Raw genomic sequence first — 115,343 nt, forward strand, 5'->3', positions numbered from 1 at the left:
TATGCGGGACCGGCCTAGCTCCGGGTCGGGTGCCCCCGCGTGCCCCCCCCCCGGGGGGGGGGGGGGGGGGGCCCCCGCCCCCCGGGGGGGGTGGGGGCCCCCGCCCGCGCCCACGGGCGCCGGGCGGTGGGTCAGCCGTCGTCGCCGTCCCGGTCATCCCGGTCGTCGTCCTTGTCGTCCGCGCGGTCGTCCCGGTCGTCGTCGTCACCGTCGTCGTCGTGGTCCACGGTGACCTTGCCGGTCTTCGCGTCGACGCGCAGCTCGTGCTGCTCGCCGTCCTTGCCCGTGATGTCGATGTCCCAGCGCAGGACGTCGCCCCGGTTGCCGTCGTCATCGTCGTCGTCCAGGTCGATCGAGGTGACGCTGCCCGGCGCGGTCTTCAGAGCCGCGTCCACCGCCTCCTCCAGGGTGACGGCGGAGGAGCGGGGCGCGTGGCGGTCGCGGTCGTCGTTGTCGTCGTCGCGGGTCTTCAGGACCTTGCCGTTGCCGGCGTCCACCGTCACGTCGTGCCACTTCTTGTCGGAACCGCGGACGTCCAGCTCCCAGACCGCGCGGCCGTTGTCGTCGTCGTCATCGTCCAGCTCGGCCTCGGTGACCGTGCCCGGGACGCTCTTCAGGGCGGCGGCGACGGCCTGGTCGAGGGTGATCCGGGTGCTCTTCGCGGCGGCCCGGGCCCGGTCGTCGGAAGCGTTGTCCGCGCGGTCGTCGTCGGAGGCGTTGTCGTCGGCGAGGCTCACGGCGCTCAGGCTCCCGGCGGGAGTACGGCCGCCGTCACCGTCGTCCGCGAAGGCGACGGTGGCGGCGGTGGTGCCGCCGATGAGCACGGCCGCGGTGATCGCCGCGATGGTGACGTTGCGCTTCATGAGGGTTCCTCCCGGGAGCTGCTGCTGTTCGACGTGACCCACACTGCCGGGAGGTAGCTGAACGCAACCTGAAGCCACCTGAAGGCGCCTTCAGGTTGAGTTTGCGAGGCTGTGCGCATGCGCCTGTTGATCGTGGAGGACGAGAAGCGCCTCGCGGTGTCCCTGGCCAGGGGACTGACCGCCGAGGGTTTCGCCGTGGATGTCGTGCACGACGGGCTCGAAGGGTTGCACCGGGCGAGCGAGGGCTCCTACGACCTGGTGATCCTCGACATCATGCTGCCCGGCATGAACGGCTACCGCGTCTGCTCGAACCTGCGCGCCGCCGGACACGAGGTGCCGATCCTCATGCTGACCGCCAAGGACGGCGAGTACGACGAGGCCGAGGGACTGGACACCGGCGCCGACGACTACCTGACCAAGCCCTTCAGCTACGTCGTCCTCGTCGCCCGGGTCCGCGCCCTGCTGCGCCGCCGGGGAGCGGGTACCGCCGCGCCCGTCCTGACCGTCGGGTCCCTGCGCATCGAGACCGCCGCCCGCCGGGTGATCCGCGGCGAGGACGAGATCGCGCTCACCGCCAAGGAGTTCGCGGTGCTGGAGCAACTCGCCCTGCGCGCGGGCCAGGTCGTCAGCAAGGCGGAGATCCTGGAGCACGTCTGGGACTTCGCCTACGACGGCGACCCGAACATCGTCGAGGTCTACATCTCCACCCTGCGCCGCAAGCTCGGCGCGAGTGCCATCCGTACCGTGCGCGGCGCGGGCTACCGGCTGGAGGCGAAGTGAGGTCCGTACGGGCCAGGGCCGCCATCGGGGCCACCCTGGTCGTCGCCGTCGCCCTGGTGGCGGCCGGCCTCGCCGTGCTCCTGGTCCTGCGGGCCAACCTGATCGACCAGGCGGACCTCCAGGCCGAGGTGGCGGCCCGCGAGGTGGCCGGACAGCTGGCCACGGACACCCCGTACGACGAACTGGAACTGGACGACGAGGAGGACCACCCGGTCCAGGTGACCGACGAGGAGGGCCGGGTCGTCATCGTCTCCAAGGACCTGCGGGCCGTCACCGGCACCGGCACGAGCGGTGTCACCCCGGTGCCCTCGGCCTCGGCGGGGGCCTCCCCGTCGCCCGGCGAGGGGGACGGAGACGACGACAGCGCCGACGACGACGATGACGGCGGCCGCCCCGGCCGCGGCCAGGTCTCCTCCGACGACCCGGACTTCTCCGACGGCACCGCCACCGTCGACCGCACCACCGCCGACTACCGCTTCGCCGCCGTCGAGGCGACGACCCCCCGCGGCGTCACCCTGACCGTGCACGCGGGCGCACCGCTCGCCGCCGAGCAGGAGGCGGTGAACACGGTGCGCGGGGCGATGCTCACCGGGCTGCCGCTGCTCCTGGTGGTCGTCGCCGGGGTGACCTGGCTGGTGACCCGCCGGGCCCTGCGGCCGGTCGAGGGCATCCGCCGCGAGATGGCGGCGATCACCGCCTCCGAGGACCTGGCCCGCCGGGTTCCGGAGCCCGGTTCGCGGGACGAGATCGCGGCGCTGGCCCGGACGACGAACGAGACGCTCACCGTCCTGGAGGCGTCCGTGGAACGCCAGCGCCGGTTCGTCGCGGACGCCTCGCACGAGCTGCGTTCCCCGATCGCCTCGCTGCGCACCCAGCTGGAGGTGGCCGAGGCCCATCCGGAGCTGCTGGACCTCCCGGGCGCGGTCGCCGACACCGTACGGCTCCAGGTGCTGGCGGCGGATCTGCTGCTGCTGGCCCGGCTGGACGCGGGGGAGAAGCCCGGGAGCGCGACCGTGGAGCTGGGCGCGCTGGTCCGGGAGGAGGTGTCGCAGCGTACCGGGGACCGGATCGCGGTGAGCGTCGAGGCGGCGGAGGGCGGTGCGTTCGAGGTGAGCGGGTCGCGCGGGCAGCTGTCCCGGGTGGTCGGCAACCTGCTGGACAACGCTCAGCGGCACGCCGAGGGAAGCGTAGCGGTGTCGGTGGCGGCCGACGGGCGCGGCGTACGGGTGGAGGTCAGGGACGACGGGGCGGGCGTTCCCGAGGACGAGCGGGAGCGGATCTTCGAACGGTTCGTCCGGCTCGACGACGCCCGCAGCCGGGACGACGGCGGTGCCGGGCTGGGTCTGGCCATCGCCCGGGACGTCGCCGCGCGCCACGGCGGGACGCTGACGGTGCACGCGGCGGCCGAGGGCGGTGCGGCCTTCCGGCTGTGGCTGCCCCGCACCGCCTGACGGTCCCGGGTCCTACAGCTTGCCGCGCTTGCCGCGCAGGTGTTCCGCGATCGGGGTCAGCGCGGCGTGCAGGTCGGCGAGCGCCTCGGGGGACAGCAGGTCCATGAAGTGCTGCCGCACCGAGGCAACGTGGTGCGGGGCGACCTTGCGCATGGTCTCCGCGCCGTGTTCGGTGAGGACCGCGAACAGTCCGCGCCGGTCCGATTCGCAGTGGGTACGACGGACCAGTCCGGCGGTCTCCATACGGGTGATCTGGTGCGAGAGCCGGCTCTTGGACTGGAGGGTGGCGGCGGCGAGGTCGCTCATCCGCATGCGCTGGTCGTCCGATTCGGAGAGGTTGACCAGGATCTCGTAGTCGTTCATGGTCAGGCCGAACGGCTGGAGGTCCTTCTCCAGCTGGTGCATCAGCAGCCTGCTGACGTCCAGGTGGGTGCGCCAGGCGCACTGCTCCGCGTCGCTCAGCCAGCGGGTGGCCGTCTCGGTCTCCATATATGGATTCTACCTAAGAAGTTGAAAGCCGGACGAAACTGGAGGGTGTGACGACCGGCACTCCCGGCCCGCAGGAGTGCCGAGGGGCCCGTCGGCAAGCACCGACGGCTGGGCGCAGGCGTTCGACGTCACACTCCGCAGACTACCGCTCACAACCCGAAGCGACGTTGGAGGTCCCCCAGCTGGCCGGGCATGCGCGGAGCGGATCCGGGTTGACCCCCGCCACCCGGAACGCCCGGCTCATTCGGCACCACGCCCGGGGCCCGCTCCGCCATCAGCGCCTCGCTCGACTGGAGCAGCACCGTACCCGCCCCGACGAACTCGAACTGGTGCTCCTCGCCCGACGTCCCGCCGATCCCCGTGAGTGACCGGATACCGCCCATCACGCCCGTCATGTAGCCGTGGTCGTAGTGGTGGCACGGGGAGGGGCAGTCGGCCCAGCCCACCAGCGCCTGCGGATCCACCCGCAGCGGCGGCTCCATGAACACCACCGGGCCGTTCGACGCGGCCACGAACTTCCCCGTGCCGATCAGCGTCACGAACCCCGGCACGATCGACTGCTTCAGCGCCATCGTCGGCTGGTACGCCAGCAGGTTCCCGGACCGGATGGTGAGGTTCCCGTCCTCCAGGTCGAAGGAGTTCACATCGAACGCCCGGTCCGCCAGCAGCATCTTCCCGCTGCCCTCGGCCACCACCCAGTCGCTCGCGTGCAGCGGCGAATGGAAACTGGATCGCACGAGCCGCTCGAACCGGCCGTGTCCGATGCCGTCGAACTGGATCTGGCCGTAGTAGGCGATCATCTTGCCCTTCTGCAGGAACCACCGGCTCCCCTTGAGCTCCACGCAGAAGGTGTAGGAGTTGACGTTGTCGTCCGACGGCAGCGTCATCGGGTCGAGGACCACGGGCGTGCTCACAGCTTCTCCTCCGACGCCTGGACGTACACCGCACCACTGCCGCTCAGCTCCAGCTGGAACGCCTCGCCGGAGCCCCGCCCCACCATGTCCCGCCAGCCGACCGCCGTGGACAGCTTGTTGCGGACCTCGCCGTGGTGGGCGACGTAGGCCTGCGGGTCGACATGGACGTCCCGGCCCGGTGTGATCGGCAGTTCGATCACCCCGCCGTGCGCCATCACCGCGACCGCGCCGTGCCCCTTGAGCGTGGTGGTGAACAGGCCCTGGCCGGTCACCTGGCCGCGCACCATGCCCATCACCCCACCCTGCGCGCCCATGAACATCGTGCCCTGCTGGAGCGTCCCGTCGAACGCGAGCAGCCGGTCGGCCTCCACGTACAGGGTGTCGCCCGCCAGCTCGATCACCTGGATGTGGTGGCCGCCGTGGCCGAACATCACCGTGCCCGAACCCTCGACCGTCATCAGCGGCGTCGACTCGCCCGCCACCCGGCGGCCGATCATCGACGCGACGCCGCCCTGCCCGCCCTGGATGTTCGGGGTGAAGGACACCTCGCCCCGGTACGCCAGCATCGCGCCGCGCTGGCTGAACAGCTTCTGGCCCGGGGCCAGGGTGGCCTCGACCATCTTCGAGTTGATCTCCCGGAACGGCATCAGACATCGCCCCCGACGGTGTTGCGCTCGCTCGGCTGCACGTAGACCAGGCCGTCGCCCTCGAAGCGGATCTGGAACGCCTCGCCGGAGCCCTCGCCCATCAGCGTCCGGAAGTTCACCCCCGCCTGGAAACTCTGCTGGAGCCGGCCCTGGTGGGCGATGTACGCGCCGGGGTCGACCATCAGCGGATACTGCGGGGCCACCCGCAGCAGGACCGCCGTGCCGTCCGACATGATCGCCGCCTGCCCGGTGCCCTCCACCGTGGTGGTGAACAGGCCGTTGCCGCTCGCCCCGCCGCGCAGCCCGGTGAACGTCGTGCCCGTGCGCAGTCCGGCGTCGGTGGCCAGCAGATTGCTCGCCTCCACGTACAGGGTGTCGCCGCGCAGCGAGACCAGGTTGATCTCGCTCGCCCGATCGGCGAAGTAGCAGGTGCCCTGCCCGGACACCTCCATCACCGTCAGCTGCTCGCCGGTCAGCCGACGGGTCACCATGCCCCGGAGCCCCTCACCGCCGCCGGACATCTTCTTGAAGGACATCCGGCCGTCGTACGCGACCATCGAGCCGTTCTTCGCCTTGACGGCATCGCCCGTCAGGTCGACGGCGAGCGTCTTGCTGCCTTGGAGTCGAAACATCGCCACGCGACGACGGTATCCGTCCCCGCCGCACCCCGGCCAGAGGCTCAGGAACCGTTACGTCCCTGATGCGTACACGGACCGGCTCTGGTATGCGGCGATACGCGCACCGGCGGACGGGGCGGCCCCCGCTGCCGGGGGCGCGCCGGTGCGATGCCACAATGGGGGCGGCTTGTGCCTGGGTTCACAAGCCCTCGCGACCCTCCCACCGAAGGTGCCCCTGTGGACATCAAGACCGCTTCCGCCCTGCACCGGCTGCGCCTCATCTCGATTCCCGAGGCGCTGTCCTTCCCCGCCCTGATCCTCTTCGGCTCGGTCCTCAGCCGCGTCTCGGACATCGACTTCCTGATGATGCCGCTCGGCATGATCCACGGTGTGCTCTTCGTGATCTACGCCGTGTTCCTGCTCGACGTCTGGATGAAGGCCAAGTGGCCGCTCAAGCGCGTCGCCCTCTTCTTCGTCCTCTCCCTGATCCCCTTCGGCGGGCTCTACGGCGACAAGCTCCTCAAGCAGTACGAGGCCGACGGCGTCATCGCCGCCCGTGCCCGCCGCGAGGGCACGGTCAGCGCGTGATCGTCGCGTTCTCCGTCTCGCCGCTCGGTGTCGGCGAGGACGTCGGGGAGTACGTCGCCGACGCCGTGCGGGTCGTGCGTGCGTCCGGTCTCCCCAACCGCACCGACGCGATGTTCACCTCCATCGAAGGGGAGTGGGACGAGGTCATGGACGTCGTCAAGCGCGCCGTGGCCGCCGTCGAGGCGCGCGCCGGCCGCGTCTCCCTGGTGCTGAAGGCCGACATCCGGCCCGGCGTCACCGACGGCCTGACCTCCAAGGTCGAGACCGTGGAGCGTCACCTCTCGTCCTGACGCACCGTCCGCGCGGGACGTCCCGCGTTCACCCGAAAAGCCCCCGGTGCCACACGGCCGGGGGCTTTTCCGGTTCCGGACCAAAAACCGCTCACTCGGACCCGCCAAGTCGACACACCGTTAGCCGTCCCGTTCTGTTGGGATATCAACCCGTTCGACAGTGGGAGGCACGGTGCGGTCGGAGGGCTACGACTACGACACCTACAGCCGGCTCGCGGGTCCGCTCACGGAGCCGGAACCGACGGGGTACCGGGTGCGGTACAAGAGCCTGCTCTCGACGGAGAAGCACCGAATAAGAGCCGTCCTGCTGATGACCCTCGCCCCGGTGCTCACGGGCGTCCTGCTGCTGTACCTGGTCTGGCCCACGCACTGGACCGAGCGGGAGAACGGGGAGCGCTGGCTGGTCGTCGCCGACGCCGTGATGCTGGTGTCGATCGCGCTGATCGAGCTGTTCATGCTGGTCAACGTGGCCTCCATCGCGCACGCCACCCTCGTCGCGCGGGACCCGGTCCCGGTGACACCCGAGCCCGGAACCAGGGTCGCCTTCCTGACCACGTACGTCCCCGGCAAGGAACCGCTCTCGATGGTCCGCGCCACCCTCAAGGGCGCCGTACGCCTGAAGCACCCCGGACCGCTGGACGTCTGGCTGCTCGACGAGGGCGACGACCCCGGGGCCCGGATGCTCTGCGCCGAGCTGGGCGTCCACCACTTCACCCGGCGCGGGGTCCCCGAGTGGAACCGTGACAAGGGCGTCCACAAGGCGAAGACGAAGCACGGCAACTACAACGCCTGGATCGCCCTGCACGGCGGCGACTACGACTTCTTCGCCTCCGTCGACACCGACCACGTGCCCATGCCCAACTTCCTGGAACGGATGATGGGCTACTTCCGCGACCCGGACGTCGCGTTCGTCGTCGGACCGCAGGTCTACGGGAACTACGACTCGGCCGTCACCAAGGCCGCCGAGTCGCAGCAGTTCCTCTTCCACGCCCTGATCCAGCGTGCGGGCAACCGTTACGGCGCCCCGATGTTCGTCGGCACCAACAACGTCGTGCGCATCGCCGCGCTGCGGCAGGTCGGCGGACTGTACGACTCGATCACCGAGGACATGGCCACCGGCTTCGAGATCCACCGCCGCCGCAACCCGCGCACCGGGCGCTACTGGCGTTCCGTCTACACCCCCGACGTGCTCGCCGTGGGCGAGGGGCCCGCCTCCTGGACGGACTTCTTCACCCAGCAGCTGCGCTGGTCCCGGGGAACGTACGAGACGCTGTTCAAGCAGTACGGCAAGGCGCTGTTCCGGGTACCCCCCGGCCGCCTCCTCAGCTACACGCTGATGCTCGTCTACTACCCGATGACCGCGGTCAACTGGTTGCTCGGCGTGGGCAGCTGCGTGCTGTTCCTCTGGTTCGGGGCTTCCGGCACCCAGGTCGCCGCCTCCATCTGGCTGATGCTCTACAGCGACGCCGCCGCCCTCCAGATCGGGCTCTACCTCTGGAACCGCCGGCACAACGTCTCCCCGCACGAGCCCGAGGGCTCCGGCGGTCTCGCCGGCATGGCCATGTCCGCGCTCTCCGCCCCGATCTACCTGAAGTCGCTGGGCTCGGCCGTGCTGCGCACCGACGGCCGGTTCGTCGTCACGCCCAAGGGCGGCCAGACCTCCCCGGACCGGCTGCTCACCTTCCGTATCCACCTCTCCTGGGCGGCGGTCCTGCTCTCCTCGCTCGCCGCGTCGGTGTACCTGGACCACACCCATGCGGCGATGCGGACCTGGGCGGCGCTGGGTCTGGCGATATCCCTCTCCCCGGTCGTCGTGTGGGCCTGGACCGTCCGGCAGGACAAGCGCGCCGCGACCGCGCGCGCCGTCCCCGTCCCGTCGCCCCCGCCGCCCGAGCCGGTCTACGTCACCGGCCCCACCCCGTCGGCGACCACCGCGGCCGGCGCGGGCACCACCGCCACCACCACCGCAGGAGGGAACTGACCCATGGCCTACCGGCCCTCGAAGCAGATGAGGAAGACGCTCCTGGGAGGTGGCGCGGTGCTGCTGCTCGCCGGGCTGAACGCTCCCGCGGCCCTGTCCTTCGCCGAGGACAGGTACCACGCGTACAAGATCGACCAGCCGGAGTACAAGGCGGAGTACGGCTCCTGGGAGCAGGTGAACATCCCGAAGGAGTACCGGACCAACGCGATCCACGCGGCGCTGCTGCACACCGGGAAGGTGCTGATCGTCGCGGGCTCCGGCAACGACGAGGCGCACTTCGACGCGGGCACCTTCGACACGGTGCTGTGGGATCCGGCCGAGAACACCTTCCAGAAGATCCCCACCCCCGAGGACTTCTTCTGCGGCGGTCACGCCCAGCTCCCCGACGGCCGCCTCCTGATCGCGGGCGGCACCGCCCGCTACGAGGTGCTCGACGACAAGGTGAAGCGGGCCGGCGGCGGCATGCGGGTCAAGAACGAGAACCCGGACAAGCCGCTGAAGCTCAAGAAGGGCACGGTCTTCCGCTCGCCCTCCGGCGTCGAGTACGTGGCCAAGTTCGACGTCACCGTCCCCAAGGCCAAGCGCGAGTTCGAGGTCGACTACTTCGAGAGCGGCCAGATGAAGCCGTGGAAGACGAAGGTGACCGCCTCCGAGCAGCGGGTCTTCGTCGAGGCGGTGGACGAGGGACCCGAGGCGGTGGCGGCGGACGCCGCCCAGTACGAGATCGTCGGGCTGAAGGGCAAGGCCGCCGACAACTCCTACGGCCTCGCCGAGAAGATCACCATGGACAAGCAGGACTTCCAGGGGATCCGCGCCGCCTACGAGTTCGACCCCACGGCGGAGAAGTACATCAAGGTCGACCCGATGAAGGAGGCCCGCTGGTATCCGACGCTCGTCGGGCTCGAGGACGGCCGGGTGCTCTCCGTCTCCGGCCTCGACGACGTCGGCGCCATCCTCCCGGGCGACAACGAGGTCTACGACCCGAAGACGAAGAAGTGGTCCGAAGGCCCCTTCCAGTACTTCCCGACCTACCCGGCGCTCTTCCTGACCAAGGGCGGCAAGCTCTTCTACCCGGGCGCCAACGCCGGTTACGGCCCGGCGGACAAGGGGCGCGAGCCCGGCATCTGGGACATCAAGAAGAACACCTTCACCAAGGTGCCCGGACTGACCGACACCGACCAGCTGGAGACGGCCGCCTCGCTGCTGCTGCCGCCCGTGCAGGACCAGAAGGTGATGGTGCTCGGCGGCGGCGGGGTCGGCGAGTCGAAGAAGTCCACCGCCCGCACGGCGGTCATCGACCTCAAGCAGGAGAACCCGGCCTTCGAGCCGGGCCCCGACCTGCCGCAGGGCACGCGCTATCTGAACAGCGTGATCATGCCCGACGACACCGTCTTCACCAGCGGCGGATCCGAGGACTACCGGGGCCGCGGGGCGAGCAACATCCTGAAGGCGCAGTCCTACGACCCGAAGACCAACACCTTCAAGGAGGCGGCCGAGCCGACGGTGGGGCGCAACTACCACTCCGAGGCGCTGCTGCTGCCCGACGGGCGGGTGGCGACCTTCGGCTCCGACTCGCTCTACGGCGACAAGGACAACACCAAGCTCGGCAAGTTCGAGCAGCGCATGGAGGTCTACACCCCGCCGGCCCTGCACCGCGGCAAGGACAAGCGCCCGGAGATCGGGAACGGCCCCGAGAACGCCGAGCGCGGCGCGACGGTCACGTACGAGAGCGCCGACGCCGACCGGATCGCCACCGCCCGGCTGATGCGGCCGAGCGCCGTCACCCACACCACCGACGTGGAGCAGCGCTCCATCGAACTGGGCCTGAAGAAGGGCGACGGCAAGGTGAGCGTGACCGTGCCGGACGACCCCACGCTGGTGCCGCCCGGCTGGTACATGCTCTTCGTCACGGACACCGACGGCGTGCCCTCCGAGGCGAAGTGGGTCAAGGTCGCCTGACCCCGGGGGCGCGCCGCGACCGGCTCAGGAGGCGGCGCGCCTCGCCAGGCCGAGCGCGTACTCCGGCCACCAGTCGCCGGCCGGCGGGCCGCCCCGGCAGGTGCCGTCGGAGTCGCCCGGCCGTTTGATCCACAGATAGGCGTCGAGCCGGTCGTCGCCGGTGTCGGTGGTCGGCGGCGTGCCGAGTCCCCGGCCGGGCGGATTGCACCAGGCCTCCTCGCGGCCCCCGGACAGGGGGCCGTTGCCGTTGCGGCTGGTGTCGATCACGAAGTGCGAGCCGCCCACGGCGTCGGAGAGCCGCTTCGCGTACGTCTTCACGCTCTCGTTCGACTGGAAGTTGGAGACGTTCAGGGAGAAGCCGTCGGCCCGGTCGATGCCGGCCTGCCGCAGCGGCTGCGCCATCTTGGCCGGCTCGTCGATCCAGTCCGGGTTGCCCGCGTCGAGGTAGACCTGGGTGTTCGGCAGGGCCTTGAGCGTGTCCACCGCCTCGGAGAGGAGCTGGTAGCGCTCGGCGTGGTGCTCGGGCGGGGTGCAGCCGTCCGTGATGTGGGGGAGGGCGTCCGGCTCCAGGATCACGGTGGCGGGCGCGTCCCCGATGGCGTCGGCGAACTCCCCGATCCAGGAACGGTAGGAGTCCGCGTCCTTCGCGCCGCCCGCGGAGTAGAGCCCGCAGTCGCGGTGCGGGATGTTGTACGCCACCAGCAGGATGGTCTTCTTCGTGCGGGCGGCGGACTTCGCGGCGGCCCGGATGCCGGGTGCCGGGTCGTCCCACGCGGGCCAGTCGGCCACCGGCCGGCCGGAGATCCGCCGCAGGATCTTCGCCTCCGCCTCGCGCCCCTCCTTCTCCCAGGCGCGCACCTGGCGGGCCGCGTCGCTGTTCGGGTCGACCCAGTACGGGGAGGCCGCGCTCGGGGCGGGCTCTCCCCGGACGAGTTCGTCCGCCGCGTCGGCGGTGCCGGTGACGCGCGGTTCCGGTGTCGAGCAGCCCGCGGTGAGAACGGTCGCCAGGGTGAGGGCGGCCAGGACGGGGGCGGTACGGGGGAGAGCGCGGGGGACGATTCTGCGGCCGGACATCCAGACCCCTCGGACGGTGATGACTCACGGACACGGAACACAGGGAGCGTGGGCCATCGTGACATAGCGGTCACGGAGAGTGGTGGCGCGACACCGTCCGTGACTCCTGTGGCCCGGCGCGCGTCAGTCCGAGGCGGCCAGCGCGATCCCCAGCGGAGTGCGTTCGTACAGCACCTGGTGTCCGTAGCGCCGCGAGGTCAGCAGCCCGGCCCCGCGCAGCACGGAGAGATGGGCCGACACGGACGAGGGGGCGAGGCCCAGCCGGTGCGCCAGCGCGCTCGTCCCGGCCGGTTCGTCCAGCGCGCACAGCACGTCGGCCCGGACCCGGCCGAGCAGCCGGGCGAGCGTCTCCGGGGTCCGGTCTCCGGACTCGCTCCACAGCCCGCCGATGCCGCGCGCCGGGTAGATCAGCCCCGGTCGCCACGGCTCCTCGTGGCCGCCCACCACCTCCGGCCAGACGAAGACGCTCGGCATCAGGACCAGCCCCTGCCCGCCCAGCACCCGCTCGTGGTCGCCCTGGGTCCCGGCCACGGTGAGCGTCGAGCCGTTCCAGCTCAGCCGGGGGCTCACCTCGCCCAGCAGCTGTTCGAGGCCGCTCTCCGCGAGCCGCCGGGAGTGGTAGGCGATGTCGGCCTCCAGCAACGCCCGCAGCCGGGGCCAGTACGGCTCGATCAGCGCCTCCCAGGCCCGCTCCAGCAGGTCGGCGAGCTCGCGCACGGCCCGCGCCGGATCGGCCAGCAGCCGCCGGCCCGTCGCCGACGCGGTCCCGCCGGGCCGGTCCGCCAGGGCCAGCGCCATATCGGCCCGCGCCACCTCCGGATCGACCGCGCGGACGGCCGCGATCTCCTCCTCGAACGTCGCGAGCGGCCCGATCGGCGGCGGGCAGATGAAGTCCGGGTTGTGGCCGACGGTCGGCATCAGCAGCCACAGCGGCTCCAGGTCCAGCGCCCCGGACGCCTCCCGGATCCGGCGGAGCCACGGCAGGTGGTAGCCGTGGCGGCCGGTGCGGTGCAGGGTGCGCACCGCTTCCTGGGTCTCGAACAGCGGTGACAGCGCGAACCGGCAGCGCAGCAGATCGCTCTCGCCGAAGTGCAGCTGGAACGGCATGCCTCTCCCTCGCGTCGCGGCCGGGACATTCGGCTCCAGCCGAAAGTCTAGGATCGGCCGCGTTCGGGCCGCAGGCTCGCCCCATGCCGACCGAAAGACCCGCCCCGGCGGACACACCCCGTACCCCGCCCGCCCCGGCGGCACCGGTCCCGGCTCCGCCCCCGGAGCGTGCCGCCCGCCCTGACCCGGGCCCCGGGCCCACGCTCCGGGAGCCCGCCGCCCCCAGGGGCCCCGCCGACGCCCCGCGCGGCTACCGGGCCGTCTTCGCCGTCGCCGAGTTCCGGGCCGTCTTCGCCGCGCACCTGCTCTCGCTGCTCGGCGTCGTGATCAGTGAGCTGGCGCTCACCGTGCTCGTCTACGACCTCACCGGCTCCCCGCTGCTCAGCGCACTGACGTTCGCGCTGGGGCTGCTGCCGTACATGATCGGAGGGGCGCTGTTCGCGGGGGTCGCCGACCGCTACCCGGCCCGCCGCGTCCTGGTCGTCTGCGACCTGCTCTGCGCGGCCTGTGTCGCCGTGATGCTGGCGCCCGCCACCCCGGTCGCCGGACTCCTCGCCCTGCGCTGCCTGGTCGCCGCCATCGCGCCCGTCTTCACCGGCACCCGGATGGCGGCCCTCACCGACATCCTCGGCGAGGGCGACCTCTACGTACTGGGCCGTTCGCTGCTGCGGATCGTCTCGCAGAGCGCGATGCTCATCGGGTTCGGCGCCGGTGGGGCGCTGCTCACCGTGCTGTCCCCGCGCGGTGCGATCACCGTCACCGTGGTGACCTTCCTGTGCTCGGCCGCGCTGCTCCGCTTCGGGACCCGCGACCGCCCCGCCCGTGCCGGCGCCGGTGGCGGCGGTGGAAACCTCCTCGAGGAGTCGCTCTCCGGGGCCCGTCTGGTGCTGGGCGACCGCCGTATCCGGGCGCTGCTGCTGCTGTTCTGGCTGCCCGCGATGTTCGTGGTGGCCCCGGAGGCGCTCGCCGCCCCGTACGCCGACGCGATCGGGGCCCCGCCCGCCGCGCTCGGGCTGCTGCTCTGCGCGATGGCCGCCGGGCACGTCGGGGCCGAGCTGTTCGTGGGCGCCGCGCTCAGCCCCCGAAACCGCTCCCGGATCGTCCTGCCGGTCGCCGCCGTCGGCCTTCTCCCGCTCCTCGTGTACGTGGTCCGCCCCGGGCTGCCGCTCGCCCTGGCGGCCCTCGCCCTGGCCGGCGCGGGCGCCGCCTACGTGATCGGGCTCGACCAGTGGTTCGTCGACGCCGTTCCCCAGGAACTGCGCGGCCGTGCCATGACGCTGCTCACCGCCGGGCTGATGACCGTCCAGGGGTTCGGGATGGCGCTCGCGGGGCTCGCGGCCGAGTTCTTCCCCGTGCACCAGGTGGTCGCCGGATCCGGAATCATCGGTACCGTCTGCACGCTCCTTCTGGTCGCCGAGGTCCGCAGGACAGCCCACGGACGGATGTCCGATACCGAAGGACGAGACAGGGCTGACCGGCATGTGACCAGTCGGTAAGGTCGATGCCGTGCCGAAGCCGCTCAGTCTTCCCTTCGATCCGATCGCCCGCGCCGACGAGCTCTGGCAGCAGCGCTGGGGACCCGTGCCCTCGATGGGGGCGATCACCTCGATCATGCGGGCCCAGCAGATCCTGCTCGCCGAGGTCGACGCCGTCGTCAAGCCGTACGGGCTGACCTTCGCCCGGTACGAGGCGCTGGTGCTGCTCGCCTTCTCCAAGGCCGGTGAGCTGCCGATGTCCAAGATCGGGGAGCGGCTGATGGTGCATCCCACCTCGGTCACCAACACCGTGGACCGGCTGGTCAGGTCCGGTCTCGTCGGGAAGCGGCCGAACCCCGACGACGGCCGCGGAACGCTGGCGTCCATCACCGACAAGGGCCGCGATGTCGTCGAGGCGGCCACCCGGGACCTGGTCGCGATCGACTTCGGGCTCGGGGTGTACGACTCCGAGGAGTGCGCCGAGATCTTCGCCATGCTGCGTCCGCTCCGGGTGGCGGCCCAGGACTTCGAGGAGAAGTGAACGCGGGCCTCCGGTGAGGCCGGGGCCGCGCGAAGATCGCGCCGGTCGTCCCGTTACGCTCGTAGCCATGAAACAGAACGTGCTCACCCGCTACCGGGTGATGGCCTACGTCACCGCCATCTGGCTGCTCGTCTTCACCGTGGCGATCATCGCGAAGTACGGCTTCGAGACCGGCGACACCATGCTGATCTCGCAGATCCACGGCGTGCTGTTCATCGTCTACGTCGTCTTCGCGTTCGATCTCGGCTCCAAGGCGAAGTGGCCCTTCGGCAAGCTCCTGTGGGTGCTGGCCGCCGGCTGCATCCCCTTCGCCTCGTTCTTCGTCGAACCGAAGGTCACCCGCGAGGCCCGCGCCCTGGTCACCGACCCCGCACCGGTGACCGCCAAGGCCTGAGAGGCTGTCGGACCACCCCGAACCGCCCCGCGCGAAAAGCGCCGGGCGGTTTGCCATCGACATTTACTAGGACGTCCTAGTAAATTCGGGGGTATGGACGCTGACGCGATCGAAGAAGGCCGCCTCCGCTGGCAGGCTCGTTACGACAAGGCCCGCAAGCGTGACGCGGACTTCACCACGCTCTCCGGGGACCCGGTCGAGCCCGCGTACGGGCCCCGCCCCGGCGACACGTACGAGGGATTCGAGCGGATCGGCTGGCCGGGGGAGTACCCCTTCACGCGCGGGCTGCACCCCACCGGCTACCGGGGCCGCACCTGGACGATCCGCCAGTTCGCAGGCTTCGGCAACGCCCAGCAGACCAACGAGCGCTACAAGATGATCCTCGCGGCGGGCGGCGGCGGCCTCAGCGTCGCCTTCGACATGCCGACGCTGATGGGCCGGGACTCCGACGACCCGCGCTCGCTCGGCGAGGTCGGCCACTGCGGGGTCGCCATCGACTCCGCAGCCGACATGGAGGTCCTCTTCGGGGACATCCCCCTCGGCGACGTCACCACCTCGATGACGATCAGCGGCCCGGCCGTGCCCGTCTTCTGCATGTACCTGGTCGCCGCCGAGCGTCAGGGCGTCGACCCGGGCGTGCTCAACGGCACCCTCCAGACCGACATCTTCAAGGAGTACATCGCGCAGAAGGAGTGGCTCTTCCAGCCCGAGCCCCACCTGCGCCTCATCGGCGACCTGATGGAGCACTGCGCCCGCGACATCCCCGCCTACAAGCCGCTCTCCGTCTCCGGCTACCACATCCGCGAGGCCGGGGCGACGGCCGCGCAGGAGCTGGCGTACACCCTGGCGGACGGCTTCGGCTACGTGGAACTGGGCCTCTCGCGCGGCCTGGACGTCGACGCCTTCGCCTCCGGGCTCTCCTTCTTCTTCGACGCGCACCTGGACTTCTTCGAGGAGATCGCCAAGTTCCGCGCCGCCCGCCGCATCTGGGCCCGCTGGATGAAGGAGACGTACGGCGCCAAGACCGACAAGGCGCAGTGGCTCCGTTTCCACACCCAGACCGCCGGCGTCTCGCTCACCGCTCAGCAGCCGTACAACAACGTGGTGCGCACCGCCGTCGAGGCGCTCTCCGCCGTGCTCGGCGGCACCAACTCACTCCACACCAACGCCCTCGACGAGACCCTCGCACTCCCCTCCGAGCAGGCCGCCGAGATCGCCCTGCGCACCCAGCAGGTGCTGATGGAGGAGACCGGCGTCGCCAACGTGGCCGACCCGCTGGGCGGTTCCTGGTACGTCGAGCAGCTCACCGACCGGATCGAGGCCGAGGCCGAGAAGATCTTCGACCAGATCAGGGAGCGCGGCACCCGGGCCCACCCCGACGGGCAGCACCCCATCGGACCGATGACCTCCGGCATCCTGCGCGGCATCGAGGACGGCTGGTTCACCGGCGAGATCGCCGAGTCCGCGTTCCAGTACCAGCGGGCCCTGGAGAAGGGCGACAAGCGGGTCGTCGGCGTCAACGTCCACCACGGCTCGGTCACCGGCGACCTGGAGATCCTCCGGGTCAGCCACGAGGTCGAGCGCGATCAGGTCAGCCAGCTCGCGGACCGCAAGGCGGCCCGCGACGACGCCAAGGTGACCGCCGCCCTCGACGCGATGCTTGCCTCCGCCCGCGACGGCTCGAACATGATCGTGCCGATGCTGGACGCGGTACGGGCCGAGGCCACGCTCGGCGAGATCTGCGGGGTGCTGCGCGAGGAGTGGGGCACCTACACGGAGCCGCCGGGGTTCTGAAGCCCGCTATCCGGCCTGCGCGCCCGCCAGCCCCAGCAGGAGCAGCGAGGTGAAGCCGCTCGCCCACGCGGAGTCCACCGGCTCCGCACTCACCAGAGTGCGGTGCACCACGGCTCCGGCGATCACGTCGAAGATCAGGTCCGCGTTGCGGGCGGCGGTCGAGGAGTCGTCCTCGTAGCGCAGCTCGCCGCGGGCCTGGGCGCGTTCCCGGCCCAGCAGCACCAACCGCTTCTGCCGGTCGACGATCGCCGAGCGGATCCTCAGGCGCAACGAGTCGTCGCGGGTGGACTCGGCGACCACCGCCATCAGCGCCGTACGGGCCTCCGGCCGCTCCAGCAAGGCGGCGAACTGGAGCACGACGCCCTGTACGTCGGCGGCCAGGCTGCCCCGGTCGGGCAGCTCCAGTTCGTCGAAGAGGACGGCGACCGCGTCCACGACCAGTTCGTTCTTGCCCGCCCAGCGCCGGTAGAGGGTCGTCTTCGCCACACCGGCCCGGGTCGCCACATCGCCCATCGTCAGCTTCGACCAGCCGAGATCGACCAGGGACGCCCGCGTCGCTTCGAGGATCGCGGCATCGGCCGCGGTGCTCCGCGGACGTCCTGTTCGGGTGGCTCGGGGGTCGCTGTCGCTCATGATGCGGCGACCATACCGGCCGGTAGGGGAGACGGTTGTACTCCGGTGCCCGTGAGACAGATCACCGGGATCACCTGTCCGGGCGGGGTGATCGGCAGTTACGCTACGGGTCGTAGCGTAAGGAAGGCGGCCGGATCGCCCCCTGCGCCACGGAACGAACGAGCGACAGCCACCGGGGTCCCCACGGGGATCCCAGGCGCCGGGTGGGGACCCGGAGCCGCACGGACCGGCCGGATGGGGATCCGGAAGGTCCACCCGGGCCCTTCGGGATCCGGTCAGTTCCAGCCAGGGTCTTTCAGGGGCCCGACCGGTTTCTCCGGGCCCACGGGCGCTCCGGGGAGCCGGGGCCGCCTCGTCCCGTCCGCCCCCGCACGCCGGTGGGGGCGTCCGGGCCGGGCCGGTTCTCGCACTCGCTTTCCGGAACGGTGTGCTCAGGGGGGAGGATGTACGCATGCAGCCTAGGAACATGTCCATGAGCGGCGTTGTCGACCTCGCCGCTGTCAAGGCGGCCGGTGAGGCCAAGGCCAAGGCGGAGCAGGCCCGCGCGGAGGCCGCCCGTACCGGGGGCACCGCAGCCGTCGCGCCCACCGCCCTGGTGATCGACGTCGATGAAGCCGGATTCGAGCGCGATGTCCTCCAGCGCTCCGCCGAAGTCCCCGTCGTCATCGACTTCTGGGCCGAGTGGTGCGAGCCGTGCAAGCAGCTGGGCCCCCTGCTGGAGCGCCTGGCCGTCGAGTACAACGGCCGCTTCCTGCTGGCCAAGGTCGATGTCGACGCGAACCAGATGCTGATGCAGCAGTTCGGGATCCAGGGCATCCCGGCGGTCTTCGCCGTCGTCGCCGGGCAGGCCCTCCCGCTCTTCCAGGGCGCGGCCCCCGAGGCCCAGATCCGCGAGACGCTGGACCAGCTGATCCAGGTCGGCGAGGAACGCTTCGGGCTGACCGGCATCGCCGTCGACCCGAACGCCGCCCCGGCGGACGCGGTTCCGGCCGAGATGCCGGCCGGCCCGTACGACGCCGTGCTGGAGGCCGCCGCGTCCGCCCTCGACGCCAATGACTTCGGTGGCGCGGTCCAGGCGTACAAGAACGTCCTGGCGGACGACCCCGGCAACCCGGAGGCCAAGCTGGGCCTGGCCCAGGCGGAGTTGCTCGGCCGCGTCCAGGGCCTGGACCCGCAGGCGGTCCGCAAGGAAGCCGCGGACCGTCCGGGTGATGTGAACGCCCAGCTGGCCGCCGCCGACCTCGACCTGGTCGGCGGGCATGTCGAGGACGCCTTCGGCCGGCTCGTCGAAGCGGTCCGCCGCACCGCGGGCGACGACCGCGACGCCGCCCGGCTGCGGCTCCTCGAACTGTTCGAGGTGATCGGTCCGGAGGACCCCAGGGTCACCGCCGCGCGTACCGCGCTGGCGCGCGTCCTGTTCTGATCCGGACGCGAGGCACCGGGCTTGCCGTCCGCTCCGGACGCGCCCGGTTGTTCCGATGTGACAAGACGGCCGCACCGCCCCCGGGCGGCGCGGCCGTTTTGCCGTCCTGACGCCAAAGAACAACGCGGGAAGGCCGCGCTTTACCAAATCTTGACAAAGATGCAAGCTGTTACTCGCAGTAAGGCGAGTCGGTGATTCTGTCCTGTTTCCATGAAGTTTCCCGCCATTCGGATGTCCCTTTCGTGCCACCCTGTGTCGCCGCGTGATGCCGCGCTGTCGTCCTGTGGTTGTCGGGCCGTTACTAGCCAGTAATGATCCCCCTTGTGTCACGGCCGTGAATGCACCACGATCGGCCACGCTCGGTCCCATACCCTCAGCCCGGTCTCCAGCCGGTGCCCGGGGGGTTGTTGGGTCCCCACCGAGTGGTCGGCGGCAGTGGCGCCGACCGCGGACAGGGGGGTTCCCGCCCACGGGCGGGGCCTGTCCGACCGGCCGCGCGGACAGCGCGGCCAGTGGTTGTCGCTCGGGGGTGAACGCCGGTGGATCGGATGCGGGACACGTCTCCGAGCGCGGGCGCTCTCCTTCCCGAGGACGTAGCACTTCTCCCATCCCAGGACGGGCACGACGCCCGGACCGGAGATGTACGTCCGAGAAGAAGGAGCAAGTATGAGTTCCCAGGTTCGCGGTGGGACGAGATGGAAGCGGTTCGCACTGGTCATGGTGCCGAGCGTCGTCGCCACGGCGGCGGTGGGCGTCGGCCTCGCACAGGGCGCGCTCGCCGCGTCGTTCAGTGTGTCCGGGCAGAGCTTCAAGGTCAGCACCGACAAGCTGGACGGCCACGACTTCGTCCAGTACGGCAGTGTCGCGGTCGGCAAGGACCTCAAGGGCAGGAAGGCCGCGCACCCGGTCGCGGTGTCGGGCTTCAGCAGTGCCACGATCACCAACATGTGCCAGTCGGTGGTCACGCCGAAGGTCCCCTTCATCGGCAAGAGCGTCAGCCTTGAGCTGACGGCGGGCACCGACCCGGACCGGCCGGTCGAGGCCACCAACCTCTACCTGGATGTCGCCCAGCTGGACGCCGACGCCGATTTCGAGAACATCGACATCGGTGTCGCGGCCGGTGAGCTGAAGAAGAAGGACCGGCCCAACGGGATAGGCATCCAGCCCGGTACCGAGGCCAACAAGGCGGGCTTCGCGCAGCGGGCCGACCGGGCCGTCCTGACCAAGGTGAAGCAGACGGCGTGGGCGACCACCGCCGGCACCTTCAAACTCAGCGACCTGAAGCTGAAGCTGCACACGGGCGTCAAGGAGTGCTTCTAGCACTCCGGCCGGGGTGGCCGGAGCGTCCTCTCCGGGCTTTCCGGTCACCCACCCTCCCCATCTCACGGCAGTACCGGTTCCAGGGAGCTGTTTTCCATGAGCCCCGAGTCCACAGGGCAGAACGAGCACTACATCCGCGTCATTCGGCGACGCTTCCGCGCCTGGCGGGGTCACCGGCCGTTCTGGGCCGGACTGTTCACCATGGCCGGTGGCATCCCCATCGCCTACTTCCCGTATGCCAGCATGACGCTCGGCAACATGACGCTGGCCATGTCCACCACGGCCGGCGCCGGATCCCTGATCATCGGGGTCCTGCTGATCACGCTCGGTCTGACGATGTGGTACCACAGCATCGTGCGGGTCTTCGCCGGTGTCGCGGCCATCCTGCTCGCGCTGATCTCCATCCCCGTCGCCAACATCGGCGGCTTCGTCATCGGATTCGCCCTCGCCCTCGTCGGCGGAGCCATGTCCGTTTCCTGGGCCCCGGGCAAGCCGGAGGACGCCGACGGGACCCCGCTCGCCGAGCACCCCGAGGAGGAGCGCTCCGCGGGCGAGTCGCACGCCGCGGCCGTGCCGCAGCAGGGCGGCGGCTACGAGCTGGCTGCCGACGCCGACGGCGGGAGGCATCGTGCGGGGTGACGACGGGCAGCAGATGAACGCCCACCCCGGCGACGGCCTCCGCGAGCGCACGGGCCCCCGTCACGCGGCCCCCAGGAAGTCGCTGCTGACCAAGCTGCACCTGCCGAGCGGCAAGAAGGCCCTGGCCCTCGCCGCGATGCCGACGGCGGTCTTCGTGGGCATGGGGCTGACGCCCAAGCTGGCCCTGGCCGACGACCGTGCCGACATCCCGTTCGCGCCCGGACCGTGCGTCACCCGGTCCGACGAGCCGAGCGAGTCCGAGTCGCCGGAGGCCACCCCGTCCCCGTCGGCCACGGCGAAGGACGAGGCCGACAAGGACGCGAAGCCCGGCGACGACGCCGCCACGCCGACGCCCTCGGCCGGCGGTTCCGCCGACGGGGCGAAGCCCGACGCGGACGCCGGCAAGCCGGCGCGGTCCGCCGGGGAGACGCCCGCCGAGGCGCCCTCCGCGACCCCGACGCCCACGCGGTCGAAGAACCCGCTGGACCCGCTCGGGGTCGGCGACGCGCTCAAGGACCTCTTCGACGGGCCTGCCGACGAGGCCGGGACCGAGAAGCCGGCCGGTCCGTCCCCGAGCCCGACGACCGAGCCCCCGAAGCCTTCCGACGAGCCGAAAGACCCGGCCGGGAGTGCGGCGGACAAGGCGAGGGAGACGTCCGGCAAGACGGCCGACGCCATCCGCGAGGCGGCCGAGAGGGCGGGCAAGGACGTCGAGGAACTCGACGAGGACGTCAAGGGACTCGACCCCAAGAAGGACGAGGCCATCCCGGATGGCGCCAAACCCCGCTTCCCGTGCCCCGAGCCCGACCCGGACGCGCTCGCCGCGGCCGAACTGGAGCCCGGCATGCCGCTGCTCCCGTCCGACCCGTGGATCCTGGAGTCGACGCTGCTCACCCTCAACGGCCTGGACTACCACGGCATCGTCGAGGTGAAGAAGGCGGACGGCAGCGTCAAGAAGGTGCTCAAGTTCACCGCCGGTTCCATCGACATCAAGGACCTGCACCAGCTGACCGTCGGCCCCGCGGGCACGACCGGCCATGTGAAGTCGCGGCCCGGATCCACGTCGACGATCCGCGACGGCGAGGTGACGATGTACACCGAGGAGCTGAAGGGCAACCTCTTCGGTCTCATCCCGATCACCTTCAGCCCGGAAACCCCGCCGCCGCTGAACGTCCCCTTCGCCTTCTTCACCAAGGTGAAGGTGGTCCAGGCCGGCCAGTTCGGCGGCACGCTCACCGTTCCGGGGCTGAAGAACTACCTCGACGGCGGCAACGGCTGACAGCCGCCCGCCCCCCGGTCCCGGCCGGGAGCCGCACAGGGCCGTGGGCCGTACTCCTCACCAGGAGTACGGCCCACGGCCCTGTCGGTGCGGGGTACGTCAGTCCCGCCCGCCGCCCAGGTGGTGCACCCGGACCATGTTGGTGGTGCCGGGGATGCCGGGGGGCGAGCCGGCGGTGATGATCATCGTGTCGCCGTCGTTGTAGCGGTTCAGCTTCAGCAGCTCCGCGTCGACCAGGTCGACCATCGCGTCGGTGTTGTCCGCGTGCGGGACGACGTGCGACTCGACGCCCCAGCTCAGGGCGAGCTGGTTGCGGGTGGCCTCGTCCGTGGTGAAGGCCAGGATCGGCTGGGCCGTGCGGTAGCGGGAGAGGCGGCGGGCGGTGTCGCCGGACTGGGTGAAGGCGACCAGGGCCTTGCCGTCCAGGAAGTCCGCGATCTCGCAGGCGGCGCGGGCCACCGAACCGCCCTGCGTACGGGGCTTCTTGCCGGGGACCAGCGGCTGGAGACCCTTGGAGAGCAGCTCCTCCTCCGCCGCGACGACGATCTTCGCCATCGTCTTGACCGTCTCGATCGGGTAGGCGCCCACCGAGGACTCGGCGGAGAGCATGACCGCGTCCGCGCCGTCCAGGATCGCGTTGGCGACGTCCGAGGCCTCGGCGCGGGTCGGCCGGGAGTTGGTGATCATCGACTCCATCATCTGGGTCGCCACGATCACCGGCTTGGCGTTCCGCCGGCACAGCTCCACCAGGCGCTTCTGCACCATCGGGACCTTCTCCAGCGGGTACTCGACGGCCAGGTCGCCGCGGGCCACCATCACACCGTCGAACGCCGCGACGACGCCCTCCATGTGCTCGACGGCCTGCGGCTTCTCCACCTTGGCGATGACGGGGGCCCGGCGGCCCTCCTCGTCCATCACCTTGTGGACGTCCTTGACGTCCTCGGCGTCCCGGACGAAGGAGAGGGCGACCAGGTCGCAGCCCATCCGCAGCGCGAAGCGCAGGTCATCGACGTCCTTCCCGGACAGGGCGGGGACGTTGACCGCCGCGCCGGGCAGGTTGATGCCCTTGTGGTCGGAGATGACACCGCCCTCGATGACGATGGTCCTCACCCGGGGGCCCTCGACCGCGACGACCTTCAGTTCGACGTTGCCGTCGTTGATCAGGATCGGGTCGCCCTTGACGACGTCGCCGGGCAGACCCTTGTAGGTCGTGCCGCAGATCGACTTGTCGCCGGGGACGTCCTCGGAGGTGATGGTGAACTCGTCCCCGCGGACCAGCTCGACCGGGCCCTCGGCGAACTTCGCCAGCCGGATCTTGGGACCCTGGAGGTCGGCGAGCACGCCCACCGCGCGGCCGGTCTCGGCGGCCGCCTTGCGGACACGGTCGTAACGGCCCTGGTGTTCCTCGTGGGTACCGTGGCTGAAGTTGAAACGGGCCACGCTCATGCCGGCCTCGATCAGAGCGACGAGCTGCTCATGGGAGTCGACGGCGGGACCGAGGGTGCAGACGATTTTGGAACGGCGCATGAGGCGGATCCTATCGGTTTGTTTCGCTGCGGAATATTCCGTCTGGTGGAAGGTACAAAGGGGCGCGGGGGTGCTCAGTTGTCGACCCCTCCGATCCCCGCGGGCTACGGTCGGCCGACGAGGGCGAACGTCTGGTCGGCGATCTCCAGCTCCTCGTCCGTCGGTACCACGGCGACCGCCACCCGGGCGTACTCCGGCGAGATCAGCCGCGGCTCTCCGGACCGTACGGCGTTGAGCGAGGCGTCCACCGCCATGCCCAGCTCCTCCAGGCCCGCGATGGCAGCTTCCCGCACCGGGGCCGCGTTCTCCCCGACCCCCGCCGTGAACGTCACCGCGTCCACCCGGCCGAGCACCGCCGTGTAGGCGCCGATGTACTTCTTCAGCCGGTGGACGTAGATGTCGAAGGCCAGCGCGGCCCGCTCGTCACCCTCGTCGATCCGGCGGCGGATCACCCGCATGTCGTTGTCGCCGCACAGCCCGACCAGCCCGCTCTTCTTGTTCAGCAGGACGTCGATGTCGTCGGCCGACATGCCCGCCACCCGCTTCAGGTGGAAGGTGACCGCCGGATCGATGTCCCCGGAGCGCGTACCCATCACGAGCCCTTCCAAGGGCGTCAGCCCCATGGAGGTGTCCACGCACCGCCCGCCCGCGACCGCCGACGCGGACGCCCCGTTGCCCAGGTGCAGCACGATGACGTTCACGTCCTCGGGGGCCCGGCCCAGCAGCTCGGCCGTCTTCCGGGAGACGTACGCGTGCGAGGTGCCGTGGAAGCCGTAGCGGCGGATGCGGTGGGCGTCGGCGGTCTCCACGTCGATCGCGTACCGCGCTGCCGCCTCCGGCATCGTCGTGTGGAACGCCGTGTCGAAGACCGCGACCTGCGGCAGGTCCGGCCGCAGGGCCCGCGCCGTGACGATGCCCGTGATGTTCGCCGGGTTGTGCAGCGGTGCGACCGGGACGAGGCGCTCGATCTCCTTCAGCACCTCGTCGGTGATCACGGTCGGCGCGCTGAACCTCAGCCCGCCGTGCACCACCCGGTGCCCGATCGCGGCGAGTTCGGGGGAGTCGAGGCCGAGGCCGTCCGCCGCCAGCTCCTCGGCCGCCGCCTTGAGCGCCGCGTCGTGGTCCGCGATCCGGCCCGTACGTTCGCGGGGCTCGGTAACACCGCCGGTCAGCGGCGTGTGCACCAGGCGCGAGGTCTCCTCGCCGATCCGCTCGACCAGGCCCGAGGCCAGCCGGGAGCGGTCGCGCATGTCGAGGAGCTGGTACTTGACCGACGACGAGCCGGAGTTGAGGACGAGGACGCGGTGCGGTTCCACAGGGGCTGCCGTGCTTTCGTTTCCGGAGTCAGTGGCCGGGGGAGTGGGTGTCGTCATGCGGGGCGCTCCTCGCCCTGCGCCTGGATCGCGGTGATCGCCACGGTGTTGACGATGTCCTGGACGAGTGCGCCGCGCGACAGGTCGTTGACCGGCTTGCGCAGGCCCTGGAGCACCGGGCCGACCGCCACCGCGCCCGCCGAGCGCTGCACGGCCTTGTAGGTGTTGTTGCCGGTGTTCAGGTCCGGGAAGATCAGCACGGTGGCCTGGCCCGCCACCTCGGAGCCGGGGAGTTTCGTCGCCGCGACGGACGGCTCGACCGCCGCGTCGTACTGGATCGGCCCCTCCACCCGCAGCTCGGGCCGCTCCGCACGCACCCGCTCGGTGGCCTCGCGCACCTTGTCGACGTCCGCGCCGGAGCCGGAGGTCCCGGTGGAGTACGACAGCATCGCGATCCGGGGCTCCACGCCGAACCGGGCCGCGGTCACCGCCGACTGCACCGCGATGTCCGCGAGCTGCTCCGCGTCCGGGTCCGGGTTGACGGCGCAGTCGCCGTACACGAGGACCTTGTCGGCCAGGCACATGAAGAAGACGGACGACACGATCCTGGCGTCGGGCTTCGTCTTGATGATCTCGAAGGCCGGGCGGATCGTGGCCGCCGTGGAGTGCACCGACCCGGACACCATCCCGTCGGCGAGACCCTCCCGCACCATCAGCGTGCCGAAGTAGTTCACGTCCGCCACCACGTCGTGCGCCAGCTCCACCGTCACCCCGCGGTGCGCGCGCAGTTCGGCGTACCGCTCGGCGAAGGCCCCCCGCAGCTCCGAGGTGTGCGGGTCGATCAGCTGGGTGTCCGCGAGGTCGATGCCGAGGTCGGCGGCCTTCTTGCGGATCACGTCCACGTCGCCGAGCAGCGTGAGGTCGCAGACGTCCCGGCGCAGCAGTACGTCGGCGGCGCGCAGCACCCGCTCCTCGGCGCCTTCCGGCAGCACCACGCGCTTGCGGTCGGAGCGGGCCTGCTCCAGCAGCTCGTGTTCGAACATCATCGGCGTGACGCGTCCGCTGCGGGCCACCGAGATCCGGTCGAGGAGGGCGGCGGTGTCGACGTGGCGCTCGAACAGGCCGAGGGCGGTCTCCGCCTTGCGGGGCGTCGCCGCGTTCAACTTCCCTTCGAGGGCGAAGAGTTCCCCGGCGGTGGGGAAGGATCCGCCGGCCACCGACACGACCGGGGTCCCCGGTGCGAGCCGGGCGGCCAGCGTGAGTATCTCCTCGCCCGGGCGCTCGTTCAGGGTCAGCAGCACGCCCGCGATGGGCGGGGTGCCCGCGCTGTGCGCGGCCAGCGAACCCACCACCAGGTCCGCCCGGTCCCCGGGGGTGACCACCAGACAGCCGGGGGTCAGCGCGTTCAGCAGGTTCGGCAGCATGGCCCCGCCGAACACGAAGTCCAGCGCGTCGCGCGCGAGCCCCGAGTCGTCGCCGAGCAGCACCGTGCCGTCCAGCGCCGCGGTGATCTGGGCGACGGTGGGCGCGGAGAGCGCCGGGTCGTCCGGCAGGACGGAGACGGGCACCGGCAGCCGTGCCGCGAGCCGCTCCGCGATCGTCTCGCGGTCCTCGGCGGCGACCCGGTTCACCACCATGGCCAGCACGTCGCAGCCGAGGCCCGCGTAGGCGCGGTACGCGTTACGGGTCTCGGCGCGGACGGACTCCGCGTTCTGCCCCTTGCCCCCGACCACGGCGATCACCGACGCCCCGAACTCGTTGGCCAGCCGGGCGTTCAGCGCCAGCTCGTCGGGGAGCTGGGTGGCGGCGAAGTCGCTGCCCAGGACCAGGACCACCTCGTAGTCGCGGGCCACCTGGTGGAAGCGCTCGACGAGCCGGGAGACCAGCTCGTCCGTGCCCTTCTCCGCCTGCACGGCGGAGGCCTCGTGGTAGTCCAGGCCGTAGACGGAGGCCGGGCTCTGGGAGAGCCGGTAGCGGGCCCGGAGCAGCTCGTAGAGCCGGTCGGGTCCGTCGTGGACCAGCGGTCGGAACACGCCGACCCGGTCCACCTGACGCGTCAGAAGCTCCATGACTCCCAGCTCGACGACCTGCCGGCCGTCCCCCCGGTCGATCCCGGTCACGTACACGCTGCGCGCCACGCGTGCTCTCCCGTCCTCGTGTTCGGTGCCGCGGCCCGTGGTCCGCCCGCCGTGCGGTGATGCCCCCGTGCCAGCCCGGTGATCCGCCGGGTGCGGCATTGGCCTGCATTGCCTCTTGACGATACCTGCGGGGGCCGCTATGCCGCCCGCCGGAGGTATCGCCCCGGCGGCGACGCGCGCCCCCGTCCGAGAGGGCCTCCTACCCCCTGGACCCGGCCGAAAGCGCGGGGTCCGCGCCGGGCGTGGGACAATCGTCCTGGTTCAGGGCACGGGGGCCGCCACGGTCGGTCTCCCGGAAAAGCGCGACTAGCGAGCAGGAGACACACCTCGATGCGCATCGGAATTCTCACCGCGGGCGGCGACTGCCCCGGCCTGAACGCAGTGATCCGGTCGGTCGTCCACCGGGCCGTGGTCGGCCACGGCGACGAGGTCATCGGCTTCGAGGACGGCTTCAAGGGGCTGCTCGACGGCCACTTCCGCCCCCTCGACCTCAACGCGGTCAGCGGCATCCTCGCCCGCGGCGGCACCATCCTCGGCTCGGCCCGCCTGGAGCGCGACCGGCTGCGCGAGGCCGCCGAGAACTGCGAGGAGCTGTCCCGCCGCTACGGCATCGACGCGCTCATCCCGATCGGCGGCGAGGGCACGCTCACCGCGGCCCGCATGCTCTCCGACGCGGGCATGCCGGTCGTCGGCGTCCCGAAGACCATCGACAACGACATCTCCTCCACCGACCGGACCTTCGGGTTCGACACGGCGGTGGGCGTCGCCACCGAGGCCATAGACCGTCTCAAGACCACCGCCGAGTCCCACCAGCGCGTGATGGTCGTCGAGGTCATGGGCCGGCACGCGGGCTGGATCGCGCTGGAGTCCGGGATGGCCGGCGGCGCCCACGGCATCTGCCTGCCCGAGCGCCCCTTCCAGGTCGACGACCTGGTCAAGATGGTCGAGGAGCGGTTCGCGCGCGGCAAGAAGTTCGCCGTCGTCTGCGTCGCCGAGGGCGCGCACCCGGCGGAGGGCTCCATGCCGTACGCCAAGGGCGAGATCGACCAGTACGGCCACGAGCGCTTCCAGGGCATCGGCAACCGCCTGGCCATCGAGCTGGAGACCCGGCTCGGCAAGGAGGCCCGGCCGGTGATTCTCGGCCATGTCCAGCGCGGCGGCACGCCGACCGCGTACGACCGGGTGCTCGCCACCCGCTTCGGCTGGAACGCCGTGGAGGCCGTGCACCGCGGCGACTTCGGCCGGATGACCGCCCTGCGCGGCAACGACATCGCCATGGTCCCGCTCGCCGACGCCGTCACCCAGCTGAAGAGGGTCCCCGCCGAGCGGATGTACGAGGCCGAGTCGGTCTTCTAGCCGCCCTTCCGGCCGTCGTGCTCCCTGCAGCGGCAGGCCCTCCGCAACCGCACGGGCCGCACGGGCCGCACGGGCGGCCCGTGCGGGGTCACACCCCGGCGGTCCGCCAGAACTGGTCCACCACCCGGGACAGGAACGCCCGGCCCGCGTCGCCCGTCGACCCGGCGCGTTCCTGGCCGGTGCTGCTCCAGCTCAGCGTGGAGACCATCAGGGCCTGGTAGTCGGCGTGCAGCCGCTCCAGCACGTCCTGGATCAGCGCCCGGTCCAGCGGGACGATCTTGGCGACCGGGCGGACGTACGCCTGCCAGCGCGTGGTGACCGCGCTGCTCAGCAGCTCCGCCAGCTCCGCGTCGCGGCCCGTCGCCGTCAGGAACTGCGCGGCCGTCAGCTCCAGCGCCCGGCACAGGGCCGCCGACTGCTTCTCGTTGCCCCGCCAGCGCCCCGACTCCTCCATCCGCAGGTACGAGGCGCCCGTCATCCCCAGCAGCCGGGCCAGGTCGTCCACGGTCAGTTCCCGGGTCATCCGGTGCTCGCGCAGTGTGGCGGCGGCTGCCAGCAGTTCCCCGGGAGCGCACCAGAGGACGCCGGCGAGGGCGGTCAGCTCACGCTCCCCGGGCGTCGCGAGGCCGCGCTCCCAGGCGATGACGGTCTCTGCGCTGATCCGGAGTCCGTACTGGGCGGCTAGCCCGTAGGCGACATGGCCGGGAGCCATCCCCAGAGCCTCGCGGAGACGGCGCGCGGCGGGGGCGTTGAACGGCGGGGTGGGGTGCACGGGCCCACCGTAGAAGTCCATGTGCGCCCTGGCTACGGTAGGTTCCCCACAGATCACGCTTCGTAGGAACCTCCAGCCACGAACCGGGCGGGCGGTACGTGAACAGCGTCCCACCAGCGCTTTCTTTTGCTCCTCCGCAGAGGCGCGCCCCGGCCGGGAAACCGACCGGCAAGCGCTTGTCGGCCGCTCCGGCCGCGGCCGGTCAGCGTCCCGAGGCCAGCCAGCGGTAGTGCAGTTCCGGTCGGCCGACCTGCCCATAATGCGGACGCCTCGCGGCGCTGCCGACGGTCACCAGGTGCTCCAGATACCGCCGGGCCGTGATCCGCGACATGCCCAGCCGCTCCCCGGCGGCCGCCGCCGTCACCCCTTCCGGCGACTCCTTCAGCACCCGGGTCACGGCCTCCAGCGTCGGGCCGCTGAGCCCCTTGGGCAGCGCGGCCGGATGCGCGACCCGCAACGCGCCCAGCGCCCGGTCCACCTCTTCCTGCCCGCTCGCCTCCCCGGCGGCGGCCCGGAACTCCGCGTACCGCACCAGCCGGTCCCGCAGCGTGGGGTACGTGAACGGCTTCAGCACGTACTGCACGACGCCGAGCGACACCCCCTCGCGCACCACCGCGAGATCCCGCGCCGAGGTCACCGCGATCACGTCCGCCCCGTGGCCGGAGGCGCGCAGCGAGCGCAGCAGCCCGAGTCCGTGCCCGTCGGGCAGATAGAGGTCGAGCAGCAGCAGATCCACCGGCGTCCTCTCCAGCGCCCGCACCGCCGCCGCCCGGGTGTGCGCCACCGCCGTGACCGTGAAGCCCTCCACCCGCTCGACGTACATCTGGTGGGCGTCGGCGGCCACCGGATCGTCCTCCACCACCAGGACCCGGATCATGACGTGACCTCCTCGTGCGCGGACCCGGGCGTGTGCGCGGACCCGGGCGTGGGCCGCGAACCCGCCGGCGGCCGGGCCGGAAGCGGCAGCCGTACGGTGAACCGCGCGCCGCCGTCCGGACCCGCGTCGAGCTGCACCGTGCCCCCGTTGCGGCACGCCGCCTGCCGCACCAGCGCCAGACCGAGCCCGCGCCCCGCCCCGTGCGTCGACCAGCCGCGCCGGAACACCTCGTCCGCCGCCTCCGGGCCGATGCCCGCGCCCGTGTCCGTGACCCGCAGCAGCAACTCCCGCTCGTCGGCGAGCGCGGTCACGGTGACTCGGGCCCGCCCTGCCTGGCCTCCGGGCGCCCGGGGCGCCGGCACCGTCGCGGGACCGTCGCCCGATCCGTCGTCGGCGCCTTCCGAAGCCGCCTCCACCGCGTTGTCGATCAGATTGCCCAGGATCGTCACCAGATCGCGCTGGGCCAGTGAGGGCGGCAGCGCCCCGTCGTCGATCAGGCTGTCCTCCGCGAGCACCAGCTCCACGCCCCGCTCGTTCGCCTGGGCCGCCTTGCCGAGCAGCAGCGCCGCCAGCACCGGCTCCTCCACCGCCCCCACCACCCGGTCGGTCAGCACCTGCGCCAGCTCCAGCTCCGCCGTCGCGAAGTCCACCGCCTCCTCCACCCGGCCCAGCTCGATCAGCGACACCACGGTGTGCAGCCGGTTCGCCGCCTCGTGGGCCTGGGACCGCAGCGCCTGCGTGAAACCGCGCTCGGAGTCCAGCTCACCGGTCAGCGCCTGCAACTCGGTGTGGTCCCGCAGGGTCACCACCGTGCCGCGCCGCTCACCACCCACCACCGGACGGGTGTTGACCACGACGACCCGCTCCGCCGTCAGATGCAGCTCGTCCACCCGCGCCTCGGACGCCAGCAGCGCCCCGGTCAGCGGAGCGGGCAGGGCCAGTTCGTCGACCGTACGGCCGACTGCCTCCGTGTCCCGGTCCAGACCCAGCAGCTCCCGCCCGGCGTCGTTGATCAGCGCGACCCGCCGCCGCCCGTCGAGCATCAGCAGCCCCTCGCGCACCGCGTGCAGGGTGGCCTGGTGGTAGTCGTGCAGTCGGCTCAGCTCGGCCGCGTTCATCCCGTGGGTGTGCCGCCGCAGCCGGGCGTTGACCACGTACGTGCCGATCCCGCCGAGCGCCAGCGCCCCGCCCGCCGCCAGCGCGAGCGCGCCGAGCTGGTCCCGTACCTGGGAGGAGACCCGGTCCACGGTGATGCCCGCGCTGACCAGGCCGACGATCCGCCCGTGGTCGCGGATCGGGGTCACCACCCGTATCGAGGGGCCCAGTGTGCCGGTGTACGTCTCGGTGAAGGTCTGCCCGCGCAGGGCCTTCGCGGTGTTCCCGAGGAAGGTGTCCCCGATCTGTTCGGTGTCCGGGTGCGTCCAGCGGACCCGCTCGGTGTTCATGATCGTGACGAAGGCGATCCCGGTGTCCTCGCGCACCCGTTCCGCGTACGGCTGGAGCGCCGCGGACGGGTCCGGGGTGCGGATGGCCTCCCGCACGGAAGGGGAGTCGGCCACCGCCAGCGCCGCCACCCGCACCTGCCGCGCGGCCGTCTCCTCGGCCTGCGCGCTGCCCGAGACGTACGCGAAGACGGCGCACCCGGCCACCACCGCGGCGATCAGCACGACCTGCATGGCGAAGAGCTGGCCCGCCAGGGATCGGGGGAGGGCACGGGGGAGGCGCATACCCCACAGTCTGCCTGGCCCCACCGGGGCTGCCCCGGGTGGCCGGAAAGCGACTGTGAACGATATGAACGCAAGGGTGACCGGGGTCACAGGGCGGTGGATAGTCACCGAAGCCCCCAGGGACGGGGGCGCGAGCCCACCGAGCCCAGGAGCCCCACCATGGCTGTGGCAGCCAAACAACGGGACCGAACCCACTACCTGTACATCGCCGTGATCGCCGCCGTGGCGCTCGGCATCCTGGTGGGCTTCGCCGCCCCCGGGGTGGCCGTCGAGCTGAAGCCCATCGGCGCCGGTTTCGTGAACCTGATCAAGATGATGATCTCGCCGATCATCTTCTGCACGATCGTCCTGGGCGTCGGCTCGGTGCGCAAGGCCGCCAAGGTCGGCGCGGTCGGCGGCCTCGCGCTGGGCTACTTCCTGGTCATGTCGACCGTGGCCCTCGCCATCGGCCTGCTCGTCGGCAACGTCCTGGAGCCCGGCTCCACCCTCCACATCACCGAGCAGGCGCGGGCCGCCGGTGAGGCGCAGGCGTCGGGTGCGAGCGAGTCCACCGTGGACTTCCTGCTCGGCATCATCCCGACCACGATCGTCTCCGCCTTCACCGCGGGCGAGGTCCTCCAGACCCTGCTCGTCGCGCTGCTCGCGGGCTTCGCGCTCCAGGCGATGGGCTCGACCGGCGAGCCGATCATCCGCGGCATCACCCACATCCAGCGCCTCGTCTTCCGCATCCTCGCCATGATCATGTGGGCCGCCCCGGTCGGCGCGTTCGGCGCCATCGCCGCGGTGGTCGGCGAGACGGGCCTCGACGCCCTGAAGTCCCTGGCGATCATCATGATCGGGTTCTACGTCACCTGCGCGCTGTTCGTCTTCGTGGTGCTCGGCGCGATCCTGCGCCTGGTCGCCGGGGTCAACCTGTTCTCGCTGCTGAAGTACCTGGGCCGCGAGTTCCTGCTCATCCTGTCCACCTCCTCCTCCGAGTCGGCCCTGCCGCGGCTGATCGCGAAGATGGAGCACCTCGGCGTCAGCAAGCCCGTCGTCGGCATCACCGTGCCGACCGGCTACTCCTTCAACCTCGACGGCACCGCGATCTACCTCACGATGTCCTCGCTGTTCATCGCCAACGCGATGGGCGACCCGCTGAGCGCGAGCGAGCAGATCTCGCTGCTGGTCTTCATGGTCATCGCCTCGAAGGGCGCGGCGGGTGTGACCGGCGCGGGCCTGGCGACCCTGGCCGGCGGACTCCAGTCGCACCGCCCCGAGCTCGTCGACGGCGTCGGCCTGATCGTCGGCATCGACCGCTTCATGAGTGAGGCCCGCGCGCTGACGAACTTCGCGGGCAACGCGGTCGCCACGGTGCTGGTCGGCCACTGGACCAAGGAGATCGACAAGGACCGGGTCGACGAGGTGCTGGCCGGCCGGGTCCCGTTCGACGAGAAGACCCTCGTCGACGACCACGCCCCGGCAGGCGGCCCGGGCGAGGTCCCCGAGCAGCGGGACACCGCGGAGCAGCCCGCGAAGGTCTGACCCGACGCCCCGCCTCCACCCCCTCACAGCCACTGCGGCCCCCCACCCGAGGACACCCGTACCCCCGGTACGGGTGTCCTCGGTTTCCGTGTCCGGTACGGGTGCCTTGTGTCCGTGTTCTGTCACGACCGCTCCTGACCGCACAACCCTCCTCGTCCTGCACCGGTCTTGAGAGGTGCAGGACCGCACTCCGCCCACGAGCCCCCACGACCGAAGGACTTCCATGCGCTTCCCCCCTTCCCGCAGCCGTACCCTGCGCGGCGGGACCGCCGCCGCAGCCGCCGCAGCGATGGTGGCGCTGGGCGCCGTACCGGCGCTCGCCGCCGAGCCGGAGCCGGACCTCGGCGTCGGAACGATCGCACCGATCAAGGGGGTTCAGGCCGGCAGTGCGTTCTCCACGCCCCTGACGTTCCTCAACAAGGGAACGGAGGAGGTGCCCGTCTCCTACGTGACGTACGCCGTGTCACCCGGTCTCCAGGCCGACGAGATGTACAAGAACTGCAGCTACTACACGATCCCCTCCCACGACGAGATGCCCGACTCCCACGTCGCCGCCTGCAAGATCGACCAGCCGCTGAAGCCGGGCGTCGTCTACGGCACGGAGAAGCCGCTCTCCCTCAAGGCGCTCGACTCCGCGCTCAACGACGATCTGCGGGTGACGCTGGGCGTCACCGAGCCGGACCCGGACCAGGGCGACAGCGGCTCCACCGACCCGGTCCAGGGCACCGGCGACCCGCTCACCCTCGTGGAGAAGGGCCCCGCCACCGACGCCGACCGGAAGAACCACCCCGAACCGACCGCCGAGGCCGACGTCACCGCGGCGAACACCGCCGACTTCGGCCTGACCGGCGCCGAGCTGAAGGGGAAGGTCGGCGACAAGGTCGACGCGATGGTGAAGTTCGCCAACAAGGGCCCCGCCCGGGTGCAGGGGAAGATCGACCAGAGCGTGACCACCGTCGACATCCGCATCCCGAAGGGCACGTCCGTCGTCAAGGCGCACGGATACTGCGACGCGGTCACCAAGACGCACTACCGCTGCGGGACCTCGCAGTCCTGGGTGGATGTGGACGGGGGCGAGAGCTACCCCTTCGTCCTGCGCATCGACAAGGCGGTCGGCCGCACCACCGGCGAGGTCTCCTTCAGTGGGCAGGAGCGCCCCTTCGACCGGAACGCGGCCAATGACACCGCGCAGATCGTGATCGACACCGGCAAGGAGTCGGACACCTCGGGCTCCACCGGCGGTACGGGGGGTACGGGCGGTTCCTCGTCCACCGGAGGCTCCGGCTCCACCGGCTCCACGAGCACCGTGGGCGGGGCCGGCACCACCGGCACCACCGGCACCACCGGCGGCTCCGCCGACACGGGCGGCTCGACGGCCGGCGGCGCGACCCCGCAGACGGCCGGCGGCAACCTCGCCGCGACCGGCTCGGACTCCACCGCCCCGCTCGTCGGCATGGCGGCCGCGGCGGTCGCCGCGGGCGGCGGCATCATCTGGGCCGTACGGCGGCGGACGGCGGCCCGCGCCGACTGACGGCGCGGTCCTCCTCCCGGTCGGCCACGGACGCCCCGGCTCGACGCCGCCGACCTGGTCCGACGCCGACGCCGACGCCGACGCCGACGCCCACGCCCACGCCCACGCCCTTGCGTTGACGTCGGCGTCAAGGAATACGTTCGTCCCATGCGAATCGGGGAGCTGGCGAGACGAGCCGGGATGACGACGCGGACGCTCCGCTATTACGAGTCGCGCGGGCTGCTGCCCGCGCGGCGCGCGGAGAACGGCTACCGCAGTTACGACGAGGGCGACCTGCGTCTCCTCCTCCAGATCCGGACCCTTCAGGACTTCGGGTTCGACCTGGAGGAGACCAGGCCCTTCGTCGACTGCCTGCGCGCCGGTCACCCGGCCGGGGACTCCTGTCCCGCCTCGCTCGCCGGCTACCGGCGCAAGCTCGACGAGCTGGACGCCCTGATCGGCCAGCTCACGTCGGTGCGCGCCGAGGTCGGCACCCAGCTCGCCCGAGCCGAACTGGAGGCGTCGGCCGCCCTGCCCGGTGGACCGGAGCCCCTCTGCGAACTGGGAGGACACCCATGATCCGTACCGAAGGCGTCACCGACGTCACCGAGGAGACCTTCGAGGCGGAGGTGCTGGAATCGACGCTGCCCGTGCTGGTCCAGTTCACCGCCGACTGGTGCGGCCCCTGCCGCCAACTCGCCCCCGTGCTGGGAGAGATCGCCCGCCAGGAGGCCGACCGGATCAGGATCGTCCAGCTCGACGTCGACCGCGAATCCGGGATCACCGTCCGGTACGGCGTGCTGGCGACACCCACCCTGATGGTCTTCCGGGCGGGTGAGCCGGTGAAGTCGATCGTCGGCGCCCGGCCGAAGCGGAGGCTGCTCCAGGAGTTGGAGGACGTCCTCGCCCCGGCCGCCCCCACCCACCCGAACCGCCCCTGACCACACCGGCCCGGACCGCCCCTGATCGCACAGAGCTGAACCGCCCCCGACCTGAACCGCCCCCGACCTGAACCCCACCGACCTGGACACTTTCCGGGAAGTGCGTATCTGACAGTCAAGTGGGTTCTGGTCAGGAGCTCTTCGCCCGCCCAGCATGATCCCCATGACGCGAGCGAACACGACCACTGCCCCCACCTCCGACCTCACCCCCGTCACCGTCCTCGGCCTCGGTGACATGGGCCGCTCCCTGGCCCGTGCCTTCGTGGCCGCCGGCCACCCCACCACCGTCTGGAACCGCTCTCCCGAGAAGGGCGAGGACGTCGTCTCCCTGGGCGGGGTGCGGGCCGCGTCCGCCGAGGAGGCCGTGCGGGCGAGCGGGCTCGTCGTGGTCTGCCTCGTCGACTACGACGCCTCTGACGCGGTCCTGGAGCCGCTGGCCGGGGCACTGGAGGGACGGGTCCTGGTCAACCTCACCTCGGACACCCCGGCCCGGTCGCGGAGGACCGCCGCCTGGGCCGAGAAGCACTCCCTGGCGTACCTCGACGGGGCGATCATGGTGCCGGTCGACGTGGTCGGCTCGGCGGACGCACTGGTGTTCCACTCCGGCGACCGGGCCGCGTTCGAGGCGCACGAGTCCACCCTCAAGGCGCTCGGCGCACCCGCCACCTTCCTCGGCGAGGACCACGGGCTCGCCGCCGCCTACGACATGGCGATGCTGGACTTCTTCTACGGGGCCATGGGCGGCCTCGTCCACGCCTTCGCGCTGGCCCGCGCGGAGGGCATCGACGGAGCGTCGCTCGCCCCGTACCTCAACACGATCGCGGGCATCCTGCCGCCGATCGCCGCGTACACGGCGCAGGACATCGACACGCGCTCGTACACGGGCGAGGGCGCGAACCTCGCCATGATGGCGGCCAGCGTCGACCACATCCTGCACACCGCGAAGGACCGCGGCCTGGACGTCTCGCAGCTCGCCGCCCTCAAGGGCGTCACCGACCGGGCGATCGCCAAGGGCCACGGCCCCGACTCCTGGTCGAGCATCGTCGAGGTGATCGCCGCCGATCACTGACCCGCCGGCTGCGGGGGAGGGCCCGTACCGCGTCCACCACCGACGCGGTACGGGCCCCGGTCCTGCCCGCCGGGCGGGCTACGCCGGGCGGAACCACACTGTGGCCAGCGGCGGCAGCGTGAGCGAGATGCTGCACGGGCGGCCGTGCGCGGGCACCGCCTCCGCCTTGAGCGGCTCCTCGTTGCGCACGTCGCCACCGCCGTACCGGGCGGCGTCGGTGTTCAGCACCTCCACCCAGCCCTCCGTACCGGTCTCCGGCACCCCGAGGCGGTAGTCGCTCCGGACCGCCGGGGAGAAGTGGGAGACCGCCAGCAGCGGGGAGCCGTCCGCGTCGTACCGCAGGAACGCGAACACGTTGTCCTCGGCCGCCCCGCCGTCCACCCAGCTGAACCCCTCCGGCACCGTGTCCCGCTGCCACAACGCGGGCACCGCCCCGTACACCGCGTTCAGGTCGCCGACCAGGGCCCGCACCCCGCGATGGTCGCCGGACGCCTCGTAGGAGGGGTCGAGCAGCCACCAGTCCGGGCCGTGCCCCTCGGACCACTCCGCTCCCTGGGCGAACTCCTGTCCCATGAAGAGGAGTTGCTTGCCGGGATGGGCCCACATGAAGCCCAGGTAGGCGCGGTGGTTGGCGCGCTGCTGCCACCAGTCGCCGGGCATCTTCGCCACCAGCGCCTGCTTGCCGTGCACCACCTCGTCGTGCGAGATCGGCAGCACGTAGTTCTCGCTGTACGCGTACACCATCGAGAAGGTCATCTCGTCGTGGTGGTACTTGCGGTGGATCGGCTCCTTGGCGATGTACTGGAGCGAGTCGTGCATCCAGCCCATGTTCCACTTCAGTCCGAAGCCCAGGCCCCCGCCGTCGGTGGGCCGGGTGACGCCGTCCCAGGCGGTGGACTCCTCGGCGATGGTGACGACACCGGGGTTGCGGCGGTAGACCGTCGCGTTCATCTCCTGGAGGAAGGCGACCGCGTCCAGGTTCTCCCGGCCGCCGAACTCGTTGGGCGACCACTGGCCGTCTTCTCGTGAGTAGTCGAGGTAGAGCATCGAGGCCACCGCGTCGACCCGCAGTCCGTCGATGTGGAACTCCTCGCACCAGTAGGTGGCGTTGGCGACGAGGAAGTTGCGGACCTCGGTGCGGCCGTAGTCGAACTCCAGCGTCCCCCAGTCCGGGTGCGCCGCGCGCCGCGGGTCGGAGTGCTCGTACAGCGGCCGCCCGTCGAACTCGGCCAGCGCCCAGTCGTCGCGCGGGAAGTGCGCCGGAACCCAGTCCATGATCACGCCGATGCCCGCCCGGTGCAGGGCGTCCACCAGGAAGCGGAAGTCGTCCGGGGTGCCCATCCGCGAGGTCGGCGCGTAGAAACCGGTGACCTGATATCCCCAGGAGCCACCGAAGGGATGCTCGGAGACCGGCATCAGCTCGACATGCGTGAAGCCCAGGTCCTTCACGTACGCCGGCAGCTGCGCGGCGAGTTGACGGTAGGTCAACCCCGGTCGCCACGAGGCGAGATGCACCTCGTACACCGAGAACGGGGCCTCGTGGACCGGCCGGTCGCCCCGGTGGGCCATCCAGTCCGCGTCCTGCCACGCGTGGTGCGACGCGGTGACGATCGAGGCGGTCGCGGGCGGCACCTCGGTGCGCCGGGCCATCGGGTCGGCCCGCACCGTGTGCGAACCGTCCGGGCGGCAGATGTCGTACTTGTACAGCGCGCCCTCGCCGACCCCGGGCAGGAACAGCTCCCACACCCCGGTCGAGCCGAGCGAACGCATCGGGAAGCCCGTGCCGTCCCAGTAGGTGAAGTCACCGGTGACGCGCACGCCGCGCGCGTTCGGCGCCCAGAGGGTGAACCGGGTGCCGGCCACCCCCTGGTGCTCCATCGGCTCCGCGCCGAGCGCCCGCCACAGCTCCTCGTGGCGGCCCTCGCCGATCAGATGCAGATCGAGCTCGCCGATCGCGGGCCAGAAGCGGTACGGGTCCTCCACCTCGATGACGTTGTCGTCGTACGCCACTTCGAGCCGGTACGCGGGGGCCTCCGGCACCGGCAGCACACCGGAGAAGAAGCCGTCGCCTTCGTCGTGCAGCTCGGCCCGCAGCCCGGTCGCCAGCACCGTGACGGACCGGGCGAACGGCCGAAGCGCCCGTACCAGCACTCCGCCGGGGACCGGGTGCGCGCCGAGCACGTCGTGCGGCGCGTGATGGTCGCCGGCCAGCAGCCGGCCGCGGTCCGCGCCGTCCAGCGCCGGCGCCGGGCGGGCGCCCTGGCCGTCCCCGGCCTCCCGGGGCCGCGGCGGGCCCGCGTCGGCGCGCCGGGGCCGGGTGCGCCCGGCGGTCGCGGTCTTCGTGGTGGTCGTGGCGGGTGTCGGCGGCGCCGCCATGTCGACGGCGGCTTCGACGGGTGCCTCGGCCGGCGCTACGGCAGGGATCTCGACGGGCACGTCTGCGGGCAGTTCGGCGGTCTTGCGGGATCCCTTGCGGGACGGCTTGCGGGCGGTCACAGGGACTGCCTCCTCGGAGGGTGAAGGGGGAAAGCGTGGAGTGGCGGGGAGTCAGGTGGGCGTGCGGCTCAGGCCGCGTCGGACCGGGCCAGGCGCTGGATGGCCGCCATCGGAACCGGCAGCCAGTCGGGGCGGTGCCGGGCCTCGTACAGCACCTCGTACACGGCCTTGTCGGTCTCATGGGCGCGCAGCAGCTCCGGTTCGCAGCGCGGGTCGCTCCCCGACGCCTGCGCGTAGCCCTCGCAGTAGGCGGCGCGGCAGCGGGCCGCCCACTCCGGGTTCCACGGGCGGTGCGAGCGGGCCGCGTAGTCGAAGGACCTCAGCATGCCCGCGACATCACGGACCGGGGGCGCGGGCATGCGGCGCTCGGGGAGCGGGCGGGCCGGTTCGCCCTCGAAGTCGATCAGCGACCAGAACCCGTCGGCGGAGCGCAGCGTCTGTCCGAGGTGGAGATCGCCGTGCACCCGCTGCTGGGCCCAGCCGCTGCCCCGGACCCCGAGGTCGGTCACCGCCTCGAACGCGGCGCGCAGTCCGGGGACGTACGGCACGAGCGCGGGGACCGCCTGGGCGGCGGCCTCCAGCCGCTGGGTCATCCTGGAGACGAGCTGCCGTGTCTGGGTGCCGTGCAGCGCGGGGGTCGGCAGCGCGGCGGCGAGCGCGGTGTGGACCTCGGCGGTGGCCCGGCCCAGCGCCCGGGCCTCGGTGAGGAAGTCGCGGCCCGCGGCGAGCGCGCCCAGCGCGAGCTGCCAGCCGTCGCGCGCTCCGTGCAGGAAGGGCTGGAGGACGCCGAGGGTGAGCGGTTCGGGTCCTGGCGCCTCGAACCAGGCGACCGGGGCCGGTACCCGCTCACACCCCTCGCCGCTGAGGGCGAGCGGCAGTTCCAGGTCCGGGTTGGTGCCCGGGAAGACCCGCCGGAAGATCTTGAGGATGTACGCGTCCCCGTAGACGAGCGAGGAGTTGGACTGTTCGGCGTCCAGCACCCGGGGCGCGAGACCGGCCGGGATCGCGGCGGTCCGCTGGAAGCGCAGCGAGCCGAGACTCCCGGGGCGGCGGAACCGTTCCAGCAGCAGATCGGCCAGCCGCGGGTCGTGCAGCGCGTCGTAGACGGCCCGTCCGGCGAGCGGGCCCCGCTCGACCCGGCCGATCAGGGCGCCCGCGAGGTGAGGTGGCAGTGACGTTCTCGCACCGAGGAGCAGCTGGTAGCAGTCCTCGGCCGGGCGGGTCTGCTGGGAGGGCTGCTCGACCCGCACCAGCAGGTGCAGCAGCCCCGGGCCCGCCGTGCCGTCCAGCGGCAGCACCTCGGTGGCGGAGACCAGGGAGAAGCCGGTGACCGGCCGGCCCTTGCCGGCGAACCACCGCTGCCGGGGCAGCCAGGCGTGGAGCAGCGGGGCGAGGGACGGCAGCAGATTCCCGTCCTTCGTCACTCCGGCCGTTGCGCTGTTCCTCGTGCTCTTCGCCAGGGCGACGTGAGTGGATGCAGCCTCCGACATGGCATCGCGTCCTTTCCCCGGGCACACCACAGGATGCGAAGAGTGTCCCGGATTGCGGCAATGGCTGTCCGGCTGTGCGGGACGTGTCGGGAGAGGAGCGTCTCCACGGACTCGAACGGCGGAACGGTGAAGGCCGAAGGCGCCGGAAGGGTGAAGGCCCAAGGCCTTTCGATGGGGTCAGGGTGCCCCGTGCGGGACGGCGGAAACCGACCCGCACGGGGCGGGACCGGCATCAGGCCGGCGGCGCGTCCTTGCGCAGCCGGAACCAGTAGAAGCCGTGTCCCGCAAGGGTCAGGAGGTAGGGCCACTGGCCGATGGCCGGGAAGCGTACCCCGCCGATCAGTTCCACCGGATGACGTCCGTTGAACGATCGCAGGTCGAGTTCCGTCGGCTGTGCGAACCGCGAGAAGTTGTGCACGCACAGGACGAGATCGTCCTTGTACTCGCGGGTGAACGCCAGTACCGCCGGGTTGGACGAGGGCAGTTCGGTGTACGCGCCGAGACCGAAGGCCGGATTCTGCTTACGGATCTCGATCATCCGGCGGGTCCAGTGCAGCAGCGAGGACGGCGAGGCCATCGACGCCTCGACGTTGGTGACCTGGTAGCCGTAGACCGGGTCCATGATCGTGGGGAGGTAGAGCCGCCCCGGATCGCTGGAGGAGAACCCGGCGTTGCGGTCGGGCGTCCACTGCATCGGGGTGCGCACCGCGTCCCGGTCGCCCAGCCAGATGTTGTCGCCCATCCCGATCTCGTCCCCGTAGTAGAGGATCGGGGAGCCGGGCAGCGACAGCAGCAGGGCGGTGAACAGCTCGATCTGGTTGCGGTCGTTGTCCAGCAGCGGAGCCAGACGCCGTCGGATGCCGATGTTGGCGCGCATCCGCGGGTCCTTGGCGTACTCCGCGTACATGTAGTCGCGTTCTTCGTCCGTGACCATTTCGAGGGTCAGCTCGTCGTGGTTGCGCAGGAAGATGCCCCACTGGCAGTTCTTCGGGATCGCCGGGGTCTTGGCCAGAATCTCGGAGACCGGGTAGCGGCTCTCGCGGCGCACCGCCATGAAGATCCGCGGCATCACGGGGAAGTGGAACGCCATGTGGCACTCGTCCCCGCCCTGCTCGTAGTCGCCGAAGTAGTCGACGACGTCCTCCGGCCACTGGTTGGCCTCGGCGAGCAGCACGGTGTCCGGGTAGTTGGCGTCGATCTCCTTGCGGACCCGCTTGAGGAAGTGATGGGTCTCGGGGAGGTTCTCGCAGTTGGTGCCCTCGCGCTGGTAGAGGTAGGGCACCGCGTCGACCCGGAAGCCGTCGATGCCCAGGTCCAGCCAGAAGCGCAGGGCCGCCAGGATCTCCTCCTGGACCGCGGGGTTCTCGTAGTTGAGGTCCGGCTGGTGCGAGAAGAAGCGGTGCCAGTAGTACTGCTTGCGCACCGGGTCGAAGGTCCAGTTGGACGTCTCCGTGTCGACGAAGATGATCCGGGCGTCCTGGAACTGCTTGTCGTCGTCCGCCCAGACGTAGTAGTCGCCGTACGGCCCGTCCGGGTCGGTGCGGGACTGCTGGAACCACTCGTGCTGATCGCTCGTGTGGTTCATGACGAAGTCGATGATGACGCGCATGCCCCGCTGGTGCGAGGCGTCCACGAACTCCACGAAGTCGGCGAGGTCGCCGAACTCCGGCAGGACGGCGGTGTAGTCGGAGACGTCGTAACCCCCGTCGCGCAGCGGCGACTTGAAGAACGGCGGCAGCCAGAGGCAGTCGACACCGAGCCACTGGAGATAGTCCAGCTTGGCGGTGATGCCCTTGAGGTCGCCGATTCCGTCGCCGTTGGAGTCCTGGAAGGACCGGACGAGCACCTCGTAGAAGACGGCACGCTTGAACCAGTCGGGATCGCGGTCCTTGGCGGGAGTGTCCTCGAACGTGTCGTGGACAGGCTCATTGACGATCATGGTGTGGGTGACCCTCCGGTCGGCGGGGACGGTCGCAGGACGGCGATGTGCGCGGGCGTGATGCCCGGCTCTAGGCGCACATAGAAGGTCCTGCCCCAGTGGTAGGTATCGCCGGTGAGCTCGTCGCGCACCGGTACGCGCTCGTGCCATGAGAGGCCGAGCCGCTCCATGTCCAACGAGACCGTGGCCTCCTGGGTGTGGTGCGGGTCGAGGTTCACGACCACCAGAACGGTGTTCGTTCCGGAGCGCTTGCTGTAGGCGATCAGCGCTTCGTTGTCGGTGTGGTGGAAGTGGACGTCGCGCAGCTGCCGCAGAGCGGGGTTACGCCGGCGGATCCGGTTCAGCGAGGTGATCAGGGGCGTCAGCGTGCGGCCCTCGCGTTCCGCCGACTCCCAGTCCCTCGGGCGCAGTTCGTACTTCTCCGAGTGCAGGTACTCCTCGCTCCCCGGCTTGGCCGGAGTGTTCTCGCACAGCTCGAATCCCGCGTACACGCCCCAGGACGGGGACAGGGTCGCGGCCAGCACCGCCCGTGCCTCGAAGGCCGGGCGGCCGCCCTCCTGGAGGTAGCCGGGAAGGATGTCGGGGGTGTTCACGAAGAAGTTGGGCCGCATGTACGACGCGGCCTCGCCGGACAGCTCCGTGACGTACTCCGTGAGTTCCCGCTTGGTGTCGCGCCAGGTGAAGTACGTGTACGACTGCTGGAAGCCGACCGCGCCCAGGGTGTGCATCATCGCCGGGCGGGTGAACGCCTCCGCCAGGAAGACGACGTCGGGGTCGGCGCCGTTGATCTCCTCGATGACCTTCTCCCAGAAGACCACCGGCTTGGTGTGCGGGTTGTCGACCCGGAAGATCCGCACGCCTCGGTCCATCCAGAAACGCAGGATGCGTACCGTCTCCGCCACCAGGCCGCGCATGTCCTTGTCGAAGGCGATCGGATAGATGTCCTGGTACTTCTTCGGCGGGTTCTCGGCGTACGCGATCGAACCGTCGGGGCGGTGGTGGAACCAGTCCGGGTGCTCCTTGACCCACGGGTGGTCCGGCGAGCACTGGAGCGCGAAGTCCAGCGCGATCTCCATCCGCAGATTGCGGGCCACCGACACGAAGTGGTCGAAGTCCTCCAGCGTCCCCAGCTCCGGGTGGACCGCGTCGTGCCCGCCGTCCGGCGAACCGATCGCCCACGGCACGCCCGGGTCGTGCTCCCCGGGCGTCAGGCTGTTGTTCGGCCCCTTGCGGTGGGTCGTCCCGATCGGGTGGATCGGCGGCAGGTACACGACGTCGAACCCCATCGCGGCGACCGCGGGCAGCCGCTCGGCGGCCGTCCGGAAGGTACCGCTGACCAGCCGCGTCTCCGCGTCCGGCGAGGTGTCCGCCGGGTCCACCGGCACCCGCTTCGCGCCCTCCGAGCGCGGGAACAGCTCGTACCACGACCCGAACAGCGCCCGCTCGCGCTCCACCCGCACCGCCAGCGGCTTGGAACGGGTGACCAGTTCGCGCAGCGGATACCGGGCCAGGACCGCGTCGGCGGCCGGGGTCAGGGCGGCGGCCAGCCGGGCGGCCGGCGGGCGGGCCGGGGCGCGCAGCGCGTCCACCGACGCCAGCACCGCCTCGCGGCCGTGCTTCTTCGGGACGCCCGCCGCTGCCCGCTCCAGCAGCGCCGCGCCCTCCGCCAGGACCAGATCCGTGTCGATGCCCGCCGGGATCTTGATCGCGGCGTGGCGCCGCCAGGTGGTGACCGGATCGCTCCAGGCCTCCACCGTGTACGTCCAGCGGCCCTCGGAGGTGGGAGTGACATCGGCCCCCCACCGGTCCGTGCCCTGCGCCAGCTCGCGCATCGGGGTCCACGGCCCGACCCGTCCGCTCGGATCGCGCAGCACGACATTGGCGGCCACCGCGTCATGGCCTTCGCGGAAGACGGTGGCGCTGACCTGGAAGGTCTCACCGACGACGGCCTTCGCCGCCCGTCTGCCGCAGTCGACGAGAGGACGGACGTCCAGGACGGGAATACGACCGATCATGGAATCACCTGAGGGCTGGAGGAGCTCGGCGTGCACGGGGGACGGCACGGGCGCGGAGGACCGACCGCGTGCGCCGCGAAGACGGGGATCTGTCCTTTGTAGCTGCTCAGCTGTCTGCTGACGGGCTGTGGGCATGGCCGCTCCTGTCCGCGTTCACTCGAATGGCACTCGAATGGGTGGGTCGCGGGGGTTTCGCGCATGTTTCTGGATGCACGGAGAACGTCTGCGGGCCGGGTTGTGCGGGGTCGTGCCGCGTACCGGGAAAGCCTTCCCCGCGTCCGCGGGTGGGAAATCCGGCGCTGTGTCAACCAATCGGTCGTAGTCGACAGCCCGGGCCCCGCCGGGAACTGCGGGACAGTCCGTGGGGGAGCCCGAAACGCCTCCACGGGTTCCGGATACCCGTTCTGCGGCGCCACACGGCAGCCTTCCCTGTGGCAGGGAGGTCCACAAGGCTGCGTACGGGGTGAAATCGGCCAAACCCCCAGGTGAGCGGAGTGACGGGGGGTCACGGGCGGGGTGCGAGGTGCTCCTGTGGGAGGCGCGTACCCGCCGTGCCGGGACCTCGCGCGCCGTCCGCGCGCCGTGGCAGGGCGCCACGGACGGCCGCTACCTTCAGGGGTGACGGAAAGGACGCACACCGTGGTGCGTCCGCCCGGATGCGCAAGTCCCCTGTAAAGGTGGAGTACGTGAAGGCCATTCGTCGATTCACCGTGCGTCCTGTCCTCCCCGAACCCCTCCGACCTCTCCACGACCTCGCGCGCAACCTGCGCTGGTCGTGGCATACCGAGACCCGTGAGCTCTTCCGGTCCGCCGACCCCGAGGGCTGGCGGCCGGCGGACGCCGACCCCGTACGCCTGCTCGGCTCGCTGTCCGCCGGGCGGCTCGCCGAACTGGCCGGGGACGCGGAGTACCTCGGCCGCCTCGCCGAGGTCTCCGCCGACCTGGCCGAATATCTGGACGGCCCCCGCTGGTACCAGGAGCAGCGGGCCGCCGGAGCGGAACTGCCCTCCGCCGTCGCCTACTTCTCACCCGAGTTCGGCGTCACCGCGGCACTGCCCCAGTACAGCGGGGGCCTCGGCATCCTGGCCGGCGACCACCTCAAGGCCGCCAGCGACCTCGGCGTCCCGCTCATCGGCGTCGGCCTGCTCTACCGGCACGGCTACTTCCGCCAGACCCTCTCGCGCGAGGGCTGGCAGCAGGAGCACTATCCCGTCCTCGACCCCAACGAACTCCCGCTCGACCTGGTCCGCGAGGCCGACGGCGCCCCCGCCCGGGTGGTACTCGCCCTGCCCGGCGGGCGCTCGCTGCACGCCTGTATCTGGCTGGCCCGGGTCGGCCGGGTGCCGCTGCTCCTGCTCGACTCCGACGTCGAGGAGAACGCCCCGGGCGAACGCGACGTCACCGACCGGCTGTACGGCGGCGGCAGCGACCACCGGCTGCTTCAGGAGATGCTGCTCGGCATCGGCGGAGTGCGCGCGGTGCGCACCTGGTGCCGGCTGACCGGCACCCCGGAGCCGGAGGTGTTCCACACCAACGAGGGCCACGCCGGCTTCCTCGGCCTGGAGCGTATCCATGAACTGGCCGCCACCGGGCTCGATTTCGACGCCGCTCTGGAGGTGGTCCGGGCCGGTACCGTCTTCACCACCCACACACCGGTGCCCGCCGGGATAGACCGTTTCGACCGGGGCCTCGTCGCCCGCCACTTCGGCGACGACGGCGAGCTGCCCGGCGTCGGCGTCGAGAAGATCCTGCCGCTCGGCACCGAGACCTATCCCGGCGGTGAGCCGGAGCTGTTCAACATGGCGGTGATGGGCCTGAGGCTCGCCCAGCGCGCCAACGGCGTCTCCACCCTGCACGGGGCCGTCAGCCGGGAGATGTTCTCCGGGCTCTGGCCGGGCTTCGACCCCGCCGAGGTGCCGATCACCTCGGTCACCAACGGGGTCCACGCACCGACCTGGGTCGCCCCCGAGGTGTTCCGGCTCGGCGCGGGCCAGGTCGGCGAGGACCGCGCCCACCAGGTGCTGGCGGGCGGCCCGGTGGATGGCGAGGACTCCTCGCGGAGCGGCGCCCCGCGTCGCTGGGACGCGGTGACCGGCATCGGAGACCAGGAGATCTGGGACCTGCGCCGGGAGCTGCGCGGCCAGCTGGTCACCGAGGTCCGCCGCAGGCTCTACGCCTCCTGGCGCCGGCGCGGCGCCGGAACCGCCGAACTGGGCTGGATCGACGGCGTCCTCGACCCGGACGTCCTGACGATCGGCTTCGCCCGGCGCGTCCCCTCGTACAAGCGGCTCACGCTGATGCTGCGCGACCGCGACCGGCTGCGGGCGCTGCTGCTGCACCCGACCCGTCCGATCCAGATCGTCGTCGCGGGCAAGGCGCACCCCGCCGACGACGGCGGCAAGCGGCTCGTGCAGGAGCTCGTGCGGTTCGCGGACGACGCGGGGGTCCGCCACCGCATCGTCTTCCTCCCGGACTACGGGATGGGCATGGCCCAGAAGCTCTACCCGGGCTGCGACGTCTGGCTCAACAACCCGCTGCGCCCGCTGGAGGCGTGCGGCACGAGCGGGATGAAGGCGGCGCTGAACGGCTGCCTCAACCTGTCCGTGCGCGACGGCTGGTGGGACGAGTGGTTCGACCCGGACTTCGGCTGGGAGATCCCCACCGCCGACGGCTCGGCGACCGACGAGGACCGTCGCGACGAGCTGGAGGCGAACGCCCTGTACGCGCTGATCGAGGACCGCGTCGCCCCGCGCTTCTACGACCGGGGGGCCGGGGGCCTGCCCGACCGCTGGATCGAGATGGTCCGCTCCACCCTGGTCGCTCTGGGACCGCGGGTGCTCGCGGGGCGGATGGTGCGCGAGTACGTGGAGCGCCTGTACGCCCCCGCCGCGCAGTCCCGGCGGGCCCTGGATCCCGGGGCCGCGCGGGACCTCGCCCAGTGGAAGGCCAAGGTCCGGGCGGCCTGGCGCGGGGTCTCCGTCGACCATGTGGAGTCGGTGACCGACACCGCGGCGGGCGGCTCGGCGGAGCTCGGCGCCACCCTGGCGCTGCGGGTGCGGATCGCGCTCGGCGGCCTGGACCCGGACGACGTGGAGGTCCAGGTGGTCGCGGGCCGGGTCGACTCGGGCGATGCGATCGCGGACGCCCAGACCTTCCCGCTGAAGCCGGCGGGCGGTCAGGACCTGGAGGACCGCTGGCTGTACGAGGGGCCGCTCGCGCTGGACCGGACGGGACCGTACGGCTACACCGTGCGCGTCCTGCCCGCCCACCCGCTGCTGGCCACCAGCGCCGAACTGGGCCTGGTCGCGCTGCCGGCCGAGGCGGCGGGGGAGGGCGCGGGCGTGCTGCTGCGCTGAGTGCTCGCCCCGGCGGGCCCGGGGGGCCGGCGCCCGCGCGGCGCCGGGCCCCGTGCGCGGCTCCCCCGCGTCCGCGCTACGGCGAACGGCCCGGGAGGGGGCGAACCCCTCCCGGGCCGTTCCGTCCGGTCTCCCCGCGGGCGGTGGGCCCGGTGGGTCAGAAGGTGAGCTTGAAGCTGTTGATCCGCCCGGTGTCCTGGCGGGCGATGTCCTGCACCTTCAGCTTCCAGACCCCGTTGGCCACCTCGGACGAGGCGTTGACCGTGTAGGTCGCCACCACGTTGTCCGCGGAGTCACCGGAGGAGGAGTTCTTCAGCCGGTAGGCGGTGCCGTCCGGGGCGACCAGGTCGACGACGAGGTCACCGCGCCAGGTGTGCGTGATGTTGACGTCCGCCTTGAGGGTGCTCGGCGCGTTGCCGGTCACGCCGGAGACGGTAACCGCGCTGGTGACGGCGGCGCCGGCGTCCGGGATGGTCACCGCGGTGGTGTTCTCGAACACCTTGCCGCCCGGGTCGGGGTTGCCGCCGCCGGGGCGGGCGCCCACGTTGATGCCGGCCCAGGCGTGGGCCACGGCCGCGTACTCGGGGCTGGTGGTCCCGTACAGCTCACCGGCGACCGCGAGCGTGCCGGTGCGGGCCGCGGCGTAGTTGGTCGTGGAGGTGAACTTGGTGGTGAGCGCCTTGAACCAGATCTGCGCGGCCTTGTCCCGGCCGATGCCGGTCACCGGGAGCCCGTCGGAGGTCGGCGAGTCGTAGTCGACGCCGTTGACGGTCTTGGCGCCGCTGCCCTCGGAGAGCAGGTAGAACCAGTGGTTCGCCGGGCCCGAGGAGTAGTGGACGTCGACGTTGCCGATGCCCGAGTACCAGTAGTCCTTGGACGCGCCGTCCTTGGAGGGCTTGTCCATGTAGCGCAGCGGGGTGCCGTCGCCGTTGATGTCGATCTTCTCGCCGACCATGTAGTCGCCCGGGTCCTGGGCCGTGTCGGAGTAGAACTCCACACCCGCGGCGAAGATGTCGGAGGTGGCCTCGTTGAGGCCGCCGGACTCGCCGCTGTAGACGAGCTTGGCCGTGACCGACGTCAGGCCGTGCGTCATCTCGTGGGCGGCGACGTCCAGGGAGGTCAGTGGCTTGACGTTGCCGCTGCCGTCGCCGTACGTCATGCAGAAGCAGCTGTCCTGCCAGAACGCGTTGACGTAGTTGTTGCCGTAGTGGACGCGGGAGTACGCGCCGACGCCGTCACCGCGGATGCCGGAGCGGCCGTGCACGTTCTTGTAGTAGTCCCACGTCTCGGCCGCGCCGTAGTGGGCGTCCGCGCCGGCCGTCTCGGCGTTCTGCGGCGTGCCGTCGCCCCAGATGTCGTCCGGGCCGGAGAACAGCGTGCCGGTGCCGGAGCTGCCCCGGTTCAGGTTGTACGTCTTGTGGTTGCCGCGCGTGGTGTCGGTCAGGGTGTACGAGGGCGCGGTGCCCAGGGTGACCTGGCCGTTGTACTGCGTGTTGCCCGTGCCGTTGTGGACGGCCTGCCACTCGTAGAGCTTCTCGCCGGAGGCGGCGTCCGTGAGGACGTGCAGCTCGTTCGGGGTACCGTCGTGCTGGAGTCCGCCGACCACGGTCTCGTACGCGAGCTGCGGGGATCCGCTGCCCAGCCACACCACCTTGCGCGGGGCCTCGCTGGCCTTCTTCGCCTTCGAGCCCTCGGCCTTCGCCGCGGCGAGCGCCTGCTGCTCGGCCGCTGCCGGGGTCACGTCGGGGGTGAGGCCGACGGCCTTCAGCTGCGCGCTGGTCGCCTTCGACGCCTTGCTGACGCCCTCGGTCGCCCCGGCCGCGGACTCCATGACCACGAGGTCGCCGCCGAGGACGGGAAGCCCGTTCAGGGTGCGCTCGTAGCGGGTGTGCGTCGTGCCGTCGCGGTCCTGGACGACATCGCGGACCACGAGCTTCTCCGTGGACCCGAGGCCGAGCTCCTTGGCGGTGGCCGCCCTGGTGGCGTTCGCCTCGCTGAGCAGCTCGGCGCGCTGGGCGGGGGAGAGCTTGACGGGCAGAGCGCCCGGGTCGGCCTTCGTGCCGGCGGTGATGCCGCCGAGCGGGGCCGAGGCGGGAGCGGAGGTGGCGGTCGCGGCGCCGGACGGAATGGCGACGGCTATGAGGGCTGCTGCGGCGATCAGAGCGCCGGTCGCGGTGGCGCGGCGGCTGGGCGTGGATCTCACGCGGACTCCTTCTGCGAGGGGGGTACCGGCGGCGCTGGACGGGCCGTCCGGACGGTGCAGGCGGTGCGCGGAACGGGGTGAAGAGTGTCAGCAGATGACCGCACCTGTCAGGACCGCGTCAACAAGTTGGCCGATTTTCGTTCGTTGCCGGAAAGGTCATGTTCGTTAAGCGGACGTTTCGCTGATCATTGCCGGAGTGTTACCAGGGGTTGGGGGGCCCGGTATTCACAGGGTGGCCACAGGTTTCGTGGGTGAAGGGCGCCGCGGTGCCGCGGGCGGGAAGGGGTGGGATGACCGCCTGGTGAGACGGCGTCGGGTTCTGGCCAGATTCACGCGCCGGAACACGCCGATCCGTCAGGAGGGGGCGCGGGGCGGCCGAGGCGCTCGGGTGGTGGCCCCCGGCGGGTACACCGCGTCCAGGAGGTCGCGCACGAAGCGGTCCACGTCGTCCAGTCCCGACGCCGCGAGCGTGGCCGGGCCGTTCGTCAGCAGATGCGGGATCGCCGCGTGCAGTGCGAGGGTGACGACGGCGGCCCGCTGCGGGGTGACGGGCAGTCCGGCGGCGCGCTGGGCCAGCTCCATGCCCACGAAATCCCCGCTCGCCATGGGGTCGAGGATGGCGGACAGCCAGGGTCGCCGGGTCGCCTCGGCCTGGAGTTCCAGCACCGCCAGCAGCCGGGAGCGGCCCGGACCCGCGACGTTCTCCAGGAGTGAGCGGAAGAGGGCCGTCAAGCTCTCGCGGTCCGTCGGACCCGGGGTCGCGGCCAGCCGTGCGGTGAGTGCGAGGTACTGCTCCAGGCAGCGCTCCGCCGCCGCGCGCAGCACCGCGTCCCGGGTCGGGAAGTAGTTCTTGGCGGTCCCCGGCGGCACCTCGGCCGCCCGGTCCACGGCCCGGTGGGTCAGTCCGCGCCCGCCCTCCCCGGCCAGCACCTCGACGGCCGCGTCCCGCAGTCGGTCCCGGCGGTCCGGATTCACGCGCGCTCCCTCACTCCCGTACCGCTGCCGCGTTCTCGGTCTGTCCTTGGCGAGGCTACCCCATCCGTGGTACCACAGATGTGGTGGTTCTCCGTACGGCCTCCTCCGTACGGTCCGAACGAGCTCGGGAGCGCGACATGACAGGAACGGCGACCGTGGTCGGCGCGGGCATCGGCGGTCTGGCGACCGCGATCGGACTCCGCCGCGCGGGCTGGACGGTCACGGTGCTGGAACGGCGCACCGAACTGGAGCGGTACGGCGGGGCCTTCGGCATGCACCCCACCGCACAGTCCGCGCTCGACCGGCTCGGCGTGGGCGACGCGCTGCGCGACCACGCCGTGCCCTACCGCGACGCGCACATCCGCACCCCGGACGGGACATCGATCGGCCGCCTTCCGCTGGAGCGCATCGAGCGCAAGGCGGGCCGCCCCGAACTCCTCATCTCCCGCTTCCGCCTGGTCGACGCCCTGGTCGCGGCCCTCGAGACCTTCGGCGACGTCCCGCTCAAGTTCGGCGAAAGGGTCACGGACATGGACGCCCTCCCCGCCGGACAGGACCTGGTGGTCGGCGCCGACGGCATCCGCAGCGCCGTTCGCACCGCCCGCTTCGGCGACCGCAGCGGACCCCGCCGGATCGGCACCGTCGCCTGGATCGGCCTCGCCGACTTCGAGAGCCCGGTGCACGGCGAGACCTGGGGCAGCGGGCGCTTCTTCGGGATGACTCCGGTCGAACCGGGCCGCACCAACTGGTACGCCACCGTGCCCGAGGCCACCACCGCCGAGGAACTGCGCGCCTCCTTCGCCGGCTGGCACGACCCGGTACCGCGCATCCTGGACGCCACCGACCCGGCCACCTGGATCCGCTACGAGATGCTCCACCTCTACCCGGCGCTGCCCACTTTCGTCGCCACCGGCACCCGGCCCGCCTCCCGTGTCCCCTCCGGGGCCCGGCCCGCGTCCCGTGCGTCCTCCGACGCCCGGCCCGTCCCTGTCGCCCTGGTCGGCGACGCGGCCCACGCCATGACGCCCAACCTCGGCCAGGGCGCCTGCACCGCGATCCTGGACGCGGACGCCCTGAGCCGTGCGCTGGCCGCAGCGCCCCCGGGCCCCGCGGGCATCGAGGGCGCCCTGCGCGCCTACGACCGCGAACGCCGCCGCAGCGCCCAGCGGACCGCCTTCGGCTCGCGGACCCTGCACCGCTTCATGAGCACGGAACGCACCTGGCTGCGGGACGCGGCGGTGCGGCTGCTGCCGGGCTGAGTCTCACGGGCAGCGCATCCGTTCGCCCGGGGCCGGCCGCGCCCCGACCGACCGGTCCGGGCCGGTCTCCTTCCGTCGGGCGGCGAGTCAAGGTGGGGCGGCCGGACGCCGACGGGCGGCTTCCGGACAGCGCGGGGCCTTCGGGGCGCCAGGGCCCGCCCGCACCGCTACAACGGAGCTTCCGCACTCGGGGAGGGCTTCTTCATGCGTCTCGGAACGATCGGTATCTGGAGCCTGGCGTTCACGCACGGGGACCACGCGGAGGCGCGGGACGCAGCGACCGAGCTGGAGGAGCTCGGGTACGGGGCCATCTGGCTCGGCGGCAACCCGGGCGGCAACCCCCGCGGGGACCTGCGCACGGCTTCGGTGGTCCTGTCCGCGACGAGCCGCATCACCGTCGCGACCGGCTGCGTGTCCATCTGGGACAGGCCGCCCGGCCAACTCGCCGCCGCCTACCACGCTCTGCCGGAGCGGCAGCGGAACCGGCTGCTGGTGGGCCTGGGCGTCAGCCATGCCGAAGTCTCCGGCCGGTACCGCGAGCCGTACCACGCGCTGCGCTCCTATCTGGAGGCGCTGGACGCCGCGGCTCCTCCCCTGCCGTCGACCGCGCGCATCGTCGGCGCGCACGGGCCACAGATGACCCGGCTGGCAGCCGCCGGGTCCACGGGAGTGCATGCCTACCTCGTCAGCCCCGCCCATACCGCCTGGGCCAGGTCGACGCTGGGCGAAGGGCCTCTGCTGGCGCTGGAGCAGACCGTCATTCCGCACACCGACGCGGGGGCCGCACGGGCCACGGCCAGGGGCATGCTCGCCCCCTACCTAGCACTGGGCAACTACCGGACGGCCTGGCTGCGCGGGGGGTTCACCGCCGAGGACCTGGCCGACGGCGGCAGCGACCGGCTGATCGACGAGCTGTTCGCCTGGGGCAAACCGGACGAGATCGCCGCCCGGCTCACCGCGCATTACCGGGCCGGGGCCGACCACATCGCCGTCCAGGTCGTCACCGACCGCCTCGACGTCTTCGCCCGCCAGGCGTGGCGTGACCTCGCCGCCCCGGAACTGTTGCCGTTATGACCCCGGGCGCGGCCCCAGGTGTCCAACGTCCATCGGAAGGGCGCGTAGGAGCTCGCGGCCACGTCGGTCCGCCGGACCTGCGCGTGTTTCCCAACGGAGAAGGGGTGGCGAGCACGGTGAACAGTGAGCTTCCGTGATGGACGTCCAACGGGACGCTGGGCCATCGCCGACGACGATTCCGGTATCTGCGGCGCTTGCGCGGGGCCATCGACGGTGCCCGCCTGCCGGCATCCCCGTGATCTACGTGGTGATGGGGTGTCTACGTGGTGATGGGGGTACGGCCGGGCGGATGCTCACCGAGAAGCTGTTCCCGCAGCGGGCGGAGGTCGTCCCGGTGGAGCACTGGCTTCTTCGAGCAGACCGCGAGTGAGTCCGGAAGCCGGCAAGGCCCGTGTCACAGACAACAGCTTCCCCACCCGGCCACGTACCGTCAGCGCCTTTCGGCAGTAGCCCCCTTCGGTGGTGACGAACACCCTCGGCTCAGACCAGGCTGTCCTTCCACGTCCGGTGCAGCCCCGCGAACCGCCCCGTCCCGCCGATCAGTTCGGCGGGTGCGCCGTCCTCCACGATCCGGCCGTGTTCCATCACCAGCACCCGGTCCGCGATCTCCACCGTGGAGAGCCGGTGGGCGATCACCACCGCCGTGCGGCCGTGCAGCACCGTGTCCATGGCCCGCTGCACGGCCCGCTCACCGGGGACGTCCAGGGAACTGGTCGCCTCGTCCAGGATCAGCACCGCCGGGTTCGCCAGCAGGGCCCGGGCGAACGCCACCAACTGCCGCTGACCCGCCGAGATGCGCCCGCCCCGCTTGCGTACGTCCGTGTCGTAGCCGTCCGGCAGGGCGGCGATGAAGTCGTGCGCGCCGATCGCCCTCGCGGCGTGCTCGATCTCCTCGCGGGTGGCGTCCGGGCGGCCGATCGCGATGTTCTCCGCGACCGTCCCGGAGAACAGGAACGCCTCCTGCGTCACCATCACCACGCCCCGGCGCAGCTCGGCGGTGTCCAGGTCGCGCAGGTCGGTGCCGTCCAGCAGGACCCGGCCTTCGGTCGGGTCGTAGAAGCGGGCCAGCAGCTTGGCCAGCGTCGACTTGCCCGCGCCCGTCGACCCGACGACCGCCACCGTCCGGCCCGCCGGGATGTGCAGGTCGAACGTGGGCAGCACCTCGCCGCCCGTGCGGTAGGCGAACCGCACCCCCTCGAACGTGACCTCCCGGCCGGGGAGCCCGCCCTGGCGCGGCGGCAGTTCCTTCGGCCGGTCGGTCTCCGGGACGTTCGGCGTCTGGGCCAGCAGACCGGCGATCTTCGCCAGCGAGGCGGCCGCCGACTCGTAGGAGTTGAGGAACATGCCCAGCCGGTCGATCGGGTCGTACAGCCGGCGCATGTACAGCACCGCCGCCGCCAGCACCCCGAGCGCCAGTGTTCCGTCCGCGACCCGGTAGGCGCCCCACAGGACCATGCCGGCCACCGCCGTGTTCGCGATCAGCCGCGAACCGACGACATAGCGCGCCATCTCCAGCATCGCGTCACCGTTCGTCCGCTCGTGGCGGGTGTTCAGCGCCGTGAACACGGTGTCGTTGCTCCGCTCGCGGCGGAACGCCTGGACCGGACGGATGCCGTTCATCGTCTCCGCGAACTTCACGATCACCGCGGCGATCGCCGTCGACCGCGCCGCGAACGCGACGGACGCCCGCCGCCGGTACAGGCGCACCATCAGATACAGCGGTACGAAGGAGAGCGTGGCGATCGCGCCGATCCCCAGGTCCAGCCAGAGCAGCACCAACGCGATCGACACGAACGACAGAATCACGCCGATCAGCTCCTGGAGCCCCTCGTTCAGCAGCTCCCGCAGTGACTCCACATCCGTCGTGGAGCGCGAGATCAGCCGGCCCGAGGTGTAGCGCTCGTGGAAGTCGACGCTGAGCGCCTGTGCGTGCCGGAAGATCCGGCCGCGCAGATCGAGCAGCACGTCCTGGTTGATCCGTGCTGCGGCCCGGACGAAGGCGTACTGGAGGACGCCCGCGCCGGTGGAACAGAGTGTGTAGGCGATCGCGACCGCGATCAGCGGCCCGTAGTCGTGGTCCCGGAACGCCGGAACCCCGCTGTCGATGGCGTACGCCACCAGCAGCGGGCCCGCCTGCATCGCGACCTGCTGGACGAGCAGGAGCAGGGCCGACACCGCGACCCGGCCCCGCATGGGGGTCAGCAGCGAGAACAGCAGCGCCCTGGTCGCCCCGGGCGGCGCGGGGAGGTCGTCCCGGTCGAACGGGTCGTCCGCGCGCCCGGGCGCGGGCGCGACCCGGCTCCTCGGCGTGCCGTCGTCGTCGGTGGCCGGGAGCGAGGCGTCGTCGGTGGTCGTGGTCATCGGGCACTGCCCTCCTCGGCGGGGACCTGCTGTACGGGGGCGCTCACCGAAGTGGCGGGGGGCGGCGACACGGGCTCGTCCCCAGGTGCGGCGGACGCGCCAACCGGCGCCGCGGGCGTGCGGGCCGGTGCGGCCGAGGTATCCACCGGTGCTGTGGAGGCGTCCACCGGGCCGGCGGGAGTCCGTTCGGCGGGCTCGCTGCCCGCGCCCGACATCAGCCAGGCGTACTCCGCGTTGTCGCGCAACAGCTCCTGATGCGTACCGACCGCGGCGATCCGCCCCCCGGACAGCAGCGCCACCCGGTCGGCCAGCATCACCGTGGAGGGCCGGTGCGCCACGACCACCGCGGTCGTCCGCTCCAGGACCTGCCGCAGCGCGGCCTCCACCAGCGTCTCCGTGTGGACGTCCAGCGCGGAGAGCGGGTCGTCCAGCACCAGGAAGCGCGGCTCCCCGACCACGGCGCGGGCCAGCGCGAGGCGCTGACGCTGGCCGCCGGACAGGCTCAGGCCCTGCTCGCCGACCTCGGTGTCCAGCCCTCGGGGCAGCTCGTGCACGAAGTCGGCCTGGGCGACCGACAGCGCCCGACGCACCTGCTTCTCGTCCGCTTCGGCCGCGCCCATCGTCACGTTCTCGCCGACCGTCGCGGAGAACAGCGTCGGCTCCTCGAAGGCCACCGAGACCAGCTCCCGCAGCCGCGAACGCTCCATCGTGGCGATGTCCTCGCCGTCCAGCGTGATCCGCCCGCCGGTCACCTCGTGGAGCCGGGGCACCAGGGCGGTCAGCGTCGTCTTGCCCGACCCCGTACCCCCGACCAGGGCCAGCGTCTCACCGGGCCGGACGTGCAGATCGATCCCGGCGAGGACCGGCGGCGAGTCCGGATCCGCGTCCGGGTAGCGGAACTCGACGCCCTCGAACACCATCCCCGGGGCGGTGGCCGGCGCGCTCTCCCGTACGGCGACGGCCCCGGGCTCCTCCGCCACGTCCATCACCTCGAAATACCGGTCGGTCGCGGTCGCCGACTCCTGGCTCATGGCCAGCAGGAAGCCGATCGACTCCACCGGCCAGCGCAGGGCGAGCGCCGTGGACAGGAACGCCACCAGCGTGCCCGCCGACAGCGTCCCGTCCGCCACCTGGACCGTGCCCAGCACCAGCGCCGCGCCGATCGCCAGCTCCGGGATGGCGGTGATCAGCGCCCAGACCCCGGCGAGCAGCCGGGCCTTGCCCAGCTCCGTGGTGCGCAGCCGGTGCGAGAGCGCCCGGAAGGCCTGCGCCTGGCTGCGGTGCCGGCCGAATCCCTTGACGATCCGGATGCCCAGCACGCTCTCCTCGACGACCGTGGTGAGGTCGCCGACCTGGTCCTGGGCCCGGCGCGCGACCACCGAGTACTTCGTCTCGAACAGTGAGCACAGGATCACCAGCGGCACCGCGGGCGCCAGCAGTACCAGACCGAGCGTCCAGTCCTGGGCGAACAGGATGACGAACCCGACCAGGATCGTGGCCGTGTTGACGACCAGGAAGGTCAGCGGGAACGCCAGGAACATCCGGAGCAGCATCAGGTCCGTCGTCCCGCGCGACAGCAGCTGACCCGAGGCCCAGCGGTCGTGGAACGCGACCGGCAGCCGTTGCAGATGGCGGAACAGATCCGCCCGCATCGACGCCTCGACCCCGGCCAGTGGGCGCGCCACCAGCCACCGCCGGAATCCGAACAGCAGCGCCTCCGCGACACCCAGCAGCAGCAGGTACAGCGCCCCCAGCCACACCCCGCCCGGATCGCGTCCGGCGACGGGACCGTCCACCATCCACTTCAGGACCAGCGGGATCACCAGCCCCAGGCAGGACGCCAGGATCGCCACGAAGGCGGCCGCGAACAGGCGCACGCGCACGGGTCGGACATAGGGCCACAGGCGCAGGAGGGAGCGTACGGCGGACCGGTCCGTGCGCTCTGCAGGCTTTTTGGGCATCAGGGGTGACCTTACGTTTCACCACTGACATCGGTCCTGCCAATTTTCGCCGGGCCGGATCCGCCACGGCGACGGTCGTACCCCGGGTCAACCGATCGGCTGATGCTCCGTCGAGCGTGACGGCGGATACCGCCCGCGCCCGCCCGCCGGAACCCTGGGGGCATGGCAATCATCGAAGTCAACGGGGTGCGCAAGAGCTACGCGGGCCGTGACGTGGTCGACGGCGTCTCCTTCTCCGTCGACGAGGGGGAGATCTTCGGCATCCTCGGCCCCAACGGGGCGGGCAAGACCACCACCGTCGAATGCGTGGAGGGCCTGCGCATCCCCGACGCGGGCACCATCAGGGTCGCCGGGCTCGACCCCGTCGCCGACCACGACCGGGTGACCCGGCTGCTCGGCGCCCAGCTCCAGGAGAGCGAGCTCCAGGCCAAACTGACCGTACGGGAGGCGCTGGAGCTGTACACCGCCTTCTACCCGGCCCCCGCCGACTGGCGGCCGCTCGCGGACCGGCTCGGCCTGGCGGACCGGCTCACCACCCGCTTCGCCAAGCTCTCCGGCGGCCAGAAACAGCGCCTGTTCATCGCCCTCGCCCTGATCGGCGACCCGAAGGTCGTCGTGCTCGACGAGCTGACCACCGGCCTCGACCCGCGCGCCCGCCGCGACACCTGGAAGCTCATCGAGGAGATCCGCGACGACGGGGTGACCGTCCTGCTCGTCACCCACTTCATGGAGGAGGCCCAGCGCCTCTGCGACCGGATCGCCGTCATCGACCGGGGCAGGGTCGTCGCCCTGGACACCCCGACCGGGCTGATCCGGCAGGCCGCCGGCTCCACCGTGCTCTCCTTCGTCCCCTCCCGCACCCCGACCGGACCCGAGCTCGACCGCCTCGCCGCGCTGCCGGGGGTCGCCTCGGTGACCCCGCCCGACGCCGCCGGCGTCCTCGTCCTGGGCGCCACCGACGACACCATCACCCCGCTCATCTCCCTGCTCGCCGAACTCGGCGTCACCGCCCAGCGGCTGCGGATCACCGAGACCAGCCTCGACGAAGCCTTCCTCGACCTCACCGGACAGGACGCCTGACATGACCCCCGACACCACCACCGCCCGGGCCGCCGCACCCGCCGCCTCCGCGCCCGCCCGCCGGCGGGGCCCCATGGCGGCCGTGCTGCTCACCGAGACCCGGCTCTTCCTCCGCGAACCCGGCAGCCTCTTCTGGATCCTCGTCTTCCCGACCGCCCTCCTGGTGATCCTCGGCTTCGTCCCGGCGTTCAAGGAGGCCGACGACACCCTCGGCGGACGCCGGGTCATCGACCTGTACGTCCCCGTCTCGGTCCTGCTGGCCATGATCATGGCCGGGCTCCAGGCGATGCCGCCGGTCCTCACCGCCTACCGCGAACGCGGCATCCTGCGCCGCATGTCCACCACCCCGGTGCGGCCCTCGGCCCTCCTCGCCGCCCAGATCATCCTGCACGGCGCCGCCGCCCTCGGCTCGGCGCTCCTGGTCGTCACCGTCGGCCGCGTCGGCTACGCGGTCGCGCTGCCGGGTCAACTGCTGGGCTACGCGCTGGCGTTGCTGCTGGCGGTCGCCGCCGTGCTCGCCCTGGGCGCGACGATCTGCGCCCTGTCCCGTACGACGAAGGCGGCCACCGCGGTCGGCTCGGTCGCCTACCTCATGATGATGTTCACCGCAGGCGTCTGGGTACCCGTCCAGGCGATGCCCGACACCCTGCGCCGCATCGTGCAGGTCACCCCGTTCGGTGCCGCATCCCAGGCACTCGACCAGGCCGCCTCCGGTCACTGGCCGAGCTGGGCGTACCTCGGGGTCGTCGCGCTGTGGACCGCGCTGCTCGGTCTCGCCGCCGCTCGACTCTTCCGCTGGCAGTGACGGAGACTGCCCGTATGACGCAGCCGCTCCGCCCCCCGAGCCTGTCCGGTGCGGCGGGTCCGCGCACGATCGAGCAGCGCTGGGAGCAGTTCTACCGGTACGGGCCCTACGCCGTCCTCACCCTCTCCGTCCTCGTCGGGGGCGTTGCCGCCGACCTGATCATGACCCGTACCGAGATGTACGCGGCCGGGGCCCTGGCCGTCGCGGCGTACGGGCTCCAGCTCTGGTGGGGCCGGGCCCGCCCGCGTACCGCCCGGGGCGGCCCGGCCGGGGTGGCCTACTACGCCGCCCGGACCGTCCTCGCCTTCGCCCTGTCGTGGCTCAACCCGTTCTTCTCGATCTACGCGGCCCTCGGCTACTTCGACGTCGAACCGCTGCTGCCCAAGCGGGCCGTGCGGATCGGGCTGCTCTGCACCGCCGTCACCCTGGCCGGTTCGCAGAGCGGGGGACTGCCGCCCGCATCGCTGATGAACTGGGTCGCCTTCGGCGCGCTGTACCTCATCAACTCCGCCCTCGCCCTCTTCTTCTGGTACGTCGGGATGCGGGAGGAGGAGAAGGCCCGCGTCCAGGTCGAGACCATCGCCGAGCTGGAGCGCACCAACCTCCGGCTGGAGGAGGCCATGGCCCAGAACGCGGCCCTGCACGCCCAACTCCTCGTCCAGGCCCGCGAGGCAGGGGTCGACGACGAGCGGCGCCGGCTCGCCGCCGAGATCCACGACACCCTCGCCCAGGGACTCACCGGGATCATCGCCCAGCTCCAGGTCGTCACCTCCCTGACGGACCGCGATCCGGAGACCGCCCGCGTCCACCTGGAGCGGGCCGCCGCGCTCGCCCGCCACAGCCTCGGCGAGGCCCGCCGCTCCGTGCACAACCTCGCCCCCGTCGCCCTGGAGCACGACGAACTGGCCGGAGCGCTGAAGAAGACCGTCGCCGCCTGGGCCGAACAGCACCGCGTACGGGCCGACTTCACCGTCACCGGCACCGTGGAGCCGGTCCACGACGAGATCGCCGCCACCCTGCTGCGCATCGCGGGCGAAGCCCTCGCCAACGCCGGGCGGCACTCCGGGGCCTCCCGGGTCGGGGTGACGCTGTCCTTCATGGACGACGAACTGACCCTGGACGTACGGGACGACGGGCGCGGCTTCGACCCCGCCGCCGCCACCCCGGCCGACCGCACCGGCGGCTTCGGCCTCGGCGGGATGCGGGCCCGCGCCGAGCGCATCGCGGGCGCGGTCGAGGTGGAGTCGGAACCGGGCGGCGGCACGGCGGTGTCGGCCAGGGTCCCCCTGGTCAGGCACCCCTGAACAGCACCGCGGCAGCCCCTGGCCAGACACCTCCGGCTCGCCGTACCGTGCGGTCATGACCGAGACCGCCGCCCGCACCATCAGCCTCGTCGTCGTCGATGACCACCCGGTCGTCCGGGACGGGCTGCGGGGCATGTTCGCCGCCGCACCCGGATTCGAGGTCCTCGGCGAGGCGGCGAACGGCGTGGACGCCCTCGCGGTCGTCGAGGCCCTCGACCCCGACGTCGTCCTGATGGACCTGCGGATGCCGGGCGGCGGGGGAGTGGCGGCCATCGCGGAGCTGACCCGGCGCGGCGCCCGCTCGAAGGTCCTGGTGCTGACCACGTACGACACCGACTCCGACACCCTGCCCGCGATCGAGGCGGGCGCGACCGGCTACCTCCTCAAGGACGCCCCGCGCGAGGAGCTGTTCGCGGCCGTCCGGGCCGCCGCCGACGGGCGCAGCGTGCTGTCGCCCGCGGTCGCCTCCCGGCTGATGACCCGGGTTCGCGCCCCCGCCGCCGATCCCGCCGGGGCCGCCCTGTCGGCCCGCGAGCGCGAAGTGCTGGTCCTGGTGGCGCGGGGCACCACCAACCGGGAGATCGCCACCGAACTGTTCATCAGCGAGGCGACCGTGAAGACCCACCTCACCCACGTCTTCGCCAAGCTGGGCGCCAAGGACCGGGCCGCGGCCGTCGCCGTCGGCTACGACCGGGGCATCCTCGGCTGATCCGGGTCCCTCCCTCCTACGCCGTCACCCGCAGCAGCAGCACCGAACGGGCCGGCACCGCCATCTCCGTACCGCCGTCCAGGACCGTGCCGGGAGCCTCGGCCTGCTCCTCCCGCGAGGTGTCCAGGACCAGTTCGTAGCGGGCCGCCCACGGTGCTGCCGGCAGGGCGAAGACCGTCGGCTCCGCGCCCGCGTGCAGGACCGCGAGGAAGCTGTCGTCGGTGACCGGTTCGCCCCGCGCGTCCCGCCCCGGGATGTCCCGGCCCGAGAGGTACAGCCCGAGCGTGGCCGCCGGCGCGTACCAGTCGCCCTCCGTCATCTCCCGGCCGTCCCGGGCGAACCACGCCAGGTCCCGCAGTCCGTCCGGGGCCTGCGCGCGGCCGGAGAAGAACGCGCGGCGCCGCAGCACCGGATGGGTCCGGCGCAGCGTCAGCACCCGGGCCGTCAGCTCGGTCAGCTCCCGCCACTCCGGCTGCTCCAGCAGCGCCCAGTCCAGCCAGCCGGTCTCGTTGTCCTGGCAGTAGGCGTTGTTGTTGCCGCCCTGCGTCCGGCCCATCTCGTCGCCCGCCACCAGCATCGGCACCCCGGTGGAGAGCAGCAGGGTGGTCAGCAGGTTGCGGAGCTGACGGCGGCGCAGCGCGTTGATCGCCGGGTCGTCGCTCTCGCCCTCCGCCCCGCAGTTCCACGCCCGGTTGTCGTTCGTCCCGTCCCGGTTGCCCTCCCCGTTGGCCTCGTTGTGCTTCTGCTCGTAACTGACCAGGTCGCGCAGGGTGAAGCCGTCGTGCGCGGTGACGAAGTTGACCGAGGCGTACGGGCGGCGGCCGCCCCAGGCGTACAGGTCGCTGGAGCCGGTCAGCCGGTAGCCGAGATCCCGTACGTCGGGGAGCGCGCCGCGCCAGAAGTCGCGCACCGCGTCGCGGTAGCGGTCGTTCCACTCGGTCCACAGGGGAGGGAAGGCCCCCACCTGGTAGCCGCCGTTGCCCACGTCCCACGGTTCGGCGATGAGCTTGACCCGGCGCAGCACCGGGTCCTGGGCGATCACCGCGAGGAACGGCGAGAGCATGTCGACGTCGTGCATCGAGCGCGCCAGCGCCGCCGCCAGGTCGAAGCGGAAGCCGTCGACGCCCATCTCGGTGACCCAGTAGCGCAGCGAGTCGGTGATGAGCCGCAGCACCTGCGGCTGCACCACGTGCAGGGTGTTGCCGCAGCCGGTGTAGTCGGCGTAGCGCCGCGGGTCGTCCCGCAGCCGGTAGTAGCCCCGGTTGTCGATGCCGCGCAGCGACAGCATCGGGCCCAGCTCGCCCGCCTCCGCCGTGTGGTTGTAGACGACGTCGAGGATCACCTCGATCCCGGCCTCGTGCAGCGCGTGCACCATCCGCTTGAACTCGCCGACCTGCTGGCCCGCCGTCCCGGAGGCGGAGTAGTCGGCGTGCGGGGCGAAGTAGCCGATGGAGTTGTAGCCCCAGTGGTTGCGCAGCCCGCGCCGCAGGAGGTGGTCCTCGTGGGCGAACTGGTGCACCGGGAGCAGCTCGACGGCGCTCACCCCGAGCCGCGTCAGGTGCTCGATCGCGGCCGGGTGCGCGAGCCCCGCGTACGTACCGCGCAGCTCGGGCGGGATGTCCGGGTGCAGCTTGGTGAAGCCGCGCACGTGCAGCTCGTAGATCACGGAGTCCGCCCACGGGGTCTTGGGGCGGCGGTCCTCCACCCAGTCGTCCTCGTCGCGGACGACGACGCCCTTGGGCACGAAGGGCGCCGAGTCCCGGTCGTCCCGCACGGTGTCGGCCACGTGCTGGTCCGGCCAGTCCCGTACGTGCCCGTAGACCTCGGGCGGCAGGGTGAAGGTCCCGTCGACCGCACGGGCGTACGGATCCAGGAGCAGCTTCGCCGCGTTCCAGCGGGCGCCCGTCCACGGGTCCCAGCGGCCGTGCGCCCGGTAGCCGTAACGCTGACCGGGGCGCACCCCGGGGACGAAGCCGTGCCAGATCTCGTGGGTCAGCTCGGTCAGCGGACAGCGGGTCTCCGCGCCCCGCTCGTCGAAGAGGCACAGCTCGACCGCCTCCGCTCCGCCCGCCCACAGCGCGAAGTTGGTCCCCGCCACCCCGTCCGGGCCGACCCGGAAGCGGGCCCCCAGCGGCATCGGGGCCCCGGGCCAGACGGCGGGGGACGCTGCCCTGTCCCGGGCGGCGTCGGCGCGGTGGGCCTCCGCGATCTCCGCCCCGGCGCCCGCCACCGCTTCCCGGTCCTGTACTGCCTCCTGCTCGGCTGCGCTGGACACCGTGTCGCCTCCCGCGGCTCGTGGGACGGGGACCTACGAGTGGCGCGCGGCGTCCCGGCCACGGCCACTTCGGGTAGTCCTCCCCTCTGTTCTGCCCACCGGACGGCCCGCACTCACGTTTCCCCCGACCGGCCCTCGTCGTTGGGGGGAGCGTGAACCAGACAGCGAAGAGCGCACGGGCCGGCTCGGCCGCCGTGCTGACATGGGCAGGACTGCTGACGGTGCTGGCCCTTCTGACCGGCTGCACCGAGGCCCGGGATGCCGTGTTCAACGGCAAGGCGCGACCCTCCGGCGACGCGATCAGCGTCTTCCCCGAGGACGGCGCCGAGGACATCGACGAGGAGACCCGCATCGCGGTGAAGGTCCCCGACGGGCGGCTGGAAAGCGTGAAGGTCAGGCGGATCGAGGACGCGCAGCAGCAGACGGTGGCCGGGCGCATCACCGACGACGGGAGGTCCTGGAAGCCGGAGCGGGCCGCTGGACGGCTCGCCCTCGCGGCGAAGTACAGCATCGACGCGGTGGCCGTGGACGGGGCGGGCCGCCGCTCCGCGCGGCACTCCACGTTCACCACGCTCGTCCCCGAGCACCGCTTCATCGGGTACTTCAAACCGGAGAACCGCTCCACCGTCGGCACCGGCATGATCGTCTCCTTCTCCTTCAACCGCCCGATCGCCGACCGGGCCGCGGTGGAGAAGGCCATCCGGGTGACGTCCGATCCGGTGGTGGAGGTCTCCGGCCACTGGTTCGGCAAGGACCGGCTCGACTTCCGACCCAAGGCGTACTGGAAGCCCGGCACCGAGGTCACCGTCGACATCGGGCTGCGCGACGTCGAGGGCGCCCCGGGGGTCTACGGCAGCCAGGACAAGACCGTCGTCTTCACGGTCGGCCGCTCCCAGGTCTCCCGGGTCGACGCGGAGGAGAAGACCATGGAGGTGCGCCGGGACGGAGAGCTCGTGGACACGGTCCCGATCACCGCGGGGGCCCCGAAGACGACGACGTACAACGGGAAGATGGTCGTCACCGAGATGCACGAGGTGACCCGGATGAACGGGGCCACGGTCGGCTTCACGGACAAGAAGGGCAGGGGCGAGTACGACATCAAGGACGTGCCGCACGCGATCCGGCTCACCGAGTCCGGCACCTTCCTGCACGGCAACTACTGGGCCGACGACTCCGTCTTCGGCGAGGAGAACGTCAGCCACGGCTGCGTCGGGCTGCGCGACGCCAAGGGCGGCAGCGGCTCCACGCCCGGCGGCTGGTTCTTCGACCGGACCCTCATCGGCGACGTGGTCGAGGTGGTCAACTCGAAGGACAAGAAGGTCGCACCGGACAACGGGCTCAGCGGCTGGAACCTCGGCTGGAAGAAGTGGAAGGCCGGCTCCGCCCTGCGCTGAGCCCCGGGCCCCGTCGCGCTCCGCCCCGCGCGCCGAGACCCCGGCCCCCGTCACGTCGCGCCCGCACCCCGCTGCTCCGCCCCGGCACCCCGCGCCACCTGCGCAGCTCCCCGGACCACTGGTACGGAACGGTGACATTCCGGAGGGAGTTCACCCCGCTCGCGGTGTGATTATCTTGCGGCGGCGCGCATGTTCGGCGCGCGGGGGTGCGGGCCATGGCGGGAGCCGGGCCGTGCGAGGGGAGACGACCACAGTGAACGGGCAGCCGATATCGGGGGCATCGGCCGGGGCGAGCGGGAAGCGGCGCGGCGGGCCGGGGCTTCCGGCCCTGGTTCTGGGGGCACTGCTGTTGCTGGTGACGGCGTGCGGCGGCGGTGACACCGGCGCGGGGGACGGGAAGGGGCCGGCGGGCAGCGCGAAGAAGGAGGACACGACCGCCTCGCAGGCGGTGGTGACCATCGCGCCCAAGGACGGCGCGGAGTCCGTGGCGACCAGCGGCGCACTGAAGATCGGCGCCACGCAGGGCAAGCTGACCACGGTGAAGGTCTCCGACCCCAAGGGCAACGAGATCGAGGGCGAGATCGCGGCCGACGGCGCGAGCTGGACGCCCGAGCGGCACCTCGCGGCCGCCACGAAGTACGCGGTGCACGCGGTGGCGAAGGACGGGGAGGGACGTGAGTCGGCGAAGGACACCACCTTCACCACGCTCGTTCCGGCGAACACCTTCATCGGGCACTACACGCCGGAGGACGGCTCGACCGTCGGGGTCGGCATGCCGGTCTCCATCAACTTCACCCGGGGCATCACCGACCCCGACGCGGTGGAGCGGGCGATCAAGGTGACGGCCGAGCCGGCCGTCGAGATCGAGGGCCACTGGTTCGGGAACGACCGTCTCGACTTCCGTCCGGAGAAGTACTGGGCGGCGGGCACCAAGGTGACCGTCGACCTCAACCTCGACGGCGTCGAGGGCCGGCCGGGCGTCTACGGCAAGCAGGCCAAGAAGGTGTCGTTCACCATCGGCCGCAGCCAGGTCTCCACCGTCGACGCGAGCGCGAAGCGGATGAAGGTGGTCCGCGACGGCAAGCAGATCAAGGACATCCCGATCTCCGCGGGCGCCCCGGCGACGACCACGTACAACGGGCAGATGGTCATCAGCGAGAAGCTCAAGGTGACCCGGATGAACGGCGACACCGTCGGCTTCGGCGGCGAGTACGACATCAAGGACGTGCCGCACGCCATGCGGCTGTCCACGTCGGGCACCTTCCTGCACGGCAACTACTGGGGCGCGTCCTCCATCTTCGGCAACAGCAACACCAGCCACGGCTGCGTCGGTCTGCGGGATGTGCGCGGCGGCTACGACAACCAGACGCCCGCGGCCTGGTTCTACGACAAGTCGCTGATCGGCGACGTGGTCATCGTGAAGAACTCCCACGACAAGACCATCCAGCCCGACAACGGCCTCAACGGCTGGAACATGGACTGGGAGGAGTGGAAGAAGTAGGCCTTCCCTCCGCTACCCGATCGACCCGGCGGGCCCGGTGCTGTGACCAACGGCACCGGGCCCGCCGGGGTTAGCAGTGGTTAACCTGCCTCCATGACTGTGACCCTCGAAGTACGCGACGGCGTCGGCACGATCCTCCTGGACCGGCCGCCCATGAACGCCCTGGACGTGGCGATCCAGGACCGGCTGCGGGAGCTGGCCGAGGAGGCGACCCGGCGCGAGGACGTGCGCGCCGTGATCCTCTACGGCGGCGAGAAGGTGTTCGCGGCGGGCGCGGACATCAAGGAGATGCAGGCGATGGACCACACGGCGATGGTCCTGAGGTCCAAGGGCCTCCAGGACGCCTTCACCGCCGTCGCCCGCATCCCCAAGCCGGTCGTCGCCGCCGTCACCGGCTACGCGCTCGGCGGCGGCTGCGAGCTGGCGCTCTGCGCCGACTTCCGGATCGCCGCGGACAACGCCAGGCTCGGCCAGCCGGAGATCCTCCTCGGCCTGATCCCGGGCGCGGGCGGCACGCAGCGGCTGGCCCGGCTGATCGGCCCCTCCCGGGCCAAGGACCTCATCTTCACCGGCCGTATGGTCAAGGCCGAGGAGGCCCTGACGCTGGGTCTGGTCGACCGCGTGGTCCCGGCCGCCGAGGTCCACGAGCAGGCGCACGCCTGGGCCGCCAAGCTGGCCAAGGGGCCCGCACTGGCGCTGCGCGCGGCCAAGGAGTCGATCGACGCCGGGCTGGAGACGGACATCGACACCGGGCTCACGATCGAGCGGAACTGGTTCTCCGGTCTGTTCGCCACCGAGGACCGCGAGCGGGGCATGCGCAGCTTCGTCGAGGAAGGTCCGGGCAAGGCCACGTTCGGCTGACCGGTAGTCGGAACGGGTGGCCCGGTAGTCGGCTTGGGCGTTCTCGCGCGGGGAGTTCATCCGTCAGAGCGGATTATCCGGGCCTTAAGGCAACCTTAAGGCCCGGTGCCGCCTTCGGCTCGGCCGCCCTCGTCGGGAAGGGTGTCGCCGCAGCTCAGCGGGGCCGTTCGGGGAATTGCTCTGCCAGAGGCATATGCCAAGTGCCTTCTGTGCCATGGGCTGTTCCGGGGTGCGGATTCCTCCGGAACGGCCCCGGAGGGCGATCCGTGCGGCCATGATGGTGGGCATGGCGGGCCTGGAGGGTGTGGATCAGCCGCGACCGCGCAGCAGCGCGACCGCGGCACGCTGGACGTCGACCATGGATGACGAACAGGCGTTCAAGGCGCTGGAGTTGTTCGGAAATCCGACCGAGGGGGAGGTCCGGCTGCCGTCCCGCCCGGAGTCGGCGGCCACGGCCCGGCGCATCACTTCCTGCGTCGTGCTCCGCCAGTGGGGCCTCTCGCCCCAGACCGCCGAGTACGCGGTGCTCCTCGTCTCCGAGCTCGTGGGGAACGCGGTGCGCCACACCGGGGCCCGTGCCTTCGGGTTACGGATGGTCAAACGCCGGGGCTGGATCCGGATCGAGGTGCGCGACCCGTCGCGCGGGCTGCCGTGTCTGATGCCGGTGCGCGAGATGGACATCAGCGGCCGCGGGCTCTTCCTCGTCGACAAGCTCTCCGATCGCTGGGGGGTGGATCTGCTGCCGCGCGGTAAGTCCACCTGGTTCGAGATGCGCATCTCCGACCGCTGACCGTCCCGCCTGCCGCCCTCCCCGCCCTGGCGCCCTGTTGGCGCCGGATGCGCAGAAGCCCCCGGTCGGCCGTGGTGCGGCGCTGCGGGGGCTTCTGGCGGGGGCCGTGAAATGGGGGGTGTGTCCACGGCCGCTTGTGAACGACCTGTGCCCGGGTCAATGGGGGTCGTGTCTCCGACTATGGCAGACGGGCGACCCCGGTGCCAAAGCGACTTGTCGGCCTATTTATGGAACAAGCGGGCATTCGCCGGTTGAATCGCAGGTGGGCTGAGTCACTCGCCTGGCATTCCATGCATCCTTATGGCAATGCCTGAATGATTCATTGATCATCTGATGAATGGCCCAATCAGCTCATTTCGCCCATCGCGCCTCTACTGTGTCCCGGGAACCGAGGGAATCCGTGGAACGCGAGGTGGTCGGGCATGGACGGACGCAGGGCCTCGATGGGCCGCCGGGACGCCCTGGGCGCGGGGGCCGGGGCGCTGGCCGCCGTCCTCACCGCGGGATGCGCCCGGAGCGACGGGCCGGGCGGAGCCGCCGGACCCGTGGCCGTCACCCGTCCTCCTGGCGAGGCCCCCGCCACCGCTGCCCCCGGCACCCCGGCCCCCGACGCCACCGCGACTCCGCGTCCCGCCGCCTCCCGGGCCGCCGCCCCCGTCCCGCACCGCTTCCCCGGCATGCCCTTCCGGATCGCGCACGGCCCCCGCGACCGGCCCCGCGTCGCCCTCACCTTCGACGGACGCGGCGATCCGGAGCTCGCCCACGCCGCCCTCGCCCGCTGCGAACAGGCCGGCGCACGCGTCACCGTGCTCGCGGTCGGCGCCTGGCTCGCCGAACACCCCGGCCTGGCCCGCCGGATCCTCGACGGGGGCCACGAGATCGGCAACCACACCGAGCACCACCTCGACCTCGCGTCCCTGGACGAACGCGCCGCCTACGAGGAGATCGCCGCGTGCGCCCGGCGACTGCGCCGGCTCACCGGGTCCATCGGCGCCTGGTTCCGCCCCTCGCCCACCGCGTACGCCTCCCCGCTCCTCCAGCGCCTCGCCCAGCGGGCCGGCTACCCCCATGTCCTCGGCTGCGACGTGGAGTCGCTCGACCACGCGGCCACCCGCGTCGCCGCCGTCACCCGGAAGGTCGCGGGGGAGTTGCGCAACGGATCGGTGGTGGAGCTGAGTCTCGGCCGGCCGGTCACCGTCGACGCGCTGCCGCTGCTGCTCGCCGAGATCGGCCGCCGCGGGCTGCGCGCGGTGACGGCCACGGAACTGCTGGGCCGACCGGCCGCCGATGTCACCCGGACGGCCCGATAATCTGACCCCTGACATTCGGCATCACGAAGGGGCGGAACTGTGGCGGACATCGAGTCGGCGCGGACGGCATTCGAGCGGTTCGACAAGAACGGCGACGGGCTCATCACGGCCAACGAGTACAAGAGCGCGATGGCCCAGCTGGGCGACCCCTTCGTCACCGAGACGGTGGCGCAGGCGATCATCAACGCCCACGACGCCAACGGCGACGGCCTGCTGACCTTCGACGAGTTCTGGGCCTCGCAGAACAAGGCCTGATCCGCCGCGGCGGCCGGTCCCGCGTCCATCGGGGCCCGGCCGCCGCCGGACACGTCCCAAGAGCCCCCCTTCCGGCCCTTTCCGGGTGCCTTCCGGCGGTCCCGCCCACCGTGCGCGGCTTGCTGTGTCTTTGTCCACCGGCGAGGATCGGGCCGTGATGTTCTCCGGACCCCCCGCCGACCCGGCCGCGCCGACCGGGCCCGGCCTCTCGCCCGCGGCGGCGGACATACCCGCGCCGACGGACGGCGCGCCCGTCGCCGACGGGATACCCGGGGGATTCCCCGGGCGGCCGGCCGGACGCTCCTGGGCCACCCCTCTCCTGGTGTGCGCCGCAGGCGCCCTCGCGCTCCTCGTGGCCCTGCTCGGCCCCGGCCTCGTGGCCCGCGGCACCGGGGAGCTCCGGATACCCGGCGCGGGGCTCACCACCGTGCTCCGCACCGTCCTGTTCGCCGCGCTCGCCCTCCACCTCGGCGAACTCCTCGCCCCGCAACTCATCCGGCCCGTCCGGGGCCGCCCCCGTACCGCCGTACGGAGCTGGGCGGTGTACGCCTCGCTCGCCGGGGCGGCCGCCGCGGCCGGGCAGATCGTCCGCCTCGCCGCCGTCAGCGATCTCGGGATCACCGAGACCTACGGCACCCGCGAGGGCGGACTGCTCCTCCTCATCGCCAACGGCCTGGTCCTCGCCGCCTTCTGCGCCGCGAGCCGACGCCCGGCCCTCGCCCTCGCCCCGCTCGCCCTCGTCATCGGCGCGGAGGCCCTGCGCGCCCACCCGGAGGCCTACAGCCCCGAGTTCGGCGCCGCCCTCACCGTCGTCCACCTGACCGCCGCGTCGCTGTGGACCGGTGGCCTGCTGTACGTCCTGCGCGCCATGTGGCTCTGGCGCGGCTCACCCGTCGCGGCCCGAGCCCTGCTCGGCCGGTACGCGCGCCTGGCGATCTGGCTGTACGTCGCCCTCGCCGCCACCGGCACGGCGTCGACCCTGCGCCGGCTGCCGCTGGACGTGGTGTTCACCTCCGCCTACGGGCGCACTCTGCTGGTGAAGCTGGCGCTGATGGCCGTGGTCAGCGTGCTGGCGGTGGCGGCCCGGCGGCGGATGCTCCGGGACACCGACCCGTCGGTCGCCCACCGGCTGGCCCGCCGGGAGCAGGTCGTACTGGGCCTGGTCGTGGTGGTCTCGGCGATCCTCACCGTCGTCCCCGACCCGCACTGGATCTCCCTGCGGTCCTGAAAGGGACGGATGCCTGACATCCGGCCGTGTACCGGGGAGCGTGTCGCCGTGCCCCCGGGTAGCGTCGGAGGCGACCGAGGGAGGCGTCACGGCGATGCAGGAGCACGGGGAGAGCCAAGACCGCGGCGAGCAGACGGTCCGGCGGCTCGTCGAGGCAGCCGGATTCGTGATCGACCGGGCCGGGTACGCCGGTGCGTCGACCCCGGAGATCCTGCGCCGGGCCGGAGTCTCCCGCGGCGTCTTCCACCACCACTTCGAGGGCAAGGAGCAGCTCGGCAACGCGATCCTGGACCGCCAGCACGCGTTCTTCCAGCAGATCTCCGAGCAGGCGGATGCGGGCCCGGCACCCAAGGTCTGGCTCCAGGCGCTGATCGACATCAGCCACCTCTACACCGCCGGCATCCTGGAGGACCCCGTCCTGCGGGCCGCCGTGCGCCTGTCGATCGAACCGGGCCCCTACCTGACCGCCGAGAGCTACGCGGGCCCGCTCGGGGCCGTCACCGCCGTCCTCGAATCCGCGCGTGCCGCCGACGAACTCCAGGACCACGTCACCCCGGAGGAGGCGTCCCGGACCATCGTCGGCTGCTACAGCGGAGTGCAGCTCCTCGCGCTCGCCCTCGACGAGCGCGACGCCCTGCACCAGCAGGTCAGCGCCATGTGGGCCCTGATCATGCCCGGTCTCTCCCGCCCCGCCGTCCTCACCCGGCTGCGCCTGAGCGCCCCACCCGCGGACGCGGCGCGGCAGCGCTGACCCCCGGCCCGTTCCGTAGGGGTCTCCGTGCGGCCTCAGCGCCTGTACGGCTGCCAGCCGCGCAACTCGTCGTCGCGCGGGGCCAGGACCAGCTCCGGTGCGCCCGGGCCGAAGACCGTCACGGGCCGCCGTGCGTCCCAGGACGGCCACCCCGGATCCCCGCCCGTCGCGAAGTCCACCCAGGCCCGGTGCATCGCGTCCGCCAGCTCCTGCGGGGCGTCCGGTCCCGTCAGGGCCATGGTGTCGGGGTGGGCGAGCGTGTCGAAGACGAAGCCCAGCTCCAGCGCGTGACAGGCGCCGAGGCGCTGTACGGGGGTGGGCCAGCCGAACTCGTACACGTACGTGGCGCCGGGCGCGTCCGTCCGGGCGTCGGCCAGCCGGTTGAGCGGGACCCGCAGCAGCAGGTCCGTCGCGAGCGCGCCGAGGATCTCACCGGGGGTGGCGTCCGGGCGGTTGGCGCGGTAGACGCGGGCCGTGGCCCCCGGCACCTTGAACTTCAGCAGGGCGAGGCGGAGCCGCAGCGCGCTGATCCTCTCGGTGAGCCCGCCGGGCACGAACCAGAGCCGGTACTCCTCGGTGTTCGTCCCCAGCAGCAGGTCGATCCCGGCGGACGCCCCCGCGTGCAGCGCCTCCACGGGGTCGTGCGGCAGCAGTTCGCCGTCCACGACCAGCGGGAAGGAGTTGCGGCCGGTCAGCGGGTTCCCGCCGCCGGTGACCTCGGTCTGCGCGGTGAGCAGCGCCTCCGGGTCCACGGCGGCCAGCGCGGCGGCCGTCGCGGGGACCCCGAGCCGCTTCGCGATCAGCTCGGTCGTCCCGCGCGCGGCGGCGGGCGGCAGCGCGGCGGGCGCCCCGCTCTGGAGCACCGCCCGCCGCAGCAGCCCCGCCGACCGGGGCGAGGCCAGCAGGGCGGCGATGCCGACCGCCCCCGCCGACTCCCCGGCCACCGTCACCCGGTCCGGGTCCCCGCCGAAGGCCGCGATGTTGTCGCGCACCCACTCCAGGGCGGCCAGTTGGTCCAGGAGCCCCCGGTTGGCGGGCGCGTCCGGGAAGACGCCGAAGCCCTCGACGCCCAGGCGGTAGTTGACCGAGACGAGGACCACCCCGTCCCGGGCGAACGCGGACCCGTCGTACACCGGCACCGCCGAGGAGCCGTGCACCAGCGAACCCCCGTGGATCCACACGAGCACCGGCAGCCCGGCCGTACCCCGCTCCGGCGAAGGCGTCCACACGTTCAGGTTCAGACAGGCGTCGCCCGGCACCGCCGGATCCGGCAGCAGCCGGTCCAACGGTGGGGCGTAGGGCCGTTTGGGGGCCGTCGGGCCGTACGCCACGGTCTCGCGCACCCCCGTCCACGGCTCCGGGGGGCCGGGCGCGCGGAACCTGCGCGCGCCCACCGGCGGGGCCCCGTACGGGATGCCGCGGAAGACCGCGACGCCCCGCTCCACCGCACCGCGCACGGTGCCGTGCACGGTCCGCGCCTGGGGGCGAGCCCCCGCCACGATGTCGGACATGGTGCGTGCCCACCCTTCTCGCGGTGCGGTGGTCCGGGCGGCTACTTCAGGTAGACCAACCCGTCCGTGGTCAGCGTCGGGCGGCCCTTCGTGCCGACGACCACGATCTTGACCGTGTGCTTGGCGCTGGAGGACCAGGACTTCGTCCAGATCGCCTGCCGGTACTTGGTGGCCGAGGACTTCAGGTCCACCGTGGCGGCCTTCTTCCCGTCGACGTAGACGTATGCCTGCCCCGAAGTGGCGGCCCGCGACACCACCCAGGCGGCTGACCGGCCGGTGAACGTCCAGGTCAGACTCGCGCCCTTGGCGCTGCTGGAGTACGACTTGCCGCCCAGGTAGCTGCCGGAGGACTTCGTGGTCCACTTGCCGCCCTTCTTGGCGGCGGACTCCTGGAGGATCACCGGGGTGCCGGAGACCGAGGCGGCGGCCGTGTTGCCCGCGCGGTCGTACGCCGTCATCTTCCAGGCGGTCGCCTTGGCGGGCTTCGCGGTGTGCGAGGCGCTGCCCGTGGTCGGGCCGTAGGTCTTCGCGACGGGGGCGGTCAGCCTGACCTCCTTGAGGGAGGCGGCGTCGGTGGCCTTCCACTTCAGGGTGAGCGGGACCGAGGTGGCGTTCACCGTGCCGGAGCGCAGGGCGAGGGCCGGCTTGGTGGAGAAGACCGGCGGTGCGGTGTCGGCGACCACGGTCGCGACCGGCGACAGGGAGGTCTTCCCCGACTGGTGGGTGGCCCGGACGTGCACGGAGTGCTTGCCGGCGGGGAGGGTGGCCGGGGCCGAGGTGACGTTGCCCTTGACCGTGGCCACCGGCTTTCCGCCGACGAGCAGTTCGTATCCCTTGACGAAGGAGGAGGGCGTGGCCGCCTTCCACCCGACGGTGATCTTCGACCGGGTGTAGTACGTGGAGCCGGAGGCGCTCGCCCCGGTCACCGAGGAGATGGCGAGACCGGTGACGGGTCCGGCGGCCAGGGCGCGGATGGCCGGGAGCTGCTGGTAGAGGGAGAGCCCGGGGCACTCGGTGGCGAACCCGTCCCGGTGCCCGGAGATCCGGGGGAAGGCGTACTGCTGGCCGGCGACGAAGTTCTTGTGGGCCATGTTCTTGCCGTTGGCCCCCGCGGTGAGCTGGACGGAACCGGCCGGGTCGCCCTTGTACTGGCCGAGCTTCCACGCGGCGACGCGGGCGACGGAGGTGGTCGCGGCGGTGGCGGCCTTGGTGTCGGTGTACATGCCGATCACGGCGATACCGGCAGTGTCCCGGTTGAACCCGTAGGTGTGCGCTCCCATGACGGGCCGGTCCACACCGCCCTTGCGGCCCTCGAAGACCGTGCCGCACTTGTCGACGATGAAGTTGTAGCCGAGGTCCTTCCAGCCGTTCGACTTCACGTGGTACGTGTGCAGACCGCGCACGATGGCCGCCGAGTCGGCGCAGGAGTACGCGTTCGTCTGCGCCGTGTGGTGGACGAAGACGGCCTTGACCCCGTCCAGGTAGTCGGGCGCCTCGGTGCTGAGCGACTCGTCGGCCTTCCAGGCCGCCCGGGAGACGATCGGCGGCTGGGGAACGGTGGACGGCGGGACGGGCGGGAGCGTCGGGGACGGGGAGCCGGTGGGCGTCGTCGGTGAAGCGGACGGCGTCGGGGACTCGGTGCTCGGGCTCGGCGTGGGGCTCGGCGGCTCCGGCGTCTCCGTGGTCGGGGTGGGCGAAGGCTCGTCCGTGGGCTCCTCGACCGGCTCCTCCGCGGGCGGGGTGACCGGGGGCTCCTCGCCGGGCGTGGGCTCCTCGGAGGGGGTCTCCTCGATGCTGAACGCGGCCGGTTCGGCGGCGAGCGGGGTGGTGTCGCCGCCCGGGTCGACCGTGTCGAGCCGCAGTCCGTCGGGCAGTCCGGCCCGGGTGCCGTCACCGGCGCGGACGCGGACCTCGACGCCGTTGGAGGGGCCGACCCAGCGGGGTTCGGTGGTGCCGCGGACGCCGGACCGGCCGGTCTCGGTGCGGCCGTCGATCTCGGTGTCCAGGGGCAGCCAGCCGGTCCATTCGCCGGTGGCGGCGGAGCGGGTGCGGGCCTCGACGCTTCCCGTCACCCGGGCGGCGGGATCGGTCCAGGTGACGCCGAGCAGGCTGAACGGTTCGGCGTCGCGCCGCGCGAGCGACGCGGTACCGCCGTCGGGCGAGGTCTTCAGCGCGGTCCTGTGGACATCGGCCTTCACCGGGGCGGACTTGGCGTCCGCCGCCCGCCCGTCGCGGTCGGCTTCGGAGGTGCCGGTCACACCCTGGAAGACCAGGACACCCGCCACGGCCGCCGTCGTGACGGCGGCCGTGGTCCAAACTCTTCGCTGTGCTCTCACGTGTGATTCCCCGGGGACGGCGCTGGCTGGAAGGCAGGGCATTCCGGCCGGTCAGTCGCTGACCGGGGGCACGACGTCTCCGTCGGCCCGGCCGGTGGGGCGACCCGGGACACGCTTGCGGGCCTCAGTCTTCCATGCGATCGGACCGGATCCCACTCCACCCTGCCGTCGTCCGGCAGGAGACGTCCGGGCCGAATGGCGGGGCGGAGGCGATCGTCGCGGGCGGGGCGCTCAGGCGGCGAAGTGCTGGGACAGCGAGTCCCGTTCGTCCAGCTCCACCAGATCCGGGCGGGTGTAGCGCTCGGCGCGCGCGTGGTAGTCGAAGTCACCCCGTACGAGTCCCCGGTAGTCCTGGATGCAGCGCTCCAGGGCCGCCCGGGTCGGGCCGCCGATGCCCGCCGCCTCGATCTCCTCGATCAGTTCCCTTTCCGCCCGCTGCACCCGCTCCGCTATCCGGGCCAGTTGGATACCTGCCTCGTCGACCGCTTCCTGGAGGGTGCATCCCCGGTCGAGCTGAATCAGCCGTACGGCGTTGTGCTCGTACCCGAGAGCGGCTTCCTTCTCGAAGGAGCAGATGTCGTTGCAGAGCCCGGAATGATCGGTGACCGCGTTCCGTAGGGCGATATACGCGGGCAGGCTCCGGGCGGAATCCGGGAGGTCGATTCCGGCGGTGATCTCGTGCAGGCAGAGAAAGGGCTGCATGGCGACTGAATCCCGCCGGTGCTTGGCGAACTCTGCCCGGCTCGGCACCTGTCCGGCGGCGCGCTCGACGGCCTCGGCGTAGTACGTCCACAGCCAGGCGGCGGTATCCCTCCGGAACTGCCGGTTCCACTGCGGCGACCGGCCGCGGCAGGTACGGTCCCGCAGCCCGGCGAGCGCCCGCTCCATCGGCCCGCTCGGTGCGGCCCCGTCGAGGACGTCCACCAGGCGGGTGATCGCCGTCTCGCACATCAGGGGATTGCGTCCGGCCGGGCCGTCGTCGAACTCGTCATCCACCAGGAAGGCCCAGAAGAGCCATTGACAGAAGAGGTCGAGATGCTCCTGAGTGGCCTGCGGGAAGATGAGCGAAATCCATAGTTCCGGGCGCGTCCGGATCATTTTCTTCCGGGCCGGAAGGGACAGGTGGAGCCCTTCGGATTCGGCCCATTCCCAGGCTGCCCCGCGGGTTTCCGCCTGGCCTGGATGGCATCCAGCACTCTGGAACGGCATGTGAAACGCCGGTAACGTGATCTGGCTCATTGCAGCCCCTCGTCTGATGAATACGGGCGGACGATGTGAACGACGCATTCCGGGTGATCGGGCAAGGGGACGGGCCCGTTGGGAGGCGGCGGCCGAGAACCGGGGGGCCGGGCGGCGGGGCGATGTGCGAGGTGGGAGGGCCATCACTCTCCTCCTTCCTCCGCCGGGAGCCCGGCGCGCCGGGGCAGGGTCGGCGAGCCGGTGGGCGGGCGCGTCACCATGTGTAGTGCCCAGTCAACCCCGGGTGGGGGTGCGGAGGGAAGCCATGTGTGACCGAAAATGTTTGATCGTCAATAACTCTCTGATCGCTACTGGGCAGTTGGTGACCTCGCGGAATCCTCGGTGCGGCAGTGTCGGGAGTGTCGTGCGACGGGACTGAGTGACGCCCTCCGGCTCGGTGCGCGCCTGCCTACCGCTCGGGCGCGCCTGCTCAGGTGCGCTTGAAGAACTCGACCTCGCCGACCGCGATCGGCCGCCCCTCGCCCTGGCCGGTGGCCTCCCGCAGCACCAGCTCCACGGAGACGACGTCGCTGATGCCCATCCGTGTCTCCTGCTTGCCGGGCTTGTCGTTGAGGGTCACCGTCTTCTTGTGCACCTTGTCGTCCTTCGTGGTGACGATCAGCTCCGCCCGGGTCGGCCGCGCGCCCCGCCGGAACTCCTGCGGCTCCTTCGACACACCGGTGTACACCACGACGCCGACCAGCCGGAACGGCGTCCGGAACGAGGCGGTCAGCGACGCGCCGAGCGCGGGGGCGCCCCAGTACTTGTTCGTCAGGGTGTCGATGGCCGCGCTCGCCGGGTGACCGGGAGCCGAGGCACTGGCGGTCACCCCGGTGGGGCTGATCTCCCGCGTGCCGCCGAGCTTGTCCCGGACGTCCTCGTAGACGTAGCGGCCGAGCGGGAAGAACAGGAAGCCCGCCATCAGCAGCCCGGCCACGACCAGGATCAGCAGCGTCCGCCGCAGCGCCCGGCCCGAACCGCCGCGCACCCGGCGGCGGAACGGCCACACGGTGCGCCACCACGGCAGGGCGGCGGGCTGTTCCCGGGTCCGGAGCGGAGCGGCGCACCGCCGACAGAACTGCCTCCCCGGCAGGTTCGGTGTGCCGCAGGCCGGGCAGGGCGGACCGTCCGGCGTCTCGTCCGCCTCCACCGGCCGCACGACGGGCCGCCGGGCCACGGGCTTGGCCGGCCGTACCGCCCCGATGGGTTCGTCTCCCCCGTCCCCGTCGGACGCATTCCGGGAGGCCGGTGCGGCGACCGCTGCGGATTCCGGGATTCCGGGGCGTACGGGGGCGGGGGCGGGCCGGGCCGGAGGCACGGGCGGAGTCGCCGGCACGGGGTGCGCCGGGGGCGCGGTGGGCTGCGGCGGTACGGGGGTGGGCGCGGGAGCGGGAGGCGTCGCGGGACGCCCGGGCGAGGGAGCGGACCGGGGCGGCTCCGGCGGTTGTTCAGGGCGCGCGGGGGCGGGGCGCGCCGACGGCTCGGGGCGTTCCGAGGGCGCCGGTCCGGAGCGCGGCGGCTGTTCGGGCCGCTCCGCCGCGTCGGGGGCGGGCGCGGGGGAGGGCCGACCCGGGTCCGTTGCGGGCTGCGGCCGCGGTTGCGTGGGCGGTCCGGCCGGATCCGGGATCGGGGCCGGGGCCGGGGCCGGGATCGGCGCGGGTCCGGATCCGGCCTCCGCCACTGGTGGATCCGCCGCAGCAGCCGGCTCCGGCTCCGGCTCCGGCTCCGGCTCCGGCTCTGGCTCCGGCTCCGGCTCCGGGGCCATCGCTCGCTTCGGCCGCGCCGGCTGGGAGGACCAGCCCAGGTAGCCGCCGCAGTTGCCGCAGAAGTCGTCACTCTCGCCGTTGGCCGTACCGCACGCCGGGCACGAACGCATCACGTCAGCTTCCTGTCTGTTCGGGCTCTCCGGGCGGGCCCGGCAGGACCTCCACCCGGCAGGTGAGGTGGACGGGGCACGAGGCGGTGGCGACGTCCAGGACGCGGCGGGCGTCCACCGCGACGCCCTCGCGCACCGGCCAGACCCGGACGAGCAGTTCACCGGTCGGCGGCGGGGGGAGAGCCGCGCCCGGCTCGGCCGACCAGGTGGCGCCCCCGCCGTCCCGGACATCCGCGTGCACACCGCAGCAGAGCCGCAGCCGCTCGACGAGACCCCGCCGGGTGCCGCGCCACCGGTGCAGTTCCACGGCGCGGGCGACGACCGCCCGGCGCAGCTCGACCGGCCACGCGGGATCGGCCTCGACGCCCACCCAGGACGCCAGCCACGGCAGGAAGTCGGCCGGGGCCAGCGACGGGTCGAAGTAGGCGGGCAGGTTGTCCAGGGTGGACAGGACCGGGGCCAGCACCGTGTCCAGGCCCGCCGTGAACCGCTGGGCCAGGTCGTCGTCCGCGTACAGGGCGGGCAGCAGCTCGCCGATCGGGTAGCGGCTCGGCAGCCCGGGTATCGCGGCCCGCGTCATACGCCCTCACCGGCCCCGTTCGCGGTGACCACCACCTGGTGCTGGTGCGAGAAGACCAACGCCCCGGGAGCCACGTCGACATGGTCCACCGCCGCGCCGCGCCGCCCGGTGATCGGGTCCGCCGGGAACAGCCGGACGTCCTCCACCAGACCGGCCCCCTCCACGCGCTGGAGCACGGCGAAGACCTCCCCGTACTGCACGGGTCTGCCGAACGGCCACCCCTGGCCGTCCGCCCCGCCCCGCAGGGGGTCGATGTGCCGGAACAGCGCCTCCAGCGCCTCCACCCGGACCCGGTCCACGTCACCGGGCGCGGCCACCAGCCGGGCGACGACCGTGACGCCCTGGTAGGCGGGGGGTTCCACGAGCAGCCGGGTGCCGACAAGCCGCCGCTCGTCGAGCCGCTCGGTGACCGCCGCGAGCACCGGGTCCGAGGGGATCAGCTGCTCGAACCGCAGCCGGCCGTCCTCGTCGGGCGTCGCGTCGGGCACCACCAGGACCCGTACCGCACCGGCCTCGCCCGCCACGGCCGGCAGGCACCGCACCCGGCGCAGCGACGGGGCGGCCTCCCGGGCGATGACCTCGTAGTCCTCGGCCGTCACCGCCCGCTCCTGCACCCGCAGGATGTTGGGCGCGCGGACCTTCGCGTTCTCCACGGTCTCCCCGTCGACGCCGCCGGTCGCCGCCTCACGGTTGTTCACGCCCGCGACGTACGGCACCGAACTGCGCAGCACGGAGATCGCGCCCCGAGCGACGTTCCCCGCCGCCCCGCCGCCCGTCCGGTATCGCGGGACGCGGAGCTGGGCGCCCTTCTCCGGCACCGCCCCGTACGCGCGCATCGTGCCGTCCGGCTCCCGCACCTCCGGCGGGAACGCGAACTCCCCGGCGACGGCGTCGATCCGGACGTGCCGGTCACCGGGGCCGGACGCGCCGAAGTGCTCGACCGGGGTCCACACCTGCCAGCCCTCGTCCGTCGACACCTGGACGACCGGGGGCTCCCCGTCCAGCAGCAGCGGCGCCCGGCTCACCGAGAACCGCTGCCCGGCGACGCCCTCGGACACCCCCAGGGGCACGTCGAGGACGGTCTCCGCGTGCTCCGCCGCCGCCGTGCCGCCGACCGTGAACACCTCGGCCTCCCGGATCGTCGGCGACTCCGAGTAGAACGGCTGGCCCGGCTCCGGGGCGGTGACCCGGCAGCGCAGCCACCCGGCCCGCGTCCCCGCCACGACGGAGGGGGTGTGCCCGGCCGGGACGAACACGATGACCTCGCCGGGCCTGTTCAGCCCGCCGGTGCTGTCGGTGCCGGTCGCGCACGTCACCCAGCGGGCCCCGTCCCACGCCTCCCACACCAGCGGCGGCTGACGCGGGTCGACGCCCACGCCCTCCACCCGGCTGTCGAGGCGGACGGCGACGATGCACCGGGGCACGGCCGTCGGCAGCCCGAACAGCAGGGCGTCGCCGGGTTCGGGCCGGGCCTGGAAGCACGGGATGTCCTTGCCCGCGCCGAGCGGTCCCGTCCGGTCCGTCTGCTCGCCGGACACCGGCGCGGTGACCAGCCGGACCAGCGAACTCGGCACGATGGGCAGGTCGTCGGCGGTGGAGAACACCACGGGCTCCTCGGCCTCCCCGCGCGCGGTGGCGACCTCGGTGCCCGCGAGGAGGTGCACGGTCTCCGGCTGCGGCGCGGACAGCCAGAAGTCGATCTCGGCCCGCGCCACGGCCGGCGGGAACAGGGTCACGCCCAGCAGATCGAGGAAGGCCGCGTAGTTCTTGTCCGGCACCCGGTTCAGCCGGTACAGCAACTGGTCGACCAGGTACGCGAACGTCTCGATCAGCGTGACCCCGGGGTCCGACACGTTGTGGTCGGTCCACTCGGGGGAGCGCTGCTGGACGTACCGCTTGGCCTCGTCGACGAGCTGCTGGAAACGCCGGTCGTCCAGATTGGGCGAAGGCAGGGCCATCAGCGCACTCCCGCTTCCCGAGCGGCCTGGGACGAGCTCTCGGCAGAGCCCTCCGACGACGGGATGGTGTAGAAGGGAAAGACGAGGTTGCGCAGGTCGTTGGTGGCCCGCACGGTGTAGTGCACGTCGATGTAGAGCGTGCCCTCCTCGATGGCGTCGAACGCGATCACCACGTCCGTCACCTCGATGCGCGGCTCCCACCGCTCCAGCGAGGTGCGGACCTCCTGGGCGATCCGGCCGGCCGTCGCCCCGTCGCCGGGTGCGAAGACGTAGTCGTGGATGCCGCAGCCGAACTCCGGGCGCATCGGCCGCTCGCCCGGCGCGGTGCCGAGGATCAGGCTTATCGCCTCCTCGATCTCCCGGTCCCGCTCGACCAGCGCGATCCCGCCCGTCGGCCCGACCCGCAGCGGGAAGCCCCAGCCGCGCCCGATGAATCCGCCGCCGCTCACATCGGGCCCCCGATCAGGACGTTCGGCGCACCGGTGATGATGGGCGCGCCGCAGCTGGTCCTGTCCGTCATCCGGGCGGCGGGGAGCCCGCCGATGAGCACCTGCCCGGTGAGCGCGCCGGCCGGGTTGGGCATGATCACGTTGCCCGGCCCGAGCAGGGCGTGCGGGGGGATGACGCACACATGGAGGCTCCCGGTGACGGCCGCCGGCCGGCCGCCGATGAACACGGTGGCCACGGCCACCGCACCCGGGGGCGGGGTGCCGATGAGACCGCCGTGGGCGGTGCTGTCGCCCGTGCGGGCTGCGGGGGGCATGGCCGGGGTTCTCCTAGCTGTGAAAGGGACTTCGGGACAGTCGGGCTTCGGGACAGTCGGGCTTCGTGGTGGACGGGCGGGCGAGCGGAGGGGCGGGCGAGCGGACTGGCGGAGGAGCGGGCGGGCGGTGGACGGGCGGACGAAGGAGCGGGCCGGCCGTCAGTTGATCCTGATGAGCTTGGCCTTGAGGACGGCGAGCAGGCCGCCGTCGACCGTGACCCCCGTCTTGCCGTTGACGGTCACCGAGCGGCCCGTGATGTTCACGTCACCCGTGGCCCCCGCGTCGAGCGTGATGCCCGAAGCGGACAGCGTCACCGAGCTGAGGTCCCGGGTGCCGCCCCGGGCCTTCACCGTCAGCGTGATCTCACCCTTCTTCTCGTCGAGCATCACGTCGAGCCGCTTGTCACCGCTGGCGATGCGTACCCCGGAGGGGCCGCGCGGAGCGTCGAGCAGCTCCAGCCGGTTGCCCGAACGGGATACCAGGGAACGGCGGTTGACCTTCCCGCTCGTCGGGTCGACCAGCGGGACGTCGTGCGGCGAGGGCTTGTCGACCCCGTTGTACAGACCGCCGAGCACGTACGGGCTGTCCAGCAGCCCCTGCTCGAACCCGACCAGCACCTCGTCGTTGACCTCGGGGCTGAACACCCCGCCGCCGCCCTGGCCGCCCCACTGCACCGTACGGACCCAGTCGGTGACGTACGTGTCGTCGAGCCACGGGAACTTCAGCCGCACCCAGCCGCGTTGGCCCCGGCCCTCCTCGCGGATGTCCGTGACCACCCCGATCGCCAGGCCCGGCATGCGGGGGCCGCGCGAGGGGGCGTTGCCGCCGGAGGCCAGGCCGGAGAGCGACCGGTCCGGAGAGGCGCTGACGATCACCGTCGTGCGGTAGCCGGTGTCCGGTTCGAGGACGTGGTGCGCGGCGGTCGCGGTGTAACGGCCGGAGAAGGCGGGCCCCACGTTGCCGAGGGCCACCGGCATGCCCGCCCGCAGCTGCGGGTTCCCGTAGGCGACCGCCTCGACCTCCCCGAAGCCGGCGCTGACCGAGGCGGCGAGCGCACCGGCCACGGCCCGGGTCTCCGCCTGGGTGCGGTACGGGGTGTCTGCGACCGTCGTCCGGGAGCCCGAGCCGAACATCTTCGCCGCCGTCGACGGGCTCATCCCCGGGGCGACGGTGTCGCTGCGGACGGACTGCTGCCGGGCCACCAGCCGGGTCTTGGTCTCCACGTTCCAGCCGCGCACCTCGACGCTGTCCGACCCGTCCGCACCCGTCAGCACCGCACGCAGGGCCAGCAGGTTGTTCCCGTACTCCAGGACCATCGGATTGCGCGTGGCGGAGGTGGTGGGCGAGGGCGCGGAGGAGGCGGGGTCCGGCCTGGTGAACTGGAGCCGGCCCTTGTCGTCCACCCGCACCGTGGCCCCGCTCTCGGCCGCGAGGTGCTGGAGAAACTCCCAGTCCGACACGTTCGGCTGGGTCACCTGCTTGTACGTGACCGGCGCGGCCTCGATCCGCCCGCAGGTCAGGCCCGCGCCGGCGGCGACCTTGCGGACGATGTCCGCCGTCTTCATGTTCCGGTAGGCCATGACCTTCCGGCCGCGCTGGAGCCGGTGCGCCTTGGAGAACGCCCGCACGACGGTGAACGATCCGGTGGTGTCGGTGTCCAGCTCGACCGCGGTGACCTCCCCGGTGAACAGCCGCTCGCGCGCCCGGTCCTGGACGGTGACCACCGAGATCTTCAGCGGCGTGCCCATGCCGATGCCGGTCTTGGCGAGGAAGGTGTGGTCGGGGTCCCGGTACATCAGTACGGCGGTGTCGGGCAGGCCCACGTTCTCGTCGACCACACAGCTCACCAGCTGGGTGGCCCAGGCGGCGGGCAGCTCGGCGGGCGCCTCGACGATCGGGTCGGCGGCGAAGGAGCGCCCGGGGGATTCCGTCCCGCTCATCGGCCCTCCTCCGCCAGGTGGTCTTCCCGCGCGGGCACGAGGAGTTCCCTGCCCGGGGTCAACTGCATGGGGTCGTCGATGTCGTTGGCGTGCGCGATGGTCCGCCAGGCGGTGGCGTCGCCGTACTCCCGCCAGGCCAGCAGCGGCAGGCTGTCCCCGGCCACGACCCGGTGGGTGCGCCGCGCGTCCTTCGAACCCGAGGTGGGGTTCTGGCCGGCCGGGTCGACGCTCGCCTCCTCGATCGACAGGGAGCAGGTGGCGCGCAGCGGCTTCCCGTCGACGTCGAACAGGGTGTAGGAGACCGAGAGGTTGGAGAGCACCCCGTCGAACGAGGTCGTCTTGGACGTCCCCCAGTCGAAGCGCACCCAGGGGCTGGCGGGCGTCTTGCGGGCCAGGCTCTTGGGGGTGGGGACACACGCGGTCATCAACTGTTCCACCGCCTTCTCCACGGAGTTGTCGTGCGTGGCGGTGGCGTCCAGGAAGACCTCCAGCGACAGGGACCGGGGTCCGCTGCCGACGAACTCGGGCAGCGCGGACTGCCCGGCCATCCGGGACGGGGTGCGCCGCCACTCGGTGGTCTTGCTCAGCGACAGCTTCGACGGGTTGAACTGCAACGTGAGACGGGCCAGCGCCCCGCCGGGCTTGGCGCCGACCGTCGACGGCGGCTCCATGATGGTCAGCTGGGCGCGAGCGCGGCTCGCGCGGAGAGCGGGTGACATTGCGTTCCTCCTTCCTTCGTCCGGTTCCTGGCGGGTGCGTCGGTGCCGGTCAGGAGGGTTCCAGGCCCTCGTGTGCGATCTCCAGCGTCTCGATCGCCGCCTCGGAATTGGCCGGATCGAAGGAGGGCCCCTGCCAGCGGACCGGCACGATGCCGTGCACCTGCCAGCTGATGATCCGGCTGAGGTCGGGCCGCAGCGCCACGATCTCGCCGTCCTTGGGCTCGACCCGCTGGATCGTCTCGTTGAGCCAGCGCGCGATCTTGAGGGTGTCGGCGGTCACCGGGCGGGTCAGCGTGATGTTCGTCCAGCTGATCCGCCCCGGCAGCTGCCAGGTGAATCCGTTGTTCCCGCCCTCGGCGTACGTCTCCATCTCCACCTCGGCGCCCAGACCGGAGCAGGTGTGGAACGCGCCCAGGTCGCTGCCGCCGATCGCGAGCTTGAAGAACACGCTCGTCGCGAAGATGTTGTCCGTCATACGTCTCTCGTCTTCTCTGCTGTCTCTCGTACGGGGTGTGCGGGCGTGCGGGGTGTGCGCGGTGGGTGGGGGCGGTCGCCCGTCAGCGTCGGCCGTCGTGCAGCCGTCCGCTGCGTTCCCTGCCCCGGCGCAGATCGGCGCGGATGAGCCGGCTCACCGGGTCGAGGAGTCGGCGGGCCAGCTCCTCGATCTCCGTTCCGCTCAGCCGGTTCGCCGACGGAGCGTCGGAAGCGTCGCCGGAGCCGGTGGCCGCGCCCGTCGTCCCGGCCGCGGGCTTCGGCGGGGCGGCCTGCACCGGAACCCCGGTGATCCCGGCCTTCGCCGCCGCACGCTGGACCGCCTGCGCCCTGCTCTCCGGGCGGCCCGCTCCGGCGGACTGTGCGGGCGCGCGGGGCGGCACCCGCACGGAGGGTCCGGATGGTGCGCCGGGAGCGGTGCCGGCGGCAGGCCCGGTGAGCGGTGGACCGGCGCCGTCGGGCGCCACCGGCATGGCCAGCCGCTGTACGGGTACGGCGGCTTCCGGACGCGGCGCTTCGGGCGGATGCGGCCGGACGACGGGAACGGGACGCGTGGCCGCGGCGGTCGCGGATCCGGGAGGCATCGGCGCGGCCCCCTGCGCCCCCGACCGGGAGGGCAGGGCGTGCGGGAGCGGTGCGGCAGCGCGTTGAACAACAGGGGCGGGGGCGGGAGGAGTGACCGGGACCGCGGTCCGGTCCGGGGCGGCGTCGCGTGCGGAAACCTGCTGCGGGCTCCGGTGGGACGCCGGCTCGGGAATCCGCTGCGGAGCCCGAGGGGTCGTCGGCCCGGAAGCCTGCTGCGGCGAGGGCGTGCCGGACGGCGTCGGCGAGGGCGTTGTGGCCCGCCCGGTCCGTCGTACGAGTCGCTGGAGTACGCCACCGGCGGACGGACCGCGCCCGGTGGGGGCGGCCGGGGTCCCCGGCGAGCGCCCCGGCGCGCTCGCGTCGTGGCGGTCGGTGGGTACGGCGCTCCGGTTCGCGGTGCCCCGGGCCGGGTCGGTGGAGGCGTCACCGCCCCGGTGCGGGGGGTGCGCGGTCGCCGAGCGCTGGACCAGGGGCCCCGAAGCCGTACCGGGGGACGTCGGCCGCTGGTGGCCGGCGTTCGGCCCGCGACCGGTCCGCCCGTCGGCGGGGCCCGGTGAGGGGGCGTCGGCGCCCGGCTGCCGCACGTCGCGCCGCCAGGTGGCCGCCACGACCGGGCGCACGGTGCCGCCGCCCGCCGTCGCCGTCGTCGGTTGCGCCGAGAACCCCTCGGCGGAACCGGTGTTCACCGTCAGGGCGCGGCCGGAGAGCAGTGTTCGTGACCGCTGGACCATGGGCGACGGCGTCGCGCCGGCGGAGCTCCCGGCCGTACGGCCCCGAGCGATCGGCCGGACGCGTACGGGCGGCGGGGGAGCCGACGAGGCCGGACCGGTCCGGGCACGGGCGGGGTCCGCCGCGCGCTGGACGGCCGTGCTTCCGGACGACGAACCGGCGGAGGTCGGGGGCGCCGTCGGTACGGCGGGCGGGACGGAAGGCGTCCGCACCGGCATCGCGGAGGGCGCGCCCGGCGGCCCCGGGGCGGGGGCGGGAACAGCGGGCCCGGTGGTCCGGGGCCGACCCGGATCCGGCCGCGCCCCGGCGGGCGCGCGGTCACCGAGCAGCGGCGCGTCGCCGCCGAGCCGGGCCGTGGGCGGCAGCGAGGGAAGCGGTGTGCCGATCCCGCCCCGCGCACGGGCCCGTGCGCTGCCGGAAGCGTCGGCCCTCGGTGCCGACTGCACCGAGGGGGCGGGCCCCGTCGGCGTCGGTGAACCGGGTGACCGGGTGCTCCTGGACGACTGAGGTGACGGGGACGACCGGGGCGTACGGGAACGGTTCTCCGGCGACGACGGCTGCTGCTGCGGGGCCGACGAAGGCGAAGGCGCAGGTGTCGCTGCCTTGGTCGAGCCGGTCGAGCCGGTCGAGCGGTGCGTGGGTGTCGCGGCTGCCGTGGCCGGAAGGCCCGGCGAGCTCGGCGCACTCTGCGGGTCCGAAGCCTGGCGCTGGAGCACCGGCATCTCCGCCGGGTGGGCCGTCGCCGGGGCGGACGGCACGACGCCCGCCGGTCCGTCGGCACCGGCCGGCCTGGCGCCGGCGGGCATCTCGCGCAGCGGCTTGCCCAGGGCCGGGCGCACCACATCGGCGGCGGGCCGACCGGAGCCGCGGTCGGGAGACGGGGCGTCGCCCTCCGGAGCCGCACGGTCCGGACCGCTCCGCCGCTCGGACCCGGCCCGTTGGACGGCGGGGGCAGCAGCTTCGGCGGACGGCGCGGCTGCCGAGGAGGAAGCGGGGGAAGCGGGGGAAGCGGAGGAAGCGGGGGAAGCGGGGGAAGCGGATGAGGAGGAAGGGGCGGGGGGCGTGGCGGGCACGAGCCCGGCGATCCGCCGCAGCGGCATCGCCGGACGCCGGGCGACGATCAGCGGCGGGGCGATCCGCTGCGGACGTACAGCGGCGGGAGGGCGCGTACCGGAGGAGGCGGACGACTTGGACGGAGCTGTGGAGCCGGGCGGGGCCGTGGAGTCGGGCGGGGCCGTGGAGGAGGACGGCTCGGACGATCCCGACGCAGCCGACCTACCCGACGTGCGGGAACTCCCCGACCCGCCCGACGTACGCGACCCGCCGGACGTACGCGAACCGTCCGCCGGCGACCGGTTGGCGGTGGACGAGGGCGAGGCCGCGCTCGACCGCTGGACCGTCGGCGAGCCGGGGCCCGGCTTCCCCGCCCCCGTACCGCCGTCCGTCCTGCTGCCCCTGCCCGCCGCCCGGTTCACCGAGGCGGGCGGCAGGTCCGTCGTGGGAGCGGCGGGGTCGTCGGCACCCGGGGGCCGGACCGCGCGCAGCAGCAGCGGTCCCCCGGGGGACGTGGTCCGTGCGCCGCCCGGCCGGGCGACGCCATGGATGAGACCGACCGGGGCCGACGGCAGGACGGAGTGGCCGAGTTCCCCGCCGAGGGCCGGGTTCTGCCAGGAGGCCAGCCGCGAACGGAACCGCAGCCCGTCGCTCACGCCGATCGAGGACCGGGCGACGGTCACCGTCGGCGGGGCCACCCGCCGCCAGCCGCCGTCCCAGCCACCGCTCTCCCCGTCGGAAGCCGCCGAGGAACCGGAACCGGAAGCGGAAGCGGAAGCGGATGCCGATCCGGAAGTGGATGCGGGGCCGGAATCCGGGCCGGAGTCCCCGACGGCTGCGGGTACGGCGGACCCGTCGGCGTGCCCGCCGCCCTCTCGCGAGGGCGCGCCGGAGCGCTGCCGGTCCGTCCGGCGCAGCCATTCCCCGAGCCCCACACGATCACCCGCCTTCGTTGACGCGGGTGTTGATCCGCGCTATCTCCCGCACCCACTGCTGACGTTCGCCGTGGGTGAGGTCGAGGATGTCCTCACGCTGCCAATGGAAGTGGTAGGCGACGTACGCGATCTCCTCCCGCAGCCGGGGAAGCGCGTACGTCACGATTCCCCCAGGCGCCCACCCGAGAGGTCCACCTCGAACGACCCGTGGCACAGCGGGCAGGTCACCGCGGCATGCGTGTGGCCCTCGCTGTTGATCCGGCGGTAGAAGTCCTGGAGGAACGCCACATCGGTCGCGTACATCCGCTCGACGATCCCGGCGTGCACATCGGTGACCGTGCCGAGCTGAGTGATCACCTGGCTCAGCAGCACCACGGACAGATACGCCGGATTCTCCTTCACCCGCAGGTCGATCTGCGGGCGCAGTTCGTCCCGGGCCGTCGCGAGCCGCATGGTGCCGCTGCGGTGCACATGGCCCTCGTCGTCGACGTACCCGCGCGGCAGCTCGAAGGCGAACTCCGTCTGGAGCGTGTCCCGTTCCCGTTCCCGGGGGCGGGCGGGCGCGGGAAGGGCGGCCTCCTCGCGTGCGGCGGGCGCCGTGGCGAGGTTGTCCAGGACCTCTTCGAGGCCGCCGCCGGGCGTAACGGTCCGGCGCCTCATTCGACCACGATCTCCTCGAAGGTGATGGTCACCGTCTCGGTCGCCGCGCTGGACTCGCCGGCCTTGAGGGAGGGGCCCTCCCACTTGGAGGCCCAGCCCTGCATCAGCTGGATGCGGCGGACGGTCTCTCCGGTCGAGTCCTTGATCTCGATCGTGAGGTTCTGCCGCGCGGTGTCGACGGCCCCGTTGTTGAGGGTCTCCTTGATCCAGGTGGTGAACTCGCTGCTCTTGTCGAGCCCGCGGGTGATCGTCACCTCGCCCGCCTGCCGGGCACCCGGCTGCTTGCGGATGATCTGCTTGCCCTCGGCCGTCACCTGACGGACCTCGACGACTTCTTCCTCGACGGTCATGCCGCTGATCTCCTGGATGGACTCCACGAGATAGCCACCGAGCTGTACGCCGAAGATATGGGTGGAAAGAGCGTCGCCCTCTGCCATGGCTCTGTGTCACCTGTTCTGATCGATGGAGAAAGTGAAGGGGTGGGGGAGGACCGCGAGGGTCACTCGTCGACGAGGCTGGTGCTGTCGGAGAACTGCGAGAGACGGAAGATCACGAACTCCGCGGGCTTCACCGGGGCCACCCCGATCTCGCAGACGACCTGACCGAGGTCGATCGACTCCGGCGGGTTGTTGCTCCGGTCGCACCGGACGTAGAACGCCTCCTCGGCCGTGCGGCCGAACAGTGCCCCGCGTCGCCACTCCTCGGTGAGGAAGGAGGTGACGTTGCGCCGGATGCTCGACCAGAGGCGGTCGTCGTTCGGCTCGAACACCACCCACTGGGTGCCCAGGAGAATGGACTCCTCCAGGTAGTTGAAGAGGCGGCGCACGTTGAGGTAGCGCCAGGCCGGGTCGGACGAGAGGGTGCGCGCGCCCCAGATGCGGATGCCGCGGCCCGGGAAGGCGCGCACGCAGTTCACGCCGATCGGGTTGAGGAGGTCCTGCTCGCCCTTGCTGAGGCGGATCTCCAGGTCCACCGCGCCCCGGATGACCTCGTTGGCGGGGGCCTTGTGCACACCGCGCTCGCCGTCGCTGCGCGCCCAGACGCCGGCCACGTGACCGCTCGGCGGGACCAGGGAGTTACGGCCGCTCGCCGGGTCGAAGACCTTGATCCACGGGTAGTAGAGGGTCGCGTAGCGCGAGTCGTATCCGGCGTCCTCGTTGCGCCAGGTGCGCACGCGCTGGGCGTTCATGCCCGGCGGGGTGTCCAGGACGGCGACCCGGTCGCCCATCTGCTCGCAGTGCGAGATGACCGCCAGCTGCACGGTCTTGACGCCCTCGGCGTCGATGTCGCCGCGCTGGAAGGCGCTCATCAGGTCCGGGACGGCGACCATCGTGATCTCGTCGATCGCTTCGAGGCCGGAGAACCCGGTCCGCGCGGAGGCGTCGCCCACGTACTCGGAGGCGTCGAGCCGTGCCACACCGGCGCCCGGGGCGCCCGGGGCGGCGGGGGCGAGGGCGACGGTCTGCTTCTCGGGGCGGCTCTGCGCGGTGCCGGGCTGCTCGGTGACCTGGACGAACTTGGAGTCGCGGGCCTGGGTGACCAGGTAGCCCTTGACGTTCTTGCGGGTGGAGACGTCGTACGTCTCGACGGCCTTGCCGGCCTGGCGCACCAGCAGCCGGAAGCGGTCCTCCGGGGGGTTCTCGCCCTCGGCGTCGGTGATCTCCACGGAGAGGTCGGCGCCCGTGCCGGGCTTGGCCGAGACGAGGAACCCGCCGAGCGCGACGGGAGCGGGCGCCTGGGCGACCGCGCCCGGCGTCGTGCCCTCCGTGCCCTGTGCGGGTCCGCCGATGCGCACGATGTAGGCCGCGCCGCCGCCGTTGGCGAAGAAGCCGTAGACGGCGTGCGCCAGATAGGTGTCGGCGGTGAAGGCGCCGAAGGTCTGCACGTACTGGTCCCAGTTGGTCACTAGCGTCGGCTGGTGGAAGGGGCCCGTCCCGGCGAAGCCGACGAAGGCTGCGACCGCGGTGCCGACACCTTCGATGGGCCGTGCTCCGGACTGCACCTCCTCCACGTATACACCGGGGGTGAGGTACGACGGCATGCTCGCTCCTTCTGGACGGTCACTTGATCACTGGCCAGTCTTGACCGTCGGGCCGGGCGGGGAGTAGGTCCCAGAGTCCTGGGCGCGGGGCAATGTGGCTGCCTTTCCGGGCCCCTGTACGCCGGGTAACACTGCCCTTGGCGGGCCGGACGGATCGGGCGGCGTATTCGCGGGAACCGGCACGCATTCCTCGGCCGACATGAAGAGAACGGGAACAACGTGTTACGGGACTGTCCGACATCGCCGCACCTGCCGGGGGATTGGGCGAAAAGGCGCACCGGCGCCGCGACCCGATGTGTTTGGTATCTCTTTTTTTCCGGTAAACCCCGGGAGGCCGATCGCCGTCCGGGGCCACCGGGCGAACGCACCGAGGTGACGCGATTCGGCCAGAATGCGCCGGGAAGGTGGGGGGAATCGGTCGTGTACGGGAGCGGGAATCGGGCACGGGAGCGCTCCGAACGGGCACCCGCCGTCCGCCATCGGCCCGTCAGGACCGTTTCTGAGCAGGCATGTTCGTGCCCGCGGCCACCGGGTGCGGATATTCTTCCGATGCTGTCGTCGCCGCGGGCGACCGAACTGGTCGAGACCTCCGGTGTGCCGGGGAGGGCGAATCCGCCACCTCCCGGCAGGCCGGGTTTCCTCTCGACCGGGTTTCTGCTGTTGTCTCGTCGGCAGACGGAGCAGAACGCCCGGCGTCGCTGTTTTCTATCGTGCGAGATCGCTCAGTTCGCCGCTGACATTCAGAACCTGATGGCACCCGGAAGCCTGCCTGCCAGTGGCCGGAGTGCCGGGCTTGGCACAGGTGACGGACGCGGTGACGGTGGCGTTCTCCGGAACCTGAATGGGGGTGACCCAGTGGTAGTCCTGGTTGCGGAAGGTTTCCAGCGCGATCGTCGTGATCTTGTTCTCTCCGAAGGAGATCGTCACAATGCCCTCGTCCCCCTGGAAGTTCGCCACCACGATGTCGGTGACGCCGAACACCTTCCCGGCGGGAACCTTGTAGACGCCCTCTGCCGAGCGTCCCGCCGAGGTCTTCACGTCGATGGTCTTGGAGTGCTGCGCACCGCCACCGCCACCGCTCCCGCCGGTGCCGCCGCCTCCACCGGAGCCGCCCGGGCCGGAGCCGCCCGGGCCGGAGCCGCCCGTACCAGGGCCCGTTCCGTCCGGACCGGCACCCTCTCCCTGACCGCCTGCCGGGTTCTCCGCGCCGCCGGGCGGAGTCGACCCCTGCTCCTTGCCCCGCTCGGTCTCCTTCTGCGCGGCCTTCGTCCCCGCCTGCTCGGCCGTGCTCTGCACCGCGGGCCGCACCAGGGCGAACCACGCGAGCAGCAGGGCCAGCAGCGCGGCCAGCACGATCAGCAGCCACTTGGGCAGCACCGGTATCTGGGCGAACTCGCCGGGCAGCGGCTCGGGCCCACCGGGCTGCTCGTCCTCGGCATCCCCTGCGGCGCCCTCGGTCGCCCGGACCTCGAACGGCCAGGTGACGGGCTCTCCGAACCAGATCAGCGTCCGGGCCCGGACCTTCAGCCGGACCTCCGCCGACTCTCCCGGCTCCAGTCGCTTCTTGTCCGGCGTGAAGGTGAGCCGCAGATCCTCCCCGGCCTGCTTGCCCGCGAGGGCCACATCGACCGGGGTGTTCCCCTTGTTCTGCACCGCGGCACCGAAGCGGGCGCCCAGCCAGCCCCGGCGGCGGCGCGGTTCCAGCTCCGTGCGCAGTTCGTGGAAGGGCTCCACGGTCACCGTGCCCTCGGGGACCACCACCGACTCGGGCCGTTCCGCGGGCAGGACCCGTACGGCCAGGGGGGTTTCACCCGCCCGCACCTCGTGGGAGCGCGGCGGGGCGAAGGTCAGGGTCACCGTCTCGGAGGTGCCCGGGTACAGCGACACACGCGCCGGCTCGACGGTACTCCAGGCGGCGCAGTCGCCGACCACCTCAAGTGTGTAGGCCTCGACGATGTCACCGTCGTTGCGCACGGTCAGGGTGGTCGTCGCGGTACCGCCGGGCGACACCGTCACCGTGGGGCTTTCGAGTTCGGCAGATGTGGTCACTCTGCGACGTTAGGCCGCCCGCACCGCTCGGCAGCAGAGACGCGAGGGCAACAAGCGGGCAGGGGTGGTGCCCCGCGGGCCCCTCGGCACAGTCTCCCCGCGCCCCCTCCGCGCGCCCGCGGGCCGTGCCCCCGGTCGGCGGGGGGCGACGTGAGGACGAGCAGGCATATCGGGCTGAAGTACCTGAGGAAGACGGGCACGGAACGATGACGACGATCACGGACACGACGAACAGCACGGCGAACGCGACCGCCAACGGCACGGCAACCGCCAACGGCACGGCAACCGTCAACGGCACGGCAACCGTCAACGGCACGGCAACCGTCAACGGCACGGCGGCGCGCGGGTACTACCGCAGGCCCGACGCGGCGCACCGCCGCACGGCGAACTCCGGGGGAGCGCCCGGGGGCAGGGTCTCCGTGGCGGTGTACGCGGAGGACCTGATTTTGCAGACCGGCATGCTCCACCAACTGCGCGTACGGCCCGAGATAGAACTGCTGCCGGAGGCCGAAGCGGACCGGGCCCAGGTCTCGCTGGTCGTTGTGGACATGGTCGACGAGCCCACCGTCCAGCTGCTGCACCGCCTCCAGCGCAACACCTCCACCCGCACCGGACTGGTCGTGGGCTTCTTCGAGTCGGGCGCCCTCCAGACCATGATCGAGTGCGGGGTCGCCGCCGTGCTCCGGCGCGGCGAGGCCGACCAGGACCGGCTCGTCCACCTGGTGCGGGCGATGGCCAACGGCGAAGGCGTCCTGCCCGGCGATCTGCTCGGCAAGCTCCTCGACCACGTCAGCTCCCTCCAGCGGACGGTCCTCGACCCCCGGGGGCTCACCCTCTCCACCCTCACCGCGCGGGAGGCGGAGATGATCCGACTGGTCTCGGAGGGCTGCGACACCGCGGAGATCGCGCAGAAGACCTCGTACTCCGAACGCACCGTCAAGAACGTCCTGCACGAGGTCGCGACCCGGCTCGAACTGCGCAACCGGGCCCACGCGGTCGGATACGCGATGCGGCACGGGCTGATCTGAGGCCCCGTCGCCCCGCACCCGGCCAGGTGCCCCGGCAGGTGCCCCGGCCGGGTGCGGGCGGGGCGGGCCCGCCCGCGCGGACGGGAGACCCGGGCCCGGCGGGGAGCGGCCGTGGCCCGTTCCTGCCTCCAGGGCGGCCTCTGACGACCTTGCCCGCCCGAGCAGCGACGACGCCGCCGGCCTGACCGACCTCCGCCGTCGGCGACGCCTTCGTACGCCCCGCCCCGGCCGACACGGCCCACAGGGCGGCCGGCTCCGGGCCCGGCCGCCCGATAGTGCCACTCCATCGGCCGAACGCATCCCCTCGCCGGCCCGATGCCCCGGGCGCGGTGCCCCGCCGCCGCAAAGGGCAGCGCGCCCTTCCCCCGTCCCGGGTACTCGCGGCCTGTCCTCCGCCCCCGCGCGTGGGCGAAGCTGGCCGGTGGAGAGTCATCGACAGACTGTGAGGTGGGCCGTGACCGGCACTGCTGGCCCGGCAAAGCATTCCCGGCTGGGCCGACTGACCGGTGCGGCGGTGCTGTTGGCACCCCTGCTGCTGGTCGGCTCGGCCGCCGCCCCGCACGCGGCCGCCGAGGCCGTCGCCGCCGTGGCGGACGCCGAACCGCTCCAGGCGGGGCGCATCGCCTTCGCCGGCACCGAACACCGCAGCCTTGGGGTGGCCAACGACAAGGACACCACCGACCCGCTGTTCGGCGACGGCCCCACCCACTACGACCAGGACCCCTCCGCCCGGGGAGACCTCCTGGTCTTCACCAGCCTGCGTGACAGCGCCCGGCCCCAGGTGTACCTGCGCGCCGCGGACGGATCGGTGAGCAGGCTCACCACCGACCGGGACGCGGCCCACCCCGAACTCTCCCCGGACGGCCGGACCGTCGTCTTCGACTCGGCGGAGACCGGACCCGACGGCACGGTCCAGCGCGACCTGTGGACGATCGGCGTCGACGGCAAGGGTCTGCGCCGACTCAGTGACACCCCGGAGAACGAGGAGTCCCCGACCTGGTCCCCGGACGGCAAGAAGATCGCGTACGCCTGCGACGCCCCGGGCAGGTGGCACATATTCGTGCGGGACGTCGCCGGCGGCCCGCGCACCCGGATCAGCGACGCGCCGGCCGGTGACGCCACCGAGCCGTCCTGGAACCCGGTGGAGGACGACGCCCGCCGGGGCCTCGTCGCGTACACCCTCACCACGAACCCCGACCCGACCGTCGACGACGGCAGGAAACTGTGGGCCACCCAGGGCATCGGGACCGACCGGCAGCTGTTGGCCGGGGCGCAGGCCAAGTGGGGCACCCACTCGGCCTCCTGGCTGCCCGACGGCAAGGACATCGTCTTCCTCAGCCCGTACCACACCTGCGGCTGCGACAAGTTCGACCACGCCTACCGGGTGACCGCGTTCCAGGGCGACGTGCCGCCGGACCAACTGGTCAACGAGAACCGCAAGTTGGGGCCTCCCACCTGGTTCGCCCCGGCCGGGACCGTCATCGTGCCCCGGATCACCCCGGAACCGGAGACCGTCAAGAAGCCGGATGAGCCGGATGAGCCGGACGAGCTGCTGGCCGCCGCGCAGATCGTGACGCTCCAGGACGTCCGCCAGGACGGCTCCGACCCCCGCGACCTGGGTCTCACCATCCTGAGGGAGGACCCGAAGGCCCGCACGAACACGGACCACACCAAGAACCCCCTGTTCAGGCCGGATCCCGGGTTCGACCCGTGGCACGAGCGGCAGAACTACACGCCCGACGGCCGGCGCCTCGTCGTCACCCGCTTCGAGGACGGCGCCGAGGGGCGGATCGAGCGGATCTGGATGGCCGACGCCGACGGCAGGAACGCGGAGGTGCTGGAGCTCGACGGGCGAGGCCCCACGGACTGGGACACCGACCCCACCTTCTCGCCCGACGGCACCAAGCTCGCGTTCACCCGGACCTCGCCCGGCGGCGTCGGGGACAAGGGGGGCCGGAGCCGCATCTTCATCGCGGACGTCGCCACCGGCGCGATCCTCGACGAGATCCCGCCGCCCCAGGGGCAGGAGGCGGGCGACGTCGCCCAGCCGACCTGGTCCTCCGACGGTGTCAACCTCGCCTTCACCCGCAGCCAGGTCATCAACGGCAACGGCGGCAACAAGCACATCTGGGTCGCACCGGTGGCCGACCTCGACCGCCAGCGGGATCTGAGCGCCACCATCTGCCCCGGCGACTGCGAGGTCATCGACGACAGCCCCGCGTTCTCCCCGGACGGCAAGAAGGTGGCCTTCAACCGCAAGGACGGCGGCGGCCGGAACAACCAGCAGGCCGGGGTCCTCATCAAGCCCCTGCGCGGCGGCGGCTGCCGGGTCGTGCTGCCCTCCGTCCAGAAGGACAACCCCGACGGCTGCGACCTGCCCGTCCCCGACACCTCCGTGACCGGCCCCCACCAGCCCCGTGACGTGGCCTGGTCCCCCGACGGCAGCAAGCTTCTGTTCACCTCGCGCCGGGAGTTCGCGGCGAACTCCATGGAGCAGCTCTCCGTACTGGACATCGCCTCCGGCGACATGGCCCCCCTCGACAACACACACGACGGACGGCAGAAGGAGCCCGCCTTCCAGCAGTCGGTCGACCTGTCGCTGACCGCACCGCCCACCGGCGACCCGGTGGAGGTCGGTTCGTCCACCGAGGTGGCGATCACCGTCACCAACCGGGGCCCCTCGCCCTCGCCCGGCACCCTCCTCACCGTCGACGCCCCGCCCGGCGTCCGGCTGGAGGAGCTGACCACCGACGCCGGGACCTGCGCCGCCGGTACGCCCCAGTGCGACCTCGGCATCGTCCCGCCCGGGGCGAAGGTGACGATCACGGCCAGGCTGACCGGCGTGACCACCGGTGACCAGCGGATCAACTGGTCCGTCGCCGGGGCGGTCCTCGACCCCAACCCCACGGACAACGCCACCGGAACGACCGTCCCGGTCGAGGACGTGCCACCGCCGACCCCGACGCCCACCCCCACTCCCACCCCCACCCCCACCCCCACTGCGACGATGCCGTCCCCGACCCCGACCCCGACCCCGACGACACCCACCCCCGCCCCGCCGCCGACGACCACGCCGCCCCCGCCGCCGGCCCCCGCGCCGCCGCCGCCCGCGCCCGAGGCCGGGCCCGGCGTCACCGTTCGGGCCCAGCCCAGCCCCGGCTACGTCGGCGGCAAGGTCGTGGTGACGTACACCGTGCGCAACGGCAGGAACGCGCTCGCCACCGGACTCCGGCTGAAGCTCGGACTGCCCGGGCGCATCCCCGCCGGACCGCTCCCCGCGGGCTGCGCCGGCGGCGGCACGTGCACGCTCCCCGACCTCGCCCCAGGCGCGTCCACGGTCCTCAGCGTCGTCCTGTCGCCCGACAAGGCCCTCCGTACGACGATCACGGCATCGCTCACCACCACGGGCACCGACGCCGACCTCCGCGACAACGTCTCCCGGATCCCGCTGCGCATCCTCCAGCCCCGCATCGTCTCGGTGCCCGCCGTCGGCAAGCCCGGCTTCGTCACCTCCGTACGCGGCAAGGACTTCCCGCCCGGGGCACCCGTCACCCTCAGCTGGAAGCCCGGGATCACCGCCGCCGCGGCCCCGGCCCGGCCGTTGGGCGACGGCACGTTCATCGCCCAGCTCCTCATCGTCGCCAAGGACCGGACCGGGCCACGCACGATCACCGCGAAGGGCCCCGGCTTCAGCCCCGTGAAGACCGACTTCCTCGTGGTGCTCGGCACCGTCACCCCGCCGGACGAGGTGATCCGCCGATGATCCACGAGGTCGACGAGGGGCTGCGGCTGCTGCTGGCCGATGCCGGGCTGGAGGACAGCGGCGTCGACCTGGTCTTCGACGCCCCGACGAAGGACTGGTCCGCCCGCCGCAACGCCCCGACCATCAGCGTCTTTCTGCACGGCATCCGCGAGGACGCGGGCAGGCGGCGCGCCGGCACGAGCGAGACGCACGACGAGGACGGCGTGGTCACCGGCTGGCGGACCCCGCCGCGCTGGTTCGAGCTGACCTATCTGGTCACCGCCTGGACCAACCGCCCGCAGGACGAACACCGGCTGCTCTCCGAGGTGTTGCGCACCCTCGTCCGCTCCGACGTGCTGCCCGCCCGGATGCACACCGGAAGCCTCGCCGAACTCGGCCTGACCGTGGAGCTGGAGGCGGCGGGGCCGGGAGCCGGCGGACCCTCCGCCTCGGATGTCTGGTCCGCGCTCGGCGGCGAGCTGAAGGCCGCGATCGACCTGCGGGTCCTCGCACCACTGGCCGGCGAGCGCACCCCCGCCGGCCCACCCGTCACCGAAGGACTCGTCATGAAGGCCGCGCCCCACCTGAACGGCGACGACGGCGGCCCCGGCCGGCGCCTGCGCTACGACGGAGCGTCCGACCCGGGCGGGCAGGGCTTCGCCGCGCCCCGTGAACGGCGACTGCCGCCCGGCCGACGCAAGCGGGGGAACGCCGCGCGATGACCATGGCACCACAGCAGCTCCACGCCCACGACCCCCTCACCGGCGTCGAGGAACTCTGGGAGCGGCTCGGCCGCGTCGAGCAGCGGGTCCGGGAGGCCGTAGCGGCTCGCCGGGCCGTCGATCCGGACCCCGACGACCCCTACCGGGGGCAGTACCTCACCCCCGAGGGCGCGGCACGGATCCTGGAGACCCGCGACGCGTTCACGCCCGTCCCGGCGTACGCGGACGGAGCCCTGCCGGACGCCGCCCCGGCCGGGAGCCGGCTCGGCCGACTGGCGGACCGCTTCGGTCTCGCCCCGCTGGACGTCGAGCTCCTGCTGGTCGCCGTGGCCCCGGACATCGACACCCGGTTCGAGCGGCTGTACGGCTACCTCAACGACGACCTCACCCGCCGCCGGCCCACCATCGGCCTGGCCCTGGAACTCTGCGGACTTCCCTCCGCCGGCCCCGGCCGCTTCCGGTTCACGCCGTCCGCCCCGCTCGTCGCGGGCGGGCTGCTGGAGATCACGGACGGCGAGCGCCCGCTGCTCTCCCGGACCCTGCGCGTACCGGACCGGGTCACCGGCCACCTCCTCGGCGACGACGGGACCGACGGCCGGCTGCGCGGGATCGTCCAGGAGGCCCGGCCCGCCCGGGAATCCGACGAGCGCCCCGAGGTCCCACGGATCGCGGCGGCCCTCGGCACGGGCAGCGGCCTGGTGCACCTCCTCGACCGGGGCGGCGACCCGTGCGGCCTCGCGGTCGAGGCGCTGGCGGCGGCCGGCCGGCGCCCGCTGGTCGTCGACGTCGCGGCGCTCACCACCGTCGCCGAACCGGCCCCGCTCGTACGGGCCCTGGCGACCGAGGCCCGCCTCGGCCGCGCCGGGGTGATCCTCGGCCCGCTCGAAACGCTCGCCCCCGAACGCCCCGAAGGAGCCCGGCTGCTCGGCTCGCTGTGCGCGGCGCTCGGCTCCACGCCCCTGATCGCGTACGGGAGGAAGACCTGGGACCCCCTGTGGACGGCGGAGAGCCCGGTGCCCGTCACCGTCCCGCCCGCCGGACCCGGCGGTGCCGGGCGCCAGTGGGCGCGCGCGCTCGCCGAAGCGGGCCGGACGGTCGGCCTGTCCGCAGCGCACGCGTCCGCCGACGAGGCTCTCATCGAGTCCGCCGCCGCCTACCGGCTCGACTCCGGTCAACTGCGCCGGGCGGCGACCGTCGCGTCCCGGCTGGCCGTCATCGGGCAGCGGCCGGTGACCCCGGAGGACCTGCGCACGGCGGTCCGCGCCCAGAACGGCGCGGGTCTGGAACGGCTCGCCCGGCGTATCGCCCCCGCGGTCGGCTGGGACGACCTGGTGCTGCCCCCGGCGACCCGTACCCAGCTCGGCGAACTCGCCCTGCGCGCCCGCCACCGCGAGACGGTCCTCGGGAAGTGGCGGATGCGGCCGGGCGGCGGCCGGGGGAGGGGCGTCATCGCCCTGTTCGCCGGGGAGTCCGGAACCGGCAAGACCATGTCCGCCGAGGTGATCGCCGCCGAACTGGGCATGGAACTCTACGTCGTGGATCTGTCCACGGTGGTCGACAAGTACATCGGGGAGACCGAGAAGAACCTGGAGCGGATCTTCGTCGAGGCGTCCGACGTCAACGGCATCCTCCTGTTCGACGAGGCCGACGCGATCTTCGGCAAGCGGTCCCAGGTCAAGGACGCGCACGACAAGCACGCCAACGTGGAGTCGGCCTACCTCCTCCAGCGCATGGAGTCCTTCGACGGCATCGCCGTGCTCACCACCAACCTCCGGGCCAACCTCGACGAGGCGTTCACCCGCCGCCTCGACGTGATCGCCGAGTTTCCGATGCCCGACGCCCGGCAACGCCTGGCCCTGTGGGACCGCTGTCTGGGCGCGGCGATCCCGCGCGACGACACGCTCGACCTGGAGTTCTGCGCGGAACGGTTCGAGCTGGCCGGCGGTTCGATCCGGGCCTGCGCGGTGACCGCCGCCTACTTCGCGGCCGAGTCGGGGAAGCCGCTGGACATGGACCAGCTCGTCACGGCGGTGCTCCAGGAGTACCGCAAGCTCGGACGGCTGGTGCTGGAGAGCGAGTTCGGGCCGTGGCTGGCGAAGGAGCGGGGGCGCGGCCCGCGGTAGGGGACCGGGCCTCCGGTATAGGGGACCTGGTCGTGATCGGCAGGACGGCCGGCGAGGTGCCGCACGGAGCCGATCGGTAGGGAACCCGGTCGTGATCGGCAGGACGGCCGCCGAGGTGCCGCACGGAGCCGATCGGATGACGCCACGCGGGTGGCTACGGCCCTCGCCGACGTCCGGCTCCGATACTGATCCGATGATCACAGGGCTGCGCGCGTGGGTGCTTCCGGAGCGTCAACGGAGGTCGCAGGCCGAACTCGCCGAGGACCTGGACCTCACGTGCGGGGACGCCCGCGCCAAGCAGTCGGCCTTCTGGACCATGCTGTTCTTCTCCGCGGTGATCGCGGCCGGCGGAGTCCTGACCGATTCCACGGCCACCGTGATCGGCGCGATGATCATCGCGCCGCTGTCCACCCCGATCATGGGCATCGCCATCGGCGCCGTACAGGGCCGGCGCGGCTCGGCGGGCCGGTTCGTGCTCGCCGGGGTGCTCCTGGTGGTGGCGGTCGGAGCCGTGGGTTCGCTGGCCGTGCCGTCCCACTACGACCTGCTGTCGGACAGTCAGATCGCCGGCCGGACCTCGCCCGGCCTGCTGGACCTGGTGGCCGCCCTGGCGACCGGCTTCGCCGGGGCGCTCGCGCTGTCCCGCAAGGACGTCGCCGCGGTGCTGCCCGGTGTGGCCATCGCCATCTCGCTGGTGCCGCCGCTGGTCGTGGTCGGCGTCTGCGCCGGGCAGGGCGCCTGGTGGCTCGCGCTCGGCGCGCTGGTGCTCTTCGTCTCCAACCTGCTCGCCCTGGTCTTCGCCGGCATGGTGGTCTTCGCCGCGCTCGACCACACCCAGGAACGCCCAGCCCGCGCATCGGGCCGTGCCTACGCGGCGCTCGGCCTGCTGTTCGCCGCGGTGGGCCTGGTCCTCGCGGCCAGCACCACGGTGACCGTGCTGCTCCACGTATGGACCACGCGCACCTCCGCGGCCGCGACCGCCTGGCTCTCCGGTACGCCCGGCGCGCAGGTCATCGACGTACAGACACGCTCCCGGACGCTGTACATCGCCGTGCGCACACCGGCCGACCTGCCACCGCTGGACCGGCTCCTCGCGGACCTCGGCGGAAAGGTGCCCGACGGGGTGCCGGTCGCGGTGGTGACGACCCAGGGCAGGCAGCTCCAGGTCGGCCGGGTCGGGGACTGACCCCGCACGGCCGCACCGGCGGACCATCCCCCGCAGGTGCGGCCTGACCGGTGTCCGTCGGCGCGGTCCCGTCGCGCTCGTGACCGCCCGGGCCTTCGTCGAACACCGGCTCCTGCGCCGATACCGACGCCGACGCCGGCGCCGAGACCTGTGCCGTACGCCGACGCCGACGTACGGTCCGCTACTCAGGGCTGGTCGTGTACCCCATCGCCCCGACCTCCGCGATCCAGGGCCACGCGTCTCCCGGGACGATCACTGCCCACACCGTTTTGCACGAGCGTTCCTGGTAGAACGTGATGACACGCCCGGAGCCCGCGAAGTTCTCCGCCGAGCGGGTGCCATCGACGGTCGTGCACGTACTGCCGACGTCCTTCAGCGGGTGAGACCTTCCCTGGAGGTTCGACCACGCGTACCCGGTGCCGATCACCCGCTGGCTGCCATCGGGAGTGGCGGCACCGGAGACGCCGGGGACGCCGGAGGGAGCCGCGGTGGCGGCGGGGGCGGAGACGACGCTCAGGGCGAGAGCTGCTGGAATCGCTGCGAGCGCGAAGCAGCGCCGGACGGTCCGTAACATGGGTTTCCCTTTCCTACGCGTTCAGTACGGTCCCCGGAAGCGGTGAACCATCTCCGCCGGACGGGACCGATCGTGCCCAACCACCGCCGGGGCACCTGCGTGTTGACAGGTCTGGCCCGGCCGGCAGCGGCACCGTTCAAGCGGTGCCTCCGACCGGCCGCGCCGCCCCGGGCGGGCCCCCTCGCCGTCGGATCGGTTCAGTTCCTCCGGCTGCTCAGATAGGCGTCGATCGCCCGTTTCGGTTCCTTCATGCCGTACATCCCGTGGCCCACGGTGTCCACCGTGAGCAGGGACGCCCTGGGGAAGGCGTCCGCCATGCGCCGCGCGCCCGCGAGTGGGGTCGCCACGTCGTGCAGGGCGTTGACCACGAGCACCGGCGGCAGGACTCCCTTCGCCTGCTCGGACGGGCGCTTGGGCGGCGTCCAGCCCTGGCAGCCCAGCACCATGTCCAGGGCCTGGGAGTTGTAGCGGACATGTGGGGCGGCCTTCGCGGCGCGCTTCAGGAGGGCCCGGTACGCGGTGTGGTCGCGGATCCGGAAGTCGTTGTCCCGGCAGAGCACGAGTCGCCAGGGGAGTTCGGGGCCCGATTCGCCCAGGTAGACATCGCCCCTGCCGCTGTGCAGCGCGGCGAGTTGCTCCGTGGCCTGGGCCGGCGTGTAACGGCTGAGGGCGGCGTAGAGGAAGTCCACGACCTGGTGGGCGCTGACCTTCCGCCGGGTGGGTCCGTTCGGGCCCGGCTCGCGGAGCGTGCCGGCGTCGGCCCGGGCGAACAGCTCCTCGGTGACGGAGATCAGCTTCCGCCCCTTCAGTACACAGGAAGTGTCCTTCTCGCACACGGCCACGAGCCGCTCGAAGATGTCGTCGAGTGCGACGCTGCCGTCGGTGAGGTACCGCTCGGCGCTCGGCCGGGCCGGGTCCACCGCGCTGTCGAGCGCGAGTGCCCGGAGGCGGTGGGGGAAGAGACGGGCGTAGCGCTCGCCGATGGAGGTCCCGTAGGAGATCCCCATGAAGCTGATCTTCCGCTCTCCGACGGCGGCGCGGATCGCGTCCATGTCGCGGGCGACGCTCTCGGTGTCCATATGGTCGGCGAGCGGGCCCGCCTGTCGCAGACAGCTCTTCGCCAGCTCGCCGTTCAGGGCGCGCAGCCGTTCGAACTCCGCGGCGTCGCGCGGCCGGTGCGGAATCTTCGCGGTGATGGCCTCGTCACAGTCGACGCCCTCGCTGCGGCCGATGCCGCGCGGGTCGAAGGAGATCACGTCGAAGCGCTTCAGCAGGTTCGGCGAGAAGTCCCGGTCCGCGTACATCGCGCTGTCGGCCCCGGGGTTCCCCGGCCCGCCCGGGTTGGTCATCAGGACCCCGATCCGCTTCGCGGGATCGGCACCCCGGTACCGGGCGACGAAGACGCTCGTCCGCGGGCCCTTCGGCTGCGACCAGTCCACCGGCACCTCGATCGTCCCGCACCGCACCCGCGGGCCCGGCGCGGGCATGGGGTCGTTGGGCGGGCAGGCGCCCCAGCGGATCACCGGAGCCACGGCGGCGGCGCCGGCGCCCAAGTGCTGGGCGTCGGTGGTCGCGACGGCCGCGGGCGCGACCGACACCGCGGAGACGGAAAACGCGAGCAGGACGGAGAAGACCCGACCGCCCGCCCTCGGGCGGCCTCCCGGTGTCCCGCTCGGTTTCCCGCACACCTGTGTGATCGGCTTGCTCGTTTCCATGGGCGCCACAGTGCCCGTCCTGTGTGATGACGCCTCTATGGGCAGATGATCGGCACGTAACGGCGAGCCCTGTCGCACCTCGGTCCCGGCCGCGGACCGGAGCCGACGGCACCGCGCGTGGCCGGGGCGGGCAGGGCTCGTGAGGGCGGGGGGCGTGGACGGCGGCGTGGTCGACGCCGCCTCGGGGGCGCCGCAGCCGTGACAGACGGTGGCGGGGCGCCACCGCCCCCGGTACGGGGCGGCACGCCGGTCGCGTCCGCTCAGGCAGTGTCCTCGGCGGACCGGGGCCAGGCGGCCTCCCGCAGGAGGCGCAGGCCGTTGAGGCCGACGATGACGGTGGAGCCCTCGTGCCCGGCGACGCCGAGCGGCAGGGGGAGGGTGCCGATCAGGTCCCAGGCGACCAGGGCGGCGATGAAGGTACCGGCGATGGCCAGGTTCTGGACGACCAGCCGGCGGGCGGCCCGGGAGAGGGCCACGACGGCGGGGACGGCGGCGAGTTCGTCGCGGACGACGACGGCGTCGGCGGTCTCCAGGGCGAGGTCGGATCCGGCCCCGCCCATCGCGATGCCGGTGTGCGCGGCGGCCAGCGCGGGCGCGTCGTTGACCCCGTCGCCGACGACCAGCACCCGCAGGCCCTCGGCCTCCCACGCGCGTACGGCGGCGACCTTGTCCTGCGGGAGCAGCCCGGCGCGGACGTCACTGATCCCGACCTCGACGGCCAGTCGGCGGGCGGCGCGCTCGTTGTCGCCGGTGAGCAACACCGGTGTACGGCCGGTCAGTTCGGTGAGCGCGGCCACGGTCGCCCGCGCGTCCGGGCGCAGCCGGTCCGCGATCCCCAGCACGCCGACCGGGGTGCCGTCGCGGAGTACGAGTACCGCGGTACGGCCCCCGTCCTCCAACGACCGGACCGCCTCGGCGAGGTCGCGGCCGGAGCCGCCGGGGAGACGGGCGGGGGACCCGACCCGGACGGTGTGGCCGTCGACGGTCGCGGTGACGCCGGCCCCGGGGGAGGAGGCGAAACCGGTCGCCTCGGCGAGGACGAGGCCGCGTTCGCGGGCGGCCCGGACCACGGCGCGGGCCAGGGGGTGCTCGCTCGGGTGCTCCGCGGCCCCCGCCAGCGCCAGCAGCCGGTCCTCGTCCAGGCCCGACGAGGGCAGGGGGAGGACATCGGTGACCCGCGGAGTGCCCTCGGTCAGGGTGCCGGTCTTGTCCAGCGCCACCGCGTCGACCTGGCCCAGGCGTTCCATCACGACCGCGGACTTCGCGAGCACGCCGTGGCGGCCCGCGTTGGCGATCGCGGACAGCAGCGGCGGCATGGTCGACAGGACCACCGCGCACGGCGAGGCGACGATCATGAACGTCATCGCGCGCAGCAACGCCGACCGGAGGTCGTCGCCGAAGAGCAACGGGATGCCGAAGACGGCCAGGGTGGCGATGACCATGCCGATCGAGTACCGCTGCTCGACTTTCTCGATGAACAACTGGGTCGGCGCCTTGGTCCCGGACGCCTCCTCGACCATCTTCACGATCCGGGCGATCACCGAGTCCGCCGGATCCCGCTCGACGCGCACCCGGAGAGCGCCGGTGCCGTTCACCGTGCCGGCGAACACCTCGTCCCCCGCCTGTTTGGCCACCGGCAGCGGCTCGCCGGTGATCGTGGCCTGATCGACGTCGCTCGCCCCGTCCAGGACATGCCCGTCCGCGCCGACCCGCTCACCGGGGCGCACCAGGACGACGTCCCCCACCGCCAGCCGTTCGGCGTCCACCGTCTCCTCGACGCCGTCCGCACGGAGCCGGGTCGCCGTGTCGGGGGCGAGGTCGAGCAGGCCGCGCACGGAATCCGCGGTGCGGGCGGTCGCGACCGCCTCCAGGGCGCCGGAGGTGGCGAAGATGACGATCAGCAGAGCGCCGTCCAGGACCTGCCCGATCGCGGCGGCGCCGAGCGCGGCGACGACCATCAGCAGGTCCACGTCCAGCGTCTTCTCCCGCAGGGCCTTGAGCCCCTCCCACCCCGGGTCCCAGCCGCCGGTGACGTAACAGGCGGCGAACAACGGGCCCCACACCCATGCCGGAGCATCCAGCAGATACACGGGGAGCGCCAGCAGGAACAGCACCAGGGAGGCCAGCGCCCACCTGGCTTCCGGCAGCGCCAGGAGGCGCGTACGCCGCCTCGGCGGCACCGCGCGCGGAGCCCCTGCGATCGTCGGCTCGGGCCGTTGATCCACGACAGAAGACATGACAAATCAACCCTTCACGGGTGGACGACGGGCAGCACGCACACCATACAGGAATACATGAACAGGTCTTCATGTGTCGCGCGTATGATGACGGTATGGGCCATGGAGCAGACGCCAGGAGCAGCGCCACCACCCGCGAACGCCTCGACGCGGTCGGTGCCGCCGACGTGGCCGCCACCCTTCAGGCCCTCGCCACGCCCTCGCGGCTGCACATCCTCGCCCGCCTCCAGGAAGGCCCCTGCTCGGTGGGCGATCTCGCCGACGCCGTGGGGATGGAGGCCTCCGCCTGCTCCCACCAGCTCCGCCTGCTGCGCAACCTCGGCCTGGTCACCGGCGAACGGCATGGCCGCTCGATCATCTACGCCCTCTACGACGACCATGTCGCCGAACTTCTCGACCAGGCCCTCTACCACGTCGAACACCTGCGCCTCGGCGTCCGTGACCTCCCGGTCGAGACCCCCGTACCCGCCGTCGTCGACTGACTCCGTCCCGGCCGATGCGTGGGCTTTCGGACAATCCCGGCCGATTCCCTGTCTCTGCCTGCCGGGGCCGCCCTCCTCTCCTATTCTCTACATGTCTGTAGAGAAAGACGGAGTGGTGCGGAAAGTCCGCGCGGCTCCGGCGTACGCGCGCGCTTCGTGGGGAGCGCGGAACGAGAAGAGGACGAACGTGGCTTCGATCGATCTGGACAAGGTGCTGGACAAGGCATGGGCGGACAAGAGCGTGCCCGAGGTGCTGGCGGCCCCGGTGTCGGCGCTCAAGGGTGTCTCGGACCGACAGGGCGACCTGCTCAAGGAGGCGTTCGGCATCAAGACCGTGGCCGACCTCGCGGACCTGAAGTACGTCGGCTGGGCCCAGGCCCTGGCCGCGCTGGACGCGGCCGGGTAGGGCCCCGGCGGGCGAACGGCGCCGTAAACGCCCTGACCGCACCCGAAGACGGAAACGCGCTGGTCAGGGCCATCAAGCGGGGTCACCCGACGGGGCTTTCACGGCACGGCGCCGTCGGGCTTGTGGTGCTACCAGATGCCGTGCTCCAGCTCTTCCAGCGAGAGGTTCCACTGCGATTCCTCGTCGGCGAAGGGGGTGGGGTCGAAGGTGCCGACGGTCTCCTTGAAGCGGCCTGACAGCTCTTCCGGGTCCACGTCGTCGGCGTGGTCGACTTCGAGCTTCCGGAACTCGATGAGCGCGTACACGAGGGACTCGATGTCGCGATGGAGCGGGGTACGGGTATGGCCGGAGGATCCCCCGGGGAACGCGTAGACCTTCCCGGATGCGGGGTCGAGGGCGATGAGCGAGGTGAAAAGACAGCCGAGCATCCACCAGGAACGACTCTCCGCCGGGCACGGCAGGCCGTAGTGGTCGCAGTGGCCGCCAAGGGTGACCGCGTCGAGCCCGGCGGGGTAAGGGTCCGCGACGTTCTCCCTGGACGTGAACGCCTCGGAGTGCGGAAGGCCCACGAGGCTGAGGAAGCTCGCGGAACGCGCGTCAAGTACGGCACGAGAGCCTTGCGGGAAGTAAACAACGTTGTCGAGACCGTAGGCCTGAACCAATTGATGCTGGGTGACGGAGAAGTTCACGCTGATCATCCTGCCCGTCGGCGGCGGCTCCGGTGGTGGCTACCTACCGTGGAGCATTTTTGCTTCCATTCGGACGCTTGCGCAGGTGTTCCGGACGTGGAACACGTCCGACCTCGACGGCGTCTGCGGTGGCGCGTATCCAGGCCCTCGCCTTCTTCTCCGCCCGCTCAGGTCACGTGACTGGCTCTGTCCACGCGAAATCGGACGCCGTTCGCTCAGCACGGCGGACAGCACCGGGGCCTGGCGCCGTTCGCGTGCACGGGTCGGGGGCTGATGCGTCAGTCGCGGATTCCCGCCGCGTGCAGTCTGCTGCGCACGTTGTCCCAATCGGGGGTGATCGATGTGGTTCGGCGGAAGCCGACGCCGCGGTTCTTGAAGCCGCTGGAGGTGGAGATACAGACCACCGGGCCGTCGAAGTCGTGGCCGGTACGCAGCCCTGCGAGTCCGGCGGCGCTGGAGAGTTCGGCCCACAGGCCGCAACGGGCGAGCTCCTGGTGGGCGGCCTCGAGCTGTGCGTCACTGAGTTCGAGGACCTGTCCGCCGCTGTCCTTGATGGTGACCACGCCGCGGTAGCCGCTGACCGGGGAGACGATCGAGTATGCCTCGGTCTGCCCCACCGTGACGTGGGCCGCAGGCACGCCGCGCCGCATGGCCTCGGCGAGCGGCGCGGCCGCGGTCGGCTGGCACGCGTACATCCGCGGCAGCCGATCGGTCAGGCCGAGGCGCCGGAGTTCGGTGAATCCCTTCCAGATACCGAAGAGGAGTTCGCCGTACGACGTGGGGACGAACACGGCTGCGGGGACGCCGAGCTCCTGGTGGATCTCGTAGGCGATGGTCTTGTATCCCTCGGGGCCGAAGGCGTGGCCGGTGTGGGTGGTGGTGAGGCTGCTGACCGGGTGCAGGCCCGTCCGGTCAACGATCCGGCGCATCAGCGGCCACCTCGCTTCCCAGGGCACAGACAGGACCACCGGCTCGTAGGCGTTCAGGAAGGAGTCGACGGCTGGCGGCAGCTCGGGGCCCGCGATGACCACACAGCGCAGGCCGGCGCGGGCAGCGTAGGCGGCCGCGGAGGCCCCATGGTTTCCGGACGAGGCCACGACGATGCCCGGGGCTCCGGCGGCGACGGCAGCGCTGACGGTGCACCGGTTCATCCGGTCCTTGTGGCTCCAGGTGGGGTTGCGAGACTCATCCTTGATGAAGACCCCGGTCTCGACCTCGATCAGCGGCGTGCCGCCTTCACCCAGCCCCGGGGCGCTGAGCGGCGGCAGCAGCGGCGCCCAGCGGTCCAGCCCGCCGCCCCGCTCCGTGGTAGTCGTGAACATGGCGGGGTCGACCCGGTCGTAGTCATAATCGACTTCGACGGGATAGGAGAACTCGTCGGTGCTGGTGCGCGGGCATCCGCTGGTCATCGGTGGCCACAGGGGGTAGCTGACCGTGGGATCGCCCAGCGAGCGCTGAAGGGTTGCCAAAGACCGCTCTGTCGTCACAGCCCGAGCCTATCGATCAAGGGCGGCCCTCCGTCGAGGGAGAGTCGGGCTGATCGCCACGTCCTGCCCGCAGTACCCGACCCGGCCGAGTACGCCGCCCGCGTCCGTACGACCGACCCGGAAGCGGATCTCTCCTCGCCCGATGCCGTCGCCCTCCTCTACCGGGGGAGTCTCCTGGGCCACGTGCCGCACCCGCCCCCGCCCCCGCTCGGGTTGGGCGCGCGGCGGCCTGCGCCTGGTCGCGGACCAGGGCGGCAGGCCTGCCCCGTGCGGCGGCTTCGGCATCGGCGCACCGGCTTCGGCCTCAGCGCCACCCGTTCTGCGATGAGCGGCAGCGCGGTCGAGCCAGCGTCTGGTCGGCCGAGGAGGGCTGCTGCCCGAGGCCTTCCGCGCAGCTCTCTGATTCGCACAAGAGGTGGGTCGCGTCGCGGCCTCGCGGTCAGACCTTGATGACGCGGATGCTGGGGCCGCAGAGCATCAGGAGGTCTTCGGGGTCCGATGTCAGGACGGTCGCTGGGGCTGACGAGGTAAGTGCGGTGGCGGCCACGACGGCGTCGAGGGCGTACTTGTGGCCGTGCAGTCCGGCCGCGGCCAGGAGCTTGCTCGCGTGGCGGGCGATGGCTTCGGTGGGCGGGATGATGTTCACGCGTGAGCCTGCGCAGTCGAAGCGGGCCTGGTTGACCCTGGGGTCGCGTGCTTCGACGAGGGTGACGGAGCTGGTGATGACGCGGATGTCTTCGGCTTCGGCCGCGGCCAGCCACTCGGTGATCTCGGGCGTGCGTCGCACCAGTTTGGACAGGCCTTCGCAGTCCAGCACGAGCGTGCCGCTCACGCGGCTTCCGCCGAGCCTGCGGCGTCGCCGCGGAGAAGGGCGCGTTTGGCGTCGACCGCCGCCTGATCGACCGGGCCGTGTTCGGTTTCCGCGTCTTCGATGAGCTCGCGCAGCCGGTCCCGTTCCAGTTGGCGCTGGATGAGGGTCTCGACGTAGGCGGACCTACCTCGTTTGCCCGTACGTGCCTTGAGGGCAGCGACGGTGCCTTCGTGGAGGGAGACCGATACGGGCCGGACGGGTCCTTCGCCGGGTGCCGGGGAGGTAGCCATGGGGCCGGGTTCGACAAAACTCTTGTTACTGAGTGAGGGTGATTTCCGAGCGGGTGTGCCGGAGGGACATCCGCCGCTGCGCGGGTGTCGTGAACTTCCAGGTCAAGCACCATCGGCGAGGGGCCCGTCAGGGACTTTCCCGTCTGTCCCAGGGAGATTCCAGAGACTTTCCGCCGCGTGAGCAGGGAAGGCCCTGACAGCGCCGAACGATACGAACGCGCTGGTCAGGGCCCACTTGCCTAGCACTCGATGATGTTCACCGCGAGCCCGCCCCGCGCCGTCTCCTTGTACTTGACGCTCATGTCGGCCCCGGTCTCCTTCATCGTCTTGATGACCTTGTCGAGGGAGACCTTGTGGCTGCCGTCGCCCCGCAGCGCCATCCGCGCCGCGGTGACCGCCTTCACCGCCGCCATGCCGTTGCGCTCGATGCAGGGGATCTGGACGAGGCCGCCGACCGGGTCGCAGGTCAGGCCCAGGTTGTGCTCCATGCCGATCTCGGCGGCGTTCTCCACCTGCTCGGGGGAGCCGCCGAGGACCTCGGCCAGGGCTCCGGCCGCCATCGAGCAGGCGGAGCCGACCTCGCCCTGGCAGCCGACCTCGGCGCCGGAGATCGAGGCGTTCTCCTTGAACAGCATGCCGATCGCACCGGCCGCGAGGAGGAAGCGCACGACGCTGTCCTCCTTCTCCGTCTCGGTGCAGCCGCCGGCCGCGAAGTTCATGTAGTAGTGCAGAACGGCGGGGATGATGCCCGCCGCGCCGTTGGTGGGGGCGGTGACCACGCGGCCGCCCGCCGCGTTCTCCTCGTTGACCGCCATCGCGTACAGAGTGATCCACTCCATCGCGTGGGCCTGCGGGTCGCCCTCGGCGCGCAGCTGGCGGGCCGAGTTCGCGGCGCGGCGGCGGACCTTGAGGCCGCCGGGGAGGATGCCCTCGCGGGACATGCCGCGCGAGACGCAGGCCTGCATGACGCGCCAGATGTCCAGCAGCCCGGAGCGGATCTCCGCCTCGGTGCGCCAGGCCAGCTCGTTCTCCAGCATCATCGAGGAGATCGAGAGTCCGGTCTCGCCGGAGAGCCGCAGCAGTTCGTCGCCGGTGCGGAAGGGGTGCTTGAGGACCGTGTCGTCCGGGACGATCGGGTTCTCCCCGGCCACCGCGTCCTCGTCGACGACGAAGCCGCCGCCGACCGAGTAGTACGTCTTCTCCAGGACCGGGGCGCCCTCGGCGTCGTACGCGAGGATCGTCATGCCGTTGGCGTGGTACGGGAGGGCCTTGCGACGGTGCAGGACCAGGTCCTCGTCGAAGTCGAACGGGATCTCGTGCATGCCCAGCAGGTTGATCCTGCCGCTGCCGCGGATCTCCTCGACCCGGCCGTCGGCGGACTCCACGTCGACGGTCTGGGGCGCCTCGCCCTCCAGGCCGAGCAGGACCGCCTTGGGCGTGCCGTGCCCGTGGCCGGTCGCGCCGAGGGAACCGTACAGCTCGGCCCGTATCGAGGCGGTGTGCGCGAGCAGGCCCTCGTTCTTGAGGCGGCGCGCGAACATCCGGGCGGCGCGCATCGGGCCCACCGTGTGGGAGCTGGACGGGCCGATGCCGACCGAGAAGAGGTCGAAGACCGAGATGGCCACGGGAGTACTCCTTGGGGTTGGAAGACGCCGTTGTCTGCCTGGGTGGTGCGGGAACGGGCCGGGTGGTGAAGGGTGCGGAACGGGCCGGGGTGGGGCCCGCGGTCGAGCGGGTCGAGCGGTCGAACGGGTCAGGTGGGTCAAGTAAGGCAAAAGGTGGAGCGGGGGGCACGGGTCGGGGCACCGCGCTCACTCTCCTCAGTGTGCGCGGTGCCCCGTCCGAACGTGCGGAACCGCAGGCCAGGAGTTACTTCAGGCCGGGGTACAGCGGGAACTTCTCGGCCAGCGCGACCACGCGGGCCTTGAGGTCGTCCGCGTCGTAGGACGGCTTGAGGGCGGCGGCGATGATCTCCGCGACCTCCGTGAAGTCCTCGACGCCGAAGCCGCGGGTGGCCAGCGCCGGGGTGCCGATCCGCAGGCCCGAGGTGACCATCGGGGGGCGCGGGTCGTTCGGGATGGCGTTCCGGTTGACCGTGATGCCCAGCTCGTGGAGCCGGTCCTCGGCCTGCTGGCCGTCCAGCTCCGAGTTGCGCAGGTCGACCAGGACCAGGTGCACGTCGGTGCCGCCGGAGAGGACGGACACGCCCACCTCGGTGACGTCCGGCTGGACCAGGCGCTCGGCCAGGATGCGTGCGCCGTCCAGGGTGCGCTGCTGGCGCTCCTTGAACTCCTCGCCCGCCGCGATCTTGAACGAGACCGCCTTGGCCGCGATCACGTGCTCCAGCGGGCCGCCCTGCTGACCCGGGAAGACCGCGGAGTTGATCTTCTTGGCGAGCTCCTGGGTCGAGAGGATCACGCCGCCGCGCGGACCGCCGAGGGTCTTGTGCGTGGTGGTGGTGACGACATGGGCGTGCGGCACCGGGTTGGGGTGCAGACCGGCCGCGACCAGTCCGGCGAAGTGCGCCATGTCGACCATCAGGTACGCGCCGACCTCGTCCGCGATACGGCGGAAGGCGGCGAAGTCCAGCTGGCGCGGGTAGGCCGACCAGCCGGCCACGATCAGCTTCGGCTGGGACTCCTTGGCGAGGCGCTCGACCTCCTCCATGTCCACGATGCCGCTCTCGTCGACGTGGTAGGGGACCACGTTGTAGAGCTTGCCGGAGAAGTTGATCTTCATGCCGTGGGTCAGGTGACCACCGTGGGCCAGGTTCAGGCCCATGATCGTGTCGCCCGGCTTCAGCAGCGCGAACATCGCGGCGGCGTTCGCCTGGGCGCCGGAGTGCGGCTGCACGTTCGCGGCCTCGGCGCCGAACAGGGCCTTGATCCGGTCGATCGCGATCTGCTCGACGACGTCGACGTGCTCACAGCCGCCGTAGTAGCGGCGGCCCGGGTAGCCCTCGGCGTACTTGTTGGTGAGGACGGAGCCCTGTGCCTCCATGACGGCGACCGGAGCGAAGTTCTCCGAGGCGATCATTTCGAGGGTGGACTGCTGACGGTGGAGCTCGGCGTCGACGGCGGCGGCGACGTCCGGGTCCAGCTCGTGGAGGGAGGAGTTCAGAAGCGACATCAGGGGGTCCCTTAAGGTCTCAGTTGCCGGAGAACGCGGTGTACTCGTCGGCGGAGAGCAGGTCGGCCGGCTCCTCCGCGACGCGCACCTTGAACAGCCAGCCGCCCTCGAAGGGAGCGGAGTTCACCAGCGAGGGGTCGTCCACGACGTCCTGGTTGGCCGCCGTCACCTCACCGGTCACCGGCGAGTACAGATCGCTGACGGACTTGGTCGACTCCAGTTCGCCGCAGGTCTCGCCCGCGGTCACCGTGTCGCCGACCTCCGGGAGCTGGGCGTAGACGACGTCACCGAGCGCGTTGGCCGCGTACTCCGTGATGCCGATGGTGGCCACGCCGTCCTCGAGGGCCGACAGCCACTCGTGCTCCTTGCTGTACCGCAGCTGCTGGGGGTTGCTCATGACCTGAATTCTCCTGTACGCGGGGGAGTGCTGATGAACGGTGGTCTTACGGTGTGAGACGGAGGTACGTCACTTCTGTGACGTCTGCTCGGTGACGTCTGCGCGCGCGTCGTTTCGGGACGCCCGCGCGGTGCGGGAAGGCCCGGTTACCGCCGGTCCTTCCGGAGGATCACTTCTGGCGCTTGTAGAACGGCAGCGCGACGACCTCGTACGGCTCGTGCGTGCCCCGGATGTCCACGCCCACGCCCTCGGTGCCCGGGGCGGCGAAGGCAGCGTCCACATAGGCCATGGCGATCGGCTTGCCCAGCGTCGGGGACGGGGCGCCGGAGGTGACCTCGCCGATCACCTTGCCGTCGGCCACGACCGGGAAACCGGCGCGCGGGACCCGGCGGCCCTCGGCGACCAGACCCACCAGCTTGCGCGGCGGAGCGGTCTCGGCGCGCTCGGCGGCGGC

The 115,343-nt window shown here is 72.2% G+C and carries 94 protein-coding genes (1 of these 94 only partly in view); 43 read left to right on the forward strand and 51 right to left on the reverse strand.

Going from position 1 to position 115,343, the window contains the following annotated elements; genetic code table 11:
• Nucleotides 1–131 precede the first annotated feature (131 nt).
• Entirely contained in the window at nt 132–863 is a 732-nt protein-coding gene (locus ACH4RG_RS09130; protein ID WP_397921269.1) for a PepSY domain-containing protein, read from the reverse strand.
• Between the two features lie 117 nt (nt 864–980).
• On the opposite strand from ACH4RG_RS09130, the gene ACH4RG_RS09135 reads away from it, so the two are divergent.
• Nucleotides 981–1,643, forward strand: coding sequence for a response regulator transcription factor (locus tag ACH4RG_RS09135; RefSeq protein ID WP_397921267.1), 663 nt, complete (start codon nt 981–983; stop codon nt 1,641–1,643).
• Nucleotides 1,640–3,094, forward strand: a complete 1,455-nt coding sequence (locus ACH4RG_RS09140) for an ATP-binding protein (RefSeq protein WP_398539304.1) — start codon at nt 1,640–1,642, stop codon at nt 3,092–3,094. The genes ACH4RG_RS09135 and ACH4RG_RS09140 overlap by 4 nt, the downstream gene beginning before the upstream one ends.
• A 12-nt stretch (nt 3,095–3,106) precedes the next feature.
• On the opposite strand, the gene ACH4RG_RS09145 is transcribed toward ACH4RG_RS09140, so the two are convergent.
• From ACH4RG_RS09145 to ACH4RG_RS09160, 4 genes are all read right to left on the reverse strand, one after another.
• Nucleotides 3,107–3,583: a MarR family winged helix-turn-helix transcriptional regulator gene (locus ACH4RG_RS09145; protein ID WP_397921263.1), complete on the reverse strand. Its 477-nt coding sequence runs from the start codon at nt 3,581–3,583 to the stop codon at nt 3,107–3,109.
• A gap of 149 nt (nt 3,584–3,732) precedes the next feature.
• Nucleotides 3,733–4,497: an AIM24 family protein gene (locus ACH4RG_RS09150; RefSeq protein WP_397921261.1), complete on the reverse strand. Its 765-nt coding sequence runs from the start codon at nt 4,495–4,497 to the stop codon at nt 3,733–3,735.
• The gene (locus tag ACH4RG_RS09155) at nt 4,494–5,144 is read right to left on the reverse strand and encodes an AIM24 family protein (RefSeq protein WP_397921259.1); all 651 of its coding nucleotides are present in this window, start codon (nt 5,142–5,144) and stop codon (nt 4,494–4,496) included. Before ACH4RG_RS09155 ends, ACH4RG_RS09150 begins: the two co-directional genes overlap by 4 nt.
• On the reverse strand, nt 5,144–5,776 hold the full coding sequence (locus ACH4RG_RS09160; protein ID WP_397921764.1) for an AIM24 family protein: 633 nt from the start codon (nt 5,774–5,776) through the stop codon (nt 5,144–5,146). The genes ACH4RG_RS09155 and ACH4RG_RS09160 overlap by 1 nt, the downstream gene beginning before the upstream one ends.
• A 222-nt stretch (nt 5,777–5,998) precedes the next feature.
• On the opposite strand from ACH4RG_RS09160, the gene ACH4RG_RS09165 reads away from it, so the two are divergent.
• From ACH4RG_RS09165 to ACH4RG_RS09180, 4 genes are all read left to right on the forward strand, one after another.
• Entirely contained in the window at nt 5,999–6,349 is a 351-nt protein-coding gene (locus ACH4RG_RS09165) for a DUF3817 domain-containing protein (protein WP_007448011.1), read from the forward strand.
• The gene (locus ACH4RG_RS09170) at nt 6,346–6,639 is read left to right on the forward strand and encodes an MTH1187 family thiamine-binding protein (protein WP_397921257.1); all 294 of its coding nucleotides are present in this window, start codon (nt 6,346–6,348) and stop codon (nt 6,637–6,639) included. The genes ACH4RG_RS09165 and ACH4RG_RS09170 overlap by 4 nt, the downstream gene beginning before the upstream one ends.
• Nucleotides 6,640–6,811: 172 nt before the next feature.
• Nucleotides 6,812–8,620 carry a glycosyltransferase family 2 protein gene (locus ACH4RG_RS09175; protein WP_397921255.1) on the forward strand — a complete coding sequence of 603 codons (1,809 nt, stop codon included), beginning with the start codon at nt 6,812–6,814 and terminating at the stop codon, nt 8,618–8,620.
• Between the two features lie 3 nt (nt 8,621–8,623).
• On the forward strand, nt 8,624–10,579 hold the full coding sequence (locus ACH4RG_RS09180) for a galactose oxidase-like domain-containing protein (protein WP_397921253.1): 1,956 nt from the start codon (nt 8,624–8,626) through the stop codon (nt 10,577–10,579).
• 24 nt (nt 10,580–10,603) lie between these two features.
• Here ACH4RG_RS09180 and ACH4RG_RS09185 read toward each other — a convergent pair whose 3' ends face one another.
• Together ACH4RG_RS09185 and ACH4RG_RS09190 are read right to left on the reverse strand one after the other, a co-directional pair.
• Entirely contained in the window at nt 10,604–11,653 is a 1,050-nt protein-coding gene (locus tag ACH4RG_RS09185; RefSeq protein WP_397921251.1) for a glycoside hydrolase family 6 protein, read from the reverse strand.
• A 123-nt stretch (nt 11,654–11,776) separates the two neighbouring features.
• Nucleotides 11,777–12,760: a DUF5937 family protein gene (locus ACH4RG_RS09190; RefSeq protein WP_397921248.1), complete on the reverse strand. Its 984-nt coding sequence runs from the start codon at nt 12,758–12,760 to the stop codon at nt 11,777–11,779.
• Nucleotides 12,761–12,843: 83 nt separating this feature from the next.
• Between ACH4RG_RS09190 and ACH4RG_RS09195 the strand changes: the two genes are divergently transcribed.
• The 4 genes from ACH4RG_RS09195 to ACH4RG_RS09210 all read left to right on the forward strand — a co-directional run bounded on the left by ACH4RG_RS09195 (nt 12,844) and on the right by ACH4RG_RS09210 (nt 16,964).
• On the forward strand, nt 12,844–14,256 hold the full coding sequence (locus tag ACH4RG_RS09195) for an MFS transporter (protein ID WP_398539305.1): 1,413 nt from the start codon (nt 12,844–12,846) through the stop codon (nt 14,254–14,256).
• 10 nt (nt 14,257–14,266) lie between these two features.
• A complete protein-coding gene (locus ACH4RG_RS09200) occupies nt 14,267–14,776 on the forward strand; it encodes a MarR family winged helix-turn-helix transcriptional regulator (protein ID WP_398539306.1) in 510 nt (169 codons plus the stop codon).
• Nucleotides 14,777–14,843: 67 nt separating this feature from the next.
• Nucleotides 14,844–15,170 (forward strand): DUF3817 domain-containing protein, encoded by a 327-nt coding sequence (locus ACH4RG_RS09205; RefSeq protein WP_398539307.1) that lies wholly within the window; start codon nt 14,844–14,846, stop codon nt 15,168–15,170.
• A gap of 93 nt (nt 15,171–15,263) precedes the next feature.
• A complete protein-coding gene (locus tag ACH4RG_RS09210; RefSeq protein WP_397928912.1) occupies nt 15,264–16,964 on the forward strand; it encodes a methylmalonyl-CoA mutase in 1,701 nt (566 codons plus the stop codon).
• Nucleotides 16,965–16,970: 6 nt separating this feature from the next.
• Here the strand turns inward: ACH4RG_RS09210 and ACH4RG_RS09215 are convergent, their stop codons facing one another.
• On the reverse strand, nt 16,971–17,597 hold the full coding sequence (locus ACH4RG_RS09215) for a TetR/AcrR family transcriptional regulator (protein ID WP_397921240.1): 627 nt from the start codon (nt 17,595–17,597) through the stop codon (nt 16,971–16,973).
• A gap of 451 nt (nt 17,598–18,048) precedes the next feature.
• Between ACH4RG_RS09215 and ACH4RG_RS09220 the strand changes: the two genes are divergently transcribed.
• The 4 genes from ACH4RG_RS09220 to ACH4RG_RS09235 all read left to right on the forward strand — a co-directional run bounded on the left by ACH4RG_RS09220 (nt 18,049) and on the right by ACH4RG_RS09235 (nt 22,258).
• Nucleotides 18,049–19,020, forward strand: coding sequence for a tetratricopeptide repeat protein (locus ACH4RG_RS09220; protein ID WP_397921238.1), 972 nt, complete (start codon nt 18,049–18,051; stop codon nt 19,018–19,020).
• Between the two features lie 666 nt (nt 19,021–19,686).
• Entirely contained in the window at nt 19,687–20,340 is a 654-nt protein-coding gene (locus ACH4RG_RS09225) for a DUF6230 family protein (RefSeq protein WP_397921236.1), read from the forward strand.
• 96 nt (nt 20,341–20,436) lie between these two features.
• Nucleotides 20,437–20,979 (forward strand): DUF6114 domain-containing protein, encoded by a 543-nt coding sequence (locus tag ACH4RG_RS09230; RefSeq protein WP_398161121.1) that lies wholly within the window; start codon nt 20,437–20,439, stop codon nt 20,977–20,979.
• Nucleotides 20,969–22,258 (forward strand): hypothetical protein, encoded by a 1,290-nt coding sequence (locus ACH4RG_RS09235; protein WP_398539308.1) that lies wholly within the window; start codon nt 20,969–20,971, stop codon nt 22,256–22,258. Before ACH4RG_RS09230 ends, ACH4RG_RS09235 begins: the two co-directional genes overlap by 11 nt.
• A 99-nt stretch (nt 22,259–22,357) precedes the next feature.
• Here ACH4RG_RS09235 and pyk read toward each other — a convergent pair whose 3' ends face one another.
• The 3 genes from pyk to pta all read right to left on the reverse strand — a co-directional run bounded on the left by pyk (nt 22,358) and on the right by pta (nt 27,236).
• On the reverse strand, nt 22,358–23,785 hold the full coding sequence (gene pyk / locus ACH4RG_RS09240; protein WP_398539309.1) for a pyruvate kinase: 1,428 nt from the start codon (nt 23,783–23,785) through the stop codon (nt 22,358–22,360).
• A gap of 104 nt (nt 23,786–23,889) precedes the next feature.
• Nucleotides 23,890–25,101 carry an acetate kinase gene (locus tag ACH4RG_RS09245; protein WP_397924327.1) on the reverse strand — a complete coding sequence of 404 codons (1,212 nt, stop codon included), beginning with the start codon at nt 25,099–25,101 and terminating at the stop codon, nt 23,890–23,892.
• Between the two features lie 53 nt (nt 25,102–25,154).
• Complete coding sequence (pta, locus tag ACH4RG_RS09250; protein WP_397924295.1) at nt 25,155–27,236, reverse strand: phosphate acetyltransferase; 2,082 nt, start codon at nt 27,234–27,236, stop codon at nt 25,155–25,157.
• A gap of 330 nt (nt 27,237–27,566) precedes the next feature.
• Here pta and ACH4RG_RS09255 point away from each other — a divergent pair, with 330 nt between their 5' ends.
• Entirely contained in the window at nt 27,567–28,592 is a 1,026-nt protein-coding gene (locus ACH4RG_RS09255; RefSeq protein WP_397924293.1) for an ATP-dependent 6-phosphofructokinase, read from the forward strand.
• Between the two features lie 88 nt (nt 28,593–28,680).
• Here the strand turns inward: ACH4RG_RS09255 and ACH4RG_RS09260 are convergent, their stop codons facing one another.
• The 3 genes from ACH4RG_RS09260 to ACH4RG_RS09270 form a co-directional block, all read right to left on the reverse strand.
• Nucleotides 28,681–29,385 (reverse strand): helix-turn-helix domain-containing protein, encoded by a 705-nt coding sequence (locus tag ACH4RG_RS09260; protein WP_397924291.1) that lies wholly within the window; start codon nt 29,383–29,385, stop codon nt 28,681–28,683.
• A 181-nt stretch (nt 29,386–29,566) separates the two neighbouring features.
• Complete coding sequence (locus ACH4RG_RS09265; RefSeq protein WP_397924289.1) at nt 29,567–30,241, reverse strand: response regulator; 675 nt, start codon at nt 30,239–30,241, stop codon at nt 29,567–29,569.
• On the reverse strand, nt 30,238–31,968 hold the full coding sequence (locus ACH4RG_RS09270) for an ATP-binding protein (protein ID WP_398539310.1): 1,731 nt from the start codon (nt 31,966–31,968) through the stop codon (nt 30,238–30,240). The genes ACH4RG_RS09265 and ACH4RG_RS09270 overlap by 4 nt, the downstream gene beginning before the upstream one ends.
• Before the next feature lie 159 nt (nt 31,969–32,127).
• Between ACH4RG_RS09270 and ACH4RG_RS09275 the strand changes: the two genes are divergently transcribed.
• From ACH4RG_RS09275 to ACH4RG_RS09295, 5 genes are all read left to right on the forward strand, one after another.
• Nucleotides 32,128–33,492, forward strand: coding sequence for a cation:dicarboxylate symporter family transporter (locus tag ACH4RG_RS09275; protein WP_397924285.1), 1,365 nt, complete (start codon nt 32,128–32,130; stop codon nt 33,490–33,492).
• A 223-nt stretch (nt 33,493–33,715) separates the two neighbouring features.
• On the forward strand, nt 33,716–35,023 hold the full coding sequence (locus ACH4RG_RS09280) for an LAETG motif-containing sortase-dependent surface protein (protein ID WP_397928902.1): 1,308 nt from the start codon (nt 33,716–33,718) through the stop codon (nt 35,021–35,023).
• 147 nt (nt 35,024–35,170) lie between these two features.
• Nucleotides 35,171–35,581: a MerR family transcriptional regulator gene (locus ACH4RG_RS09285; RefSeq protein ID WP_397924281.1), complete on the forward strand. Its 411-nt coding sequence runs from the start codon at nt 35,171–35,173 to the stop codon at nt 35,579–35,581.
• On the forward strand, nt 35,578–35,943 hold the full coding sequence (gene trxA / locus ACH4RG_RS09290; RefSeq protein ID WP_397924279.1) for a thioredoxin: 366 nt from the start codon (nt 35,578–35,580) through the stop codon (nt 35,941–35,943). The genes ACH4RG_RS09285 and trxA overlap by 4 nt, the downstream gene beginning before the upstream one ends.
• 163 nt (nt 35,944–36,106) lie before the next feature.
• Nucleotides 36,107–37,012 (forward strand): NAD(P)-dependent oxidoreductase, encoded by a 906-nt coding sequence (locus ACH4RG_RS09295; RefSeq protein WP_397928899.1) that lies wholly within the window; start codon nt 36,107–36,109, stop codon nt 37,010–37,012.
• A gap of 78 nt (nt 37,013–37,090) precedes the next feature.
• Here the strand turns inward: ACH4RG_RS09295 and glgB are convergent, their stop codons facing one another.
• From glgB to ACH4RG_RS09315, 4 genes are all read right to left on the reverse strand, one after another.
• Nucleotides 37,091–39,508 carry a 1,4-alpha-glucan branching enzyme gene (gene glgB, locus ACH4RG_RS09300; protein ID WP_398161119.1) on the reverse strand — a complete coding sequence of 806 codons (2,418 nt, stop codon included), beginning with the start codon at nt 39,506–39,508 and terminating at the stop codon, nt 37,091–37,093.
• A 68-nt stretch (nt 39,509–39,576) separates the two neighbouring features.
• On the reverse strand, nt 39,577–40,998 hold the full coding sequence (locus ACH4RG_RS09305; RefSeq protein ID WP_398161117.1) for a phosphotransferase: 1,422 nt from the start codon (nt 40,996–40,998) through the stop codon (nt 39,577–39,579).
• A 232-nt stretch (nt 40,999–41,230) separates the two neighbouring features.
• On the reverse strand, nt 41,231–42,937 hold the full coding sequence (treS, locus tag ACH4RG_RS09310; protein WP_397924271.1) for a maltose alpha-D-glucosyltransferase: 1,707 nt from the start codon (nt 42,935–42,937) through the stop codon (nt 41,231–41,233).
• On the reverse strand, nt 42,934–44,952 hold the full coding sequence (locus tag ACH4RG_RS09315) for an alpha-1,4-glucan--maltose-1-phosphate maltosyltransferase (protein ID WP_398539311.1): 2,019 nt from the start codon (nt 44,950–44,952) through the stop codon (nt 42,934–42,936). The genes treS and ACH4RG_RS09315 overlap by 4 nt, the downstream gene beginning before the upstream one ends.
• A gap of 686 nt (nt 44,953–45,638) precedes the next feature.
• Between ACH4RG_RS09315 and glgP the strand changes: the two genes are divergently transcribed.
• Complete coding sequence (glgP, locus tag ACH4RG_RS09320; protein ID WP_398539312.1) at nt 45,639–48,308, forward strand: alpha-glucan family phosphorylase; 2,670 nt, start codon at nt 45,639–45,641, stop codon at nt 48,306–48,308.
• A gap of 157 nt (nt 48,309–48,465) precedes the next feature.
• On the opposite strand, the gene ACH4RG_RS09325 is transcribed toward glgP, so the two are convergent.
• Together ACH4RG_RS09325 and ACH4RG_RS09330 are read right to left on the reverse strand one after the other, a co-directional pair.
• Nucleotides 48,466–50,511: a M4 family metallopeptidase gene (locus ACH4RG_RS09325; RefSeq protein WP_397924265.1), complete on the reverse strand. Its 2,046-nt coding sequence runs from the start codon at nt 50,509–50,511 to the stop codon at nt 48,466–48,468.
• A gap of 354 nt (nt 50,512–50,865) precedes the next feature.
• Nucleotides 50,866–51,486, reverse strand: coding sequence for a TetR/AcrR family transcriptional regulator (locus ACH4RG_RS09330; protein ID WP_398539313.1), 621 nt, complete (start codon nt 51,484–51,486; stop codon nt 50,866–50,868).
• Nucleotides 51,487–51,623: 137 nt separating this feature from the next.
• Here ACH4RG_RS09330 and ACH4RG_RS09335 point away from each other — a divergent pair, with 137 nt between their 5' ends.
• Together ACH4RG_RS09335 and ACH4RG_RS09340 are read left to right on the forward strand one after the other, a co-directional pair.
• On the forward strand, nt 51,624–52,745 hold the full coding sequence (locus tag ACH4RG_RS09335; protein WP_397928883.1) for an FAD-dependent oxidoreductase: 1,122 nt from the start codon (nt 51,624–51,626) through the stop codon (nt 52,743–52,745).
• A gap of 204 nt (nt 52,746–52,949) precedes the next feature.
• Nucleotides 52,950–53,819, forward strand: a complete 870-nt coding sequence (locus tag ACH4RG_RS09340) for a TIGR03620 family F420-dependent LLM class oxidoreductase (protein ID WP_398539314.1) — start codon at nt 52,950–52,952, stop codon at nt 53,817–53,819.
• 480 nt (nt 53,820–54,299) lie between these two features.
• Here the strand turns inward: ACH4RG_RS09340 and ACH4RG_RS09345 are convergent, their stop codons facing one another.
• Complete coding sequence (locus tag ACH4RG_RS09345; RefSeq protein ID WP_397924257.1) at nt 54,300–56,180, reverse strand: ABC transporter ATP-binding protein; 1,881 nt, start codon at nt 56,178–56,180, stop codon at nt 54,300–54,302.
• Nucleotides 56,177–58,141 carry an ABC transporter ATP-binding protein gene (locus ACH4RG_RS09350; RefSeq protein WP_397924255.1) on the reverse strand — a complete coding sequence of 655 codons (1,965 nt, stop codon included), beginning with the start codon at nt 58,139–58,141 and terminating at the stop codon, nt 56,177–56,179. The genes ACH4RG_RS09345 and ACH4RG_RS09350 overlap by 4 nt, the downstream gene beginning before the upstream one ends.
• 162 nt (nt 58,142–58,303) lie before the next feature.
• Here ACH4RG_RS09350 and ACH4RG_RS09355 point away from each other — a divergent pair, with 162 nt between their 5' ends.
• The 4 genes from ACH4RG_RS09355 to ACH4RG_RS09370 are packed head-to-tail and all read left to right on the forward strand — an operon-like array spanning nt 58,304 to nt 62,039.
• A complete protein-coding gene (locus ACH4RG_RS09355) occupies nt 58,304–59,221 on the forward strand; it encodes an ABC transporter ATP-binding protein (RefSeq protein WP_397924253.1) in 918 nt (305 codons plus the stop codon).
• Nucleotide 59,222: 1 nt separating this feature from the next.
• Nucleotides 59,223–60,026 carry an ABC transporter permease gene (locus tag ACH4RG_RS09360; RefSeq protein WP_398539315.1) on the forward strand — a complete coding sequence of 268 codons (804 nt, stop codon included), beginning with the start codon at nt 59,223–59,225 and terminating at the stop codon, nt 60,024–60,026.
• Nucleotides 60,027–60,040: 14 nt separating this feature from the next.
• Nucleotides 60,041–61,330, forward strand: coding sequence for a sensor histidine kinase (locus tag ACH4RG_RS09365; RefSeq protein ID WP_397924249.1), 1,290 nt, complete (start codon nt 60,041–60,043; stop codon nt 61,328–61,330).
• A 55-nt stretch (nt 61,331–61,385) separates the two neighbouring features.
• Nucleotides 61,386–62,039: a response regulator gene (locus ACH4RG_RS09370; RefSeq protein ID WP_397928874.1), complete on the forward strand. Its 654-nt coding sequence runs from the start codon at nt 61,386–61,388 to the stop codon at nt 62,037–62,039.
• A gap of 16 nt (nt 62,040–62,055) precedes the next feature.
• Here ACH4RG_RS09370 and glgX read toward each other — a convergent pair whose 3' ends face one another.
• On the reverse strand, nt 62,056–64,314 hold the full coding sequence (gene glgX / locus ACH4RG_RS09375) for a glycogen debranching protein GlgX (RefSeq protein WP_397924246.1): 2,259 nt from the start codon (nt 64,312–64,314) through the stop codon (nt 62,056–62,058).
• 152 nt (nt 64,315–64,466) lie between these two features.
• Between glgX and ACH4RG_RS09380 the strand changes: the two genes are divergently transcribed.
• From ACH4RG_RS09380 to ACH4RG_RS09415, 8 genes are all read left to right on the forward strand, one after another.
• Complete coding sequence (locus ACH4RG_RS09380; RefSeq protein WP_398539316.1) at nt 64,467–65,708, forward strand: Ig-like domain-containing protein; 1,242 nt, start codon at nt 64,467–64,469, stop codon at nt 65,706–65,708.
• 253 nt (nt 65,709–65,961) lie between these two features.
• Nucleotides 65,962–67,209: an Ig-like domain-containing protein gene (locus ACH4RG_RS09385; protein WP_397924242.1), complete on the forward strand. Its 1,248-nt coding sequence runs from the start codon at nt 65,962–65,964 to the stop codon at nt 67,207–67,209.
• A gap of 93 nt (nt 67,210–67,302) precedes the next feature.
• Entirely contained in the window at nt 67,303–68,070 is a 768-nt protein-coding gene (locus tag ACH4RG_RS09390) for an enoyl-CoA hydratase/isomerase family protein (RefSeq protein WP_397924240.1), read from the forward strand.
• A 274-nt stretch (nt 68,071–68,344) separates the two neighbouring features.
• Nucleotides 68,345–68,860 (forward strand): ATP-binding protein, encoded by a 516-nt coding sequence (locus ACH4RG_RS09395; RefSeq protein WP_397924238.1) that lies wholly within the window; start codon nt 68,345–68,347, stop codon nt 68,858–68,860.
• Between the two features lie 422 nt (nt 68,861–69,282).
• Nucleotides 69,283–70,170 carry a polysaccharide deacetylase family protein gene (locus ACH4RG_RS09400; protein ID WP_398539317.1) on the forward strand — a complete coding sequence of 296 codons (888 nt, stop codon included), beginning with the start codon at nt 69,283–69,285 and terminating at the stop codon, nt 70,168–70,170.
• Nucleotides 70,171–70,209: 39 nt separating this feature from the next.
• Nucleotides 70,210–70,425, forward strand: coding sequence for an EF-hand domain-containing protein (locus ACH4RG_RS09405; protein WP_007457219.1), 216 nt, complete (start codon nt 70,210–70,212; stop codon nt 70,423–70,425).
• A 157-nt stretch (nt 70,426–70,582) separates the two neighbouring features.
• Nucleotides 70,583–71,653, forward strand: coding sequence for a CopD family protein (locus tag ACH4RG_RS09410; RefSeq protein ID WP_398539318.1), 1,071 nt, complete (start codon nt 70,583–70,585; stop codon nt 71,651–71,653).
• Between the two features lie 94 nt (nt 71,654–71,747).
• Nucleotides 71,748–72,404, forward strand: a complete 657-nt coding sequence (locus ACH4RG_RS09415; RefSeq protein ID WP_397924232.1) for a ScbR family autoregulator-binding transcription factor — start codon at nt 71,748–71,750, stop codon at nt 72,402–72,404.
• 35 nt (nt 72,405–72,439) lie between these two features.
• Here ACH4RG_RS09415 and ACH4RG_RS09420 read toward each other — a convergent pair whose 3' ends face one another.
• The 12 genes from ACH4RG_RS09420 to ACH4RG_RS09475 all read right to left on the reverse strand — a co-directional run bounded on the left by ACH4RG_RS09420 (nt 72,440) and on the right by ACH4RG_RS09475 (nt 86,403).
• Nucleotides 72,440–73,915, reverse strand: coding sequence for a carboxylesterase/lipase family protein (locus tag ACH4RG_RS09420; RefSeq protein WP_397924230.1), 1,476 nt, complete (start codon nt 73,913–73,915; stop codon nt 72,440–72,442).
• Nucleotides 73,916–73,956: 41 nt separating this feature from the next.
• Entirely contained in the window at nt 73,957–76,251 is a 2,295-nt protein-coding gene (locus tag ACH4RG_RS09425) for a peptidoglycan recognition protein (protein WP_398539319.1), read from the reverse strand.
• A 231-nt stretch (nt 76,252–76,482) separates the two neighbouring features.
• A complete protein-coding gene (locus ACH4RG_RS09430) occupies nt 76,483–77,460 on the reverse strand; it encodes a terpene synthase family protein (protein ID WP_398539320.1) in 978 nt (325 codons plus the stop codon).
• A 460-nt stretch (nt 77,461–77,920) separates the two neighbouring features.
• Nucleotides 77,921–78,499, reverse strand: a complete 579-nt coding sequence (locus tag ACH4RG_RS09435) for an NADase-type glycan-binding domain-containing protein (RefSeq protein WP_397924224.1) — start codon at nt 78,497–78,499, stop codon at nt 77,921–77,923.
• An 871-nt stretch (nt 78,500–79,370) separates the two neighbouring features.
• Nucleotides 79,371–79,946 (reverse strand): phage tail protein I, encoded by a 576-nt coding sequence (locus tag ACH4RG_RS09440; RefSeq protein ID WP_098021952.1) that lies wholly within the window; start codon nt 79,944–79,946, stop codon nt 79,371–79,373.
• Entirely contained in the window at nt 79,943–81,904 is a 1,962-nt protein-coding gene (locus ACH4RG_RS09445) for a putative baseplate assembly protein (RefSeq protein WP_397924222.1), read from the reverse strand. Before ACH4RG_RS09445 ends, ACH4RG_RS09440 begins: the two co-directional genes overlap by 4 nt.
• Nucleotides 81,904–82,353: a GPW/gp25 family protein gene (locus ACH4RG_RS09450; RefSeq protein ID WP_397924220.1), complete on the reverse strand. Its 450-nt coding sequence runs from the start codon at nt 82,351–82,353 to the stop codon at nt 81,904–81,906. The genes ACH4RG_RS09445 and ACH4RG_RS09450 overlap by 1 nt, the downstream gene beginning before the upstream one ends.
• Nucleotides 82,350–82,667, reverse strand: coding sequence for a PAAR domain-containing protein (locus ACH4RG_RS09455; RefSeq protein ID WP_397924218.1), 318 nt, complete (start codon nt 82,665–82,667; stop codon nt 82,350–82,352). Before ACH4RG_RS09455 ends, ACH4RG_RS09450 begins: the two co-directional genes overlap by 4 nt.
• A gap of 159 nt (nt 82,668–82,826) precedes the next feature.
• The gene (locus tag ACH4RG_RS09460) at nt 82,827–84,608 is read right to left on the reverse strand and encodes a VgrG-related protein (RefSeq protein WP_398161100.1); all 1,782 of its coding nucleotides are present in this window, start codon (nt 84,606–84,608) and stop codon (nt 82,827–82,829) included.
• Nucleotides 84,605–85,327 (reverse strand): LysM peptidoglycan-binding domain-containing protein, encoded by a 723-nt coding sequence (locus ACH4RG_RS09465; protein WP_397924214.1) that lies wholly within the window; start codon nt 85,325–85,327, stop codon nt 84,605–84,607. The genes ACH4RG_RS09460 and ACH4RG_RS09465 overlap by 4 nt, the downstream gene beginning before the upstream one ends.
• A 49-nt stretch (nt 85,328–85,376) precedes the next feature.
• A complete protein-coding gene (locus tag ACH4RG_RS09470; RefSeq protein ID WP_018959947.1) occupies nt 85,377–85,802 on the reverse strand; it encodes a phage tail protein in 426 nt (141 codons plus the stop codon).
• Nucleotides 85,803–85,884: 82 nt separating this feature from the next.
• Nucleotides 85,885–86,403 (reverse strand): hypothetical protein, encoded by a 519-nt coding sequence (locus tag ACH4RG_RS09475; protein WP_397924212.1) that lies wholly within the window; start codon nt 86,401–86,403, stop codon nt 85,885–85,887.
• Nucleotides 86,404–86,719: 316 nt separating this feature from the next.
• On the opposite strand from ACH4RG_RS09475, the gene ACH4RG_RS09480 reads away from it, so the two are divergent.
• Nucleotides 86,720–87,640, forward strand: a complete 921-nt coding sequence (locus ACH4RG_RS09480; RefSeq protein ID WP_398161098.1) for a hypothetical protein — start codon at nt 86,720–86,722, stop codon at nt 87,638–87,640.
• 1,485 nt (nt 87,641–89,125) lie between these two features.
• Here ACH4RG_RS09480 and ACH4RG_RS09485 read toward each other — a convergent pair.
• The 5 genes from ACH4RG_RS09485 to ACH4RG_RS09505 form a co-directional block, all read right to left on the reverse strand.
• A complete protein-coding gene (locus tag ACH4RG_RS09485) occupies nt 89,126–89,284 on the reverse strand; it encodes a DUF6760 family protein (RefSeq protein WP_003966147.1) in 159 nt (52 codons plus the stop codon).
• Nucleotides 89,281–89,781 carry a hypothetical protein gene (locus tag ACH4RG_RS09490; RefSeq protein ID WP_397924208.1) on the reverse strand — a complete coding sequence of 167 codons (501 nt, stop codon included), beginning with the start codon at nt 89,779–89,781 and terminating at the stop codon, nt 89,281–89,283. The genes ACH4RG_RS09485 and ACH4RG_RS09490 overlap by 4 nt, the downstream gene beginning before the upstream one ends.
• Nucleotides 89,778–90,218: a phage tail protein gene (locus ACH4RG_RS09495; RefSeq protein WP_030809749.1), complete on the reverse strand. Its 441-nt coding sequence runs from the start codon at nt 90,216–90,218 to the stop codon at nt 89,778–89,780. Before ACH4RG_RS09495 ends, ACH4RG_RS09490 begins: the two co-directional genes overlap by 4 nt.
• Nucleotides 90,219–90,280: 62 nt before the next feature.
• Nucleotides 90,281–91,822 (reverse strand): phage tail sheath family protein, encoded by a 1,542-nt coding sequence (locus ACH4RG_RS09500; protein WP_398161096.1) that lies wholly within the window; start codon nt 91,820–91,822, stop codon nt 90,281–90,283.
• Nucleotides 91,823–92,527: 705 nt separating this feature from the next.
• On the reverse strand, nt 92,528–93,838 hold the full coding sequence (locus ACH4RG_RS09505; protein WP_398539407.1) for a hydrolytic protein: 1,311 nt from the start codon (nt 93,836–93,838) through the stop codon (nt 92,528–92,530).
• Nucleotides 93,839–94,077: 239 nt separating this feature from the next.
• On the opposite strand from ACH4RG_RS09505, the gene ACH4RG_RS09510 reads away from it, so the two are divergent.
• The 5 genes from ACH4RG_RS09510 (at nt 94,078) to ACH4RG_RS09530 (ending at nt 102,672) form a co-directional block, all read left to right on the forward strand.
• Complete coding sequence (locus ACH4RG_RS09510; RefSeq protein ID WP_398539321.1) at nt 94,078–94,899, forward strand: LuxR C-terminal-related transcriptional regulator; 822 nt, start codon at nt 94,078–94,080, stop codon at nt 94,897–94,899.
• 454 nt (nt 94,900–95,353) lie between these two features.
• Complete coding sequence (locus ACH4RG_RS09515; protein WP_398539322.1) at nt 95,354–98,662, forward strand: hypothetical protein; 3,309 nt, start codon at nt 95,354–95,356, stop codon at nt 98,660–98,662.
• Nucleotides 98,659–99,363 carry a DUF4255 domain-containing protein gene (locus ACH4RG_RS09520; protein WP_397924200.1) on the forward strand — a complete coding sequence of 235 codons (705 nt, stop codon included), beginning with the start codon at nt 98,659–98,661 and terminating at the stop codon, nt 99,361–99,363. Before ACH4RG_RS09515 ends, ACH4RG_RS09520 begins: the two co-directional genes overlap by 4 nt.
• A complete protein-coding gene (locus ACH4RG_RS09525) occupies nt 99,360–101,486 on the forward strand; it encodes an AAA family ATPase (RefSeq protein WP_397924198.1) in 2,127 nt (708 codons plus the stop codon). The genes ACH4RG_RS09520 and ACH4RG_RS09525 overlap by 4 nt, the downstream gene beginning before the upstream one ends.
• Before the next feature lie 193 nt (nt 101,487–101,679).
• Complete coding sequence (locus ACH4RG_RS09530; protein ID WP_397924196.1) at nt 101,680–102,672, forward strand: DUF389 domain-containing protein; 993 nt, start codon at nt 101,680–101,682, stop codon at nt 102,670–102,672.
• Nucleotides 102,673–102,853: 181 nt separating this feature from the next.
• Here the strand turns inward: ACH4RG_RS09530 and ACH4RG_RS09535 are convergent, their stop codons facing one another.
• The 3 genes from ACH4RG_RS09535 to ACH4RG_RS09545 all read right to left on the reverse strand — a co-directional run bounded on the left by ACH4RG_RS09535 (nt 102,854) and on the right by ACH4RG_RS09545 (nt 107,198).
• Nucleotides 102,854–103,246 (reverse strand): hypothetical protein, encoded by a 393-nt coding sequence (locus ACH4RG_RS09535; protein ID WP_397924195.1) that lies wholly within the window; start codon nt 103,244–103,246, stop codon nt 102,854–102,856.
• Between the two features lie 197 nt (nt 103,247–103,443).
• The gene (locus ACH4RG_RS09540) at nt 103,444–104,961 is read right to left on the reverse strand and encodes an alpha/beta hydrolase (RefSeq protein WP_398161086.1); all 1,518 of its coding nucleotides are present in this window, start codon (nt 104,959–104,961) and stop codon (nt 103,444–103,446) included.
• Between the two features lie 260 nt (nt 104,962–105,221).
• Complete coding sequence (locus tag ACH4RG_RS09545) at nt 105,222–107,198, reverse strand: heavy metal translocating P-type ATPase (protein ID WP_397924193.1); 1,977 nt, start codon at nt 107,196–107,198, stop codon at nt 105,222–105,224.
• 95 nt (nt 107,199–107,293) lie between these two features.
• Here ACH4RG_RS09545 and ACH4RG_RS09550 point away from each other — a divergent pair, with 95 nt between their 5' ends.
• Nucleotides 107,294–107,680 (forward strand): ArsR/SmtB family transcription factor, encoded by a 387-nt coding sequence (locus ACH4RG_RS09550; RefSeq protein ID WP_397924192.1) that lies wholly within the window; start codon nt 107,294–107,296, stop codon nt 107,678–107,680.
• A 187-nt stretch (nt 107,681–107,867) separates the two neighbouring features.
• A complete protein-coding gene (locus ACH4RG_RS09555; protein ID WP_397924191.1) occupies nt 107,868–108,086 on the forward strand; it encodes a hypothetical protein in 219 nt (72 codons plus the stop codon).
• A 128-nt stretch (nt 108,087–108,214) separates the two neighbouring features.
• Here ACH4RG_RS09555 and ACH4RG_RS09560 read toward each other — a convergent pair whose 3' ends face one another.
• From ACH4RG_RS09560 to gcvT, 8 genes are all read right to left on the reverse strand, one after another.
• A complete protein-coding gene (locus ACH4RG_RS09560; protein ID WP_397924189.1) occupies nt 108,215–108,784 on the reverse strand; it encodes an SUKH-4 family immunity protein in 570 nt (189 codons plus the stop codon).
• A gap of 269 nt (nt 108,785–109,053) precedes the next feature.
• Complete coding sequence (locus tag ACH4RG_RS09565; RefSeq protein WP_397924323.1) at nt 109,054–110,184, reverse strand: pyridoxal-phosphate dependent enzyme; 1,131 nt, start codon at nt 110,182–110,184, stop codon at nt 109,054–109,056.
• A gap of 517 nt (nt 110,185–110,701) precedes the next feature.
• Complete coding sequence (locus ACH4RG_RS09570) at nt 110,702–111,094, reverse strand: type II toxin-antitoxin system VapC family toxin (protein WP_398539323.1); 393 nt, start codon at nt 111,092–111,094, stop codon at nt 110,702–110,704.
• Nucleotides 111,091–111,363 (reverse strand): hypothetical protein, encoded by a 273-nt coding sequence (locus ACH4RG_RS09575; protein ID WP_398539324.1) that lies wholly within the window; start codon nt 111,361–111,363, stop codon nt 111,091–111,093. The genes ACH4RG_RS09570 and ACH4RG_RS09575 overlap by 4 nt, the downstream gene beginning before the upstream one ends.
• A 239-nt stretch (nt 111,364–111,602) precedes the next feature.
• Nucleotides 111,603–112,988 carry an L-serine ammonia-lyase gene (locus ACH4RG_RS09580; RefSeq protein ID WP_397924186.1) on the reverse strand — a complete coding sequence of 462 codons (1,386 nt, stop codon included), beginning with the start codon at nt 112,986–112,988 and terminating at the stop codon, nt 111,603–111,605.
• Nucleotides 112,989–113,232: 244 nt separating this feature from the next.
• A complete protein-coding gene (gene glyA / locus ACH4RG_RS09585; RefSeq protein ID WP_018959977.1) occupies nt 113,233–114,492 on the reverse strand; it encodes a serine hydroxymethyltransferase in 1,260 nt (419 codons plus the stop codon).
• 19 nt (nt 114,493–114,511) lie between these two features.
• Nucleotides 114,512–114,889, reverse strand: a complete 378-nt coding sequence (gene gcvH, locus ACH4RG_RS09590; protein ID WP_010060008.1) for a glycine cleavage system protein GcvH — start codon at nt 114,887–114,889, stop codon at nt 114,512–114,514.
• A 169-nt stretch (nt 114,890–115,058) separates the two neighbouring features.
• A protein-coding gene (gene gcvT, locus ACH4RG_RS09595) for a glycine cleavage system aminomethyltransferase GcvT (protein ID WP_397924184.1) crosses the window boundary here: on the reverse strand, nt 115,059–115,343 show its 3' end. Its footprint extends 840 nt past the window's final position; 285 of the gene's 1,125 nt are visible here — the last part of the coding sequence; the start codon falls outside the window, past its right edge; its stop codon occupies nt 115,059–115,061.

This window comes from Streptomyces sp. NPDC021019 (assembly GCF_044333295.1).
Lineage (GTDB): Bacteria > Actinomycetota > Actinomycetes > Streptomycetales > Streptomycetaceae > Streptomyces.

What these genes read in the sequence shown, in the direction of transcription:
- ACH4RG_RS09130 (WP_397921269.1), bottom strand. Translation starts at nt 863, where the DNA reads ATGAAGCGCAACGTCACCATCGCGGCGATCACCGCGGCCGTGCTCATC.
- ACH4RG_RS09135 (WP_397921267.1), top strand. Translation starts at nt 981, where the DNA reads ATGCGCCTGTTGATCGTGGAGGACGAGAAGCGCCTCGCGGTGTCCCTG.
- ACH4RG_RS09145 (WP_397921263.1), bottom strand. Translation starts at nt 3,583, where the DNA reads ATGGAGACCGAGACGGCCACCCGCTGGCTGAGCGACGCGGAGCAGTGC.
- ACH4RG_RS09155 (WP_397921259.1), bottom strand. Translation starts at nt 5,144, where the DNA reads ATGCCGTTCCGGGAGATCAACTCGAAGATGGTCGAGGCCACCCTGGCC.
- ACH4RG_RS09160 (WP_397921764.1), bottom strand. Translation starts at nt 5,776, where the DNA reads ATGTTTCGACTCCAAGGCAGCAAGACGCTCGCCGTCGACCTGACGGGC.
- ACH4RG_RS09180 (WP_397921253.1), top strand. Translation starts at nt 8,624, where the DNA reads ATGGCCTACCGGCCCTCGAAGCAGATGAGGAAGACGCTCCTGGGAGGT.
- ACH4RG_RS09185 (WP_397921251.1), bottom strand. Translation starts at nt 11,653, where the DNA reads ATGTCCGGCCGCAGAATCGTCCCCCGCGCTCTCCCCCGTACCGCCCCC.
- ACH4RG_RS09190 (WP_397921248.1), bottom strand. Translation starts at nt 12,760, where the DNA reads ATGCCGTTCCAGCTGCACTTCGGCGAGAGCGATCTGCTGCGCTGCCGG.
- ACH4RG_RS09195 (WP_398539305.1), top strand. Translation starts at nt 12,844, where the DNA reads ATGCCGACCGAAAGACCCGCCCCGGCGGACACACCCCGTACCCCGCCC.
- ACH4RG_RS09205 (WP_398539307.1), top strand. Translation starts at nt 14,844, where the DNA reads ATGAAACAGAACGTGCTCACCCGCTACCGGGTGATGGCCTACGTCACC.
- ACH4RG_RS09210 (WP_397928912.1), top strand. Translation starts at nt 15,264, where the DNA reads ATGGACGCTGACGCGATCGAAGAAGGCCGCCTCCGCTGGCAGGCTCGT.
- ACH4RG_RS09215 (WP_397921240.1), bottom strand. Translation starts at nt 17,597, where the DNA reads ATGAGCGACAGCGACCCCCGAGCCACCCGAACAGGACGTCCGCGGAGC.
- ACH4RG_RS09220 (WP_397921238.1), top strand. Translation starts at nt 18,049, where the DNA reads ATGCAGCCTAGGAACATGTCCATGAGCGGCGTTGTCGACCTCGCCGCT.
- ACH4RG_RS09225 (WP_397921236.1), top strand. Translation starts at nt 19,687, where the DNA reads ATGAGTTCCCAGGTTCGCGGTGGGACGAGATGGAAGCGGTTCGCACTG.
- ACH4RG_RS09230 (WP_398161121.1), top strand. Translation starts at nt 20,437, where the DNA reads ATGAGCCCCGAGTCCACAGGGCAGAACGAGCACTACATCCGCGTCATT.
- pyk (WP_398539309.1), bottom strand. Translation starts at nt 23,785, where the DNA reads ATGCGCCGTTCCAAAATCGTCTGCACCCTCGGTCCCGCCGTCGACTCC.
- ACH4RG_RS09255 (WP_397924293.1), top strand. Translation starts at nt 27,567, where the DNA reads ATGCGCATCGGAATTCTCACCGCGGGCGGCGACTGCCCCGGCCTGAAC.
- ACH4RG_RS09260 (WP_397924291.1), bottom strand. Translation starts at nt 29,385, where the DNA reads ATGGACTTCTACGGTGGGCCCGTGCACCCCACCCCGCCGTTCAACGCC.
- ACH4RG_RS09265 (WP_397924289.1), bottom strand. Translation starts at nt 30,241, where the DNA reads ATGATCCGGGTCCTGGTGGTGGAGGACGATCCGGTGGCCGCCGACGCC.
- ACH4RG_RS09270 (WP_398539310.1), bottom strand. Translation starts at nt 31,968, where the DNA reads ATGCGCCTCCCCCGTGCCCTCCCCCGATCCCTGGCGGGCCAGCTCTTC.
- ACH4RG_RS09275 (WP_397924285.1), top strand. Translation starts at nt 32,128, where the DNA reads ATGGCTGTGGCAGCCAAACAACGGGACCGAACCCACTACCTGTACATC.
- ACH4RG_RS09280 (WP_397928902.1), top strand. Translation starts at nt 33,716, where the DNA reads ATGCGCTTCCCCCCTTCCCGCAGCCGTACCCTGCGCGGCGGGACCGCC.
- ACH4RG_RS09285 (WP_397924281.1), top strand. Translation starts at nt 35,171, where the DNA reads ATGCGAATCGGGGAGCTGGCGAGACGAGCCGGGATGACGACGCGGACG.
- trxA (WP_397924279.1), top strand. Translation starts at nt 35,578, where the DNA reads ATGATCCGTACCGAAGGCGTCACCGACGTCACCGAGGAGACCTTCGAG.
- ACH4RG_RS09295 (WP_397928899.1), top strand. Translation starts at nt 36,107, where the DNA reads ATGACGCGAGCGAACACGACCACTGCCCCCACCTCCGACCTCACCCCC.
- ACH4RG_RS09305 (WP_398161117.1), bottom strand. Translation starts at nt 40,998, where the DNA reads ATGTCGGAGGCTGCATCCACTCACGTCGCCCTGGCGAAGAGCACGAGG.
- treS (WP_397924271.1), bottom strand. Translation starts at nt 42,937, where the DNA reads ATGATCGTCAATGAGCCTGTCCACGACACGTTCGAGGACACTCCCGCC.
- ACH4RG_RS09315 (WP_398539311.1), bottom strand. Translation starts at nt 44,952, where the DNA reads ATGATCGGTCGTATTCCCGTCCTGGACGTCCGTCCTCTCGTCGACTGC.
- ACH4RG_RS09335 (WP_397928883.1), top strand. Translation starts at nt 51,624, where the DNA reads ATGACAGGAACGGCGACCGTGGTCGGCGCGGGCATCGGCGGTCTGGCG.
- ACH4RG_RS09340 (WP_398539314.1), top strand. Translation starts at nt 52,950, where the DNA reads ATGCGTCTCGGAACGATCGGTATCTGGAGCCTGGCGTTCACGCACGGG.
- ACH4RG_RS09345 (WP_397924257.1), bottom strand. Translation starts at nt 56,180, where the DNA reads ATGACCACGACCACCGACGACGCCTCGCTCCCGGCCACCGACGACGAC.
- ACH4RG_RS09350 (WP_397924255.1), bottom strand. Translation starts at nt 58,141, where the DNA reads ATGCCCAAAAAGCCTGCAGAGCGCACGGACCGGTCCGCCGTACGCTCC.
- ACH4RG_RS09355 (WP_397924253.1), top strand. Translation starts at nt 58,304, where the DNA reads ATGGCAATCATCGAAGTCAACGGGGTGCGCAAGAGCTACGCGGGCCGT.
- ACH4RG_RS09360 (WP_398539315.1), top strand. Translation starts at nt 59,223, where the DNA reads ATGACCCCCGACACCACCACCGCCCGGGCCGCCGCACCCGCCGCCTCC.
- ACH4RG_RS09365 (WP_397924249.1), top strand. Translation starts at nt 60,041, where the DNA reads ATGACGCAGCCGCTCCGCCCCCCGAGCCTGTCCGGTGCGGCGGGTCCG.
- ACH4RG_RS09370 (WP_397928874.1), top strand. Translation starts at nt 61,386, where the DNA reads ATGACCGAGACCGCCGCCCGCACCATCAGCCTCGTCGTCGTCGATGAC.
- ACH4RG_RS09390 (WP_397924240.1), top strand. Translation starts at nt 67,303, where the DNA reads ATGACTGTGACCCTCGAAGTACGCGACGGCGTCGGCACGATCCTCCTG.
- ACH4RG_RS09395 (WP_397924238.1), top strand. Translation starts at nt 68,345, where the DNA reads ATGATGGTGGGCATGGCGGGCCTGGAGGGTGTGGATCAGCCGCGACCG.
- ACH4RG_RS09400 (WP_398539317.1), top strand. Translation starts at nt 69,283, where the DNA reads ATGGACGGACGCAGGGCCTCGATGGGCCGCCGGGACGCCCTGGGCGCG.
- ACH4RG_RS09410 (WP_398539318.1), top strand. Translation starts at nt 70,583, where the DNA reads ATGTTCTCCGGACCCCCCGCCGACCCGGCCGCGCCGACCGGGCCCGGC.
- ACH4RG_RS09415 (WP_397924232.1), top strand. Translation starts at nt 71,748, where the DNA reads ATGCAGGAGCACGGGGAGAGCCAAGACCGCGGCGAGCAGACGGTCCGG.
- ACH4RG_RS09420 (WP_397924230.1), bottom strand. Translation starts at nt 73,915, where the DNA reads ATGTCCGACATCGTGGCGGGGGCTCGCCCCCAGGCGCGGACCGTGCAC.
- ACH4RG_RS09430 (WP_398539320.1), bottom strand. Translation starts at nt 77,460, where the DNA reads ATGCCGTTCCAGAGTGCTGGATGCCATCCAGGCCAGGCGGAAACCCGC.
- ACH4RG_RS09440 (WP_098021952.1), bottom strand. Translation starts at nt 79,946, where the DNA reads ATGACGCGGGCCGCGATACCCGGGCTGCCGAGCCGCTACCCGATCGGC.
- ACH4RG_RS09445 (WP_397924222.1), bottom strand. Translation starts at nt 81,904, where the DNA reads ATGGCCCTGCCTTCGCCCAATCTGGACGACCGGCGTTTCCAGCAGCTC.
- ACH4RG_RS09455 (WP_397924218.1), bottom strand. Translation starts at nt 82,667, where the DNA reads ATGCCCCCCGCAGCCCGCACGGGCGACAGCACCGCCCACGGCGGTCTC.
- ACH4RG_RS09460 (WP_398161100.1), bottom strand. Translation starts at nt 84,608, where the DNA reads ATGAGCGGGACGGAATCCCCCGGGCGCTCCTTCGCCGCCGACCCGATC.
- ACH4RG_RS09465 (WP_397924214.1), bottom strand. Translation starts at nt 85,327, where the DNA reads ATGTCACCCGCTCTCCGCGCGAGCCGCGCTCGCGCCCAGCTGACCATC.
- ACH4RG_RS09470 (WP_018959947.1), bottom strand. Translation starts at nt 85,802, where the DNA reads ATGACGGACAACATCTTCGCGACGAGCGTGTTCTTCAAGCTCGCGATC.
- ACH4RG_RS09475 (WP_397924212.1), bottom strand. Translation starts at nt 86,403, where the DNA reads ATGCCTCCCGGATCCGCGACCGCCGCGGCCACGCGTCCCGTTCCCGTC.
- ACH4RG_RS09490 (WP_397924208.1), bottom strand. Translation starts at nt 89,781, where the DNA reads ATGAGGCGCCGGACCGTTACGCCCGGCGGCGGCCTCGAAGAGGTCCTG.
- ACH4RG_RS09495 (WP_030809749.1), bottom strand. Translation starts at nt 90,218, where the DNA reads ATGGCAGAGGGCGACGCTCTTTCCACCCATATCTTCGGCGTACAGCTC.
- ACH4RG_RS09500 (WP_398161096.1), bottom strand. Translation starts at nt 91,822, where the DNA reads ATGCCGTCGTACCTCACCCCCGGTGTATACGTGGAGGAGGTGCAGTCC.
- ACH4RG_RS09510 (WP_398539321.1), top strand. Translation starts at nt 94,078, where the DNA reads ATGACGACGATCACGGACACGACGAACAGCACGGCGAACGCGACCGCC.
- ACH4RG_RS09520 (WP_397924200.1), top strand. Translation starts at nt 98,659, where the DNA reads ATGATCCACGAGGTCGACGAGGGGCTGCGGCTGCTGCTGGCCGATGCC.
- ACH4RG_RS09525 (WP_397924198.1), top strand. Translation starts at nt 99,360, where the DNA reads ATGACCATGGCACCACAGCAGCTCCACGCCCACGACCCCCTCACCGGC.
- ACH4RG_RS09530 (WP_397924196.1), top strand. Translation starts at nt 101,680, where the DNA reads ATGATCACAGGGCTGCGCGCGTGGGTGCTTCCGGAGCGTCAACGGAGG.
- ACH4RG_RS09535 (WP_397924195.1), bottom strand. Translation starts at nt 103,246, where the DNA reads ATGTTACGGACCGTCCGGCGCTGCTTCGCGCTCGCAGCGATTCCAGCA.
- ACH4RG_RS09540 (WP_398161086.1), bottom strand. Translation starts at nt 104,961, where the DNA reads ATGGAAACGAGCAAGCCGATCACACAGGTGTGCGGGAAACCGAGCGGG.
- ACH4RG_RS09545 (WP_397924193.1), bottom strand. Translation starts at nt 107,198, where the DNA reads ATGTCTTCTGTCGTGGATCAACGGCCCGAGCCGACGATCGCAGGGGCT.
- ACH4RG_RS09550 (WP_397924192.1), top strand. Translation starts at nt 107,294, where the DNA reads ATGGGCCATGGAGCAGACGCCAGGAGCAGCGCCACCACCCGCGAACGC.
- ACH4RG_RS09560 (WP_397924189.1), bottom strand. Translation starts at nt 108,784, where the DNA reads ATGATCAGCGTGAACTTCTCCGTCACCCAGCATCAATTGGTTCAGGCC.
- ACH4RG_RS09565 (WP_397924323.1), bottom strand. Translation starts at nt 110,184, where the DNA reads ATGACCAGCGGATGCCCGCGCACCAGCACCGACGAGTTCTCCTATCCC.
- ACH4RG_RS09575 (WP_398539324.1), bottom strand. Translation starts at nt 111,363, where the DNA reads ATGGCTACCTCCCCGGCACCCGGCGAAGGACCCGTCCGGCCCGTATCG.
- glyA (WP_018959977.1), bottom strand. Translation starts at nt 114,492, where the DNA reads ATGTCGCTTCTGAACTCCTCCCTCCACGAGCTGGACCCGGACGTCGCC.
- gcvH (WP_010060008.1), bottom strand. Translation starts at nt 114,889, where the DNA reads ATGAGCAACCCCCAGCAGCTGCGGTACAGCAAGGAGCACGAGTGGCTG.